General features: G+C 59.4%; 110 protein-coding genes, 1 tRNA gene and 5 pseudogenes (2 of these 116 cut by a window edge). 50 read left to right on the forward strand and 66 right to left on the reverse strand.

The genetic code is table 11. The features are described from left to right. The 3 genes from ACP7D9_RS11830 to ACP7D9_RS11840 form a co-directional block, all read right to left on the reverse strand. Positions 1-576, reverse strand: the start of a protein-coding gene (locus tag ACP7D9_RS11830) for a hypothetical protein (RefSeq protein ID WP_426157578.1). 615 nt of this gene lie to the left of the window's left edge; 576 of the gene's 1191 nt are visible here — the first part of the coding sequence; the start codon lies at positions 574-576; the stop codon falls past the left edge of the window. 125 nt (positions 577-701) lie between these two features. Then, a complete protein-coding gene (locus tag ACP7D9_RS11835) occupies positions 702-1952 on the reverse strand; it encodes a hypothetical protein (protein ID WP_426157580.1) in 1251 nt (416 codons plus the stop codon). After that, a complete protein-coding gene (locus ACP7D9_RS11840) occupies positions 1940-2755 on the reverse strand; it encodes a sulfite exporter TauE/SafE family protein (RefSeq protein WP_426157581.1) in 816 nt (271 codons plus the stop codon). Before ACP7D9_RS11840 ends, ACP7D9_RS11835 begins: the two co-directional genes overlap by 13 nt. Before the next feature lie 111 nt (positions 2756-2866). Between ACP7D9_RS11840 and ACP7D9_RS11845 the strand changes: the two genes are divergently transcribed. The 3 genes from ACP7D9_RS11845 (at position 2867) to ACP7D9_RS11855 (ending at position 4315) form a co-directional block, all read left to right on the forward strand. Continuing rightward, positions 2867-3634, forward strand: coding sequence for an AraC family transcriptional regulator (locus ACP7D9_RS11845; RefSeq protein WP_426157584.1), 768 nt, complete (start codon positions 2867-2869; stop codon positions 3632-3634). A gap of 93 nt (positions 3635-3727) precedes the next feature. Further along, positions 3728-4045, forward strand: a complete 318-nt coding sequence (locus ACP7D9_RS11850; protein WP_039758012.1) for a hypothetical protein — start codon at positions 3728-3730, stop codon at positions 4043-4045. Between the two features lie 12 nt (positions 4046-4057). Next, complete coding sequence (locus ACP7D9_RS11855; protein WP_024014028.1) at positions 4058-4315, forward strand: helix-turn-helix domain-containing protein; 258 nt, start codon at positions 4058-4060, stop codon at positions 4313-4315. A 38-nt stretch (positions 4316-4353) separates the two neighbouring features. Here ACP7D9_RS11855 and ACP7D9_RS11860 read toward each other — a convergent pair whose 3' ends face one another. After that, complete coding sequence (locus ACP7D9_RS11860) at positions 4354-5409, reverse strand: MBL fold metallo-hydrolase (protein ID WP_426157586.1); 1056 nt, start codon at positions 5407-5409, stop codon at positions 4354-4356. Positions 5410-5619: 210 nt separating this feature from the next. Between ACP7D9_RS11860 and ACP7D9_RS11865 the strand changes: the two genes are divergently transcribed. Further along, the gene (locus ACP7D9_RS11865) at positions 5620-6228 is read left to right on the forward strand and encodes a TetR/AcrR family transcriptional regulator (RefSeq protein ID WP_426157588.1); all 609 of its coding nucleotides are present in this window, start codon (positions 5620-5622) and stop codon (positions 6226-6228) included. A 243-nt stretch (positions 6229-6471) separates the two neighbouring features. After that, the gene (locus tag ACP7D9_RS11870) at positions 6472-7791 is read left to right on the forward strand and encodes a methyl-accepting chemotaxis protein (RefSeq protein ID WP_101155887.1); all 1320 of its coding nucleotides are present in this window, start codon (positions 6472-6474) and stop codon (positions 7789-7791) included. A gap of 54 nt (positions 7792-7845) precedes the next feature. On the opposite strand, the gene ACP7D9_RS11875 is transcribed toward ACP7D9_RS11870, so the two are convergent. Beyond that, positions 7846-8793 carry a LysR family transcriptional regulator gene (locus tag ACP7D9_RS11875; protein ID WP_426157861.1) on the reverse strand — a complete coding sequence of 316 codons (948 nt, stop codon included), beginning with the start codon at positions 8791-8793 and terminating at the stop codon, positions 7846-7848. A gap of 15 nt (positions 8794-8808) precedes the next feature. On the opposite strand from ACP7D9_RS11875, the gene ACP7D9_RS11880 reads away from it, so the two are divergent. Both ACP7D9_RS11880 and ACP7D9_RS11885 read left to right on the forward strand, forming a co-directional pair. Continuing rightward, the gene (locus ACP7D9_RS11880; protein WP_426157591.1) at positions 8809-9513 is read left to right on the forward strand and encodes a CTP synthase C-terminal region-related (seleno)protein; all 705 of its coding nucleotides are present in this window, start codon (positions 8809-8811) and stop codon (positions 9511-9513) included. Continuing rightward, complete coding sequence (locus tag ACP7D9_RS11885; RefSeq protein ID WP_426157593.1) at positions 9513-9818, forward strand: antibiotic biosynthesis monooxygenase family protein; 306 nt, start codon at positions 9513-9515, stop codon at positions 9816-9818. Before ACP7D9_RS11880 ends, ACP7D9_RS11885 begins: the two co-directional genes overlap by 1 nt. Before the next feature lie 130 nt (positions 9819-9948). Here ACP7D9_RS11885 and ACP7D9_RS11890 read toward each other — a convergent pair whose 3' ends face one another. Then, positions 9949-10275: a DUF2025 family protein gene (locus tag ACP7D9_RS11890; protein ID WP_426157595.1), complete on the reverse strand. Its 327-nt coding sequence runs from the start codon at positions 10273-10275 to the stop codon at positions 9949-9951. A 220-nt stretch (positions 10276-10495) separates the two neighbouring features. Between ACP7D9_RS11890 and ACP7D9_RS11895 the strand changes: the two genes are divergently transcribed. Beyond that, positions 10496-11623, forward strand: a complete 1128-nt coding sequence (locus ACP7D9_RS11895) for a glycerophosphodiester phosphodiesterase (protein WP_101155877.1) — start codon at positions 10496-10498, stop codon at positions 11621-11623. 155 nt (positions 11624-11778) lie between these two features. Further along, positions 11779-12084: a PepSY domain-containing protein gene (locus ACP7D9_RS11900; protein WP_039758030.1), complete on the forward strand. Its 306-nt coding sequence runs from the start codon at positions 11779-11781 to the stop codon at positions 12082-12084. A gap of 106 nt (positions 12085-12190) precedes the next feature. Here the strand turns inward: ACP7D9_RS11900 and ACP7D9_RS11905 are convergent, their stop codons facing one another. Both ACP7D9_RS11905 and ACP7D9_RS11910 read right to left on the reverse strand, forming a co-directional pair. Next, positions 12191-12958 (reverse strand): methyl-accepting chemotaxis protein, encoded by a 768-nt coding sequence (locus ACP7D9_RS11905; protein WP_371918364.1) that lies wholly within the window; start codon positions 12956-12958, stop codon positions 12191-12193. Between the two features lie 117 nt (positions 12959-13075). Beyond that, positions 13076-13996: pseudogene (locus ACP7D9_RS11910) on the reverse strand (hypothetical protein); the annotation flags it as partial. Between the two features lie 95 nt (positions 13997-14091). Between ACP7D9_RS11910 and ACP7D9_RS11915 the strand changes: the two are divergent. Continuing rightward, positions 14092-15114: a transporter gene (locus tag ACP7D9_RS11915; RefSeq protein ID WP_397479141.1), complete on the forward strand. Its 1023-nt coding sequence runs from the start codon at positions 14092-14094 to the stop codon at positions 15112-15114. 166 nt (positions 15115-15280) lie between these two features. Continuing rightward, positions 15281-15424, forward strand: a pseudogene (locus ACP7D9_RS11920) (hypothetical protein); the annotation flags it as partial. Positions 15425-15551: 127 nt separating this feature from the next. Here the strand turns inward: ACP7D9_RS11920 and ACP7D9_RS11925 are convergent. Continuing rightward, positions 15552-16448: a LysR family transcriptional regulator gene (locus ACP7D9_RS11925; RefSeq protein WP_426157598.1), complete on the reverse strand. Its 897-nt coding sequence runs from the start codon at positions 16446-16448 to the stop codon at positions 15552-15554. A 121-nt stretch (positions 16449-16569) separates the two neighbouring features. Here ACP7D9_RS11925 and ACP7D9_RS11930 point away from each other — a divergent pair, with 121 nt between their 5' ends. Next, positions 16570-17328, forward strand: coding sequence for an SDR family NAD(P)-dependent oxidoreductase (locus ACP7D9_RS11930; RefSeq protein ID WP_426157600.1), 759 nt, complete (start codon positions 16570-16572; stop codon positions 17326-17328). Positions 17329-17440: 112 nt separating this feature from the next. Here ACP7D9_RS11930 and ACP7D9_RS11935 read toward each other — a convergent pair whose 3' ends face one another. Continuing rightward, on the reverse strand, positions 17441-17878 hold the full coding sequence (locus tag ACP7D9_RS11935; protein ID WP_426157602.1) for a multidrug/biocide efflux PACE transporter: 438 nt from the start codon (positions 17876-17878) through the stop codon (positions 17441-17443). Between the two features lie 88 nt (positions 17879-17966). On the opposite strand from ACP7D9_RS11935, the gene ACP7D9_RS11940 reads away from it, so the two are divergent. After that, positions 17967-18821 (forward strand): LysR family transcriptional regulator, encoded by an 855-nt coding sequence (locus tag ACP7D9_RS11940; protein WP_426157604.1) that lies wholly within the window; start codon positions 17967-17969, stop codon positions 18819-18821. A 107-nt stretch (positions 18822-18928) separates the two neighbouring features. Here the strand turns inward: ACP7D9_RS11940 and ACP7D9_RS11945 are convergent, their stop codons facing one another. Genes ACP7D9_RS11945 through ACP7D9_RS11955 form a run of 3 tightly spaced genes read right to left on the reverse strand, consistent with a single transcriptional unit; the run spans position 18929 to position 20961 of the window. Further along, the gene (locus ACP7D9_RS11945) at positions 18929-20158 is read right to left on the reverse strand and encodes an RNA polymerase sigma factor (RefSeq protein WP_426157606.1); all 1230 of its coding nucleotides are present in this window, start codon (positions 20156-20158) and stop codon (positions 18929-18931) included. After that, entirely contained in the window at positions 20151-20495 is a 345-nt protein-coding gene (locus tag ACP7D9_RS11950) for a YciI family protein (RefSeq protein WP_101155861.1), read from the reverse strand. Before ACP7D9_RS11950 ends, ACP7D9_RS11945 begins: the two co-directional genes overlap by 8 nt. Positions 20496-20535: 40 nt before the next feature. Beyond that, the gene (locus ACP7D9_RS11955; RefSeq protein ID WP_426157608.1) at positions 20536-20961 is read right to left on the reverse strand and encodes a YybH family protein; all 426 of its coding nucleotides are present in this window, start codon (positions 20959-20961) and stop codon (positions 20536-20538) included. Positions 20962-21102: 141 nt separating this feature from the next. On the opposite strand from ACP7D9_RS11955, the gene ACP7D9_RS11960 reads away from it, so the two are divergent. Further along, entirely contained in the window at positions 21103-21588 is a 486-nt protein-coding gene (locus tag ACP7D9_RS11960) for a GNAT family N-acetyltransferase (RefSeq protein WP_397479144.1), read from the forward strand. A gap of 143 nt (positions 21589-21731) precedes the next feature. On the opposite strand, the gene ACP7D9_RS11965 is transcribed toward ACP7D9_RS11960, so the two are convergent. From ACP7D9_RS11965 to ACP7D9_RS11975, 3 genes are all read right to left on the reverse strand, one after another. Continuing rightward, positions 21732-22220 (reverse strand): GNAT family N-acetyltransferase, encoded by a 489-nt coding sequence (locus ACP7D9_RS11965; RefSeq protein ID WP_426157610.1) that lies wholly within the window; start codon positions 22218-22220, stop codon positions 21732-21734. Positions 22221-22308: 88 nt separating this feature from the next. Then, complete coding sequence (locus ACP7D9_RS11970) at positions 22309-22794, reverse strand: GyrI-like domain-containing protein (protein ID WP_101155853.1); 486 nt, start codon at positions 22792-22794, stop codon at positions 22309-22311. 69 nt (positions 22795-22863) lie between these two features. Beyond that, positions 22864-23526 (reverse strand): LysE family translocator, encoded by a 663-nt coding sequence (locus tag ACP7D9_RS11975; protein ID WP_397479147.1) that lies wholly within the window; start codon positions 23524-23526, stop codon positions 22864-22866. 138 nt (positions 23527-23664) lie between these two features. On the opposite strand from ACP7D9_RS11975, the gene alaC reads away from it, so the two are divergent. Further along, positions 23665-24873, forward strand: a complete 1209-nt coding sequence (alaC, locus tag ACP7D9_RS11980) for an alanine transaminase (RefSeq protein WP_397479148.1) — start codon at positions 23665-23667, stop codon at positions 24871-24873. Positions 24874-25051: 178 nt separating this feature from the next. Here alaC and ACP7D9_RS11985 read toward each other — a convergent pair whose 3' ends face one another. Together ACP7D9_RS11985 and ACP7D9_RS11990 are read right to left on the reverse strand one after the other, a co-directional pair. Next, positions 25052-26404 carry a GntP family permease gene (locus ACP7D9_RS11985; RefSeq protein WP_397479149.1) on the reverse strand — a complete coding sequence of 451 codons (1353 nt, stop codon included), beginning with the start codon at positions 26402-26404 and terminating at the stop codon, positions 25052-25054. A gap of 82 nt (positions 26405-26486) precedes the next feature. Continuing rightward, complete coding sequence (locus ACP7D9_RS11990) at positions 26487-27020, reverse strand: gluconokinase (RefSeq protein WP_101155849.1); 534 nt, start codon at positions 27018-27020, stop codon at positions 26487-26489. Between the two features lie 216 nt (positions 27021-27236). Here ACP7D9_RS11990 and ACP7D9_RS11995 point away from each other — a divergent pair, with 216 nt between their 5' ends. Further along, positions 27237-28268, forward strand: a complete 1032-nt coding sequence (locus ACP7D9_RS11995) for a LacI family DNA-binding transcriptional regulator (RefSeq protein ID WP_426157614.1) — start codon at positions 27237-27239, stop codon at positions 28266-28268. 157 nt (positions 28269-28425) lie between these two features. Beyond that, positions 28426-29136 (forward strand): hypothetical protein, encoded by a 711-nt coding sequence (locus ACP7D9_RS12000; RefSeq protein WP_426157616.1) that lies wholly within the window; start codon positions 28426-28428, stop codon positions 29134-29136. Between the two features lie 4 nt (positions 29137-29140). Here the strand turns inward: ACP7D9_RS12000 and ACP7D9_RS12005 are convergent, their stop codons facing one another. Continuing rightward, positions 29141-30019 carry a LysR family transcriptional regulator gene (locus tag ACP7D9_RS12005; protein ID WP_426157618.1) on the reverse strand — a complete coding sequence of 293 codons (879 nt, stop codon included), beginning with the start codon at positions 30017-30019 and terminating at the stop codon, positions 29141-29143. A gap of 121 nt (positions 30020-30140) precedes the next feature. On the opposite strand from ACP7D9_RS12005, the gene ACP7D9_RS12010 reads away from it, so the two are divergent. Then, a complete protein-coding gene (locus ACP7D9_RS12010; protein ID WP_076563910.1) occupies positions 30141-30581 on the forward strand; it encodes a PACE efflux transporter in 441 nt (146 codons plus the stop codon). A 124-nt stretch (positions 30582-30705) separates the two neighbouring features. Further along, complete coding sequence (locus ACP7D9_RS12015) at positions 30706-32130, forward strand: MFS transporter (RefSeq protein WP_426157621.1); 1425 nt, start codon at positions 30706-30708, stop codon at positions 32128-32130. 200 nt (positions 32131-32330) lie between these two features. On the opposite strand, the gene ACP7D9_RS12020 is transcribed toward ACP7D9_RS12015, so the two are convergent. Together ACP7D9_RS12020 and ACP7D9_RS12025 are read right to left on the reverse strand one after the other, a co-directional pair. Beyond that, positions 32331-32870 (reverse strand): methyl-accepting chemotaxis protein, encoded by a 540-nt coding sequence (locus tag ACP7D9_RS12020; protein ID WP_223259141.1) that lies wholly within the window; start codon positions 32868-32870, stop codon positions 32331-32333. A 3-nt stretch (positions 32871-32873) separates the two neighbouring features. Further along, a pseudogene (locus ACP7D9_RS12025) lies at positions 32874-33650 on the reverse strand (PAS domain-containing protein); the annotation flags it as partial. Positions 33651-34374: 724 nt separating this feature from the next. Between ACP7D9_RS12025 and ACP7D9_RS12030 the strand changes: the two are divergent. Next, complete coding sequence (locus tag ACP7D9_RS12030) at positions 34375-34782, forward strand: GNAT family N-acetyltransferase (RefSeq protein ID WP_426157623.1); 408 nt, start codon at positions 34375-34377, stop codon at positions 34780-34782. 81 nt (positions 34783-34863) lie between these two features. Here ACP7D9_RS12030 and def read toward each other — a convergent pair whose 3' ends face one another. The 3 genes from def to ACP7D9_RS12045 all read right to left on the reverse strand — a co-directional run bounded on the left by def (position 34864) and on the right by ACP7D9_RS12045 (position 36711). Then, positions 34864-35403 carry a peptide deformylase gene (gene def / locus ACP7D9_RS12035; RefSeq protein WP_039758091.1) on the reverse strand — a complete coding sequence of 180 codons (540 nt, stop codon included), beginning with the start codon at positions 35401-35403 and terminating at the stop codon, positions 34864-34866. Beyond that, positions 35400-36356: a YihY/virulence factor BrkB family protein gene (locus ACP7D9_RS12040; protein ID WP_101155837.1), complete on the reverse strand. Its 957-nt coding sequence runs from the start codon at positions 36354-36356 to the stop codon at positions 35400-35402. The genes def and ACP7D9_RS12040 overlap by 4 nt, the downstream gene beginning before the upstream one ends. A gap of 163 nt (positions 36357-36519) precedes the next feature. After that, entirely contained in the window at positions 36520-36711 is a 192-nt protein-coding gene (locus ACP7D9_RS12045) for a CsbD family protein (protein ID WP_042607250.1), read from the reverse strand. Between the two features lie 194 nt (positions 36712-36905). Between ACP7D9_RS12045 and ACP7D9_RS12050 the strand changes: the two genes are divergently transcribed. Further along, complete coding sequence (locus ACP7D9_RS12050; RefSeq protein WP_042607251.1) at positions 36906-37283, forward strand: hypothetical protein; 378 nt, start codon at positions 36906-36908, stop codon at positions 37281-37283. Positions 37284-37447: 164 nt separating this feature from the next. Here the strand turns inward: ACP7D9_RS12050 and fadD1 are convergent, their stop codons facing one another. Both fadD1 and fadD2 read right to left on the reverse strand, forming a co-directional pair. After that, entirely contained in the window at positions 37448-39145 is a 1698-nt protein-coding gene (gene fadD1 / locus ACP7D9_RS12055) for a long-chain-fatty-acid--CoA ligase FadD1 (protein ID WP_426157626.1), read from the reverse strand. A 347-nt stretch (positions 39146-39492) separates the two neighbouring features. Then, positions 39493-41181, reverse strand: coding sequence for a long-chain-fatty-acid--CoA ligase FadD2 (fadD2, locus tag ACP7D9_RS12060; RefSeq protein WP_426157628.1), 1689 nt, complete (start codon positions 41179-41181; stop codon positions 39493-39495). 225 nt (positions 41182-41406) lie between these two features. Here fadD2 and ACP7D9_RS12065 point away from each other — a divergent pair, with 225 nt between their 5' ends. Together ACP7D9_RS12065 and ACP7D9_RS12070 are read left to right on the forward strand one after the other, a co-directional pair. Beyond that, positions 41407-42351, forward strand: coding sequence for a lysophospholipase (locus ACP7D9_RS12065; protein WP_426157630.1), 945 nt, complete (start codon positions 41407-41409; stop codon positions 42349-42351). A 43-nt stretch (positions 42352-42394) separates the two neighbouring features. Beyond that, the gene (locus ACP7D9_RS12070; protein WP_003227420.1) at positions 42395-42865 is read left to right on the forward strand and encodes a MaoC family dehydratase; all 471 of its coding nucleotides are present in this window, start codon (positions 42395-42397) and stop codon (positions 42863-42865) included. 125 nt (positions 42866-42990) lie between these two features. Here ACP7D9_RS12070 and ACP7D9_RS12075 read toward each other — a convergent pair whose 3' ends face one another. After that, positions 42991-43458 carry a ferritin-like domain-containing protein gene (locus ACP7D9_RS12075; RefSeq protein ID WP_397479157.1) on the reverse strand — a complete coding sequence of 156 codons (468 nt, stop codon included), beginning with the start codon at positions 43456-43458 and terminating at the stop codon, positions 42991-42993. A 207-nt stretch (positions 43459-43665) separates the two neighbouring features. On the opposite strand from ACP7D9_RS12075, the gene ACP7D9_RS12080 reads away from it, so the two are divergent. Further along, on the forward strand, positions 43666-43902 hold the full coding sequence (locus ACP7D9_RS12080; RefSeq protein WP_101155827.1) for a DUF3820 family protein: 237 nt from the start codon (positions 43666-43668) through the stop codon (positions 43900-43902). Positions 43903-43932: 30 nt separating this feature from the next. Further along, positions 43933-45114: an aminotransferase class V-fold PLP-dependent enzyme gene (locus tag ACP7D9_RS12085; RefSeq protein WP_397479158.1), complete on the forward strand. Its 1182-nt coding sequence runs from the start codon at positions 43933-43935 to the stop codon at positions 45112-45114. Here the strand turns inward: ACP7D9_RS12085 and ACP7D9_RS12090 are convergent. The 4 genes from ACP7D9_RS12090 to zwf form a co-directional block, all read right to left on the reverse strand. Beyond that, positions 45111-45593, reverse strand: coding sequence for a hypothetical protein (locus tag ACP7D9_RS12090; RefSeq protein WP_101155825.1), 483 nt, complete (start codon positions 45591-45593; stop codon positions 45111-45113). The genes ACP7D9_RS12085 and ACP7D9_RS12090 overlap by 4 nt on opposite strands. A 268-nt stretch (positions 45594-45861) precedes the next feature. Further along, a complete protein-coding gene (locus ACP7D9_RS12095) occupies positions 45862-46527 on the reverse strand; it encodes a bifunctional 4-hydroxy-2-oxoglutarate aldolase/2-dehydro-3-deoxy-phosphogluconate aldolase (RefSeq protein ID WP_016773539.1) in 666 nt (221 codons plus the stop codon). A gap of 17 nt (positions 46528-46544) precedes the next feature. After that, entirely contained in the window at positions 46545-47258 is a 714-nt protein-coding gene (gene pgl / locus ACP7D9_RS12100; RefSeq protein WP_426157634.1) for a 6-phosphogluconolactonase, read from the reverse strand. After that, positions 47245-48711: a glucose-6-phosphate dehydrogenase gene (gene zwf, locus ACP7D9_RS12105; RefSeq protein WP_101155821.1), complete on the reverse strand. Its 1467-nt coding sequence runs from the start codon at positions 48709-48711 to the stop codon at positions 47245-47247. Before zwf ends, pgl begins: the two co-directional genes overlap by 14 nt. A gap of 226 nt (positions 48712-48937) precedes the next feature. On the opposite strand from zwf, the gene ACP7D9_RS12110 reads away from it, so the two are divergent. Beyond that, positions 48938-49798, forward strand: coding sequence for a MurR/RpiR family transcriptional regulator (locus ACP7D9_RS12110; RefSeq protein WP_172604568.1), 861 nt, complete (start codon positions 48938-48940; stop codon positions 49796-49798). 147 nt (positions 49799-49945) lie between these two features. On the opposite strand, the gene ACP7D9_RS12115 is transcribed toward ACP7D9_RS12110, so the two are convergent. From ACP7D9_RS12115 to edd, 11 genes are all read right to left on the reverse strand, one after another. Then, complete coding sequence (locus tag ACP7D9_RS12115; protein WP_101155817.1) at positions 49946-50800, reverse strand: D-hexose-6-phosphate mutarotase; 855 nt, start codon at positions 50798-50800, stop codon at positions 49946-49948. 107 nt (positions 50801-50907) lie between these two features. Then, a complete protein-coding gene (locus ACP7D9_RS12120) occupies positions 50908-52257 on the reverse strand; it encodes a carbohydrate porin (RefSeq protein ID WP_101155815.1) in 1350 nt (449 codons plus the stop codon). Positions 52258-52450: 193 nt separating this feature from the next. Next, the gene (locus ACP7D9_RS12125) at positions 52451-53611 is read right to left on the reverse strand and encodes an ABC transporter ATP-binding protein (protein ID WP_426157637.1); all 1161 of its coding nucleotides are present in this window, start codon (positions 53609-53611) and stop codon (positions 52451-52453) included. A 2-nt stretch (positions 53612-53613) separates the two neighbouring features. Next, positions 53614-54459 (reverse strand): carbohydrate ABC transporter permease, encoded by an 846-nt coding sequence (locus tag ACP7D9_RS12130; RefSeq protein ID WP_090285550.1) that lies wholly within the window; start codon positions 54457-54459, stop codon positions 53614-53616. Further along, positions 54452-55360, reverse strand: coding sequence for a carbohydrate ABC transporter permease (locus ACP7D9_RS12135; RefSeq protein ID WP_042607263.1), 909 nt, complete (start codon positions 55358-55360; stop codon positions 54452-54454). The genes ACP7D9_RS12130 and ACP7D9_RS12135 overlap by 8 nt, the downstream gene beginning before the upstream one ends. A gap of 91 nt (positions 55361-55451) precedes the next feature. Then, entirely contained in the window at positions 55452-56753 is a 1302-nt protein-coding gene (locus ACP7D9_RS12140) for an ABC transporter substrate-binding protein (protein ID WP_090285552.1), read from the reverse strand. Between the two features lie 118 nt (positions 56754-56871). Further along, the gene (locus ACP7D9_RS12145; protein WP_426157640.1) at positions 56872-58131 is read right to left on the reverse strand and encodes an AGE family epimerase/isomerase; all 1260 of its coding nucleotides are present in this window, start codon (positions 58129-58131) and stop codon (positions 56872-56874) included. Between the two features lie 225 nt (positions 58132-58356). Further along, the gene (locus tag ACP7D9_RS12150; RefSeq protein WP_101155805.1) at positions 58357-59826 is read right to left on the reverse strand and encodes an ATP-binding protein; all 1470 of its coding nucleotides are present in this window, start codon (positions 59824-59826) and stop codon (positions 58357-58359) included. Next, entirely contained in the window at positions 59816-60547 is a 732-nt protein-coding gene (locus ACP7D9_RS12155) for a response regulator (protein WP_016773529.1), read from the reverse strand. Before ACP7D9_RS12155 ends, ACP7D9_RS12150 begins: the two co-directional genes overlap by 11 nt. Positions 60548-60726: 179 nt before the next feature. Next, the gene (locus ACP7D9_RS12160; RefSeq protein ID WP_426157643.1) at positions 60727-61686 is read right to left on the reverse strand and encodes a glucokinase; all 960 of its coding nucleotides are present in this window, start codon (positions 61684-61686) and stop codon (positions 60727-60729) included. Continuing rightward, on the reverse strand, positions 61683-63509 hold the full coding sequence (edd, locus tag ACP7D9_RS12165; RefSeq protein WP_426157645.1) for a phosphogluconate dehydratase: 1827 nt from the start codon (positions 63507-63509) through the stop codon (positions 61683-61685). The genes ACP7D9_RS12160 and edd overlap by 4 nt, the downstream gene beginning before the upstream one ends. 220 nt (positions 63510-63729) lie before the next feature. On the opposite strand from edd, the gene gap reads away from it, so the two are divergent. The 9 genes and pseudogenes from gap to ACP7D9_RS12210 all read left to right on the forward strand — a co-directional run bounded on the left by gap (position 63730) and on the right by ACP7D9_RS12210 (position 74353). Further along, positions 63730-64731 carry a type I glyceraldehyde-3-phosphate dehydrogenase gene (gap, locus tag ACP7D9_RS12170; RefSeq protein WP_016773526.1) on the forward strand — a complete coding sequence of 334 codons (1002 nt, stop codon included), beginning with the start codon at positions 63730-63732 and terminating at the stop codon, positions 64729-64731. A gap of 221 nt (positions 64732-64952) precedes the next feature. Then, positions 64953-65480, forward strand: a complete 528-nt coding sequence (locus tag ACP7D9_RS12175) for an RNA polymerase sigma factor (protein ID WP_101155799.1) — start codon at positions 64953-64955, stop codon at positions 65478-65480. A 98-nt stretch (positions 65481-65578) separates the two neighbouring features. Then, positions 65579-66544: a FecR family protein gene (locus ACP7D9_RS12180; RefSeq protein ID WP_426157647.1), complete on the forward strand. Its 966-nt coding sequence runs from the start codon at positions 65579-65581 to the stop codon at positions 66542-66544. A gap of 122 nt (positions 66545-66666) precedes the next feature. Beyond that, positions 66667-69252: a TonB-dependent receptor gene (locus ACP7D9_RS12185; protein ID WP_426157649.1), complete on the forward strand. Its 2586-nt coding sequence runs from the start codon at positions 66667-66669 to the stop codon at positions 69250-69252. 107 nt (positions 69253-69359) lie between these two features. Then, the gene (locus tag ACP7D9_RS12190; protein WP_426157651.1) at positions 69360-69956 is read left to right on the forward strand and encodes a biliverdin-producing heme oxygenase; all 597 of its coding nucleotides are present in this window, start codon (positions 69360-69362) and stop codon (positions 69954-69956) included. Positions 69957-70107: 151 nt separating this feature from the next. Beyond that, entirely contained in the window at positions 70108-70503 is a 396-nt protein-coding gene (locus tag ACP7D9_RS12195) for a YbaN family protein (RefSeq protein ID WP_101155789.1), read from the forward strand. Positions 70504-70967: 464 nt separating this feature from the next. Further along, positions 70968-71927, forward strand: a pseudogene (locus tag ACP7D9_RS12200) (chemotaxis protein); the annotation flags it as partial. A gap of 378 nt (positions 71928-72305) precedes the next feature. After that, positions 72306-72833: pseudogene (locus tag ACP7D9_RS12205) on the forward strand (methyl-accepting chemotaxis protein); the annotation flags it as partial. A gap of 173 nt (positions 72834-73006) precedes the next feature. After that, positions 73007-74353, forward strand: coding sequence for a CoA transferase (locus ACP7D9_RS12210; protein ID WP_426157653.1), 1347 nt, complete (start codon positions 73007-73009; stop codon positions 74351-74353). Positions 74354-74460: 107 nt separating this feature from the next. Here ACP7D9_RS12210 and arcD (ACP7D9_RS12215) read toward each other — a convergent pair whose 3' ends face one another. Beyond that, positions 74461-75888, reverse strand: coding sequence for an arginine-ornithine antiporter (arcD, locus tag ACP7D9_RS12215; RefSeq protein WP_426157655.1), 1428 nt, complete (start codon positions 75886-75888; stop codon positions 74461-74463). A gap of 437 nt (positions 75889-76325) precedes the next feature. On the opposite strand from arcD (ACP7D9_RS12215), the gene arcD (ACP7D9_RS12220) reads away from it, so the two are divergent. The 12 genes from arcD (ACP7D9_RS12220) to ACP7D9_RS12275 all read left to right on the forward strand — a co-directional run bounded on the left by arcD (ACP7D9_RS12220) (position 76326) and on the right by ACP7D9_RS12275 (position 90968). Beyond that, positions 76326-77753, forward strand: coding sequence for an arginine-ornithine antiporter (gene arcD / locus ACP7D9_RS12220; RefSeq protein WP_397479170.1), 1428 nt, complete (start codon positions 76326-76328; stop codon positions 77751-77753). Positions 77754-77787: 34 nt separating this feature from the next. Then, positions 77788-79044 carry an arginine deiminase gene (gene arcA, locus ACP7D9_RS12225; RefSeq protein ID WP_101155779.1) on the forward strand — a complete coding sequence of 419 codons (1257 nt, stop codon included), beginning with the start codon at positions 77788-77790 and terminating at the stop codon, positions 79042-79044. A gap of 69 nt (positions 79045-79113) precedes the next feature. After that, positions 79114-80124 (forward strand): ornithine carbamoyltransferase, encoded by a 1011-nt coding sequence (locus ACP7D9_RS12230; RefSeq protein WP_101155777.1) that lies wholly within the window; start codon positions 79114-79116, stop codon positions 80122-80124. A 137-nt stretch (positions 80125-80261) separates the two neighbouring features. Further along, positions 80262-81191 (forward strand): carbamate kinase, encoded by a 930-nt coding sequence (gene arcC / locus ACP7D9_RS12235; protein ID WP_426157658.1) that lies wholly within the window; start codon positions 80262-80264, stop codon positions 81189-81191. Positions 81192-81253: 62 nt separating this feature from the next. Beyond that, a complete protein-coding gene (locus ACP7D9_RS12240; RefSeq protein WP_101155773.1) occupies positions 81254-81616 on the forward strand; it encodes a DUF5064 family protein in 363 nt (120 codons plus the stop codon). A gap of 208 nt (positions 81617-81824) precedes the next feature. Continuing rightward, entirely contained in the window at positions 81825-83333 is a 1509-nt protein-coding gene (locus ACP7D9_RS12245) for a sigma-54-dependent transcriptional regulator (protein WP_101155769.1), read from the forward strand. 425 nt (positions 83334-83758) lie between these two features. Further along, complete coding sequence (gene gcvH / locus ACP7D9_RS12250; protein WP_039758162.1) at positions 83759-84142, forward strand: glycine cleavage system protein GcvH; 384 nt, start codon at positions 83759-83761, stop codon at positions 84140-84142. Positions 84143-84153: 11 nt separating this feature from the next. Continuing rightward, entirely contained in the window at positions 84154-87006 is a 2853-nt protein-coding gene (gene gcvP / locus ACP7D9_RS12255) for an aminomethyl-transferring glycine dehydrogenase (protein WP_426157661.1), read from the forward strand. 208 nt (positions 87007-87214) lie between these two features. Continuing rightward, complete coding sequence (locus ACP7D9_RS12260; protein WP_426157663.1) at positions 87215-88591, forward strand: L-serine ammonia-lyase; 1377 nt, start codon at positions 87215-87217, stop codon at positions 88589-88591. 51 nt (positions 88592-88642) lie between these two features. Next, a complete protein-coding gene (gene gcvT / locus ACP7D9_RS12265) occupies positions 88643-89767 on the forward strand; it encodes a glycine cleavage system aminomethyltransferase GcvT (RefSeq protein ID WP_426157665.1) in 1125 nt (374 codons plus the stop codon). Positions 89768-90170: 403 nt separating this feature from the next. Then, positions 90171-90383 (forward strand): cold-shock protein, encoded by a 213-nt coding sequence (locus tag ACP7D9_RS12270; protein ID WP_003227496.1) that lies wholly within the window; start codon positions 90171-90173, stop codon positions 90381-90383. A gap of 96 nt (positions 90384-90479) precedes the next feature. Beyond that, complete coding sequence (locus ACP7D9_RS12275) at positions 90480-90968, forward strand: RDD family protein (RefSeq protein ID WP_426157667.1); 489 nt, start codon at positions 90480-90482, stop codon at positions 90966-90968. A gap of 132 nt (positions 90969-91100) precedes the next feature. Here ACP7D9_RS12275 and nadA read toward each other — a convergent pair whose 3' ends face one another. The 19 genes from nadA to ACP7D9_RS12370 all read right to left on the reverse strand — a co-directional run bounded on the left by nadA (position 91101) and on the right by ACP7D9_RS12370 (position 106145). Continuing rightward, positions 91101-92159: a quinolinate synthase NadA gene (nadA, locus tag ACP7D9_RS12280; protein WP_426157669.1), complete on the reverse strand. Its 1059-nt coding sequence runs from the start codon at positions 92157-92159 to the stop codon at positions 91101-91103. Between the two features lie 270 nt (positions 92160-92429). Beyond that, positions 92430-92505, reverse strand: a tRNA-Lys gene (locus ACP7D9_RS12285). 63 nt (positions 92506-92568) lie between these two features. Further along, positions 92569-93261 (reverse strand): 7-cyano-7-deazaguanine synthase QueC, encoded by a 693-nt coding sequence (gene queC / locus ACP7D9_RS12290; protein ID WP_101155758.1) that lies wholly within the window; start codon positions 93259-93261, stop codon positions 92569-92571. A 1-nt stretch (position 93262) separates the two neighbouring features. Then, positions 93263-93910: a 7-carboxy-7-deazaguanine synthase QueE gene (queE, locus tag ACP7D9_RS12295; RefSeq protein WP_016770671.1), complete on the reverse strand. Its 648-nt coding sequence runs from the start codon at positions 93908-93910 to the stop codon at positions 93263-93265. Between the two features lie 167 nt (positions 93911-94077). Beyond that, entirely contained in the window at positions 94078-94911 is an 834-nt protein-coding gene (ybgF, locus tag ACP7D9_RS12300; protein WP_426157672.1) for a tol-pal system protein YbgF, read from the reverse strand. A gap of 6 nt (positions 94912-94917) precedes the next feature. Further along, positions 94918-95415, reverse strand: coding sequence for a peptidoglycan-associated lipoprotein Pal (gene pal / locus ACP7D9_RS12305; RefSeq protein ID WP_003178634.1), 498 nt, complete (start codon positions 95413-95415; stop codon positions 94918-94920). A 52-nt stretch (positions 95416-95467) separates the two neighbouring features. After that, positions 95468-96748, reverse strand: coding sequence for a Tol-Pal system beta propeller repeat protein TolB (gene tolB, locus ACP7D9_RS12310; RefSeq protein WP_178081141.1), 1281 nt, complete (start codon positions 96746-96748; stop codon positions 95468-95470). Between the two features lie 17 nt (positions 96749-96765). Continuing rightward, entirely contained in the window at positions 96766-97842 is a 1077-nt protein-coding gene (gene tolA, locus ACP7D9_RS12315; RefSeq protein ID WP_101155750.1) for a cell envelope integrity protein TolA, read from the reverse strand. After that, positions 97842-98294: a protein TolR gene (gene tolR / locus ACP7D9_RS12320; protein WP_160767866.1), complete on the reverse strand. Its 453-nt coding sequence runs from the start codon at positions 98292-98294 to the stop codon at positions 97842-97844. The genes tolA and tolR overlap by 1 nt, the downstream gene beginning before the upstream one ends. A 23-nt stretch (positions 98295-98317) precedes the next feature. Next, the gene (gene tolQ, locus ACP7D9_RS12325) at positions 98318-99013 is read right to left on the reverse strand and encodes a protein TolQ (RefSeq protein WP_008080223.1); all 696 of its coding nucleotides are present in this window, start codon (positions 99011-99013) and stop codon (positions 98318-98320) included. Further along, positions 99003-99470: a tol-pal system-associated acyl-CoA thioesterase gene (gene ybgC, locus ACP7D9_RS12330; protein WP_426157675.1), complete on the reverse strand. Its 468-nt coding sequence runs from the start codon at positions 99468-99470 to the stop codon at positions 99003-99005. The genes tolQ and ybgC overlap by 11 nt, the downstream gene beginning before the upstream one ends. A 127-nt stretch (positions 99471-99597) precedes the next feature. Then, on the reverse strand, positions 99598-100659 hold the full coding sequence (gene ruvB / locus ACP7D9_RS12335; protein ID WP_101155746.1) for a Holliday junction branch migration DNA helicase RuvB: 1062 nt from the start codon (positions 100657-100659) through the stop codon (positions 99598-99600). After that, entirely contained in the window at positions 100660-101268 is a 609-nt protein-coding gene (gene ruvA, locus ACP7D9_RS12340; RefSeq protein ID WP_426157678.1) for a Holliday junction branch migration protein RuvA, read from the reverse strand. A 114-nt stretch (positions 101269-101382) separates the two neighbouring features. Next, on the reverse strand, positions 101383-101910 hold the full coding sequence (gene ruvC, locus ACP7D9_RS12345) for a crossover junction endodeoxyribonuclease RuvC (protein WP_016773501.1): 528 nt from the start codon (positions 101908-101910) through the stop codon (positions 101383-101385). 152 nt (positions 101911-102062) lie between these two features. Then, positions 102063-102809 carry a YebC/PmpR family DNA-binding transcriptional regulator gene (locus tag ACP7D9_RS12350; protein ID WP_034153419.1) on the reverse strand — a complete coding sequence of 249 codons (747 nt, stop codon included), beginning with the start codon at positions 102807-102809 and terminating at the stop codon, positions 102063-102065. Positions 102810-102928: 119 nt separating this feature from the next. Continuing rightward, positions 102929-104704 (reverse strand): aspartate--tRNA ligase, encoded by a 1776-nt coding sequence (gene aspS, locus ACP7D9_RS12355; protein ID WP_064365013.1) that lies wholly within the window; start codon positions 104702-104704, stop codon positions 102929-102931. Between the two features lie 98 nt (positions 104705-104802). After that, positions 104803-105024: an FmdB family zinc ribbon protein gene (locus ACP7D9_RS12360; protein ID WP_016773499.1), complete on the reverse strand. Its 222-nt coding sequence runs from the start codon at positions 105022-105024 to the stop codon at positions 104803-104805. A gap of 130 nt (positions 105025-105154) precedes the next feature. Further along, positions 105155-105493 (reverse strand): ribbon-helix-helix domain-containing protein, encoded by a 339-nt coding sequence (locus tag ACP7D9_RS12365; protein ID WP_101155742.1) that lies wholly within the window; start codon positions 105491-105493, stop codon positions 105155-105157. Positions 105494-105674: 181 nt separating this feature from the next. Next, positions 105675-106145, reverse strand: coding sequence for a Dps family protein (locus ACP7D9_RS12370; protein ID WP_101155740.1), 471 nt, complete (start codon positions 106143-106145; stop codon positions 105675-105677). Positions 106146-106456: 311 nt separating this feature from the next. On the opposite strand from ACP7D9_RS12370, the gene ACP7D9_RS12375 reads away from it, so the two are divergent. Then, on the forward strand, positions 106457-107059 hold the full coding sequence (locus ACP7D9_RS12375) for a cold-shock protein (protein WP_101155738.1): 603 nt from the start codon (positions 106457-106459) through the stop codon (positions 107057-107059). A 64-nt stretch (positions 107060-107123) separates the two neighbouring features. Here the strand turns inward: ACP7D9_RS12375 and ACP7D9_RS12380 are convergent, their stop codons facing one another. Together ACP7D9_RS12380 and ACP7D9_RS12385 are read right to left on the reverse strand one after the other, a co-directional pair. Then, a complete protein-coding gene (locus tag ACP7D9_RS12380; RefSeq protein WP_039758193.1) occupies positions 107124-107330 on the reverse strand; it encodes a SlyX family protein in 207 nt (68 codons plus the stop codon). A 3-nt stretch (positions 107331-107333) separates the two neighbouring features. Then, complete coding sequence (locus ACP7D9_RS12385; protein WP_426157682.1) at positions 107334-107759, reverse strand: HIT family protein; 426 nt, start codon at positions 107757-107759, stop codon at positions 107334-107336. Positions 107760-108648: 889 nt separating this feature from the next. On the opposite strand from ACP7D9_RS12385, the gene ACP7D9_RS12390 reads away from it, so the two are divergent. Next, positions 108649-110001: an OprD family porin gene (locus ACP7D9_RS12390; RefSeq protein WP_056787902.1), complete on the forward strand. Its 1353-nt coding sequence runs from the start codon at positions 108649-108651 to the stop codon at positions 109999-110001. A 224-nt stretch (positions 110002-110225) separates the two neighbouring features. Here the strand turns inward: ACP7D9_RS12390 and ACP7D9_RS12395 are convergent, their stop codons facing one another. Both ACP7D9_RS12395 and ACP7D9_RS12400 read right to left on the reverse strand, forming a co-directional pair. Continuing rightward, entirely contained in the window at positions 110226-111068 is an 843-nt protein-coding gene (locus tag ACP7D9_RS12395) for a mechanosensitive ion channel family protein (protein WP_016773492.1), read from the reverse strand. A 153-nt stretch (positions 111069-111221) separates the two neighbouring features. Beyond that, positions 111222-111707, reverse strand: a complete 486-nt coding sequence (locus ACP7D9_RS12400) for a YajQ family cyclic di-GMP-binding protein (RefSeq protein WP_426157685.1) — start codon at positions 111705-111707, stop codon at positions 111222-111224. Between the two features lie 139 nt (positions 111708-111846). Between ACP7D9_RS12400 and ACP7D9_RS12405 the strand changes: the two genes are divergently transcribed. Continuing rightward, positions 111847-112576, forward strand: partial view of a putative 2-dehydropantoate 2-reductase gene (locus tag ACP7D9_RS12405; RefSeq protein WP_426157687.1) — the 5' portion only. Its footprint extends 188 nt past the window's final position; 730 of the gene's 918 nt are visible here — the first part of the coding sequence; the start codon lies at positions 111847-111849; the stop codon falls past the right edge of the window.

A 112576-nucleotide genomic window follows, 5' to 3' on the forward strand; every position in this document is an offset into this window, starting at 1 on the left:
TTGCTGATCATCTTTCGACAATCCGGACTCCACGCTGAACAGGGAAATCTTTGTCTCAGGCTCTGTCCACCATTGCAGGTCGTAGCCCATGAAGTTTTCTTTCTTCGCCGGTTTCAGTTTGAGTCCCTGCAGGCGCAAATACTCGTAAGGCTCGCTGTAGGGCAAAGCGGCAATGAACGGCAAAGTTGATGAGGTGGGGGCGGTAAGTCTGGCCTCGGTGAGTTTCACCGGCAGCTTCTTGCCCTGCGGACTTCTCCATTCGCCCTGCCAGCCGCTGCCGGTTTCTTCCAGTTCCAACGTTGACAGCGGCTTGTCGTCACCATAGCGATTATTGCCCTCGGTCAAGGTCAGCGTGCCGTTCTGCAACGCGCCATTGAGCGGCAAATCACGATGGTATTTTTCGTAGAAGTACCGACCGGTTACTTCGTCCTGCTGCGTGATATTGAGCTCTACGACGATCGGCATTTTGCCCAACGTGCCGGTGAACACGCGTCGGCCATCATCGGCGTGGACACTTGGAATCAGCGAGAACAGCACAGCAGCGCATGGCGCCAGGCGCATCAGTCCCTTGAGCATTGATCGTTCCTTGAAAGAGTCGGAGGTCGCGCCGGCACTTGAGGGCCGGCGCGGATAAATTCGCGGCGATTATGGCGGGGTTGTGGTCAGGAATCGAGAGGCTGCGCATGAAAGAAAACGCCACCTCAAGGCAGTTGCAATGCAACCCCGCCCGGATGTTGTTTGACGATTGTGTACGGCAGAACGCTCCAGTCGACGAATCCGCAGACCGCCGCGACGTGGGGAAATGATGGCTCCAGCTTGATGCCCAGTTGCGTGAAGTGCCAACCGGGAAATTGCCAGGGATAACTCTCGTCGTAGTTGCAGTCGTTTTCGCCTTCGGGGGTGACGGTCATTTCACTGGGGTAGAGTTTCAGCAACTGCGCGACCAGCCAGGGTGCCAGTTCCTCACTGCGGTAGTTAGACCAGGAATCAGACGAGCCGGACGCCTCCCCGCCGAAGTCGCCCTCTCGTTGGAAATGCAATGGCTTGCCCTGCCCCACCCACAAAACATCATCAAGGGTCAGGAGTCTGCCCGTTTTAGTGTCGAAGTTGAGCGCATCCTGGCTTTGATCCGGATAGGCACCGCCGCAGAAGTAATCTGATGAAATCAGAACACTCATCACTGTTGACGACATCCACAGTGGTTGGCTCGACTGCGCGTAACTGCCTGAACATCCATAAGACGACAATACCTCGCTCCACAAACGCGCCATCAATTGTTGGTTGATGCGTCGACGCTCTTCAAGGGAATAACCCGAGACCACTTCAAACAGAGAAGTGCCTGTCTTCGGCTCGCTCCACCACTGCAGCGTGTAGCCCATGAAGGTGTCGATGTTGCCTTTTTTGAGTGTGACGCCCTGCAGCCGCAGGTACTCGTAAGGGTACTTGTCGTGAAGTGTGGTGAAAAAGGGCAAGGCATCATCCGGTACATCGGGGACAACGGCTGGCTGTAACTTGATCTTCAGGCTTTTCCCTGCGGTGCTCGTCCACTCGCCATACCAACCATCAGTTGTCGGCTGCAGACGCAAGGTCGGGCGTGAGTCGTCCATCCGCGAGCCTTCTTCCAGCACAAGCGTTTCACCGTCCAGAGCACCGTCGAGTGGTAGATCCTTGCGGTACTTCTTGTAAAAGTAACGTCCCTCTCCGGTACGAGGGTTTATTTCGAGGACGATAGACGATTTACCCAACGTGCCGGTGAACAACTGCGCGCCGGTCTCGGCCCAAGCTGCCGTCGAGACAAAAGAACCCGTTAGACAAAAAACGGTAAAAAGACGTAACAGTCCTCGACACATCACTTCATCCCTGAATAAGCGAGCAACTGCCCGCGAGAGTAGCTGCGGATTATGGCGAGCTTGCGCGCTGGAATCGAGCGCCGTCACGCTCAGCTCAAGCACATGCTGATCATCACCACCATAAGTAAACCGATGTACACGCGCGCATGCACCCGATCCGGTATCCGCCCAATCCATGGCGCGGCCAATCGAATCCCGATGAGCGACCCCACCGTCAGCACCGCAAACGCCAGCAGATCCAAATACCCGACAAACCACGCCCCCAAGTCAGCCTGACTAAACCCGGCAAGCGCCATGTACGTCAGCGTCCCGGCCAACGCCACCGGCACGCTGAGCGGATTGGCCATGGAGGTCGCTTGCGACATGCTCAGCCCGCAACGGCGCAGCAGCGGCACGGTCATGACGCTTCCTCCTACGCCGAGGAACGTCGCGATGGCGCCGATTCCTACACCGCCAGCGGATGTTTCTGTCGAGGTCAGTCGTCGTGGGATTGTGGTTCGGGACTGTGTAAGAAATCCGCGGCGCAGCAGGCAATCAACGATGGTCACGCCCAGGTAGACGATGAAGGCGTAGCGGATCACTTCGCCGCTGACCCACATCGCGCCGATGGCGCCGACGACCGCGCCCGCACCGATAAACCCGCCCAATGGCCAAAGGTATTCTCGGAGCAGATTGCCGGCGCGTTCGTGTTTGCGTGTGGCGATCAGGGCGTTGACGATCATCACGCAGGTCGAGGTGGCCACGGCGATGTGCATGGCCGATTGCGCGATGGGGTCGTCGGCGGCGTGGCCGGCGGTGAGCACGCGATAGAGCAGCGGCACGATGACGAAGCCGCCGCCGAAACCGAAGAGCACGGCGCTGATGCCGGTGAGGCAGCCGAACAGTGTAAGCAGAAGGTAGAACATGGCGGGCGTCCGGATGGGGAAAGCCCCCGACATTAGAGCGGCATGCACTGGCCGGCTTCAGCAGTTCAGCCAATAATGTTTGCGTTTACGCCAATCGCTGGAACACACCTGATGCGCAATATTTCGATCAATCAGCTCGATGACACGCCTCGCCCGGTCGTGGCCATCGGTACCGATTATTCCCACGGCCACCTACTCCCGTTTCATGCGCATCGACGTGGGCAATTGCTCTACGGCGCCACGGGCGTGATGCAAGTCAGCACTCAGAATGGTAATTGGGTGGTGCCGCCGCAGCGTGCGGTGTGGATTGCGCCGGGTGTGGCCCACGAGGTATTGATGCTCGGGGTGAGCACACGCAGCCTCTACATCGAACCGGGCAACGTGGAATTGGGGCCGGAATGCCAAGTGCTGAACGTGTCGCCGCTGCTGCGGCATTTGCTGATGGAAGCGGTGGACGTGCCACTGATGTACGACCAAGCCGGACGCGACGGTATGCTGATCAACTTGCTGTTGCATGAACTGGCACGCAGCGCGCCCCTTGCCCTACACATTCCCATGCCCGCCGAAGGAAAGCTCCTCAGTCTGTGTCAGACCTTTCTGAACATGCCCAATACCCACCAATCGCCGCAGGATTGGGCCGATCTGTTACACATAAGCTTGCGCACCTTTAACAGATTGTTTCGGCAGCAGACCGGCCTCAGCTTTCGCCAGTGGCGACAGCAAGCCTGCGTGGTGCAGGCACTGGCACGGCTGGCGGCGGGGGAAGCGGTGACGCGGATTGCCTTGGACTTCGGCTACGAGAGCCCGGCGGCGTTTTCGACGATGTTTCGGCGAGTGCTGGGACAGGCACCGTCCGTCTGGTTGGAGCCGACGAACTAGGCAAACTCGAAAAATGCATTTGATCCCGGCCGAAAACAACTGTACAAAAACACAGTACATTTTCAATCAGCACTTTTGAGCCCGGAGCACACCATGGCCTCTCTTGCGATGAACCACGTCCTCGAACGCATTGCCCTTTTCCAGTTCACCCCGACCCACTGCGTCCAGGCCCGCGCCATGCTGGGCTGGAGCGTTGAACAACTGTCGCGCGAGGCCGAGGTGGCGGTGGCAGATATCCAGCGGTTCGAAGCGCAGCAGGACGTGGCGGACGCCGCGAGACTGGCACTGGCTTATCGGTTTGAAGCGCAGGGATTGGTGTTCTTCCCGGGGTTTGCACCGGGGCGGAGTGTCAGGGCGCAGGGTATGGCGGGGGAATCGGTGGGGCGTGGGGATTTTGCGATGGCCGAATAAGGAGCGCTAAGGATGGACATCGAAAGAAGCACGGGCAACGTCTACGCAGATTTGGGACTGCAGGGTGCAGATGAAATGCTGATCAAATCGGGATATGCGACGAAAATGGCCGCGTTGATCAAGACTGCCAACCTGAACGAATCTGAAGCGGCGCAAATTACTGGCATCACCTTGGAAACACTAAGTCAGATACTTCGTGGAAAATTCAGGGATTTGTCAGTCGCTACGATGGAGGATTACCACCGGCGAATGAAGGAAATAGGAATCTGATTCATCCGGTTCGCACCGAGGCGAACCGGATGAAATCGTCAGGCGTTCTGCACTAGCGCCTCCCCCTCCTCTTCAACCGCCATCCACCACGCACTCCCCCGTTGTGGATGCGCAAGGTTGAACGCCTCCCCCATCCGCGGTGTGGTAATCGCAATACTGCGTTCCCATGCAAGCGCAAGGATGCGGTCAAAAGGTTCGTGCCAGGCGTGCATGGCCAGGTCGAAGGTGCCGTTGTGGATCGGGAAGAGCCAGCGGCCCTTGAGGTCGATGTGGGCTTGCAGGGTTTCTTCCGGCTGCATGTGCACGTGCAGCCATTCGACGTTGTAGGCGCCGGTTTCCATCAGGGTCAGGTCGAACGGGCCGTACTGTTCGCCGATGCGTTTGAAGCCGTCGAAGTAACCGCTGTCGCCGCTGAAGAAAATTCGTGTGCCGGCGTCGATCATTACCCATGACGCCCACAAGGTGCTGTTGCCGTCGAAGAGGCCACGACCGGAAAAGTGCTGCGAAGGTGTGGCAACGAAGCGGATACCGGCGATTTCGGTGCCCTGCCACCAGTCATACTGGCGCACTTTGCTGGCGTCGATGCCCCACTTGATCAGGGTGTCGCCCACGCCCAGCGGGGTCAGGAAGTACGTGGTTTTGGCGGCGAGTTTGAGTACCGCTTCGTAGTCGAGATGATCGTAATGGTTGTGCGAGAGGATCACCGCTTCGATCGGCGGCAGTTCGTCGATGCTGATCGGTGGCTGATGGAAACGTTTCGGACCCGCCCACTGTACTGGCGAGGCGCGCTCGGCGAAGACCGGGTCGGTAATCCAGAATTTGTCGCGCATCTTCAGCAACAGCGTCGAGTGCCCCAAGCGGTAAACGCTGTGATTCGGCGCTGCGAGCAGATCTTCGCGAGTAAGCGGCTGCACAGGGATGGCAGCGGTTGGACGGGTGTCGCGCGGTTTGTGGAAAATCATGTTCCACATGATCCGCAGCATTTTGCGCAGGCCTTCGCGCTGTACCGGCGCATGATTGCGAAACAGCCCTTGATCCTGTCGAGAGGCTTCAGGCTTGGGAGTTTTATCCGGGAGAGAGACTGGATTGGCCATGACTGAACGACTCCGAAAAACCGTGTGCTGCACGGTATTCCACGGGAAATGAAAATGGCCAAGCTGCACGCAAGGGCCAAACGCTCTGGTTTGTAAGGTGCGAGGATTAACGCAACATTACACTGAGCGGTGTAGTTTCTAGGTTGCATCAAAGCCGACGCCAAGTAAACTGCCAAGTGTAATTCCTCTCTTCTCTGCCGAAGCCTGCCCATGACCGCTCCCCAACGCCTGACCGACCGCAAACGCGAAGCCATCATCCAGGCAGCGATCGCCGAATTCCGTGCCCATGGGTTTGAAATCACCAGCATGGACAAGATCGCTGCCACCGCCGGCGTGTCGAAGCGTACGGTGTACAACCACTTCCCCAGCAAAGAAGAACTGTTCGCCGATATCCTCAACCAGTTATGGGCGCGGATCATTGCCGAGCCATCGGTTAGCTATAACCGCGAGCAACCGCTGAGCGAGCAGTTGCGGCAAATGTTGCGAGAGAAGGTGCAGATGATGGCCGATGAGAATTTTCTTACCCTCGCCCGGGTAGCGATTGCCGCCACCATTCATTCCCCCGAACGTGCGCAGAACATGATCGAGCGCATGGGCGAGCGCGAGGAAGGATTGACCGTCTGGATACGCGCGGCGCAAGCCGATGGACGGCTCAAACCGGTGGATCCAGAGTTTGCCGCGCATCAAGTGCAAGGCTTGCTCAAGGCGTTCGCGTTCTGGCCGCAGATCTCGCTCGGCCGCGCGGCCCTTGATCCAGACGCGCAGAACGCGGTTGCCGAGTCGGCACTGGAGATGTTTTTGGCGTGCTATCAAGGCTGATTCTCTGTTCAGCCGAGCAGGCGCTCAAACGTGTACAACTAATTTCGCAAAAAGTTATACAAACTCGCGAAAAATTCCTTTCTTGTACAACTTTATGAAGTTTTGTATAAGTAGCCATCTGCCAGTAACGGAACGCTGGCTTTGAGCAGTCACCGCCGAATGCCGCCAGTGCATTTCGGTCTGCCGGCGCAGGAATTAGGGACTGAATCCTTTTGATTTTTCCCACTCCCGAGTATCGCAAGCATGTTTTTCAAACGCCACAAAGCCGCCCTCGAAGGACTGCAACACACCGTTTTTGACCAAGCTGCAATGCTCGAAGCGATCAACCGTTCGATGGCGGTGATCGAGTTTGATCTTGATGGCGTGGTGTTGCGAGCCAATGACAATTTTCTCCAGACCATGGGTTACACGGCTGCCCAGGCGATTGGCCAGCCGCACCGGCATTTCTGCACACCTGAATTCGGTCGCAGTGCCCAATACACTGAGTTGTGGTCGCGCTTGAAAAACGGTCAGTTCCAGTCCGGCACCTTTGAACGGGTCAACAGCAAAGGCCAGCCGATATGGCTGGAAGCCAGCTACAACCCGATCAAGGATGCGTCGGGGCGGGTGATCAAAGTGGTCAAGTACGCGATGGATGTCACCACCAAAGTTCAGCAGGAGAACGAAGCCAACGCCAAGCTGCAGGCGATCGATCGGGCGATGGCGGTGATCGAATTCGATCTCGACGGCAACATTCTTACCGCCAACCAGAATTTTCTCACGCGCATGGGCTATAACCTCGCGGAACTCAAGGGCCAACATCACCGTTTGTTCTGCACCCCGACGCTGGTCAACAGCGGTGCCTATCAGGATTTCTGGCGGCGCTTGAATCAGGGCGAGTTCTTCCACGGTCAGTTCGAACGCGTGGATAAACGCGGTCAGACCGTGTGGCTGGAGGCCAACTACAACCCGGTCTACGATGCCTCGGGGCGTTTATATAAAGTGGTCAAGTTCGCGTCGGACGTCACTGCTCGCGTCGAACAACACGATCAGGATGCGCGCAGTGCCAGCACCGCTTATCACATCTCGGTGGCGACACGAAAAGTCGCCGAGCAAGGTACGCAAGTGATTCAACAGGCTGCCAGCGAAATGCGCGAAATTGCCGAGGACATCAGCCAGTCCTCCACGCTGATCGCGCAACTGGGCGACCGCTCGGAGCAGATTACGGCCATCGTCAACACCATCCGCGCGATCGCCGATCAGACCAATCTGCTCGCGCTCAACGCCGCCATCGAAGCCGCACGCGCCGGTGAACAGGGTCGCGGTTTTGCCGTAGTGGCCGATGAAGTGCGGCAACTGGCCGCGCGCACCAGCGGCTCCACCGCCGAGATTTCCAACATGATCAGTTTGATCCAGAGCGAGACACGGCAGGCGATCAAGAGCATGCAAGGCACCCGCGACCGCGCAGCCGAAGGCGTGGAACTGGCCAATCAGGCCGGTACGGTGATTTTGCAGATTCGCGATGGCGCCAGTGAGGCCGTGGATGCGGTGAGCATGTTTGCCAATGAGCGGGTGCCGGGGTGAAGGGATTGGTTGGCTTTACCCGGTGGGATTACCACTGCGGCTGGCGGCGCAGATTCAGTGCGGGGGCAAACGCAATGCGCGGCCCAGTTCATCGAACAGCGTCACTACCGAGCGCAAGGCCCGGCAATCGGGCCGGGTCAGCAGCCACAGCGCCGTGTCGCACCCCGGCAATGCTTCGCCCAAGGTCTGCAAACCGTCGTTGATCAGAAAGTCGGGCAACGCTGCCACACCCAGGCCGGCCCGCACCAGTTCTTTCACAGAAAGCATGCTGTTGCAGCGATAAGCCGGGATTACACCGGGCAACTGTTGGCGGCGCCAGGCCACGGTGGGGTGATCCGGCAGGAATTCGTCCGGAGCAATCCAGGTCAGCGCACTCAGATCTGACGCATCGACATTCTGCAGATAACGCGCATGGACGCAAACACGGTAGAAAACCTTCGCCAGCTGCCGTCCCACCAAGTGCTCTGGCGGTGCACGTGTCAGGCGCAAGGCAATGTCGGCGTCGCGACGACTGAGGCTGGCGAAATCGTTGGAGGTACTCAGCTCGATCGTCAGCGCCGGATAGTTGGGCATGAACTGCGCCAGCGCAGGCAACAGCAGGCCCTGCAATACCGAATCGGTGCAGGTCACACGCACCGTGCCGGTCACGACTTCCCCCTCCCGCTCTACGCCGATCCGCGCGGCTTCCAGCGCCTGTTCGGCGCGTTCGGCTTGCTCGGTCAAGGTCTGCGCCAGTGTGGTTGGCAGGTAACCGGTGCGGCTTTTTTCGAACAATTGCTGACCGAGCGCCGACTCCAGTCGGCGAACCGCGCGGAAAACCGTCGACACATCGACCTGAAGCAACTGCGCGGCCCGTGCCAGCGAGCCGCCGCGCACCAAAGCGAGGATCAGCGCCAGATCGGGATAGTCGAGTCGATAGTGCGCTGCTGCATTGATCACTTGGGGAAACGCCAATATTGAATGCGTGAGCGCCAATCTATAGTGAGTGCCATCCATCAGCAAGCGCAGGGAAATCCCATGGAAAATCGCGCCATCCGCATCGCCCTGATTGGCGACCACGATCCCCAGGTCACCGCCCACCGAGCCATCCCGGTTGCTCTGCAACGGGTCGCCGAACATCTGACACGCACCGTGCAACTCAATTGGCTGGCCACCGATCAGATTCACGCCGACACAGCGCTCAATCTCTACGACGGATTCTGGTGCGTACCCGCCAGCCCCTACAAGAGTGAAGACGGTGCGCTACGCGCCATCCGCTTTGCCCGCGAACAAAGGCGTCCTTTCCTCGGCACTTGTGGTGGTTTTCAGTACGTGGTTCTGGAACATTCGCGCAATGTGCTGGGGTGGGCCGATGCCGAGCACGGGGAAACCTCCCCAGAATCCGAACGCGCTGTGCTCGCGCCGCTGACCTGCTCGCTGGTTGAAGCCATCGACGTCATTCACCTCATGCCCGGTTCGTTGATCGCCAAGGCGTACGAAGCGTCTGAAATTGAAGAAGGCTATCGCTGCCGCTACGGGGTGAATCCGCTTTTTGAACAGCAATTATTGAGCGACCAGCTACAAGCGGTCGGCCATGATTCGGCGGGGGATCTGCGCGCTGTCGAACTGAAAAACCATCCGTTCTTCGTCGCCACGCTGTTCCAGCCGGAACGCGCCGCGCTCGCGGGAAAATTACCCCCGCTGATTCGCGCATTTGTCGAGGCCTGCGGGGGGCCACGCTGATGACGACTTGCTACGCAGTGATCTTCACCTCGACCCGCACCGAGGGCGACAACGGTTATGCCGCTGCGGCGCAGCGCATGGCCGAGTTGGTACTTGAGCAGCCAGGCTTTCTTGGCGTGGAATCGGTTCGGGCCGCAGACGGTGTCGGGATCACCGTGTCGTATTGGCAGAGTGAGGCGGCAATTCTGGCGTGGCGAGACCATCCCGAACACCGGTTGATTCAGGCGCGTGGGCGCTCTGCATGGTATTCGGCGTTTCATACCCGGGTGTGCCGGGTTGAGCGCGAATATGCATTCGGACTTTAAGCATTGCGGTGCCTCAATCGGCCTCTTTGCGGGCAAGCCCGCTCCCACAGGTACAGCGTGTTCCTCAAGACCATGCATAACCTGCAGGAGCTGGCCCGCCAGCGATAGGGCCGATCAAGTCACCTCGACTTCAGCCCCGCACCAGACTCCGCACCGCAACAATCTCCGGTACCTCGGCTTTGCTCATATACACCTGCAATGGCTCGGTGATGTTGATCCGCTCGTCGATGTGTTGATCCAGCAACACCTGAATAAACTCGCGCTTGAGCGTCATGGTCGTGTCCGACAGCGTTGCCCAGACGAATTCACTGGCCGCAATGATGCCGTCATCGGCCACATCCATACCGAACGAATCCTCGCTGAAGCGCACGATATATTGGCCGGTCTTGCGATTCAGGCCGACGAAACCTTTCAGATTGTCGGCGGCCTGGCAGATGAGTTGGGAGGTGATGCGCATGGTAAACCTCACGAAAGATGATCGATGGTCTACACGCAGGGCAACGCAGCGGCGCGCCCTCTGCCGGGACGTCTGCCGAGGGCAAGCGTACTGCAAACAGCGCCACAAAAGCGCAGGAAATTTCCTTTTTGCTCGGTTTATGTCGGTCTGGCGATAGCCCTGCGGCGCTTCAGTTGTTAAAAGGTACGTCTCGAAAAAGACCTGCGAAAGGAACTCGACCATGCCTGCTACTTTTACCCGAAGCGCCCTGCTGCTGAGTCTGCTGTTCGGCCTCGGTCAAGCGCACGCCGACAGCCACCCGGTGCCCAAGGCAATTGCCGCCGCCCATGGCATTCCGCATCCGGCGGTAATTGCTCACCGTGGCGCATCGTTCGATGCCCCGGAATCCACCGCAGCGGCCTACAAACTGGCCCGTGACCTGGGCGCCGATTACCTGGAAATGGATTTGCAGCGCAGCAAGGACGGCGTGCTCTTCGTCCTGCACGACGACAACCTGCAACGCACCACCGATGTCGCCAGCAAATTCCCCGAGCGCAAGGACAGCCCGGCCACCGCGTTCACCATGGCCGAACTGAAAACCCTCGATGCCGGCAGCTGGTTCAACACCCAATACCCGGATCGCGCACGTCCCTCCTACGCCGGGCTGAAAATTCTCACCCTTGATGAAATCATCGACATCGCCCGCGCCAACCCGCAGCACAAGCCGGGCCTGTACATCGAGACCAAAGAGCCGCAGCTGTTTCCCGGCATCGAACATGACCTCAAGGAAAAACTGCAGGATCGCGGCTGGCTGAGCCCGGCCGGTTCGAAACTGGCGAAAAGTGCGCTGGGCGTCGGTCAAGGCAAAGGCAAGGTGATCCTGCAAACCTTCGATAAAAACAGCCTGCAATTGCTGGAGAAGGAAATGCCGCAAGTGCCGAAGATCCTGCTGTTGTGGGTCGGCGAAGGCAGCATCGAGCCTAAATCCACCGTGACGTTTGCAGCGTCCGGCGAGAAAGACAAAAACGTGTTTTACGGCAAGCAGGAGCCGAAGTCGGAAGCGGAATTCAAGCAATGGGTCGATTACGCCAAGGCCCAAGGCGCGATCGGCACTGGTCCATCGGCGAAGCTGACTCACGGGGGTGACCAGAGTTATTCCGACCTCGTGCAACCGTGGATGAACCAGTACACCCACGACCAGGGCTTGCTGGTGCACGTGTATACGGTCGACGAGGCCGTGGATTACGAGAAGGTCATGGCGGCGGGGGTTGATGGCATCTTTACCAACCGTGCCAGTGAACTGCTGAAATTCTACAAGCGTCCGGCTGTTGGCAGTGTTGATGAGATTTTGAAGAAGAACGGTTTCTGAACAGCTAATAAGTTGCTCACTTCGCGAGCAGGCTCGCTCCCACGAAGACGGACTTTCTCGCGATGTGGCGATTTAAGGGTGAATTAAGTTGCGCTGGTTAATCTGAACCCACTTACACAGACAACCACTTCAACGCACTGCCAAGGAATGAACCGATGAAAACTTTGACTGCCCTGTTTACCGCTGCTGCCCTGACCCTCACCGCTGGCCTGGCTCAGGCTGATGTTCGCATCGACCAAGTGCCGCAATTGGTCAAGGACGGCAAGATCAAGTCGCTGGAATCGATGAACGCCGAAGCACTGAAACTGCACCCGGGCGCAACGATCACCGACACCGACCTGGATAATCACTTCAACGGTTACGAGTACGAAGTTGAACTTAAAACCGCTGACGGCAAAGAGTTCGACGTGGACTTTGATGCCACCACCGGCAAAGTGCTGAGCAACAAGCAAGACACTTGATAGACCGCTGTTAAAGTGCCGCACGATTGAACGATCGTGCGGCTTTTTTATGCCTGATAAAAATCATTGCAGGTGTGACGCTTTGACTCGGTTACGCCCTCCCCTATCAAGCACTCAACCGCGCCGTCACTTCATTCAACTGCCCCGACAAACCATGCAGGTTCTGACTGGCACTTTCGGTGCGCTGCACGTTGTCCAGGTTGGTGCTGGCAATCGCGGTGATTTCAGTCAGGTTGCGTGAGATATCCTCGGCCACTGAAGTCTGCTCTTCTGCCGCCGTGGCGATCTGACGGTTCATGTCGCGAATCGCCTCCACGGCCAAAGTGATGCGCTCAAGCATCGCACCAGCCTGGGTCACCTGCTCGACACTTTCATCACTGCGCGCCTGGCCGCTCTCGATCGCGTGCGCGGCGTCGACGGCGCCGGTCTGCACGTTCTGAATGATCTGGTTGATCTCGATGATCGACTCGGCCGTGCGCTGAGCGAGGTTGCGCACCTCATCGGCGACGACGGCAAAACCACGTCCTGCCTCACCCGCCCGCGCCGCTTCAATGGCTGCGTTGAGCGCCAGCAGGTTGGTCTGTTCAGCGATGCCGCGAATGACTTCCAGCACCTTGCCGATACGACCGCTGTCGGTTTCCAGTCGACGGATCACCGTGGCGGTGTTGGCGATTTCACCGCGCATCTGCGTGATCGAATGAATGGTGGTTTGCATGACCTTTTCGCCCTGCTGCGCCGACTGGTCGGCATCGTCAGCAGCACGCGCGGCATCAGCGGCGTGCCGGGCGACTTCCTGGGCCGTGGCGGACATTTCGTTCATCGCCGTAGCCACCTGATCGGTGCGATTGAATTGCTCGCTGGTGCCGCCGGCCATGGTCGTGGCGATCGCATTGAGCTCGCCACTGGCGCTGTCCAGATTGCTGGCGCTGCGCTGCAACCGCGCGAAGGTGTCCGCCAGAAAATCGCGCAGGGTGTTTGCTGCGGCAGCGAGGTTGCCCAGCTCATCGCGACGCTCGCTGACTACACGCTCGGCCAACTGGCCACGGCTCAAGCGGGTGACGTAATCAATGAGGTTGCGGATCGGCTCGATCAGGTTGCGGCTGACCAGCCACAGGCTCAGCAGACCGATCAGCAAGCCTGACGCAAGCATCACCAGCAGCCCCAGCCACACGGTGCGATCAGCGCTGGCACTGATGAGCTTCGACTGCTGATCGCCTTGCTTGCGCAACTCGGCGACCAGTTCGCTCATCTGCTCGCTGGTGGCGCGGTCGAGGCCTTTGACAGCGGCGTCACCGGCGCCCGGATCGCCTCCGGTAGCGACGTAGGCGTCACGGCCCTTCTGGTAGGCCACGCCCAACTGGCGATGCTCTTCGCGCAAGCGTTCGATACGTGATTTGAGATTGGCCTCGATACCTTTCTGGCCGGCCAGTTCGCCGAGAATGGTCTGCACGTCGCGCTGGCGCTCTTCGAACTGGCTCCAGTATTTCGCCAGATCCGCCGGTTGCTTGCCACGCAGCAGGACGTTTTTCCATTCCTGCACCTGCACTTTGAACTGCAGGTTGGCTTCATCGATCAGTTGCGAAGTGTGCAACGGGCCGGCGATCAGTTGACTGTAGCTTTGCACACCGTTGGAGAGGAAATGAAAGCAGGCCAGCGCGATCAACAGCATCGCCAGCAGACTGCCGCTCAGCAGGGCGAGAATTTGCGCTCTCAGGGATTTTTGCAGCATTGCAAGGTACTCGAAGCAGGGATGAGGCACGCCCAAAAGCGGACGTGAAAAATGGCCGGACTTCCCTGTCGACGCACCATGGCCAGAGGCCAGTGGCGCGCAACCTAACTCACCTGAGATCGGCGCGCCAGAGCCGTTCTTGAGAATCTTCCGACAGCCGGTAACACGTTGATTTGACGTCATTTTGTTGTCATAAAACGGTCATGTGAGCTTGCGATGATGCCGCTCGGGTGAACCTGAAAATCCCGCAACAGACACCCTCCTCCCAGCGAGCCGCCATGAACCACAGCCTCGATATCAGCCATCGCGATCCGGACCTGTTTGGCTTGCTCTACGGATTTCGCTTTCTGCCCGGTGAGCGCGGTCGGGAAATCGATTCGGCGACGGCTTTGCGTTGTCTGCAGGACGACAGCGACAGCGGCGAATTCCTCTGGCTGCATCTCAACCTTGCCCATGCCGCGTGCGAGCGCTGGATGAAAAGTCATCTGCAATTGCCCGACGAATTTTTCGAGGCGTTGCATGAGGGCTCGCGTTCGACACGTATCGAGCATGTCGACTCGGCGCTGCTGGCGGTAGTCAACGATGTGGTGTTCAACCTCAGCAGCATGGTTTCTTCCGATGTGTCGACATTGTGGGTTTGCGTGCGCAGCAAATTGATCGTCAGCGCACGCCTGCAACCGCTGCATTCGGTGGACAAGTTGCGCTCGTCGGTGAAGGCCGGCGAGTGCTTTCGTTCGCCCTCGGAACTGCTTGTGCATCTGCTGCGCGACCAGGGTGAAGTGCTGACGCAGATCGTGCGCAAGACCAGCCTGAGCGTCGATCAGGTCGAGGACCAATTGCTCTCCTCGCGACTGTCGACCAACCGCGCCGAGCTTGGCGGCAACCGTCGCGTGCTGGTGCGTTTGCAACGATTGCTGGCGCTGGAACCGGGTTCGTTGCTGCGCCTGCTCAATCGCCCGCCGCCGTGGTTGCAGAAGGAGGACGTCAAAGAGCTGCGCAAATCCACGGAGGAATTCGCGCTGATCATCAACGACCTCACCGCCCTCGGCGAACGGATCAAACTGCTGCAGGAAGAGATCGCCGCCAACCTCAACGAACAGAGCAACCGCACGCTGTTCACCCTCACGGTGGTGACGGTGCTGGCCTTGCCGATCAACATCATCGCCGGTTTTTTCGGGATGAATGTCGGCGGTGTGCCGCTGTCGCAGGATCCGCACGGTTTTTGGGTACTGGTCGCGCTGGTGGCGACGTTCACGGTGATCGCCGGGCGCTGGGCGTTTCGCAAACGTGGGGATTATTGACTTCACCTGCACCGGGATCCCTGCGGGAGCGGGCTTGCTCGCGAAGGCGTTGTGTCAGGTGAGACACCGTTGACTGACGCACCGCTTTCGCGAGCAAGCCCGCTCCCACAGTCAGCTTGTTCTGCAGATCAACGGTCGGACTAATAGGCCAAACACTGACCTGCCGGGCGTGGCCGGGACCATGGTGGCCAACGGCGCCGGGTTGCAGATGCGCACCATCCGTAATCTGCTGATGGCCTGGGTGTTGACGCTGCCGGCGGCCATCCTGCTGTCGGGCAGCCTCTATTGGTTGTTCACCCAAATCTTCTGAGAACATACGCGCAACCAATGTGGGAGCGGGCTTGCTCGCGAAGGCGGTTTGTCAGACTCATCTGTATCACCTGACACATCGCCTTCGCGAGCAAGCCCGCTCTCACATCTGGATTTGTGTGGGTCAGTCAGAGCGTTGAGCGAACCACATCGCCGAGCCAATCCATAAACACTCGCACCCGCAGCGGCAAATGCCGTTGTCGCGCATACAACAACGAAATCGCCATCGGCGGTGCGGTGTATTGCGCCAGTACAGTCAGCAGTTCGCCATTTTCCAGATGCGGTTGCATGCCGGTACGCGGCACCTGCGTCAGGCCGAAACCGCCCAGGCACGCCGCTTCATAGGCATCGGTGCTGTTGACCGTGACACTGCCGGCCATCGCCACGCGCCGCACCTCGCCGCCCGCCTCGTAGACAAACCCCTCCGAACGCGAGCCCAGCACACCGACGTAATGCACCAGCCGATGCTGCGCCAGATCCTCGAGCGACTGCGGCACGCCGTAACGCTCCAGGTAAGCCGGGCTGGCGCAGTTGACCATCGGAAAGTCGCCGAGATGGCGGGCAACCACCGACTGATCCGGCTGCGCGCCGATGCGTAAAACACAGTCGAAACCCTCGCTTAGCAGATCGACACGACGGTCGGTGCTGCTGATTTCCATCTGCAGATGCGGGTGGCGATCCATGAATTCCGGCAGTCGCGGCATGATCAGCCGCCGCGCCAGAATATTCGGCATGTCGACCCGGATGCGCCCGGTCAGCGACGCCTCGTCCTGACGAAACAACCCCTCGATTTCATCCATGTGCGAGAGCAAATCCTTGCTGCGCTCATACAGCACCAGGCCGTCCTGAGTGGCCTGCACCTTGCGCGTGGTGCGCTGCAACAGGCGCGTGCCAAGCAAGGCTTCGAGCGCTTGCACCTGCTCGGACACGGTGGAGCGCGGCAGGCCGAGGCTTTCCCCGGCGAGGGTGAAACTCGACAGTTCGCTGACCCGGACGAACGTTCGCAGCAGTTCCAGTTTGTTCATGACAAGCCCCGATGATTGTTCGGCTGAGCCGATCAGTGATTCCGCTTTTGCTGTGTTTATCACCTCCGGGCGGACAAATAAACTTCTTCCATCCCCACTCAATGCAATCGAGGAAGTCAGCATGAACCGCAAAATCGCACTGATCACTGGCGCCAGTCGTGGCCTGGGCCGTAGCGCCGCCCTCCACCTCGCCGCGCAAGGCATCGACATCATCGGCACCTACAACAGCCGCGCCGACGAGGCGCAAAATGTGGTCAACGAATTACAGGCACTCGGCGCGAAAGCGGCGATGCTGCAACTGGACGTCGGCCACAGCGAAAGCTTCGCCGCGTTTGCCGCGCAGGTTGCACAGACTCTGCAACACACCTTCGAGCGGCAGCGTTTTGATTTCCTCATCAACAATGCCGGGATCGGCGTGCACGCGCTGTTCAGCGAAACCACCCCGGAGCAGTTCGATCTGCTGATGAACGTGCAATTGAAGGGGCCGTTCTTCCTGACTCAGCAACTGCTGCCGCTGATCAATGACGGTGGGCGCATCGTCAATATCTCCAGCGGCCTGACCCGCTTCAGCCTGCCGGGCTACGGCGCCTATGCGGCAATGAAAGGCGCAATGGAAGTGCTGACCCGCTATCAAGCGAAGGAGCTTGGCGCGCGGCAGATTGGCGTGAACATTCTGGCGCCGGGTGCGATTGAAACCGATTTTGGCGGTGGCACGGTGCGCGACAACGGTGCTGTCAATGCGATGGTCGCCAGCAACACCGCGCTGGGTCGGGTCGGGCAACCGGATGATATTGGCGGTGCACTGGCGCTGCTGCTGTCAGAGGGCGGGCAGTGGATCAATGGCCAGCGGGTCGAGGCGTCCGGCGGCATGTTTCTCTGATTGCAAATACCGGACCTGTAGGAGCTGCCGAAGGCTGCGATCTTTTGACTTTGATTTTTTAAAACAAGATCAAAAGATCGCAGCCTTCGGCAGCTCCTACGGCGGATCGGCGTTAGCTTCCACATGTGCGGCGGGCCATGAAGCGCTCGCGCAGTACGTCATAACCCCAGTGATAGATGTAGGTGTACGGCAGGAAAAACAGCAGCACGCCGATGTCGAGCAACAACGCCTGCCACAGGCTGACTGACAGCCACCAGGCAATCAGCGGTACGCCCATCACGATCAGTCCACCTTCGAACAGCAACGCATGCACCACTCGCACCCAAGCGTTGTGCGCCAGATTCATCCGCGCCAATGCACGGTCGAAGAAACGGTTGAACACCACGTTCCACCCCAGCGCCAGCATCGCGATCAATACGGTCACCGCGCCCATATCGAGCAGCGGCTTTTGCATGATCCACGCGAGCAACGGCGTGCAGATCAGGATCGCGAGAAATTCGAAACCAACAGCCTGGAAAACGCGTTCGGTGATGGACTTGTGGGCAGTCATGGCCTGACTCCTTATTAACGTTGGTTGCCATTTTCCAAGTGAATCCCGATACTTCATAACCAATAACCATCGATCAAGGCGATAGTTCATGGCTTCGCAAGAAGTGCTGTTGGCGTTTGTTCAAGCGGCAACGCAAGGCTCGTTCTCAGCGGCGGCGCGCAAATTGGGACGCAGTCAGTCGACCATTAGCGCAGCGGTGGCGAGCCTGGAGATCGATCTGGATTTGCAACTGTTCGATCGCAGCAGCCGCAAACCCACGCTCACCCCCGCCGGCCACGTCATGCTGCAAAAAGCCGAGGCGATTCTGGCTGCCACCAGTCGCCTGGAGATGAGCGCACGGCAACTGGCGCAAGGCGTGGAACCAAAGCTGACCGTGGCGATTTCCGATACCTATCAGTCCTATCGATTCGAGGCAGCGCTGGTGGGGTTCGAGCAGCGTTATCCGGAGCTAGAGCTGGAGTGTCTGATTGCCGAATGCGACGACCTGGTCGAATTGGTCCAGCGCGGCCGGGCGCATCTGGCCTTCGCGGAGATGCAGGACAACTACCCGCCCGATCTGGTGACCTCGACCGTCGCCGAGCGCACGGAGATCGCCCTGTTCGTCAGCCGCGAACATCCGTTGGCCAAACTTGAACATGTCGATCAGCAGATACTCGAGCAGCATCGCGAGCTGCGTCTGGCGACCATCGTCAATCCGTATGACAGCCGTGGCAAAGGCCGGGTGTGGTCGGCGCCGAGTTACCTGATGTTGCTGGAAATGGCCGAAAAGGGTTTCGGCTGGGCACCACTGCCCAGGTGGCTGGTTCAGCGTTATGCCAATGATTTGCTGATCGAGCTGGACGTGCGCGGCTGGCCGAAACCGGTATTTGTCGATGCCTTGTGGTCGCGGTTGTACCCGCCGGGGCCGGCGGGGAGCTGGTTGCTCAGCAAGATGCTCGAATAAGCGGTGCTGCCATTCGCGAGCAGGCTCGCTCCCACAATTGGAATGCGCTCACCTGTGGGAGCAGGCTTGCTCGCGAAGAGGCCGGCCCTGCAGTTAAAGAATTCAGATCAATCCAGTTCCTTCAGTCGCCCCTCGATAAACCGCCGCTCCGGCGCCTGCCGCGTCAGCTCCAGCGCGCGAAGATAAGCGCTACGTGCTTCCTCGACACGCCCCAACTGCCGGCAGAACTCCGCCCGCGCCGAATGTGCCAGGTGGTAATCCGGCAACTCGCCTCGCGTCAGAATCCCTTCGATCAACAACAACCCGGCCAGCGCTCCATCACGCTTGGCCACCGCCACCGCCCGGTTCAACTCGATCACCGGCGACGGCACCGCGCGCAGCAATACGTCATACAGACCGACAATCTGTTGCCAGTCGGTTTCCGGCGCCGACGGCGCTTCGGCATGCACCGCTGCAATCGCCGCTTGCAGGCAATACGGCCCGAAGCGCCGCGTACTCAGCGCGCGCTCTACCAGCGCACATCCTTCAGCCATTAAACCGGCATCCCACAACGAGCGATCCTGATCGTCGAGCAACACCAGTTCACCGCTCGGCGAAGTGCGCGCCGGGCGGCGGGATTCATGCAACAGCATCAGCGCCAGCAACCCCATGACTTCCGGCTCCGGCAACAACTCCATCAATAAGCGCCCCAGGCGGATCGCTTCGCGAGTCAGATCCTCGCGGGTCAGTTCAGCGCCGACCGAGGCCGAATAGCCTTCGTTGAACACCAGATAAATCACCCGCAACACACTGTCGAGGCGCTCGGGTAATTCATTCAACACTGGTACTTGATAAGGGATTTTCGCGTCGCGGATCTTTGCTTTGGCACGCACGATGCGCTGGGCAATTGCCGCCGGTGCAGACAGAAAAGCGCGGGCGATTTCCTCGGTGGTGAGGTCGCAGACTTCGCGCAAGGTCAGCGGCACTTGCGCATCTGCCGCCAGGGCCGGGTGGCAGCAGGTGAAAATCAGCCGCAAACGATCGTCTTCCACGTCCTCGCCGCTCCAGTCGGCCTGTTCCAGTTCGTCGAGTTGCGCCAGCAGCAGCGGTTGCGAAGCCTTGAACCGTGCGCGCCGGCGCAACACATCGATGGCTTTGAATCTTCCGGTTGAGACCAGCCAGGTGCGCGGGTTGTCCGGCACACCGTCGCGTTGCCAGCGTTCAACCGCGACGAAGAACGCCTCGTGCAAGGCTTCTTCGGCGAGGTCGAAATCACCGAGCAAGCGAATCAGCGTTGCCAGAATCCGCCGCGAATCCTCGCGGTAAACCTGCTCGACCCGCGCCCTGACCTCAGACATTCAACTGCCGCACCGGACGCACTTCAACGCTGCCGACCCGCGCTGCCGGTATGTGGCCGGCAACCTGAATCGCTTCATTGAGATCCTTCGCATCGATCAGGTAGAAACCGGCCAGTTGCTCCTTGGTTTCAGCGAAAGGCCCGTCGGTGATCGACAACTTGCCGTTGCGCATCCGTACGGTGGTTGCGGTCTGCACCGACTCCAGCGCTTGGGCGGCGATCATCCGCCCGCTGCCCTGAATCGACTCGGCGTACGCCCAGCATTCGGCATCCTCCGGGCTGTCCGGCGAGGTGTGCAGCAGGCGCTCATCGCTGTAGACCAAGCATAGATATTTCATGGCGATCTCCTGATTCGAACGGATCAACTATGGCTGAAGATCAGGGGGTCACATCGAACAGCGTCGCGCCGCTCATCGGATCGAACGGTGCCGACCAGTGCTCGTGAGCAATCTTCCACGCCCCGCCGATCTGCCGATAACAGGCGGTGACGCGCATCCAGCAGCTCTGGGTTTCGCCTTTCTCGTTGGTGCCGCCGCAATTGGCCACCCAGTGCGCGAAGGCAATGGTGTCAGCGCTTTCAATGGCGACTTCATGGAACTCGAAAACGTGTGGCCCGGGGCACATTTCCATGCACTCGATCCAGTGCGCGCGATACGCCGCTTTACCTTTGAATTGCAGGGCCTTGATCGCATCGAACGAGACGATGTCGTCGGCGTACAGGGCCATGACTTTTTCGACGTCTTTGGTCATCACCGCTTCGCGGTAGATGTTGATCAGGGTCTGGATTTCGCTTTGTGCGCTCATGGTGTTCTCCGTGGTTTTTGTGGGAAGACACCCTTAGTCGTTTGCCCACTGCGCAGATCGACAGGCCAAACAAAAAAAATTTGCCGACGACAATGTCGCTAGAATCGGAGCTTCGATCCTTGTAGGAAAAAGGAACTTCCAGTGTCAGCCCAACTCGTGCCTTACGACAGCCTCAGCCCTTTGCAGCGAGAGCAAGTCGCGGCGATTGAAATCCACCCGGAGCAAGTCAAATTTTCCGGCGACATCCACGGTGCTTTGCACACGCTGCTGTCGAAGCCCGGCCCAGGCGTCAAGGGTTTCGCCCTGCTGACGGACGACGTGCCCGTGGCGTTTTTGCTGCTTAAACGCCCGCCGGTATTGCCCGCCTGGGCCGACGAGCACAGCGCCACATTGCATGCTTTGCAGGTCGATCGCCGCGCGCAGGGCAAGGGTTACGGCAAGGCTTGCCTGCAAGCGCTGCCCGCCGTCGCGCGGGAAGCGTGGCCGGAAATCAAGGGACTGGAATTGTCAGTGGATGCCGACAATGCAGCGGCAATTGCGCTGTATGCCAGGCATGGCTACGTCGACAGCGGCGAAGCGTACAAGGGCCGGATCGGTTACGAGCGGCGCATGGGGCTGTTTTTCTGAGTCGTGTGAAATGCCGAATCCGTTACACACCACGATCCCTGTAGGAGCTGCCGCAGGCTGCGATCTTTTGATCTGGCTTTTGAGGATCAAGATCAAAAGATCGCAGCCAGCGGCAGCTCCTACAGTTGTGATAGGTGTTGGCTTCAGAGGGTCAGGATCATCTCGTGCCACGCCATGCCGCCGTGGTCGGACTCGGACGGTTTGATGTAGGCAAAACCGAAGCCTGCATACAGCGCGATGTGCTGTTCCTTGCACATCAGATGAATCGTCGCTTTATCTAGGGCGCGCATGCGTTCGATGAACTCGGCCATCAAGCGCTTGGCCAGACCCTGGCCCTGGTAATCCGGGTGCACCACTACCGACATGATCACCACGTTCGGGCCTTTCGGGTCGTGGCCGATCAGTTCCTTGAAGGCTTCGTCGGACATCTGCACGTCGAACGCCGCGCCGGAATTGATGAAACCGGCGACTACGCCGTCTACCTCGGCAACGATGAAGCCGTCCGGCCAGGTGGCAATGCGCGTGGCGATCTTTTCGCGGGTGGCGGCTTCGTCGCCTTCGTAGGCGACGGTTTCGATGGCGTAGCAGCGGTCTAGGTCGGCGGCGCTGACGTTGCGGATCACGGTGTTCATGGCAGCTCTGAAATCTGTGGAAACGAGGCCCGCAAGCATAAAGCAGAACCCCCGGGGCGGACATGCTGCGCCTCGATTCGAACGCTGTTCAGGCCTTGAGCGGCAGCCAGATTTCCAGCGTGCCGGTGTTGAGCCTGGGGTTGAAGTCCGCGCTGTAGCGCTCGAATTCCGGGGCATCTGCCGCTTCATAGCCCGACTGCGGCAGCCAGGTATTCCAGATGTACTGGAAGGTGTCGGGCAGTTGCGTCAGTGGCCCCTCGTGCTCGAACACGGCATATTTTTGCGGCTGGATTTCAACCCAACGGTACTTCTCCGGCAGGTCGTCGAGCTTGTCGATCTGCACGCCGGCGATGTATTCGAAACCGCCCTCGCCGTCCGCGTTGCAGCAAACGCCATAGGTCACTTCGTTGACTTGCGCCGGGATCTTCCCCAAGTGCGGGATCAGTTTTTCCCACAACGCGGGAATGTCTTCGGTGGTTGCCTGGGTGAATCGTCCACCGAAGCCGGCAATCAGCAGGAACTGCCCATGTTCGAAGCGAGGTTCAGCTATTTCGACGCGTGTTTGTTCATCCATGACGCGACTCCTCAGAACGGGAAAGTGGGTTCGGCTGGGAGTATAGAAAGCCCGAACCGTTTCGCACGTTTACAGCGAATGCAACTGCTCGACGGCGCCCGGGCCGACGAACTCGTTGTAGCCGGAAACGATCACGTATACCGCGAAATAGCAGAAGATCGCCGCCGATGCCAGGTAGGAATAGCGCAACAGTTTGTCGCCCAGCAGCTTGCCACCGTGGCTGGCGGCGAAGCACAAACCGGCCGACCACAGCAGCCCGGCACAAAGGAAACCGCCGAGAAACAGCGCCGAACTCAACGGCCCGCCGCCACCGGACCGGGCGATCAACGTGCCGCCGACGGCAGCGAACCAGAGAATCGCACTGGGCGATGACATGGCGAGAAAAATACCGCGAAAAAATTCCTTGCGATGGGAGTTCTGCCCTACTTGCGCCGTCTCCGCCAGCAGCGCTTCGTGATGAATCGCCGAGTAAATCATCTTCGCTGCGAAGTAGATCAACAGCGCCGAACCGCCAATCCACAGGACCCAGCGCACGGTTTCGTATTGCAGCAGGACGGTCATCCCGGCCAGCGCCAGCACCGCATAAACCAGGTCGCCGACGCAGGTGCCGAGGCCCAGTGCAAAGCCCTGAAAGTAGCCGCGCTGCATGGCCAGGGTGATCATCGCGATGTTGGCCACGCCGATGTCCAGGCACAGCGAAAGGCTCAGCAAGAAGCCGCTGGTGAATTCCATTGGGCGATTTTCCTTGAAAAAAATGTTTACAACCGTGCTGGACAGTATGCCATCACTGCCCTTATCTTCCGCCACAGGTCACCGCAGTGACCAGCGTCGCTCGGACGGTTCCGGGCGCTTACGTTATCCGAGGCAACAATGGCCGAACAAGGTTCGCCGCGCCGCTTTGCGCGCATAGATCGACTCCCCCCTTACGTTTTCAACATCACCGCCGAGCTGAAAATGGCCGCTCGCCGCCGTGGTGAAGACATCATCGACCTGAGCATGGGCAACCCCGACGGCGCCACGCCGCCGCACATTGTCGAAAAACTCGTGCAAGTCGCCCAGCGTGAAGACACTCACGGTTACTCGACTTCCAAAGGCATTCCACGCCTGCGTCGGGCGATTTCCAACTGGTACAGGCAGCGTTACGAAGTCGATATCGACCCGGAAAGCGAAGCCATTGTCACCATCGGTTCCAAGGAAGGCCTGGCGCATCTGATGCTGGCGACCCTGGATCAGGGCGACACCGTGCTGGTGCCGAACCCGAGCTACCCGATTCACATTTACGGCGCGGTGATTGCCGGCGCGCAGGTGCGTTCGGTGCCGCTGGTGCCGGGCGTGGATTTCTTCGACGAACTGGAACGGGCGATTCGCGGCTCGATCCCCAAGCCGAAAATGATGATCCTCGGCTTCCCGTCGAACCCGACCGCGCAATGCGTGGAGCTGGATTTCTTCGAACGGGTGATTGCGCTCGCCAAGCAGTACGACGTGTTGGTCATCCACGACCTGGCTTACGCCGACATCGTCTACGACGGCTGGAAAGCGCCGTCGATCATGCAGGTGCCGGGGGCCAAGGACATTGCGGTGGAGTTCTTCACCCTGTCCAAGAGCTACAACATGGCCGGCTGGCGTATCGGTTTCATGGTCGGCAACCCGGAACTGGTCAACGCCCTGGCGCGGATCAAGAGCTACCACGACTACGGCACGTTCACTCCGCTGCAAGTGGCGGCAATTGCTGCGCTGGAAGGTGATCAACAGTGCGTGCGCGACATCGCCGAGCAATACCGCCAACGCCGCAACGTGCTGGTCAAAGGCCTGCATGAATTAGGCTGGATGGTCGAGAATCCGAAGGCTTCGATGTACGTCTGGGCGAAGATTCCAGAGGCGTATGCGCATCTGGGCTCGCTGGAGTTTGCCAAGAAACTGCTGGCCGAGGCCAAAGTCTGCGTCTCGCCGGGCGTGGGTTTTGGCGAATATGGCGACGACCATGTGCGCTTTGCCCTGATCGAGAACCAGGACCGTATTCGTCAGGCTGTGCGTGGGATTCGCGGGATGTTCCGCGCGGACGGCTTAGTTACCAAATGACTGACACACATCCCCTGTAGGAGCTGCCGAAGGCTGCGATCTTTTGATCTTGTTTTTTGCAATCAGAAGATCGCAGCCTCGTTTCACTCGACAGCTCCTACAGGTGCCGTGTTTACACAGATCATCACGCACAAAAAAACCGCATCACTGCGGTTTTTTTGTGCCTGCAAACTGCTGTTTAAACAAACAGCGACAACAGCAGAATGAAGCCCAACGCGACGATGGACAGAATGGTTTCCATCGCGGTCCAGGTCTTGAAGGTTTCGGCCACAGTCATGTTGAAGTACTGCTTGACCAGCCAGAAACCGGCGTCGTTGACGTGCGACAGGATCAGCGAACCGGCGCCGGTCGCGAGTACCAGCAGTTCACGGTTGACGCCCGGAATCATCCCGACCACGGGCACGACAATGCCGGCGCCGGTGATGGTCGCCACGGTGGCCGAACCGGTTGCGATACGGATCACCGCAGCCACCAGCCACGCCAGCAGGATCGGCGAGATCTGTGCGCTGACCGCCATGTGACCGATCACATCGCCCACGCCGCTGGTCACCAGCATCTGCTTGAAGCCACCGCCGGCGCCGATGATCAGAATGATCGCAGCGGTCGGCGCCAGACTGGCGTCGAGCCATTTGAGCATCTGGTTGGAACCGATGCCCTGCTTGTAGCCGAAGGTGTACAGCGACAGCAGCAATGCCAGCAGCAGCGCGGAGATCGGGTGGCCGATCATGTCCATCCAGATACGGAAGAAATTGCCGTCCGGCAGCGCCACGTCAGCGAAGGTTTTCAGCAACATCAGAAACACCGGTAGCAGCACGGTGACCAGGGTGATGCTGAAGCTCGGCAGGTTGGCCGAGTCGTTTTCGCGGGCCAGTTGATCGACCAGTTCCTGATTCGGGTGGCCGGGAATATGTTTGGCAATGAAAGTACCGAAGATCGGACCGGCAATGATGGCGGTCGGCAGCGCAACGATCAGACCGTAGAGAATCGTCTTGCCGATGTCAGCGCCGAATACCCCGATGGCCAGCAGCGGGCCCGGGTGCGGTGGCACCAGACCATGCACCGCAGACAGACCGGCCAACAGTGGAATACCGATCTTGATGATCGACACACCGGTGCGGCGCGCGACGATGAACACCAGCGGAATCAGCAGCACGAAGCCGATTTCGAAGAACAGCGGAATGCCCACCAGGAACGCGGCGAACATCATTGCCCACTGGACTTTGTCCTTGCCGAAGGCGCGGATCAGGGTCTGGGCGATCTGATCGGCACCGCCGGATTCGGCCATCATCTTGCCGAGCATGGTGCCCAGGGCGAGGATGATGCCGACGAAACCGAGCACGCCACCGAAGCCGTCCTGGAACGCCTTGATGATGGTGTTGATCGGCATGCCGGAAGTCAGGCCGAGGAACGCGGCGGCGATGGTCAGTGCAATGAACGGGTGAAGCTTGAATTTGGTGATCAGGATAATCAGGCCGATTACCGTGACCACTGCATCGAGCAGCAGGAACGTCTCGTGGGACATGCCAAACATGGGGGGTGTCTCCTGGATTGTTGTTGTTATTAAAGCGGGTTGAACAGAAGTCGGGAGGACAGCGCTGTCTTTTTCAACATACTCATACCGCCTGTTTCAGACCGTTGGCCTGCCACCAGACGTGAGCCTGCAGTGCCAGCTCTTCAACGCTGTGTACCGAGGCGTTGAGCGCCAGGGTCAGCGGCTCGCCCTTGGGCGATTCGAGGGTGGCGAACTGGCTTTCGATCAACGTCGCCGGCATGAAGTGACCGGGGCGGTGCGATACACGCTCGGCGGCGACTTCCGGGGTCAATTCAAGAAACACGAAGCCCAGGCCCGGCAAGGCACTGCGCAGACGTTCGCGATAACTGTGTTTAAGCGCGGAGCAGGTCAACACCGGGCGCTGGCCGTCGGCATCGACGCGACGCAGTTCATCGCACAGGCTGTCGAGCCAGCCGGCGCGGTCGTCGTCGTTCAGGGGGATCCCCGCGCTCATCTTTTCGATGTTCGCGGCCGGATGGAAAGTATCGCCTTCAATGGCAGTGGCGCCGCTCAAATGGCACAGGGCCTGGCTGACGCACGTCTTGCCGCAACCGGCAACGCCCATGATGACCAGGGCGGTGATGGGATGACTCATATAACACCTCAGCGCGCAGACAGCGCTACCTTTGCTAGCTATGACTCTAGTGCACAGGCAGAAGTTGCCGACGCCTTCTTGTCGTTTTTTTGGGTTGCAGCAGGTTTGTTCCTAACGCCAAAGCGCGCAGATCAGGCAGGATCGCGCTCACGCATTTGCAGCTGCATCAGGACAGCGCTACCTTAGTGCCTTGATTTTTGTTTGGCAAGCCGCCCGATGACCTCCCCCAAGAACGATAAAAATACCCGCACCACCGGCCGTCCGACCCTCAACGAAGTAGCCCGCCTGGCCGGCGTCAGCCCGATCACCGCCTCGCGCGCCTTGCGCGGGGTGAGCACAGTCGCCACCGAACTGGTGGAAAAAGTGCAGAAAGCCGCGCTCGAGCTCAACTATGTGGTCAATCCCGCTGCCCGCGCGCTGGCGTCGGCGCAGAGCCATTCGGTGGTGGTGCTGGTGCCGTCACTGTCCAACCTGCTGTTCATTGATACGCTGGAAGCCATTCATCGGGTGCTGACGCCCAAGGGCTTCGAAGTGCTGATCGGCAACTTCCACTACTCGCGCGATGAAGAAGAAAACCTGCTGCGCAATTACATGGCCTATCAGCCGCGCGGGCTTCTGCTGACCGGTTTTGATCGCACGGAAAGTTCGCGGCGGATGATTGAGGTCAGCAACATTCCCTGCGTGTACATGATGGAGCTGGACAGCGCCGCCGGGGTCAATTGCGTGGGCTTCTCGCAGCTCAGCGCCGGTGAAACAGCGGCGCAGCATTTGCTCTCGCGTGGGCGCAAGCGCCTGGCCTACATCGGCGCGCAGCTGGATCAACGCACGTTGCTGCGTGGCGAGGGTTTTCGCAAGGCATTGCAGAAGGCTGGCCGCTACGACCCGGATCTGGAAGTGCTGACGCCGCGTGCCTCTTCGGTGGGCTTGGGGGGTGAGTTGTTTATGCAACTGCTGGCAGCGCATCCGGATGTCGATGCGATTTTCTTTGGCAACGATGACCTGGCCCAGGGTGCCCTCCTGGAAGCGTTGCGTAACGGCATCAGGATTCCCGAGCAAGTGGCGATTCTGGGTTTCAACGACTTGCCGATGTCCGAGCACATGGTTCCCCGCCTGAGCAGCATCAATACTCCGCGTGAAGCAATCGGCCGGCGCGCAGCGGAGCAGATGCTGACATTGATGGCGGGCAACAAAGTAGCGCGACCGGTGGAAGATATGGGCTTTGAACTGAAAGTGCGCGAAAGTACCTGACGGAAACGGACTTTCAGCGGCGCTGCAACGGTAAGCGGTCTTTTATATAAAACATTAAAAGACCGCTATTTACTCACCCCCCGCCTACAAACTTCGAGCACCTTACACACTGAAATCAATTGCGTCTTTCGCTCTTGTTGTCAGCGCTATAGATTCCTTGCACGCATTTCGAAGTTCGAAGGCGTATTTAAACTTTTTTCAAGGAAGAACCATGTACACCTCAATAAAAAATCTGATCACACTGATCGGCAGCAGCCTGCTGTTCGCCGGCTTTTCCGCCACCGCACTTGCCGAACCCGCAGAGCTGTGGCGTGCACCGGCACCCATCGTCAAGCCCGGCAGCAACTTCAGCGTGATTGTTGATCGCGGCGAACTGAAGAAAGCCGTTGCCGACAGCAACAACAACTACTTGTTTTCGGAGACCGGTGCTGGCGTCCAGTCTTTGGTATTGGTCGGCACCTCGACACAACTCATCGAGTTCCTGATCAAACATAAAGACCGGCAGATCCAAAACCGCATTCGCCAACTTCCCGATATTTATATCGGTATCGCGCCTTTCGTTCCTCAAACTCGCTTTTCCGGATTGTTTCCCTTGGGCGATGCCGTGACGGATATCGTTGCACAACTGACCAACTTCATTCCGGGTGGCGGTGCATGGCGCGACATCGCTGGCATTCCGGGAACCCTGACCGGTCTCAAGGCGGGCATCGACAAACTCAGCGAGGCTCAGAAAGCATCCGGCAAGTTGCTCTACGTGAAGTTCAGCTACTTGCCTGAAGATCGCATGGTGAAACTGGGGCGTAACGCTGTCAGCTTCAATCAAGTGCTCAACACGCTTCAGGATAATTACCTGCTGAAAAGGCCTTGATGTCTCATCCCGGTTGACTCAGTCGCTGTACCAGTGCCGCCGCGCCTTTTTGCAGCGGTTGGCTTTTAAGCCAGACGGCATGCACAGGTAATACCAGGCCGTTCTCGATATTGCGGAAGCTCAAACGCTTGAGTCTCCCGGTGTCGAGCAACGGCTGCACCACCGATAGCGAAAAATTACCCCACCCCAGTCCTGCTTCGACCATTTCCATTGCCGTCTCAAGATTGTCCGTGCGCCAGTAAGATTCAGCCACCAACGGCCGCGTTTCGCTGATCGGCAAGTCGCGGCTGGCGACGATGATCTGCCGCACTTGCACCAGGTCTTCAAGAAACACATCCCGCCCCTGCAACAACGGACTGTCTGCCGCCAGCGTGGCGATCATCCGTTCGCTGCCGACGAACTGAAACCGCTCCAGCGCATTCACGCTTAACCCCGCAAACGCCAGACACACGCTGACCCGGCCACCGTGCAACATCGCCAGCACATCATCCTGAGGCGCGGTCAGCACTTCGATGTCGAGCAACGGATGGCACTCGGCAATTACCTTGATCGCTGCCAGCAAACGCCGCCGATCAATGTCCGCGACCACACCAATCGACAACCTGCTTTCCAGGCCCAGCGATAACTCCACCGCGTGCACTCGCAGCTGCTTGAGCTGTTCGGCGATCAAGCGCGCGTGGGGCACCAGCGACTGTGCCATCGCCGTGGGTTGCGGCTCACGATGACTGCGGTCGAACAACGGGTAACCGAGTTCGGCCTCAAGGTTGGCAATGCCCATGCTCACCGCCGACGGCACCTTGCCCAATTGCCGAGCGGCGGCGGAAAACGAACCGCGTTCGATCACCGCCAGAAACAACTCGATGCTGTCGCTGTTGAAATTCAAGTTTCCCACCTATCAATAAAACTGAAAGCTACCGACTTTTTCTGTCAGGTCTATTGAAGCTATCTTTCGCCGCCTTCGCCAGCCCTGCTGGTCACAATTGGCAAGAAAGAGGCAAATCTGCATGCAAGGCGTGAAACGCAAACTGGTCTACGTGTCGCTCTACGAAGTGATCGGCATGACCTTCTCGGCGCTCGGTCTGGCGTTGCTGTCGGGCACATCACCAGGCAGCACCGGGCCATTGGCGGTAATCATCACCAGCATCGCCGTGACCTGGAATTTTATTTACACCTCATTGTTCGAGCGCTGGGAAAGTCGCCAGGTCTCGCGTACCCGTACGGTGAAACGGCGCATCGCCCATGCGGTCGGCTTTCAACTGACGCTGATCGTGTTTCTGATTCCGCTGATTGCGTGGTGGATGAACATCAGTCTGGTGCAGGCGTTTCTGCTGGATCTGGCGCTGATCATTTTTATCCCGTGCTACACCTTCGTCTTCAACTGGCTGTTCGACCGGATCTTCGGCCTGCCGAACTCGGCGCTGCCAGATTCTGCCGCTGCGGCATAAATCGCTAATTCGTAAGTAGATATTGCAAAAAATCAGCGGTTCACCCGAGTAAACAGCCGACATTCACAATCCGCGAACTCCGATAGCAGGCTAAGCTTTTCCATCAATAAAAATGGATCAGCTTATGACTGCTCACGCATCCGCCGCCGCGCACAGTGACGGCATCGACCCGGTACGCGCCGCCGGGATTTCCGCCCGCATCGATCGACTGCCCGCCGTCGCCACGATCTGGCGTCTGGTGGCGCTGCTGTCGATCGGTGGTTTTTTCGAGCTCTACGACCTGTTTCAGACCGCTTACATCAGCCCGGAGCTGATTCGCGACGGTCTCTTCGCCACTGGCAAGCAAGGTGTGTTCGGCTTTTCCGATCAGGCAGCGTTTGCTTCGGCGACCTTCCTCGGCCTGTTTCTCGGCGCCAGCCTGCTCAGTCCGTTGGCCGATCGTTTCGGTCGCCGGGCGATCTTCACCTTCGCGCTGATCTGGTACACGCTGGCCACGGTGCTGATGGGAATTCAGACCTCGGCGCTGGGCATCATCGGCATGCGTTTTCTGGTCGGCATCGGTCTGGGTATCGAATTGGTGACGATCGATGCCTACCTCTCGGAGCTGGTGCCCAAGCGCATGCGCAGCTCGGCGTTTGCCTTTGCGTTTTTCGTGCAGTTCCTGTCAGTGCCGGCGGTGGCCTTGATGTCGTGGTGGCTGGTGCCGCAAGCGCCGTTTGGTGTTTCCGGCTGGCGTTGGGTGGTGTTGGCCAGCGCGGTGTTCGCGCTGTTCATCTGGTGGCTGCGCAAGCGCTTGCCGGAATCCCCGCGCTGGCTGGCACAGCATGGCCGCTTCGACGAGGCCAACCGCATTCTCGACAACCTCGAAGCGCGCTGCGCCAAGGATCACGGCCAAGCGCTGGATGCGCCGGAACCGGTGGCAGTCGATGTCGAAGGCAAAGGCCGCTTCGCCGATATCTGGCAACCGCCCTACCGCCGCCGCGCGTTGATGCTGATCGTCTTTCATATCTTTCAGGCGATCGGTTTCTTCGGTTTCGGCAACTGGTTGCCGGCGCTGCTTTCGGGCCAAGGCGTGAGCGTCACGCACAGTCTGATGTACGCGTTCATCATCACCCTCGCTTACCCGCTCGGGCCGTTGCTGTTTGTGAAGTTCGCCAACCGCTTCGAAAACAAATGGCAGATCGTCGGCTCGGCCCTCGGCGCGATGACTTTCGGCACCCTGTTCGCCCTGCAGACCAGCGCGTTCGGGCTGATCTTCTGCGGCGTGATGATCACCTTCTGCAACGCCTGGCTGAGCTTCAGTTATCACTCCTACCAGAGCGAACTGTTCCCGACCAACATCCGCGCTCGCGCGGTCGGGTTCTGTTATTCGTTCAGCCGCTTGTCGACGGTGTTCAGCAGTTTGTTGATCGGCATGTTCCTCGACAACTTCGGCACGCCGGGAGTGTTGGCGTTCATCGTCAGCAGCATGCTGATCGTGATGCTGACCATCGGCTGGTTCAGCCCGCGTACGCGTAATCTGGCCTTGGAGAATATTGCGCATCGCTGATGGCCAGCACAGGACTCAACTGGGCGGGCTGGCTCACTCCCACAGGTTTCCTCGTTTGCCCAGAAATTCCCGAGCACCCACCATCCAGTGTGGGAGCGGGCTTGCTCGCGAAGGCGTCGTGTCAGCTGGCATTTTGCTGGTCTGGCACACCGCTTTCGCGAGCAAGCCCGCTCCCACGGGTTTTGTATGGTCTGAAGTTTTCAGTTCAATTGCAGGGTCTCATTGAACTGACTGATCGCATCCACCACATGCCGCGAGCCCTGCTGAATCTCGAGGATCACCTCGCCCGCCTCGTTCGCCAGTTCCACGCCCAACCCGGTACGGCTCAGACTCGACTGCATGCTCGACACTGCGCTGAGCGACAGGTCGTGGTTTTTGCGCACTACGTCGACGATTTCCAGCGTTGCCTGGCTGGTGCGCGCAGCGAGGCTGCGCACTTCATCGGCGACAACCGCAAAACCGCGTCCATGCTCACCGGCCCGCGCGGCTTCAATCGCCGCGTTGAGCGCCAGCAAATTGGTCTGATCGGCAATCCCGCGAATCGTCTGGACGATGGTGCCGATGATGTCCGACTGTTTGCTTACCGCATCGATACTTACCGCCGCTTCATTCAGGTCGCGCGAAATATCCTGAATGATCTGCACGGTCTGCTGCACCACCTGTGAGCCTTTCTGCGCGCAAGCGTCGTTTTGCACCGAGGTACTGTGGGCCGATTCCGCAGCGTTCTGCAGGGTGGTCATCTGCTTGGTGATATCACTGGCGAACTTGACCACTTTGTACAAGCGGCCCTTGGCATCGAACAGCGGGTTGTACGAGGCTTCCAGGTAAACCATCTGCCCGGCCTTGTTCTTGCGCTCGAAACGGTGCGAGTGATATTCGCCGCGATTGAGCGAAGCCCAGAACGCCTTGTATTGCGCGGATTCGGCTTCGGCGCGGTGACAGAACAGGCTGTGGTGCTGGCCGACAATTTCATTGTGCGAGTACTGCATGGTCTGCAGAAAGTTGTCGTTGGCGCGGATGACATGACCTTCGGGGGTGAACTCGATCACCGCCATGGAACGGCCGATCGCCGCCAGCATGGCTTGTTCTTCATGCTCCTTGTTGATGCGCGCGGTGATGTCCGCCGCAACCTTGATCACACTTCTGACCTGTTTGTCTGGCCCGAACACCGGCATGTAACTGGCTTCAAGCCAGATTTCGCGGCCGCTCTTGTTCAGGCGCAGGAAAGTGCCGCTGAGCGGTTCACCACGGGCCAGATCGCGCCACAACTTCGCGTAGTCCTCGCTGCGATAAAAGCTCTCTTCGCAGAAGATCCGATGGTGCTTGCCGCGAACCTCATCGGCGCTGTAGCCCAGGGTCTTGCAGAAGTGCTCGTTGGCGTCGAGGACGATCCCTTCCGGGGTGAACTCGATCATCGCCATCGAGCGGCTGATCGCTTCTATCTTCGCGTTGGCTTCGGTCAGCGCGCAGCTGAAGCGCTCGATTTCCCGCAGGTCAGCCTTGTGATGTAGGTTGAACATGGTTGTATCACCTTCCGCGCGTTCTTTTGATTGGATGAAAGTTCAGGTCTTTCACGATCCACCACTACGTTCTACAGAACAGGCACACGCCTTCCTCCAAAGGAGGAAGTTGTCAGGTGATAAATGATGATCAATCGGAGGGTTCGTGCAGCGACGCTCTGATCAAGACATCCTTTTCTTGATAGCCCGCATGCGGGCCAGCCCTAACGCGTAGAAGAACTTCCATTTAGGTGACGCTCCTTGTTGGTTCAGTGTCGGTGCCTTGGACGGCGCACTCTGGCAGCATGAATCACGGACCAACCCTGTTCCGCCGCCCTGTTGGCATGACGGTCGACATGGTTAGTTACCTGCAAAGCATAGCCATCCCGACGCCGGGCGCAAGGCCACTAGTCGGCCAGTATCTGGCGTTTTTTGCACAAGAAACGGTTCAGCGCGGCAGGGCGATGTGGTGAAAACGGACGTTTTCGCCACAGAGGCGGGAAGCCCGAGAGACGGGCTTCCGACGGGTTTGATCAATGGCCGAAGATGTCGACTTTCCTGGCTTTCTTTTCCGCGCGTTTTTCCATGGCGGTCTTGGCCGGCTTTTTCTTCGCAGCTTTCTTTGAATCCATACCTTTTGACATGACCGGTACTCCACTCACAGGGGTGTGAGTTCAGGTATACACCTATCCCGAGGCGCGCGTTCTTTTATAATCGGCGCTTTTCGCAGCGACAGCCCGACCCCATGCCTGACATCCTCTACAGCCAGCTCGACGAATCGTTGTGGCCGCTGATGAACAAGTTCTACCGCAGCCATCAGTCTTCGATGAAAGCCGTGCGCGAGGCGCAGTTGTGGGTCGCCAGGCGCGGCGAGATCGTGGCGGCGCTGTGCCTGCGACCGGTATCGGGCGGGCATTGGCTGACCGGGTTGTTGGTTGATCCGGGACTTCGTGAACAGGGCATTGCGGGGCAGTTGATGGCGGCGGCGCTCAAGGATGTCGACGAGCCGGTATGGCTGTTCTGCCACCCGGAGCTGCGCGGGTTTTATGAGCGGCGCGGCTTCAGCTTCGACCCGGCGCTGCCGCAGGCAATGGCGGAGCGGCTGAGCCGGTACGCGCGCAGCAAGCCGATGATTGCGATGGGGCTAGTTTGAAGATCAACAGATCGCAGCGTTCGGCAGCTCCTGCATCGATCCCTGTAGAAGCTGTCGAAGGCTGCGATTTTCTGATTCTGGTTAATCGTCAGCGTTGGGATCGAGATCCGGGAACAGCACTTCGGTAAAGCCGAACTTGCTGAAATCGGTAATCCGCGACGGATACAGCCGACCGATCAGGTGATCGCATTCATGCTGCACCACCCGCGCATGAAACCCGGAGGCCACGCGCACAATCGGCTCGCCCTTCGGATCAAAGCCTTCGTAGCGAATCTGCTGATACCGATCAACCGCGCCGCGCAAGCCCGGCACTGACAAACAGCCTTCGAAGCCCTCTTCCATCAACGGATTCAACGGCGTGATCAGCGGATTGATCAGAATCGTCTGCGGTACCGCTTCAGCGTCCGGGTAACGCTCGCTGTGCTCGAAACCGAAGATCACCAGTTGCAGATCGACGCCGATCTGCGGCGCCGCCAGGCCAACGCCGCCGACGCTTTCCATGGTCTGGAACATGTCGTCGATCAATTGCCAGAGCTCGGCGCTGTTGAACATTTCCGGCGGTACCGGCGGTGCGATGCGCAGCAGGCGCTCGTCGCCCATTTTCAGAATTTCACGAATCATGGTCGTGCTTCATCAGTGTCCGGCTTGAGCGAATGATCACGCCCCAGACCCGAAACGTGTTGTTTGGTCGATTCATCGGGCTCGCCAGGGGCTTTTTCGCCCTTGTCCTTGCCTTCGGCAGACATGTGCTCGATCACCGCATTCATTTCCGCGCCGAGCAACAGCACCGCGGCGGAGATATAGAAATACAGCAAGAGCACGATGATCGCCCCGATGCTGCCGTACATCGCGTTGTAGTTGGCGAAAGTTTTTACGTAGAAGGCAAAACCCAGCGACGCGAGGATCCACACCACCACGGCCAGCACCGAACCTGGGGTGATGAAGCGGAAATCCTGTTTGACGTCGGGCATCACGTAGTAGATCAGCGCCACCGCGACCATCATCAGAATGACGATCACCGGCCAGCGCGCAATCGTCCACACCGTGACGATGAAGTCTTCCAGGCCCACTTGTGCGGCAATCCAGCCCATCACCTGCGGCCCGAGCACCATCAGCGCAGCGGCGATCAGCAGCATGCCGGCAATGCCGACGGTGTACACGATCGACAAAGGGAAACGCTTCCAGATCGGCCGGCCTTCGACTACGTCATAAGCCGCGTTCATCGCGCTCATCATCAGGCGCACGCCGGCGGAAGCGGTGTACAGGGCGATAACGATACCGATGGAAAGCAGGCCACCCTTCGATTGCTGCAGCTGATCGATCACCGGATTGACCTGCTCCAGCGCTTGCGGCGGCAGAACCAGTTCGGTTTGCAGACGCAGCCAGGAAAAGAAGTCCGGCAGGTGCAGGAAACCGATCAGGGCGATCAGGAAGAGGATGAAGGGAAACAGCGAGAACAGCATCTGGTAGGCCAGTGCCGAGGCGTAGGTCGACATTTCGTCATCGACGAACTCAGTGACCGTGCGCACCATCACCCGGTGCAGGGGCAGACCTTTCATGTCCGGAAATATCATTCGCGTCTCCTTGCGCCGCAAAAGGTTGAAGTCGTGGCGACTCAGGGGCCGTTTTTTACCTCAAGGTAGCCTACTTGGCGATCCTTCGGCGGATGACCGCAGGGTTCTGATACAAAAACGGCCATCCTTGGATGGCCGCTCGTGTGATTCGTTCAAGGCTCGCTTACGCCTTGTCGACGCCTTTTTTCACGGCGTCCTTGGCGTTGCCAACCGCTTGCTGGGCTTCGCCTTTTTTCTCTTGAACTTTGCCTTCCGCGCGCAGCTTGTCGTTATCAGTAGCTTTGCCGACGCCTTGCTTGACGTTACCAACGGCTTCGTTGGCCATGCCTTTTACTTTATCGCCTGTGCTACTCATGGTGTTTCTCCGTGAAGCATAAAGGGAAGAAAAGTCATTACGTAACGATTGACCGGTGCGCTTTGCGCCGAGTTTCATTTATTTTGCGGGCATTTCGTCGCGACGCGCAGGTTGCGCTTTATGTTTGCCAGCGTTGCCCCGAGAATGCTCAGCCTATGGGCGTTGCGCCCCGCACACCGATTCGCAGGAATGTCATGAAGCTCAATAAAACCCAGGCCATCGCCCGTCGCAACCAGCAACTGGGCGGCGCCGTGCTCGGCACCAACAACTGCCACTTCGCCGAACTGAACCGCAACCGCAACATTTGGTGGTTCGACCTGCCGGTATCGCGTCTGGCCATCGGTCAGTACGAGTGGATTCACTTGCTGCTGCACACCCCGGCCACTGATGAGCTGCTGCATTTGAAAGTGCCAACCGTGTTTCTGCGCGAGAAGCTCGAAGGGCTGGTGATTCGCAACGAAGGCAAGCGCAAGGCGGCGTTGAGCCTGGAACTGAGTGCGGACAAGGATTCGTATCTGCAGGACATGCGTCCGGCAGGCACCAATGTGAATTTTGCGCCGTTCCGTCAGTAGCCAAAAAGCTTCGCGAGCAAGCCCGCTCCCACATTCAACTGCATTCCGTCAGTTGGAATACAGTCAAATGTAGGAGCGGGCTTGCTCGCAAAGACGGCATCACAGGCAACGCACGTCTACAGTCTGCATCAACAAAAAGCCCCGCATCTGCGGGGCTTTTTGTTTTAGGCGGCGCTCTTGGCCTTGAGCTTCTTCAGCTCTTCATCACGCAACTCGCGGCGCAGGATCTTGCCGACATTGGTGGTCGGCAGGGCGTCGCGGAATTCCACCGAGCGCGGCACCTTGTAGCCGGTGACGTTGGCGCGCATATGGTCCATGACCTGCTCTTTGGTCAGGTTCACACCCGGTTTGGCGACGATGAAAATCTTGATCGCCTCACCCGATTTCTCGTCCGGCACGCCGATCGCCGCGCACTGCAACACGCCCGGCAAAGTCGCGAGCACGTCTTCCAGTTCGTTCGGATAGACGTTGAAGCCAGACACCAGAATCATGTCCTTCTTGCGATCAACGATGCGCATGTAGCCGTCCGGCTGGATCAGCGCGATGTCACCGGTTTTCAGCCAGCCGTCGCTGTCGAGCATTTCATCGGTGGCTTCCTGACGCTGCCAGTAGCCCTTCATCACCTGCGGGCCCTTGACGCACAGCTCGCCGATTTCGCCCAGGGGCTGCTCGACACCGGCGTCATTGATGACTTTGCACAGGGTCGACGGCACTGGAATGCCGATGGTGCCGATCTGGATATGCTGAATCGGATTCACCGTGGCCACCGGGCTGGTTTCGGTCATGCCGTAACCTTCGCAGATGGCACAGCCAGTGACGGCTTTCCAGCGCTCGGCCGCAGCCAGTTGCAGGGCCATGCCACCGGAAAGGGTGACCTTCAACGCGGAGAAATCCAGCTTGCGGAAACCTTCGTTGTTGCACAGCGCCACAAACAGCGTGTTGAGGCCGACGAAGCCGCTGAACTTCCACTTCGACAGTTCCTTGACCATCGCCGGCAGATCGCGCGGGTTGCTGATCAGAATGTTGTGGTTGCCGATCAGCATCATCGCCATGCAGTGAAAGGTGAACGCATAGATGTGATACAGCGGCAACGGCGTGATCAGGATCTCGCAGCCTTCGTTGAGGTTGGAACCCATCAGCGCCTTGCACTGCAACATGTTGGCCACCAGATTGCGGTGCGTGAGCATCGCGCCCTTGGCCACGCCGGTGGTGCCGCCAGTGTATTGCAGCACGGCGACATCGCCGCTGTCCGGGTTTGCTTCGGCCACTGGCTGGCCGTGGCCCTTGCTCAGGACGTCGTTGAACTTGATGGCCTTGGGCAAGTGATAGGCCGGAACCATTTTCTTCACGTACTTGATGACGCTGTTGATCAGCAGGCGCTTGATCGGCGGCAGCAGATCGGCGACTTCGGTAACGATGACGTGTTTGACCCCGGTCTTCGGCACCACGGCTTCGGCCAGGTGCGCCATGTTCGCCAGGCAAACGAGGGCTTTGGCGCCGGAGTCGTTGAATTGGTGTTCCATTTCCCGCGCGGTGTACAGCGGGTTGGTGTTGACCACGATCAACCCGGCGCGAATGGCACCGAAGACCGCGACCGGGTATTGCAGGACGTTGGGCAGTTGCACGGCGATTCGATCACCGGGCTGCAAGTCGGTATGCTGTTGCAGATACGCGGCAAAGGCACCGGACAGCTCGTACAGCTCACCGTAGGTGATTGTCTTGCCCAGGTTGCTGAAAGCCGGTTTGTTGGCGAAGCGTTGGCAGGATTGCTTCAACACTGCCTGAATGTTCGGATACTCGTCTGGATTGATCTCGGCTGCGATTCCAGCCGGATACTTATCCTTCCAAAAGTCTTCGATCATGGAAGCCCACTCCTCAGCAACGCGAATTCTTCACCGCATTTGATGCGATTATTATTGGTGTGTGTTTTGTATTGGTGAATCCGGCGTTTTACAGGCCGAGAAGTCACAAAGCGCGCCGAGAGTAGCAGCTTTGCAAAGGGCCGACCAGAGCCAAAAGCGGCCCCTACAGTCACATTGATGACTCAAGACTTGCCAGCAGTCATTTTAGAGCAAAAATCCTATTAACCCTTGAAAGCCCGTGATCATGGGGGTTTAAAAAACAAAAGATCGCAGCCTGCGGCAGCTCCTACACTGGATGCGTTTCCTGTAGGAGCTGCCGCAGGCTGCGATCTTTTCGCTTTTAAGCTTTATGCGATGTCGCGCAACTCGCGCCGCAGAATTTTCCCTACAGGCGTCATCGGCAACGACTCACGCAGCACGATGTGTTTCGGCACCTTGTAGGCGGTGAAATTCTCTTTGCAGTAAGCCTTCAGCTCTTCCAGGCTGACGCCGGTTTCCCGCGCCACGACAAACAACTTCACCGCCTCCCCCGAACGCTCGTCCGGCACGCCGATCACCGCACAGTTGGCGACTTTCGGGTGAGCCATGACCACGTCTTCGATTTCGTTGGGATACACGTTGAAGCCGGAGACGATGATCATGTCCTTCTTGCGATCGACGATGCGCACGAAACCGTCCGGGTCGATCACCGCGATATCGCCGGACTTGAACCAGCCCTCGGCGTCGAGCACTTCGGCGGTGGCCTCGGGTTTGTTCCAATAGCCTTTCATGATCTGCGGGCCTTTGATGCACAGCTCGCCGCGCTCGCCCAGCGGCTGCTCGGCCCCGTCATCATTGATGATTTTCACCAGCGTGCCTGGTACCGGCAGGCCGACGGTGCCCAGGCGCGACTGGTCGCCGTAAGGATTGGTGCAGGCCACTGGCGAGGTTTCGGTCAGGCCGTAGCCTTCGGTGATGCGGCACCCGGTCATCTGTTCCCAGCGCTCGGCGGTGGCCTTGACCAGCGCGGTGCCCCCTGAGTTGGTCAGCTTCAGGCTGGAAAAATCCAGACTCTTGAAATCAGGATGGTCCATCAACGCGACGAACAAAGTGTTCAAACCCAGCAGCGCCGAGAACCGCCAGTTCTTCAACTCCTTGATGAAGCCGGCAATGTCGCGCGGATTGGAGATCAACACGTTGTGGTTGCCCGACACCATCATGCACATGCAATTCGCGGTGAAGGCATAGATGTGGTACAGCGGCAGCGGCGCAATCATCACCTCCTGGCCTTCGCGCAACAGCGGCTGACCGTCCGGGCCGAGTTGAGCCAGGCAGGCGCGCACCTGCTGCATATTCGCCACCAGATTGCCGTGGGTGAGCATCGCGCCCTTCGCCAGGCCTGTGGTGCCGCCGGTGTATTGCAGCACGGCGATGTCATCGAGGCCGACGTTCAGCGGCTTGATACCCAGGCCGCGGCCCATGCGCAGCGCGCTTTTGAACGAGGTCGCTTGCGGCAACGAATACTCGGGGACCAGTTTCTTCACGTTGCTGACCACGGTGTTGACCAGCCAGCCCTTGGCGGCGGGCATCAGGTCGCCCATCTTCGCTTCGATCAGGTATTGAATGTCGGTGTCGGGCAGCACTTGCTGGACTTTCTGCCCGAACAGGTTCAGGTAGACCAGCGCCCGCGCTCCGGAATCCTTGAACTGGTGGCGCATCTCCCGTGGCGTGTACAACGGGTTGGTATTGACCACGATCAGCCCGGCGCGCAGAGCGCCGAACACCGCAATCGGATAATGCAGAACGTTGGGCATCTGCACCGCAATGCGATCGCCCGGCACCAGGTCGGTGTGGGCCTGCAGGTAACCGGCGAATGCCGCACTCTGACGTTCGAGTTCGGCGTAGGTCAGGGTGATGCCCATGCTGCTGAACGCCGGGCGATCAGCGAACTTCTTGCAGGAACGCTCAAACACTTCGATCACCGACTTGAACTCGCTCATGTCGATGTCCAGCGGTACGCCGGCCGGGCGTTTGTCATTCCAGAAATCAGGTTGCATTGTTCTTGTCCTCTTTACCTGAGCCGATCCGGGAGCCGCTTTCTGTCGTTTCTGCTTCATCCATGGAAGGCGAAAAGCACAAAGCGGAGCTCCACGGACACTAGCAGCTATGGCCAATCAGGCAAATATGGCCAAAGCCGTCATTGATCGCGTGAATCTTCCTGCCGTGGCGTGGGCTGATCAGACGCGCTATACACTCTGGCGATGCTGAGCAAAGGAATCGCCATGACCCACGACACCTTCTGGCTGGACGCGAGTGACCGCAGCCGCCTGTCCGTCAACCGCTGGCGGCCGGCCACGCCATTGAAAGCGGTGATACTGCTGGCTCACGGAATGGCCGAACACAGCGCTCGCTACGCGCGGCTCGCCGACACGTTTTGCGACAAAGACTATGGCGTCTACGCTCCGGATCTGCGCGGCCATGGTCGCACTGCGGACAACGCCACCCTCGGCCATTTCGCCGACGACGATGGCTGGTGCAAGGTCGTCGGCGATCTGGCCAGCCTCAACCAGCACATCGGCCAGCAACACCCCGGCGTGCCGATCATCCTGCTCGGCCACAGCATGGGCAGCTACATCGCCCAAGCCTATCTGCTGCACCACAGCGCCAGTCTGCACGGGGCGATTCTCAGCGGTTCGAATTACCAGCCAGTGGCGCTGTATCGCGCAGCGCGGCAGATTGCCCGGCTGGAAAAACTGCGCCAGGGCGGCAAAGGCCGCAGCGCATTGATCGAATGGCTGTCGTTCGGCTCCTTCAACAACCGATTCAAACCGGTACGCACCCGCTTCGACTGGCTGAGCCGCGATCCGGCCGAGGTCGACAGGTACGCCGCCGACCCGTTGTGCGGCTTTCGTTGCACCAATCAACTGTGGATCGACCTGCTCGGCGGCTTGCAGCAAATCAGCAAAGCGTCCAATCTCGCGCAGATCGATCCGGGCCTGCCGCTGCTGGTGATTGGCGGCGAATGTGATCCGGTGAGCGAGGGCAAGCGTCTGACAGATCTGGCCAATGCCTTGCGCAGGGCCGGCAGCCAGCATCTGCAACTGAAGATCTACCCGCAGGCCCGGCACGAATTGTTCAACGAAACCAATCGCGACGAAGTGACCGCCGATGTGCTCGCCTGGATCAACCAGGCCCTGAGCCATCCGCGCCCGCAGCGCAGCGAATAATCTTTTGTGGATTCACTGAAATCCGTCACAGGAATCGAAACCGATGACTCAGGTTACCAACATCCCTTACGAAGCCCTTGAAGTCGGCCAGACCGCCAGCTACAGCAAGACTGTCGAAGAGCGCGACATTCAGCTGTTCGCCGCAATGTCGGGCGACCATAACCCGGTGCACCTGGACGCCGAGTTTGCCGCCGCAAGCATGTTCAAGGAACGCATCGCCCATGGCATGTTCAGCGGTGCGCTGATCAGCGCTGCCGTGGCCTGCGAACTGCCTGGGCCGGGCACTATTTATATCGGTCAGCAGATGAGCTTTCAGAAGCCGGTCAAGATTGGCGACACGCTGACGGTACGCCTGGAGATTCTGGAGAAACTGCCGAAATTTCGCGTGCGCATCGCGACCCGCGTGTTCAACCAGCGCGATGAGCTCGTGGTAGATGGCGAAGCGGAGATTCTCGCGCCACGTAAACAGCAGACGGTGACATTGCCGACATTGCCGGCGATCAGCATTGGTTAATTACGAGGACACATAACGAATGTGGGAGCGGGCTTGCTCGCGAATGCGGTGTGTCCCGCAACGAAGATGTTGCTGACACTGCCTCTTCGCGAGCAAGCCCGCTCCCACAGTTGTTTCAGTGCAGCTTAAGAGTTGGCACGAGCCTGGTTACGCAGGGCTTTCACCTGATCGTGGTTGCGTTGTACGCCGTGGTACTGACGCTCCACCAGATCCTTGATGCCTACCAGATTGTGCTTGTTGATTTTCTCGAGGGCTTCGCGATATGCCTTCAGCGCATGGTCTTCACCGCGCTCGGCCTCGTTCAGTACGGCCTCTTCATCTTTACCGGTGAACATCGATTTCACATCGACCCAGCGACGGTGCAGGTCACCGCTCATGCTGGTGGAAGTTTCCGGATCGCCACCCAGTGAACGAACCTGAGCCTGCAGCTCAGCGGCCGCGGTAGCGCAGTCGGCGGAGCGAGTAACAAACAGGGTTTTGAGTTCTGGATGCTTGATGTCTTCGGCGCAAGTCTTGAACCCTTCCTGACCGTCCTTGCAGGTTTCAATCAGGTCGTTGAGTACAGAGATGGCTTCTTTATTCATGTCGGTCATTTTTCAATTCCTTGCGATGGGTTGAAGATGCAAGGGATATTGCAGCGTGCGTGCCAGCTTCGCTTATAGAAATAAAATCTTTATTTTCAATAACTTATAAAAGATTGAACCATCTGTATGCTGGTTTTTTGCATGATCTGTCATTTGGCCTGCATGCAGAATGCCTGTATTTTTCAGGCTGATCTGGAAACCAATTGAAGCGTGCCGATGAATCCGGAAAAACTCGAACTGTTGATCACTCGCCAGATGCCTTTCGGCAAGTACAAGGGCCGAATCATTGCCGACTTGCCTGGCCCTTATCTGAACTGGTTTGCCCGAGAAGGCTTTCCCCATGGCGAACTCGGTGGCCTGCTGGCGCTGATGCAGGAGATTGACCACAACGGCCTCTCCGATTTGCTCCAACCGCTACGTGCCAAACACGGCAGACCCGCCCCGCGCCACTGATGCGCCCTCCTCTCTTGAGCCATGTCGACCATGCCTGACAACACCCGCCGCGCCCGTGACGAAGCCTTCTGGCAAACCTTCGCCGACCGATACGATGTCCAGCCCGGCCCGGTCAATCTGGAGAACGGTTATTTCGGGCGCATGTCGCGCACGGTGATCGAGGAATACCAGCGCAACATCGAGCTGATCAACACCAGCAACTCGGTTTACGTGCGCCAGCGCTTTGAACAGCACGACAACCTGGAGATTCGCGCGCAACTGGCCGAACTGATCGGCGTGCGCGCGCAAAGCGTAGCCCTGACGCGCAACGCCACCGAAGGCTTGCAATCGCTGATCCGCAATTACAACCGCCTGCAGCCGGGTGATCAGGTGCTGATCTGCGACCTCGAGTACGACACGGTCAAAGGCGCCATGCGCTGGCTGGCGAAACACCGTGGCGTGGAGGTCATTGAAATTGTCCACCGCCATCCGGCCAGTTTCGACAGCCTGCTCGAAACCTACCGCGAGGCTTTTGTCCGCCATCCGAAACTCAAACTGATGGCCCTGACTCACGTCACCCACCGCACCGGGCTGGTCATGCCGGTGCAGGCCATCGCCGCGCTGGCCAAAGAGCACGGCGTCGATATCATCCTTGACGGCGCCCACGCCCTCGGCCAGATCGAGTTCGATCCGCAGGCCTTGGGCATCGCTTTCGCCGGTTACAACCTGCACAAATGGATCGGCGCGCCGCTGACCCTTGGCTTCATTTATATCGACCCGCTGCGTCTGGCCGACATCGATCCGGACATGGGCGAGATGCATTATCCGGTCGCCGACATTCGCTCGCGCACCTCGTACAGCACGCCGAACATCCCGGCGCTGATGACTTTGCCACTGGTGTTCGAAGAGCACGATGCGCTCGGCGGCGCCGCTGCCAAGGGCGCACGCCTCAATTACTTGCGCAACCTGTGGGTCGGCGCCGTTCGCCACTTGCCGGACATCGAGGTGCTGACGCCGGATGATCCGCAACTGTATTGCGCGATCACCTCACTGCGTTTCACCCGGCATGACAATCAACAAGTCATGGCCGAGCGACTGCTGAGTGAGTTCAACCTGTTCACCGTGGTGCGCACCGGCGCCGCATGCGGGCCGTGCATTCGCATCACGCCGGGGCTGACGACCACGGCTGCCGAGATGGAGCTGCTCGTGAGGGCCCTGAACCAGCTGCGCTAGAGCGCCACACCGGCGCTCTTTGCGTAGCCTTCAAGCCCGAGTTGCGACGACACGGCAAAGGTGTCGATGCCAAGGGTCTGGCAGGCGAAGGCTCCGTCTTCGAGATTCTCGCCGGCGATCGGCAGCAATATCAGTTGCGCAGCGTCATCGGCGATGCCTCCACAGCTGCAGCGGCCGGGCAGGTGCAAGGTGCCGGCCCAGGCCTCGTGGTGAGACTGCGCACCCGCCTCGTCGCCGGGAATGAATACGTTCAGGGTCAGGCAAGAAGTGCCGGGCGCCGATCGATCCGGATAGACACTGGTGAAACGGACGATGCCATGGCTATCGGTCGATTGGCTGCCGCCCAGGCGCGTGTCGCCATCGACACGCTGCTGAATGCGCACCAGCGCGCCGATGACCGGCTCGCTGGTCATCGCATCGACCAGCGACAGACGCAGGATCAGCGGCAGACCTTCGACACCTTGACTGATATTGCGCACCTCGGGCTGGGCAACAGGCCGATCGGTGCGACCAGGGAATGGCGGCTTCGGTTGACAGGGAGATTGTGGCGTAGGGGTCAGAGACTGAAGGTCGTCCATGAGGCGTTCTCTCTTCCATAAGGTGAACGCAGGTTAACCCCGTGAAAAAGCCAGCGTGCGGTAACTATGTATCGCAAGATGTACCGGCACTTTTTCAGCGCAAAAAAAAGGTGCGCCGACCAAGCGCACCATAAAGCCGTACAGCACACAACGAAGTGTCAGGTAACAATCAGTCCAGCAGCGCCAGCGCTTCGGCGGTGCATTCCTGAATGCGGGCCCAGTCGCCGTTCTTGATCCACTCCGGATCAAGCATCCAGCTACCGCCCACGCACATGACGTTTTTCAGCGCCATGTAGCTCTTGATATTGGCCGGGCCGACGCCGCCAGTCGGGCAGAATTTCACTTCGCCGAACGGGCCGCCGAGGGCCTTGATTGCCGCCACGCCACCACTGACTTCCGCCGGGAACAGCTTGAAGCGGCGATAGCCCAGGCCGTAGCCCTCCATGATGCCGGAGGCGTTGCTGATGCCCGGCAACAGCGGGATCGGGCTGTCGACGCTGGCTTCGAGCAGGTCGCGGGTGATGCCGGGCGTGACGATGAATTGCGAGCCAGCCGCTTCCGCCGCCGCGAGCATGTTGCGGTCAAGTACGGTGCCGGCACCAGTCATCAGTTCCGGGCGCTGTTCGCGCAGGATCTGAATGGCCTTGAGGCCGAACTGCGAACGCAGGGTCACTTCCAGCGCGGTCAGGCCACCGGCGGCCAGGGCGTCGGCCAATGGCAGCACGTCCTGTTCGCGAGCGATGGTGATCACTGGCAGGATCCGCGCCTTGGCGCAGAGACTGTCGATCAGGGCAACTTTGTCCGCCATGGAAACGGTCGGGGATGGGGTTGTCATAGCGGCTGTTCCTTGGCTCATGGGCACCAGTAGATCTCTAACGTAGGTTGCAGAAACGCGCGCACCGGCATGGCCGCGACGTCATCGGATGCCAACGCGGCATTCAGGGTGGTCAGTTTCGATTGACCGGAAATCGACAGGATCTTGTGCCTGGCCGAGGCCAGCAGCGCGCGGCTCATGGTCAGGCGCTGACGTGGCACGCTGGGCGCCAGCATCGGCCAGCAACGGCGTGTGCCATCGGCTTGCAGGGCTTCGGCGAGGTTCGGGCTGTCGGGGAACAGCGACGCGGTGTGGCCGTCGTCGCCCATGCCCAGCACCAGCACGTCAATCGGCGGCAGCTCGGCGAGCAAACGGTCAGCTTGCTCGGCCGCCTGCTCAACACTGGCTGCCGCGCTGTAGAGGCTGAGGAACTGCGCCTTGGCCGCCGGGCCTTTGAGCAGATATTGCTTGAGCAGGCCGGCATTGCTGTCGGCGTGTTCCACCGGCACCCAGCGTTCGTCAGCCAGCGTGATCACGACTTTTGACCAGTCCAGTTCCTGCTTGGCCAGGTGCTGGAAAAACGCTACCGGGCTGCGTCCACCGGACACCACCAGCACCGCGTTACCGCGTGCCGCGATGGCTTCGCTCAGTTGCTTGGCAACGTTTAGCGCCAAGCCTTCGGCGAGCAAAACCGGGCTGTTGAATTCGCGAGCAGTCACGCCCGCCGGCAGTTGCACATCAGATATCGCCATACCACGACCTCCCGTCCCGCGTGATCAGTGCGATGGAGCTCATCGGCCCCCACGACCCGGCCGCATACGGCTTGGGCGCGTCACCGGATTTTTTCCACCCGGCGATCAGTTGGTCACACCACTTCCACGCGGCTTCGATTTCATCTTTACGGACAAACAGGTTCTGATTGCCGTTCATCACTTCCAGCAACAACCGCTCGTAGGCATCGGGGATCCGCGCGCTACGCCAGGTGTCGGAGAAATTCAGTTGCAGCGGCCCGCTGCGCAGTTGCATGCCTTTATCCAGGCCCTGCTCTTTGGTCATCACCCGCAAGGAGATGCCTTCGTCCGGTTGCAGGCGGATGATCAGTTTGTTGCTGATCTGCAGGCGCTGCTCCGGGGCGAAGATGTAGTGCGACGGTTCCTTGAAGTGAATAACGATCTGCGACAGCTTCTGCGGCATGCGCTTGCCGGTACGCAGATAAAACGGCACGCCGGCCCAGCGCCAGTTGCGAATATCGGCACGCAGGGCGACGAAGGTTTCGGTGTCGCTCTGGGTATTGGAATTCGGCTCTTCGAGGTAACCCGGGACGGATTTGCCTTCGCTGTGGCCGGCGATGTACTGGCCGCGCACCACTTGTGTGGTCAGGCCTTCCGGGCTGATCGGCGCCAGCGCCTTGAGCACTTTCACTTTCTCGTCACGGATGCTGTCGGCGGACAGGTCGGCCGGCGGGTCCATGGCAATCAGGCAGAGCAGCTGCAACAGGTGATTCTGGATCATGTCGCGCAGTTGGCCGGCCTTGTCGAAATAGCCCCAACGCCCTTCGATGCCGACCTTCTCGGCCACGGTGATTTCCACGTGGGAGATGTAATTCTGGTTCCACTGGGTTTCGAACAGGCTGTTGGCGAACCGCAAGGCGATCAGATTCTGAACGGTTTCCTTGCCCAGGTAGTGGTCGATGCGGTAAGTGCGGTCTTCCGGAAAGAACTGCGCCACGGCGTCGTTGACCTTGCGCGACGATTCCAGGTCAGAGCCGATCGGTTTTTCCAGCACCACGCGGGTATTCTCGGCCAGACCGACTTTTTCCAGATTCTCGCAGATCGCGCCGTACACCGCCGCCGGGGTGGCGAAGTAGGCAATCATGCGCTGGCTGCTGCCGGCCAGCTCCGCCAGCGAAACGTAGTCTTCGGCCTTGAGAAAGTCGACGTGCAGATAGGTCAGGCGCGCAAGAAAGCGCTCGGCCACGGTTTCGTTCAGCTCTTTGCCGACGTAGCGGCGCAGTTCGGCGGCGATGAACGCCATGTGTTGCTGCTCGCTGCCGGGCTCACGGGCCAGCGCGATGATCCGCGTGTCCTCGTGCAACAGGTCGGCGCCATCGAGGTGATAAAGGGCAGGAAACAGCTTGCGCAGGGCCAGATCGCCAAGCGCGCCGAACAAGGCAAAGGTGCACGGTTCAACCGTTATGGAAGGCATGATGTTTGTTCTTTTATCAAGTTAAGCTACAAATACCTTTTTTCAAGGCATCACTCAAGGGAAAATGTAGTAATAACCACAACATTTTCGCAGAATACTTAATCCGAGTGGTGGTCGCCCGGACGCATCAGTAGGATAGGCCACCGTCACGGGCCATATCAAAGGCCCAATTTGCATAGCCCGACGCAACTCTGCGTCGGTGAATCAGGAATTCCATATGGACCGCGTGCGAAATTTACTGGAACAGATCCAGAGTCGCCTTGCAGAGCTGAACAAGGCCGAACGTAAGGTCGCCGAGGTGATCCTGCTCAACCCGCAGCAGGCCACCCGCTTCAGCATCGCCGCCCTCGCCCAGGCCGCCTCGGTGAGCGAGCCGACGGTCAACCGTTTCTGCCGTTCGTTCGGTGTCAGCGGTTACCCCGAACTCAAGCTGCAATTGGCCCAGAGCCTGGCCAGCGGCGCGGCGTATGTCAGCCGCGCGGTCGAAGCCGATGACAATCCCGAGGCGTACACGCAGAAGATTTTCGGCAGCGCCATCGCCTCGCTGGACAGCGCTTGCCAGGCGCTGGACCCGAACCTGATCAGCCGCGCCGTCGACCTGTTGATCCAGGCCCGACAGATCCACTTCTTCGGCCTCGGCGCTTCAGCCCCGGTGGCACTGGATGCGCAGCACAAGTTCTTCCGCTTCAACCTCGCGGTGACTGCGCATGCCGATGTGCTGATGCAGCGGATGATTGCCTCGGTGGCGCACACCGGTGAGCTGTTCGTGATCATTTCCTACACCGGGCGTACCCGTGAGCTGGTGGAAGTGGCGCGGATCGCCCGGGAGAACGGTGCTTCGGTGCTGGGCCTGACCGCGGAGAATTCGCCGCTGGCCAAGGCCAGCACCCTGAGCCTGAACATTCCGCTGCCAGAAGACACCGACATCTATATGCCGATGACCTCGCGGATCATTCAGTTGACGGTGCTGGATGTGCTGGCAACGGGGATGACTTTACGCCGTGGCGTGGATTTCCAGCCGCACCTGCGCAAGATCAAAGAAAGCTTGAATGCCAGCCGGTACCCGGTGGGTGACGAGTTCAATTGATCAAGAATCTCGGTTGACTGGTCCGCCCTCTTCGCGAGCAAGCCCGCTCCCACAGAAGATCGGTTTCGAACATAAATTCAGTGTTCACTGAAGATCCAGTGTGGGAGCGAGCTTGCTCGCGAAGGCATCAGCCGACTCACCACCCAACTAGGCCGCCGCCCACGCCTGCAAACTCAAATGCGCCTTCTCCCCCGGCGCCAAGTGCAAGCTGTCGGTGCCACCCGCCGCTGCTTCTACGCAGACGAACTCGGAAATCTCGTCCCAGCTCACCCCGAGCAACGGCCGCGCGCCGGGATGCCACACGACGGTGTCGCCACTGTCGCCGGTATCGATGCACAACTCGCGCTGCCAGGCGTGATCCTTGAGCTGCAATTCGCCGTCATGCTGGAACACCCGCTGACAACCGCCCTCCACGCGCAATTCACCTTCCTGCTGGCAAGCCTGGCGATTCAACTGATCATAACCCTGCGCGCCTTCGAGCCCAGACAGCGCTATCTCACCGACGTCGCCAATACGCCAATAAGCATGCAAAGCCTGGCTCAACTGGCATGGCATGTCGTCCTGATGCTCGGTGCTCAGGCGTAATTCCATGCGCTCGCCCAAGTGCGCGTGCAGATCTACCTGCCAGTCGCACAGCTGCAATCGCCAATGCAGACGCACGCCATCCTCGGCGCTGCTGCTGTCGAGCAGTTTCCAGTCAAGCAACCGTGCCCAACCGTGCGACGGCCAGGCGTTTTCGCTCGGGTGACGGCCGTACCACGGCCAGCACACCGGCACACCACCACGGATCGCTCCGACATGCGGCCACTTTGCCGCGCACCACAACCACGGCTTCTGCCCACGGGGCTGGAAATGCAGCAACTGCGCGCCCTGCCGACTGAACACCGCCTGACACAGCGGATGATCGATCACCAACACGTCGCGCATCTGATAGCGCTCCCAGGCGAACACCGGTCGCTCACGCAGGGATTTGAAGAAGCGTTGCAGCGGATGCTCAGGCATTGGCCACGGTCCAAAAATTACGGGCTGCGCCAGCCCTGCAAAAAAAAGCGGACAGCCTGGGCTGCCCGCAAATATGCGCACATAGAGAGGAGCTTATCGCAGACGCGTCAGAACGTAGACTGAATTTTCAGACCAGCGACCAAAGCGTTATCGACTTCATCCACACCGCCCGGATGGGTGATGTATTGCAGGTTGGGACGTACGGTCAGCCAGTTGGTGACGTGGAAGCCGTAGTTGAGTTCGTAGTTGTATTCGGTCTCACGAATCGGCGAAAACGCAGCGTTGTCGTAGTCGGATACACCGTTGGAGGCGTTCAGCAATTCGGCATTGCGCTTGACGTCCTTGTTGACGTGGATACGCGCTGCGCCAATACCGATGTCATCTTTCGGACGTGCATCGAACGGACCTTTGTAGACAAACATCACCGACTGGTAGTTGTCGATGAAGTTGGTGTCCTTGTCGTGGAAGGTCGCGTTGGCCGCAATATTCAGGCCGCGAGTCGCATCACCGTTGTGGCTGGTGAGTTGCTGTTGGGCGACGAACCAGTAACCGTGTTTGCTGTTATGCGACTTGTAGTCGTCACCGGTGGTTGCGGCATCGAAACCATTGACGTCTTCGCGAACGTCGTCGGCATCGGCCGTGCTCTTGTAGTAACCGACGCGGTACTCGCCGGGCAGGCTGTTGACCTTCGGCGACCAGACCAATTCAACCGGCAAAACGGTACCTTTGGTGCCGCTGCCGCTGAGTTTGAAGCCGTTGCCGTGTTCCAGCTGCGACGGGTTCTGGTTGTACGCACCGATCTGCGCGTAGAGCTCGTCATTGATGTTGTACTTCACACGGATCGCGGCCTGGCTGACGGGCCAGTTGTACCAGATGTTGGTTGCCCAGTTACCGACTTGCGAACCGCAGAACGCCAGGTTCTGGAAGTCGCACGGGAAGGTGTTGAAGTCTTCGCCTTCGCCGAAATAACCGGCCTTGACGTCGAGCTTGTTGTCGAAGAACTGGTGCTGAATCCACAGTTGGGTCAGACGCACCATGTGGCCACGGCCGTAGACTTCCTGCGAGGAGCTGAGGGTGCCGGCACGCGGATCGCCAACGCGGTCGTTGGAGATGTTGTAGCCGTTACGATTGGTCAGCTGGATCTTCGCCTGGGTGTTGTCCCAGCCCCACAGTTTCTGCAGATCGAGGGCCACGCCGAGGCCGAACTGGTCAGCGTAACGCGCAGTCTTGTCGTCGTTGTAGCCACCGTTCAAGTTGGCGCCCATCTCGCCAACGTAGTCGGCCTTGATGTCGATACCCTGCTCGATCAGCCTGGTGCGCTCGCCGCCCCAGTCGCCGGTCATCCATTTGGAGTCGGAGCTGAAGGCATCCGCCGCCATCGCATTACCAGCCAGCACCAGTGCAGCCGCCGCTGAAACCTGGCAGATCAACCGGGCATTGACGTGTTTCTTTTTCATCCCTACATCCTCGTCTTTATTGTTATTAACTGTTTTTATCTAACGCGGTTTACATAAAGTGCGACGAATGACAGGCCATTCACCGCGTTTGCCCTTGTGGGAGCGGGCTTGCTCGCGAAGGCGTCGTGTCAGTCAATACATGTGTTGCCTGACACTCCGCATTCGCGAGCAAGCCCGCTCCCACATTTGTTCTTCAGCGGCCTTTGAACTGCGCCACATTCGCCGACCGAATTTCAGCCTGCGCCTGGCCCGCAACGCCCAGACGCTCGCCGGTATTGGCATCGAACAACAACACTTTCGACGGATCGAACTGCAGCGTCAGGCTCTCGCCGACCTGCGGTGCCACGTCTGGCGCCAGTCGGCAGCAGACCTTGGTGTCATTCAGATTGACGAACACCAACGTGTCCGGACCGGTCGGTTCGGTGACCTGCACTTCAGCACGAATGCTCGGCAGGCCATTGCCCTCGCCGTTCGCCAGACAGATCTGCTCCGGGCGCAGGCCGAGGATCACTTCGCGGTCTTCAAGACCGGCGTCCTGCATGCTCATCGGCAACTCGCAACGCGCCTGGCCGCTGTCGAGCAGCGCCAGCAAACGACCGTCCTTGCGCTGCAAGCGCAGCGGAATGAAGTTCATCGGCGGCGAGCCGATGAAGCTGGCGACGAACAGGTTGGCCGGATCGTTGTAGATATCCTTAGGGGTGCCGAACTGCTGAATGATTCCGTCTTTCATCACCGCGACTTTATCGCCCAGGGTCATCGCTTCGATCTGGTCGTGGGTCACGTAAACGGTGGTGGTCTTCAAGCGCTGATGCATCAGCTTCATTTCGGTACGCATCTCGACGCGCAGCTTGGCGTCAAGGTTGGACAGCGGTTCGTCGAACAGGTAGATCTTCGGCCGCCGCGCCAGCGCACGGCCCATCGCCACGCGCTGTTGCTGCCCGCCGGAGAGCTGGCCCGGCTTGCGATTGAGCAAGTGTTCGATCTGCAGCAGCTTGGCCACGCGCGCGACTTCTTCGTCGATCGCTGCCTGCGGCATCTTGCGGATCTTCAGACCGAACTCGATGTTCTCGCGCACGCTCATGGTCGGGTACAGCGCGTAAGACTGGAACACCATGGCGATGTCACGATCCTTGGGGCTCATGCCGCTGACGTCCTGATCGCCGATCATGATCGCGCCGCCGGTAATGGTTTCCAGGCCGGCGATACAGTTCATCAAAGTCGATTTGCCGCAACCCGACGGGCCGACGAGGATCAGGAATTCGCCGTCCTTGATCGACAGTTCGATGTTCTTCAGGGTGTCCGGCAGGCCGGCCCCGTAGGTCTTGTTTACGTTGCGAAGTTCAAGCGTAGCCATGATTACCCCTTGACCGCGCCGGCCGTCAGCCCGCGCACGAAATACTTGCCTGCGACCACATAGACCAGCAGGGTCGGCAAGCCGGCGATCATCGCCGCTGCCATGTCCACGTTGTATTCCTTGGCGCCGGTACTGGTGTTGACCAGGTTGTTCAGCGCCACGGTGATCGGTTGCGAATCACCGCTGGAGAACACCACACCGAAGAGGAAGTCGTTCCAGATCTGGGTGAACTGCCAGATCAGGCAGACCATGATGATCGGCGTCGACATTGGCAGGATGATGCGGCGGAAGATCGTGAAGAAACCGGCACCGTCCAGACGCGCAGCCTTGACCAGCGCATCGGGAATGCTCACGTAGTAGTTGCGGAAGAACAGCGTGGTGAACGCCAGGCCGTAAACCACGTGCACGAACACCAGGCCGGTGGTGGTGCTCGCCAGGCCCATCTTGCCGAGGGTGAACGAGGCCGGCAGCAGCACGGTCTGGAACGGCAGGAAGCAGCCGAACAGCAGCAGACCGAAGAACAACTGCGAACCACGAAAGCGCCACATCGACAGCACATAACCGTTCAACGCACCGATGGCGGTGGAGATGATCACGGCCGGAACGGTGATCTTGATCGAGTTCCAGAAGTAGCCGTCAACCGTGGCCCAGGCCTTGACCCAGCCGATGCCGCTGACCACGGTCGGCCAGCTCAGCAGGTTGCCGGTGCTGATGTCCTCGGGGGTCTTGAAGCTGGTGAGCAACATGACCACCAGCGGTACCAGATACAGAATCACCGCGAAAATCAGCACCGCGTAGATCGCGATGCGGCTGAAGCTGATCGCAGGTTTGGCAGCGAGACTAGTCATTGCGCTTGGTCCTCAGCTCGGAATACAGGTAAGGCACGATGATCGCGAGGATCGCACCGAGCATCAGAATCGCACTGGCCGAGCCCATGCCCATCTGGCCGCGACTGAAGGTGAACGAATACATGAACATCGCTGGCAGGTCGGAGGAATAACCCGGGCCACCGGCGGTCATCGCAGCAACCAGGTCGAAGCTCTTGATCGCAATGTGCGCCAGAATCATTACCGCACTGAAGAACACCGGACGCAGGCTTGGCAGCACCACTTTCCAGTAGATGCGCGGCATGCTCGCGCCGTCGATCTGCGCGGCACGAATGATCGACTGATCAACGCCACGCAGGCCGGCGAGGAACATCGCCATGATGAAGCCCGAGGCTTGCCACACAGCGGCGATCACCAGGCAGTAGACCACGCGATCGGGGTCGATCAGCCAGTCGAGACGGAAGCCTTCCCAGCCCCAGTCACGCAACAATTTGTCCAGGCCCATGCCCGGGTTGAGCAGCCATTTCCATGCGGTACCGGTAACGATCATCGAGAGCGCCATCGGGTACAGGTAAATGGTGCGGATAAAGCCTTCGCGACGGATGCGCTGGTCGAGAAACACTGCCAGCAACACACCGATTACCAACGTGATGCCGATGAACATGCCGCCGAACACGGCGAGGTTCTTGCTCGCCACCCACCAGCGATCGTTGTCGAACAACCGCGCGTATTGCGCCAGACCGGCCCATTTGTAGTTGGGCAGGAAGGTCGAGGTGGTGAACGACAGAATGAACGTCCAAAGGATGTAGCCATAGAAGCCCACCAGCACGATGAACATGCTCGGCGCCAGCACCAGTTTCGGTAGCCAGCGCTGCAATGCATCGAACGGCGAGGCCTTGCTGAACACAGCAACAGAACTCATGGGGAAATCCAGTACGAAGATAGAAAATTCACACGCACTCCCCTTGTGGGAGTGAGCTTGCTCGCTCCCACAAGGGCCGCGGTGTTGATGCTTATTTAGCTGACTGCACCGCCGCGCCGAGTTTCTTCGCTGCATCGGCCGGGTCGGCTTTCGGGTCGTTGATGTAGTTGGTCACCACATCAAAGAACGCGCCCTGCACCGCCAGCGTGGTCGCCATGTTGTGCGCCATGCTTGGTTGCAGGCCGCCGGACTTGGCGTCCGCGAGGAAGTCCTTGGCAGCGGTCTGTGCGCAGGAATCGAAGCCGAGCTTGTCCATGTTGTTCAACATGTCGTTGCGCACCGGGATCGAGCCTTTGTTGATGCTGAAGACCTTCTGGAAGTTCTCACCCAGCACGACTTTGGCGATGTCTTGCTGGCCGGCCGCAGTGCCCGCGTCCTTTTGCTTGAACACGGCCAGCGAGTCGATGTTGTAGGTGAACGCCTTGTCGGTGCCCGGGAACGCTACGCACTCGTAGTCCTTGCCGGCGACTTTCTTGGCGGCGGTCCATTCGGACTTGGCCCAGTCACCCATGATCTGCATGCCGGCCTTGCCGTTGATGACCTTGGCCGCTTCGAGGTTCCAGTCCTGGCCTTTGCCGTCAGCGTCCATGTAGGTCGCGACTTTCTTGAGCTCAGTGAGTGCCTTGACCATTTCCGGGCCGGTCAGCGCTTTGTTGTCGAGGTCGACCAAGGCTTTCTTGTAGCCGTCGACACCCATGACCGAAAGCACCACGGCTTCGAACACGGTGCTGTCCTGCCAAGGCTGACCGCCGTGAGCCAGCGGAATGAAGCCCGCAGCTTTCAGCTTGTCGCCGGCTGCGTAGAACTCTTCGAGGGTGGTTGGATTCTTGGTGATCCCGGCTTTCTTGAAGACTTCCGGGTTGATCCACAGCCAGTTCACACGGTGAATGTTCACCGGAACCGCCACGTAATCACCGTCGTACTTCACGGTGTCTGAGACTTTCTTGTCGAGCAGGCTGTCCCATTTTTCCGACTTGGCGACGTCTTTCAACACGTCGGTGTCGAGCAGGCCGGTCGACGCCCATTCCTGGATATCCGGGCCTTTGATTTGCGCAACGCCCGGCGGGTTACCGGCAACGGCACGGCTTTTCAGCACGGTCATGGCAGTCGCACCGCCACCACCGGCGACAGCGCCATCCTTCCAGGTGAAACCGTCTTTTTCGACTTGGGCCTTGAGCACATCGACGGCGGCTTTTTCGCCACCGGAGGTCCACCAGTGCACGACTTCGACCGAACCTTTGGATTCGGCAGCGGAAACACTGAGCGGCAGGATTGCGAGCGGGAACAGGGAGGCGACAGAAATGACAGTAGCGAGGCGAGAAATCGCATTCATTCGAGATGTACCTTTCTTGTTGTTATGCATTGCAAGTCTGGTGCTTGCGCTGCACGGAGTTTAAACAGAGCGTTTCCGTTCGCAGGTAACGAAGGGACGCGTAAATGTCACGACATGGTTACACAGGACTGCCGCAGGATAATTGCGCCAAAGCCGTGGCCATGCTCGGTGCCAGTGGCAATCGTGGAATCAGTACCGCTTGCCAGGCGTGATACAGGTCAGGCTTGCCCGGCCAGATATCGGCACTTGGCTGGTTTTGCGGATCGAGTTCGTGATGCCAGCTGCCGTTGCAGCGGTCGATGAAATTCGTCTCACAGAATTCCCAGAACAGTCGGTACCAGGTTTCGTACTGCGCATCGCCGGTGCGTTTGAGCAAAGCGCTGGCGGCGGCGCTGGCTTCGGCATGCGTCCAGTGCAGGCGATGGCGGACGACGGCCTGGTTATCCCAGTCGAGGGTGTAGACGATGCCTGGCGCGCCATCGACGTTCCAGCCGTGGCGGCAATTGTTGTCGAACAGTTTCTGCGCATCAATGGCCAACCAGCCCGGTGTGAGCATGCCGGCCTGCACCCGTGCTGCTTCAAGATGCAGCAGCAATCGGGCCCATTCGAAACCATGGCCCGGCGTGGTGCCGTACGGACGGAAACCGTCGGCAGGATTATCCTGGTTGTACTCGCGCAGCGGCTGCCAGTCACGATCGAAGTGTTCGATGACCCTGTAATCATTGGCCGCAGCGTGGCCGTGAATCACTCGCTCGACGATGCGCTGGGCGCGCACCAGCCAGCGTGGGTCTTCGGTGACATCTGCCAGCGCAAGGAAAGCTTCAGTGGCGTGCATGTTGCTGTTGGCGCCGCGGTAGGCTTCTTCTTCGCTCCAGTCCTGGTTGAAGAATTCGCGCATGGCGCCCTCTTCTTCGCTCCAGAAATACGTGTCGATAATGTCGATCGCGTCATCGAGCAAGGCTTGGGCATCGGGCCGTTGTGCGACCACGGCGGAACTGGCGGCGAGTGCGACAAAGGCATGCAGATAGGCGTTCTTGCCAGTGTTGCCATCGCGATGCCCGGCAACTGCGAACCAGCCGCCGTGCAGCGCATCACGCAGCGGCCCGCGCAGGGCGGCGATGCCGTGATCGACCAGTTCGGCAAACCCTGGCAGGCCCTGGATATGGGCCATGGCGAAGCTGTGGGTCATTCGCGCGGTGTTCATGGTTTCGGCTTGCGCGTGCGCCGGCAGATGGCCGCGTTCGTCGAGATTGCCGAAGCCTTCGGGCAGTTTCGCAGCCTTGGCAAAGTCCAGCAGACGCAGGCCTTCGGCGGCGAGCCATTGCTGGTGGGCAGGGGCATTCAGCCAACTGCTGAAGTCTGGGTGAAAGGTGTCCATGCAATGACCCTTTTTTGTTGTTAGGACTGCGGGCAGTCTAAACAACAGGCCGGGGTGGGCTTGTAACGAAGGGGACGGGGTTTGTCACTGACCCGTGACATTTGTATTGATGCATCTGACGCCTTCGCGAGCAAGCCCGCTCCCACACTCGATTGCATTCCATCAGGCGGAGTGCGGGCGAATGTGGGAGCGGGCTTGCTCGCGAAGAACGATACCGCGATCTAACTAATCAGCGCTGCGCGGCAACTGCAGGGTCACCCGCAACCCACCCTCACGCAGGTTCTGCAACGTCACTTCGCCGCCATGGCTATGGGCAATATTGCGCGCAATGCCAAGGCCCAACCCATAGCCCTGCTGCTGCCCCGCCAGGCGGAAGTGCGGTTCGAACACTTGCTCCAACCGTTGCTGCGGCACGCCCGGCCCCTCATCGTCGACATGCAAAACAAACGCGCTGTCATCGTCATCGATGTGCAGATGCGCGTTCTGTCCGTATTTCAAGGCATTGTCGATCAAGTTTCCGATGCAGCGCTTGAGCGCCAGCGGTTTGCCCGGATAGGCCGACAGCGCGCGGCCATGCTGAGTGACGCGGCCATTGCCATTCGGCGCCAGGTACGGCTCGACCAGACAATCGAGCACATGGTTGAGATCCACCGGCTCGATGTTCTCGTGGATGTCGGTGTCTTTCACGCATTGCAGCGCGCCTTTGACCAGCAGCTCCAGCTCATCCAGATCACGGCCGAACTTGGCTTGCAGCGTTTCGTCTTCGAGCAGTTCGACGCGCAAGCGCAAGCGCGTGATCGGCGTGCGCAGGTCATGGGAAATCGCGCTGAACAACTGGCTGCGCTCGGTCAGGTAACGGCTGATGCGTTCGCGCATGGTGTTGAACGCACGGCCCACTTCGACCACTTCACTACCGCCACCCTCGGCGACGGGTTCAACGTCGGCGCCCAGCGACAGATCCCGCGCTGCTCGCGCCAGACGCTTGAGCGGCCGGCTCTGCCAGTGCACCAGCAAACCGATGAACAACAACAGAAAGCCGCTGGTCAGGACGATAAACCACACCTGCTGCGCTGGCAGGCCTTGCTCTTCCAGACTGGTGTAGGGCTCCGGCAGCAGCGAGGCGATGTACAGCCATTCCCCCGGGGCCATTTGAATCTGCGTCACCAGTACCGGCGGATTGACCGGCTCGAGCGTCAGCGCGTAATGCGCCCACGAGCGCGGCAATTCATCAAGTTTCAGCCCGGCGTTGAAAATCCGCAGGTCTTCGGGGCTGACGAAGGTCACCGAAATATCCGTGTCATGGCCGAGGGTCTGGCGCAGCACTTCATCCACCGCTTGCATCACCGCTGCTTTACGCGGCGTCACCGGCAGCACGTCCATGCCCAGCGGTTTGTCATTCAGTGTCACGACAAATCGGGTGCCGCCCATGCTGCGCAATTGATCGAGTACCAGCGGCCGGTAGGCCACCGGCAGGGAGCGAAAATAGCTGACGCTGGCGGTCATCGAATGCGCCAGGCTGCGGGCGCTGGTGACCAGACCTTCCAGCTGCGTCGCGCGCAGTTGCGAGACCCAGATCACGCTCGACAGCGTCTGCGCGAACAGCACCGCCAACAGGGTCAGCAGTAACATCCGCCCGAGCAGGGAACGCGGGACCGGAATGCGCCTGACGAACTTGCGCAGCGACTCAGTGAGCATTGCCGGCAACCACATTGGCTGCCAACTGATAACCGCTGCCACGCACGGTACGGATCAGCCGTGGCGGTTTTTCGGTGTCGCGCAGGCGCTGGCGCAAACGGCTGACGGCCATGTCGACGATGCGATCAAGCGGCATCAGATCGCGGCCACGGGTGGCGTTGCCGATGGTGTCCCGGTCGAGGATTTGCTGCGGGTGGTCGAGAAACAATTTCAGCAGGGCGAAATCGGCACCGGAGAGGATCACTTCCTCGCCGTCGGTGTGGAACAGCCGATGACTGACCGTGTCCAGGCGCCAGTCGTCGAAGACCAGCACTTCGCTGCCGCTGCGTTCGTGTGCGAACTGTGCGCGGCGCAGCAGGGCCTTGATCCGCGCTTGCAGTTCACGCGGGCTGAACGGTTTGCCAAGGTAATCGTCAGCACCGAGCTCCAGACCGATCACCCGGTCGGCCTCGTCGGAGCTGGCGGTCAGCATGATGATCGGCACCTGCGCCTGACGCGGATGTTGGCGCACCCAGCGGCACAGGCTGAAGCCGTCTTCGTCGGGCAGCATGACGTCGAGAATCACCAGATCGCTCGGCGCCTCGTTGAGCGCCTGACGAAAACCGGCGCCATCGGCGGTGGCCCGCACCTGAAACCCGGCGCGGGTCAGGTAGGTTTCCAGCAACTCGCGTATTTCCTGGTCGTCATCGACCAACAATATCGACTTGTTGACTGAGCTCACTTCGAAGGCATCCTTGTTGTTGGAGTTGGGGCGGATTATGCCTTAAGCGCTGATTTTACAAACACCACAAAACCACTGTGGGAGCGGGCTTGCTCGCGAACGCGGTGTGTCAGGCACCTTGAATGTCTCTGACGCACCGCTTTCGCGAGCAAGCCCGCTCCCACAATTCAGACCGTATTTCAGGCCCGGATTGCCTGATCCAGAGCCACACCCGCGCCCATTAGGCCGGAGTACGGCGCCGTCACCAGCCACACCGGGATGCCTTTGAAGTAATCGCTCATGCAGCCCTTGTCGGCGAAACAGCGGGCAAAGCCGCTTTCGAGGAAAAAATCGGCGAAGCGTGGAATCACCCCGCCGACAATAAACACCCCGCCGCGCGCGCCGGTGGTGAGCACGTTGTTGCCGGCAACGCGACCGAGCCAGCAGCAGAACTGCTCGAGCACTTCGAGGGCAATCGGATCGCCCGCCAGACCGGCCGCGGTAATCGCTTCCGGCGTGTCGAGGGTCGGCTCATGGCCATCCACCGCACAGATCGCCCGGTACAGCCGAGGCAGGCCGCCGCCGCTCAACGCAGTTTCCGCGCTGACATGGCCGATCTCGTTGTAGATGTGTTGCCACAGCTGCGTTTCGCGCGGGCTGCTCAGCGGCAGGTCGACGTGGCCGCCCTCGCCCGGCAATGCCGCGAAGCGACCTTCGCCGAGGTCGAGCAGGGTGCCAACCCCCAGGCCGGTGCCCGGGCCGATCACCACCGCCGGGCGCAACGCCTCCGGCGTGCCTTCGCAGACAACGCGGAATTCGCCGGGCTGCAAGCGGGTCATGCCCAGCGCCATCGCCGAGAAGTCGTTGGTCAGCAACAACTGCTCGACCTGCAAGGTCTTGCAGAACGCGCTGCGACTGAGCCGCCAGTGATTGTTGGTGAATTTGAATTCATCGCCGCTCACCGGACCTGCCACCGACAGGCACACCGAGCCGATCGAGCCCGGCGCCAGACCGAGCCCGCTCAGGTACAGAGCGATTGCCTCTTCCGGGCTGGCAAAGTCGGCTGTGGCCAGCACCTGAACCGATTGCAGTTGCTGGTTTTGCCACAACGCGAACCGCGCGTTGGTGCCTCCGATGTCACCGACCAAAGCCAGTTTCAATTAAGCGTCTCCAGGGCAGAAGTGAAGGCGCTGGCGCCCTGCTCCGCCGAGCTGAAGGCCATGCGCATGAAGCCAAACAGCTCGCGGCCGCTGCCAATGTTGTTGCCCAACAGGCCCTTGGCGGGTTCGCGCGCTGCAAATTCGGCGGCGTCGACCTTCAGTTCCAAGGTGCCTTTGACGCCATCGACGCGGATGATATCGCCCTCTTGCACGCGCGCCAAAGCGCCACCGACATAAGCTTCCGGGCTGACGTGAATCGCTGCGGGGATTTTCCCCGACGCGCCGGACATGCGCCCGTCAGTCACCAGCGCCACTTTGAAGCCGCGATCCTGCAACACGCCAAGGAACGGCGTCATCTTGTGCAGCTCGGGCATGCCGTTGGAGCGCGGGCCCTGGAAGCGCATCACCGCGACGAAATCCTTTTCCAGCAGACCGGCCTTGAACGCATCGGCCAGATCCTGCTGATCCTGGAACACCATCGCCGGTGCTTCGACGATCTGGTTTTCCAGTGCCACCGCCGAAACTTTCATCACGCCGCGACCGAGGTTGCCTTCCATCACCCGCAAGCCGCCCTCTTGCGAAAACGCACGGGACACCGGACGCAGAATGTTTTCGTCGAGGCTGTCGGTCGGGCCTTCGCGCCAGACCAGCTCACCGTTATCAAGGAACGGTTCTTTGGTGTATTTGCTCAAACCGTGGCCGAGCACGGTGTTGACGTCTTCATGCAGCAGGCCGGCGCCGAGCAGTTCGCGGATCAGGAACGACATGCCGCCCGCGGCCTGGAAGTGGTTGATGTCAGCTTTGCCGTTCGGGTAGACGTGGCTCAGGGTCGGGACGACTTCGGAGAGGTCGGCCATGTCCTGCCAGGTCAGTTGGATGCCTGCGGCCATGGCGATCGCGGGCATATGCAGGGTGTGGTTGGTCGAGCCGCCGGTGGCGTGCAGGGCAACGATGGAGTTGACCAGCGCCTTCTCGTCGACGATTTCGCCGATCGGCATGAAGTTGCCATTCTGCTTGGTCAGGCGCGTGACCTGATGCGCGGCTTCGCGGGTCAGGGCGTCGCGCAGCGGCGTGTTCGGGTTGACGAAAGAGGCGCCCGGCAAGTGCAGGCCCATGACTTCCATCAGCAACTGGTTGGTGTTGGCGGTGCCGTAGAAGGTGCAGGTGCCCGGGCTGTGGTAGGACTTCATCTCCGATTCCAGCAGCTCTTCGCGGGTTGCCTTGCCTTCGGCGTATTTCTGGCGGACGTCGGCTTTTTCCTTGTTGGAAATCCCCGAAACCATCGGCCCGCCCGGGACGAAAATGGTCGGCAGATGACCGAAGCGCAACGAGCCCATCATCAGCCCCGGCACGATCTTGTCGCAGATGCCGAGCATCAGCGCACCGTCGAACATATTGTGCGACAGCGCCACCGCAGTCGACATGGCAATCACTTCGCGGCTCGGCAGGCTCAGTTCCATGCCCGGCTCGCCCTGGGTCACGCCGTCGCACATCGCCGGGGTGCCACCAGCGAACTGGCCGACCGAGCCGATCTCGCGCAGGGCGTTCTTGATCTGTTGGGGGAACACTTCGTACGGCTGGTGCGCCGAAAGCATGTCGTTATACGAAGACACAATGGCGATGTTCGCCGAGTTCATCATCCGCAGGCTGTGCTTGTCTTCAGTGCCGCAACCGGCCACGCCGTGGGCGAAGTTGGCGCACTGCAGCTTGCCGCGCATCGGCCCGTCGGTGGCGGCGCCGCGAATCAATGCAAGGTAAGCCTGACGCGTGGCGCGGCTGCGGGCGATAAGCCGTTCGGTGACCTCAAGAACGCGGGGATGCATGTGTAGAACTCCAGGCTAACGGATGTGGCGACCTGATTGTCTATGCTGATCAAACGCCGTTGTGGTTGGAATGACAGACGGTTTTTTTGACCATTCGGACCAGTTGATTCAGGTCACTCGTTGTAGATAAAACAAAATATTGCCATTAAAAAGGCTTGTTTTCTATTTTTATGCGAATAATCTTGTAATTCCAACAACAAAACGACGGCGGCGCTGTTCCATGACTCTTCGAATCGCAATCAATGGTTTTGGCCGCATCGGCCGTAATGTCCTGCGCGCACTGTATACCCAAGGCTATCGTCAAGACCTGCAGATCGTCGCGATCAACGATCTGGGTGACAGTTCGATCAATGCCCACCTGCTCAAATACGACACCGTCCATGGCACTTTCGACGCCGAAGTAGCGCACGATAATGAAAGCCTGACGGTCAATGGCGACCGCATCGCGGTCAGCGCCATTCGCAACCCGGCCGACCTGCCTTGGGCGGCGGAAAAGATTGATGTGGTGTTCGAATGTACCGGTCTGTTCACCGACCGTGCCAAGGCTGCCGCGCATATCAGCGCCGGCGCGCGCAAAGTGATTATCTCGGCCCCGGCCAAAGGCGCCGACGCCACCGTGGTCTACGGCGTCAACCACGACATCCTGCGCCAGTCGCACCAGATCATTTCCAACGCGTCGTGCACCACCAACTGCCTCGCGCCAGTGGCGCAAGTGCTGCATCGCGAGCTGGGGATCGAAAGCGGTCTGATGACCACCATCCACGCCTACACCAACGACCAGAATCTCACCGACGTCTATCACAGCGACCCGTACCGCGCCCGTTCCGCCACGCAGAACATGATCCCGAGCAAGACCGGCGCGGCCGAGGCGGTAGGCCTGGTACTGCCGGAACTGGCCGGTAAACTGACCGGCATGGCTGTGCGCGTCCCGGTGATCAACGTGTCGCTGGTCGACCTCACCGTGCAACTGAAGAAAGAAGCCAGCGCCGACGAAGTCAACGCGTTGCTGAAAGCGGCGAGCCAGCATTCGAAAATTTTGGGTTACAACACGTTGCCGCTGGTTTCCAGCGACTTCAACCACAACCCGCTGTCGTCGATCTTCGACGCCAACCACACCAAAGTCAGCGGCAAGTTGCTCAAAGTGCTGGCCTGGTATGACAACGAATGGGGCTTCTCCAACCGCATGCTGGATAACTGCCTGGCGTTGTGTAACGCGGAATAAGCGGGCGCTCCTTAATTTGAGGCACATCCCTGTAGGAGCTGCCGCAGGCTGCGATCTTTGCTTTTGACTTTCTAAAAACAAGAGCAAAAGATCGCAGCCTGCGGCAGCTCCTACAGGGCGCCGGTTCGATCCTGAGCTTACCGTTCTCTGACAAATCAGCACTTGACCATTCAGCTGGATGATAAGCATTATCATTCGCTCGAAATGGATCAGGTCCTCCCGTGAGTCAACTGCGCTTCAACCACGTCTTCCTCGCCCAGCGCACTTCCCTGCTGCGCACGCTGGAACGGATGGTCAACAATCACAGCACCGCTGAAGACCTGTTGCAGGAGACCTACCTGCGCGTGACCCGGGCGTTGAGCGAGCGGACCATTGATCACCTTGAACCCTTTGTTTTCCAGACCGCGCGCAATCTGGCGCTGGACCATTTGCGTGCGCGCAGGATTCACGCGCGGACCATGGTCGATGACGTGCCGCAAGAGGTGGTGCAAAGCATCGCCGCGCCGGCCAGCAGCGCCGAAGACGCCGCCCACGCGGAACAACTGCTGGAGCGCCTGAACGTGAGCCTCAGTCAACTCAGCCCGCGCCAACAGCAGATCTTCATCCTCAGCCGCCTGCACGGGCACAGCTATCAGGAAATCGCTGATGAACTGCATGTTTCACTGAGCACTGTGCAGAAAGAATTGAAACTGATCATGTCGATCTGCATCGGCGTTGCCGAACGACATAACAGCAGCGGCAAGCTTTGAGCTGCAAGCAAGTAAAAACAAAAAGCAGCAAAGCATCCGGCTTGCAGCTGGCAGCCTGAAGCTGGAAACTGCTTCGCCAGAAGCCCTGAGGAAACACCGTGACGGACACCCATCGCTCGCCTTCGCCTGATCCGGCGCGGGACGCTGCAGCTGCAATGGACCAGGCGCTGGACTGGCTCATCGTGCTCGGCAGCCCGGACGAGGAACAGACTCGGCAATTTCATGCCTGGCTGGCGGCTGATCCGTTGAATGCCGAAGCGTTCGCCAAGGCTCAGGCCATCTGGGACGGCCCGCAGGTTGCGCTGTGCGCCGAAGCCCTGGCGGCAAAACCGGCGAGAGTCAGCTTTCTCCAACGCCTGCGCCCGCACTGGAAACCGCTGGCCACGGCGGCGGTGCTGGTGCTCGGCCTGTTCAGCTTCAGCAACCTGCCGATGCGCCTGCAGGCCGATCATCTGACCGTGGTCGGCGAACGCCAGCGCCTGCAACTGGAAGACGGCTCGAAGGTTCTGCTCAACACCAATTCGGCTTTTTCCAGCACCATCAACGATCAGCAACGCGTGGCCCGGTTGTTTCAGGGCGAAGCGTTTTTCGAAATAGCCGGCGGGCGCAATCAACCTTTGGAGATCGACGCCGGCCCGGTAACCGCCAGCGTTCATGACACCGCATTCGCCGTGCGTTATCTGGACGGCGTCGCGCAGGTCAACGTGCAGCGCGGCGATGTCGATCTGCGCGCTACCCACGACGATGCCCGCGTGCGCCTGCGCGCCGGGGAAAGTATCCGCATCGGCCCCAACGGCTTTGATCGCCCGGCCAAGCTCGACGTCAACGCCAATCTGGCCTGGGTTGAGGGCCGCCTGGTCTTCGAGAACTGTCCGCTGAATCAGGTGCTGGCCGAGCTGCGCCGCTACTACCCGGGCTGGATCATCAACAACAACGAGCAACTGGCCGACGTTGCCGTCACTGGCAATTACCGTCTCGACCAGCCGCTCGATGTGATCCGTTCCCTCGCCCATATCACCTCGGCGCGCCTGCAGGAATTCCCCGCGCTGGTGATACTGAACTAAATGAGAATTATTTTTACTCGATAGCCAACCGCAGTTCGTCTCGTTATAGCCAATGCAATTGATTCGCATCTAATCATGCCGATCAGCACCTATAAAGATTCGTGCGACACGGAGCGCTATCGATGTCCTCACGCCTTACCCGCCAGACCGCTTCCCCTTCCCGCGTCCTCTCGCTGCTGACGGCGGCCATCCTCATGGCCGGCACCGCACCGCTGCTGGCGGCTACCGAGCAACCGGCGCGCCACATGGGCGATTACGCGTTCGCCATCAATCAGCAACCGCTGGTTTCCGCGCTGAATGCCTTCACCGCTGTGACCGGTTGGCAGGTCGGCTTGCCGGCAGAATTGGGCCGGAACGTTTCGTCGCCGGGCGTGCGTGGTTCGCTGCCGCCGGAAAAAGCCCTCGAGCGCCTGTTGGTGGGGACCAACCTGAGCTTTCGCAAGCTGAGCAACAACAATGTCGTGCTGGAAAAACGCAACGGCAGCGGCACGTTGAATCTGGATCAGGTGACCATCAGCGCCACCCGCCAGGAGCAGTCGGTCAACAGCGTGCCTTCGACGGTCAGCGTGCATGATCGCCAAGAACTCGACCGCAACAACGTCAACACCATCAAGGATCTGGTGCGCTATGAACCGGGTGTTTCCGTTGGCGGCGCCGGTCAGCGCGGCGGCATCAGCGGCTACAACATTCGCGGTATCGACGGCGACCGCATCCTGACCCAGGTTGATGGCGTGGAAATCCCCCACGGTTTCTTCAGCGGCCCGTACGCCAAGAGCCAGCGCAATTACGTCGACCCGGAAATCGTCAAACGCGTGGAAATCCTCCGTGGCCCGGCTTCGGTGCTGTACGGCAGCAACGCCATCGGCGGCGCAGTCAGCTATTACACGCTGGACGCCGACGACATCATCAAGCCGGGCAAGGACGTCGGCGCACGTCTGAAAAGTGGTTACAGCTCTGCCGATGACAGCTGGCTGAAATCCGCCACCGTCGCCGGGCGCAGCGGTGAGTTCGACGGTTTGCTGCATTACAGCCAGCGCGACGGTCACGAAACCGAATCCTTCGGCGGCAACAACGGTACCGGTCTGGAACGTACCGCCGCCAACCCGGAAGATGTGCGCGCGACCAACGTCCTGGCCAAGCTCGGCTGGAACTACAACGACGATTCGCGCCTTGGCCTGACCTACGAAAAGTACAAGGAGGATCGCGACACCGATCAGAAAAGCGCGTACGGCGGACCGTACGCCGACGGCGGCCCGACTATTCCGACCAGCATGCTGCCAGGCGGCATGTATCAGTGGCGCACCGGTAACGACACCGTCACCCGCGAACGCTTCGGCATCGAACACGCCTTCGCTCTCGACAGTCTGCTCGTCGACAACGTGAAGTGGAGCCTCAACCACCAGATCGCCAAAACCGACCAGAGCACCGAAGAGTATTACTACCCGGTGATCCGTCAGGTATTGCGTACTCGCGACACACTCTACGAAGAAAAACAGTGGGTGTTCGACGCGCAACTCGACAAGGCTTTCGCCATCGGTGACACCGATCACCTGCTGACCTACGGCACCACCATCAAGCAGCAGAAAGTCACCGGTTCACGCAGCGGCGATGGTAAATGCCTGGCGGTCGGTGCTGGCTGCAGGGCGATTGGCGCGACCAGTGCGGCCGATGTATTGGCCAAGGCCAGCGATTTCCCCGATCCGACCATCAACACTTACAGCCTGTTCGCTCAGGACCAGATCAGTTGGAACGACTGGACCTTCCTGCCGGGCCTGCGCTACGACTACACCCAGCTCAAGCCGCACATCACCCAGCAATTCCTCAACACCGTGAACGCCGACGGCAAAGGTACGGTCAGCGACAAGAACAAGACCTGGCACAAAGTCTCGCCGAAATTCGGCCTGACCTATGCCCTGACGGAGAATTACACCTGGTACGGCCAGTACGCCGAGGGTTTCCGTACGCCCACGGCCAAAGCGCTTTACGGGCGTTTCGAAAACAGCGTCACCGGCTACACCGTTGCGCCAAATTCCGGCCTTGAGCCGGAGAAAAGCAAAGGCTTCGAAACCGGCCTGCGTGGCAACTTCGAGCAGGGTTCCTTCGACGTCGCAGTGTTCTATAACAAGTACCGCGACTTCATCAATGAGGACGCGGTCAAGCCGGGCGACGATCAGTTGAAGTTCCAGAGCAACAACATCAAGCGCGCCACCATCAAGGGCGCGGAAGTCAAAGGACGCTTGAACCTGGATGCGTTCGGCGCGCCGCAAGGCCTGTACACCCAGGGTTCGATCGCCTACGCCTACGGGCGCAACAATGACACCGGCGAGCCGATCAACAGCGTCAACCCGCTGACCGGCGTGTTCGGCCTCGGTTACGACCAGGACAACTACGGCGGCCTGCTGAGCTGGACAGTGGTGAAGAAAAAGGACCGCGTCGACGACAGCAACTTCAAGTCCCCGGACGGCGTCAGCAGCCAGTTCAAGAGCCCGGGCTTCGGCGTTCTCGACCTGGCCGGCTATTACAAAGTCAGCGACGACGTCACCGTCAGCGGCGGCATCTACAACCTGAGCGACAAGAAATACTGGCTGTGGGATGACGTGCGCGGTTACGACAGCGTCGGCGAAGCTTCGGTGACGCAACCGGCCAACCTTGATCGACTGACCCAACCGGGACGCAACTTCGCGATCAACCTGATCTGGGACATCTGATCCGTACGACCTCACTGCGCTTATCGCCGCGCAGTGAGGTTTTTTTACTGTCTGGCACTCGCCCGAACGTCTTGTTATCAAGCGCCTCATTTATCAAGGACACCCCCATGACTGCCTCGGAAAAAGCCCTGCGTTCGCAACGCCTGAACCAGATCACTCATGAGCCGCACAGCAAACTCGATGCGCTGGTCAAAGCCCGCGCGCCCTTCGAAACCCGCGCCAGTTTTGCCCGTTTTGTCGTTGCGCAGTACCTGTTCCAGGCGGAACTGGTCGAGCTGTACAACGATGCAGAACTGACCGCGATCATTCCTGACCTGCCGGATCGTTGCCGCGCCGAAGCGGCCAAGGCTGACCTTGCCGACCTGGAAACCGAAGTCCCCGCTCCAATGGCCGGCGCGCTGAAAAAACCGAGCACGGCGCGAGCGCTGGGCTGGATCTTTGTGTCGGAGGGTTCGAAGCTCGGTGCGGCGTTCCTGATCAAGCGCGCGGTGGCGCTGGAGCTGAGCGAAACCTTTGGCGCTCGGCATTTGGCTGAACCACAAGGTGGCCGCGCCGAAGGCTGGAAAAGCTTTGTGCGCACCCTCGATGCGTTGCCGTTCAGCGCTGAGGAAGAGGCAGAAGTGGAGCAAGGCGCACTGGACGCGTTCAACCGCTTCACCGTGCTGCTGGAACGGGCTTATGCCGTCGAAGCCGAACCTGCCTGAGAGCTACGCATAACCGTGTAGGAGCTGCCGAAGGCTGCGATCTTTTGATCTTCACAAGCAACATCAAAAGATTGCAGCCTTCGGCAGCTCCTACAGGAGTCTGCGTAAGTCTGTAAGATCCCCGTTCCGCTTCGGAAGCCGCCGCTGAGCCATGCCCGCACCCGCCCCCTCAAAACTTGCCCGCCTGCTGTTCGGCCTGCTCGCCTACGTCAGCCTCGGCATTGGCCTGATCGCCATCGTCGTGCCCGGTCTGCCGACCACCGAGTTCATCCTTCTTGCCGCGTGGGCGGCGACTCGCAGTTCGCCGCGCCTGAGTGCCTGGCTGGAAAACCATCGCCTGTTCGGGCCGATCTTGGGCAACTGGCGCAACGGCAGAATCATCGCGCGCAAGGCCAAGGTCAGCGCCACCGTCAGCATGCTGCTGTGCGCAACATTGATGCTGGTGCTGCTCGACCACGGCTGGCCGATCTATCTGGCGATTGCCGGCATGGCGCTGGGCAATCTGTGGATCTGGTCACGCCCGGAGAACCTTCCCGCGGCACACTGAAACATCCCTGTAATTAATCGCCTTTTCAGCACAATCCCCTGCGCAAACGTTTAGCACTGACCGTTCGTCGGCAGCGGCCTCATGCCGTCTCGTTGCGCGCCGATGAGCAGACATGGCGCTGAATGGATTTGGCGAACCGGGTAGTTCATTTGCCCGACAGTCACTTTTCTTATCCATTTACGAGACGCCCGATGTTCGACTCTCTCTCCATTCGCCTGAAAATCGTCCTGCTCTCCGGCCTGTGCCTGCTCGGAGTGGTGGCGCTTATTGTCAGCATGAACATTTACCAGACCAACCAGAACGACGTACTGGTCAGTCAATCCAGCAACCAGCTGCTCACCGCCAGCGTGCAAAACCTGCTGCAGGCCAAAGCCGCCGAACAAGCGGTGCGGGTGCAGAAAACCTTTGGCGAAAGCCTGTTGGTGGTCACCGCCCTCGCCGACCAGATCAAGGACCTGCGGACGATGGCGGCCAAGCGTTCGCTCGAAGCCGGCGCAGTCCGCGAAGAGTTGAACCAGCACCTGAAAACCGCCTTCGAACGCAACGATAAAGTGCTGGGCATCTGGCTGGCCTTCGAACCCGACGGCCTTGACGGCAAGGACAGCGAATTCGTCGATGACACCGCGCGCCAGTCCAACGAAGCAGGGCGCTTCGCCACCTACTGGAGCCGCGCCGGCGGCGCCGCGCTGAATACGATCATGGTCGAAGACGACCTGACCAAGACCACCCTCAGCGTCAGCGGCACCCCCTACAACAGTTGGTACACCTGCCCTCGCGACAACAAGCGCACCTGCCTGCTCGATCCGTATGCCGATACCGTCGGTGACAAGGAAATGCTCATGACGACCATTTCCGTGCCCGTGATGGTCGACGGCAAGGCGATAGGCGTGGTCGGTGTCGACATCGCCCTCGACGCCCTGCAAGCCGCCGCGGTCGACTCGCAACGCAGCCTGTTCAACAACGCCGGGCACATGCTGATCGTTTCCGGCAGCGGGGTGCTGGCGGCCGACAGTGCTGACGCAACGCGGGTCGGCAAAAAAATCAGCGACACCCTCGGCGCCGACGGCAAGGATGTGTTGCAACTGGTGGGCAGCGGCACAGCGAAAATTCTTGAACAGGGCGATTTGATTCGTGCGGTTTACCCGGTCGATCCGATCGGCAATTCGCGCGCCTGGGGCGTGGTCATCGACCTGCCCGAGCACGTGCTGCTGGCCGATTCGGTGAAGTTGCAAGCGGTGCTCGACGATGCCCAACAGACCGGCGTGATCACCGCCCTGCTGGTGGCTGGCGTGGCTGGCCTGGTCGGCCTGCTGCTGATCTGGCTCACCGCCTCCGGCGTCACGCGTCCGATCAACAGCGTCGCTGACATGCTGAAAAACATCGCCAGCGGCGAAGGCGATCTGACCCAGCGCCTGAACTACAGCAAGAAAGACGAACTGGGCGAACTGGTGAACTGGTTCAACCGCTTCCTCGACAAGCTGCAGCCGACCATCGCACAGATCAAACAGAGCATCACCGAGGCGCGCGGCACGGCCGATCAGTCGTCGGAAATTGCCCGCCAGACCAGCGAAGGCATGCAGGTGCAGTTCCGCGAAATCGATCAGGTCGCCACGGCCTCCAACGAAATGAGCGCCACCGCCCACGACGTCGCCAACAGTGCTTCGAACGCGGCCAACGCCGCCAAGGGTGCTGATCAGTCAGCGAAGGACGGCATGGCGATCATCGAGCGCAGCACTCGCGACATCAATCAGCTGGCCGATGAAGTCAGCAAAGCGGTGACCGAGGTCGAAGCGCTGGCGGTCAACAGCGAGCAGATCGGTTCGGTGCTGGAAGTGATTCGCAGCATCGCCGAACAGACCAACCTGCTGGCCCTCAACGCCGCCATCGAAGCCGCCCGCGCCGGCGAGAGCGGTCGCGGCTTTGCCGTGGTCGCCGACGAAGTGCGCAACCTCGCCAAGCGCACGCAGGATTCAGTGGAAGAAATCCGCATCGTCATCGAACGCATCCAGACCGGCACGCGCGGCGTGGTCGCGACCATGCACTCGAGCCAGACCCAGGCGCACAACAACGCCGGGCAGATTCGTCACGCCGTCGATGCGCTGGGCAGGATCAGCGACGCGGTGACGGTGATCAGCGACATGAACCTGCAGATCGCCAGCGCCGCCGAAGAGCAGAGCGCGGTGGCCGAAGAGGTCAACCGCAACGTCTCGGCGATTCGCACCGTGACCGAGACCCTGACCGAGCAGGCCACTGAATCGGCCGCGATCAGCAGCCAGCTCAACAGCCTGGCGAGCCAGCAGATGAAATTGATGGATCAGTTTCGCGTGTAGTTCCCCTCTGATCGTTCCCACGCTCTGCGTGGGAATGTAGCCCGGGACGCTCTGCGTCCCAAGCGAAAGCCGGAACGCGGAGCGTCCCTTGAGGCATTCCCACGCAGAGCGTGGGAACGATCTTGCGGGTGTCTTTTGCACTATCATCGCCCTCTCGCTCCGGAGGGTTTTCGATGACTGATTTGCACACGTCCATCCAAACCGCACTCGACCTGCCCCGCACGCCGGCCCCGTTCATCGGTGACGGCGCCCTGCCCTCGGCGTTCGCCGTCACCGATCTGGCCTGCGCCAGCATTGCGGCTGCCGGTCAAGCAGTCGGCGAATTGCTTCATCAGCAAACCGGGCAATTGTCGGCCGTTGCGGTCGACCGCCGTCTGGCCTCGTTCTGGTTCTCCACCTCGCTTCGCCCGATCGGCTGGCAGGTTCCGCCGCTGTGGGATGCGATCGCCGGCGACTATGCGAGCCGAGATGGCTGGATCCGTCTGCACACCAACGCCCCGCATCACCGCGCCGCCGCTGAACGCGTGCTCGGTGCCTGCGCCGACCGCGCCGCGATGGCGGCGAAAGTCGCCCAGTGGGCGAGCGCGGATCTCGAGCAGGCGGTGGTCGACGCCAAGGGCTGCGCCGCCGAGATGCGCAGTTGGCCGCAGTGGCAGCAGCATCCGCAGGGTCTGGCGGTGAATGCCGAACCGTTGGTGGATTTCATTGAGCAGACGGACGAAAAACGCGTCGTATGGCAAGGCTCGATCGCTCGGCCCCTGGCCGGGATCAAGGTGCTCGACCTGACCCGCGTCCTCGCCGGCCCCACCGCCAGTCGTTTTCTCGCTGGCCTCGGCGCCAACGTGCTGCGCCTCGATCCACCGAGCTGGAACGAACCCGGTGTGGTCCCGGAAATGACCGTCGGCAAACGCTGCGCGCGGCTGGATCTGCAAGTGCCAGCGGATCGCGCAGTGTTTGAGGGCTTATTAAAAGATGCTGACATTCTCCTGCACGGCTATCGCGCCGATGCGCTGGAACATCTCGGGTTTGGAGTTGAACGCCGTCGGCAACTGGCACCGGGGCTGATCGACGTCTGCCTCAATGCCTACGGCTGGAGCGGCCCCTGGCGGAATCGCCGAGGCTTCGACAGTCTGGTGCAAATGAGCAGCGGCATCGCCGAGGCCGGACAGCGTTGCACGCACAGCGATAAACCGACGCCACTGCCGGTGCAGGCGCTGGACCATGCGACCGGTTATCTGATGGCGGCGAGTGCGCTCAGATTGCTGACGGCGCGATTGGCCAACGGTCGCGGGGGTTCGGCGCGGTTGTCGCTGGCGCGTACGGCGAAACTGTTGATCGAGCATGGGCCGGGGATACTTGATCCGTTGCGGGCCGAAGACGCGCTGGATCAGGATCCGGCGATTGAACAGACCGCGTGGGGCCCGGCGAGGAGGTTGCGCGTGCCGGTGCAGATCAGCGGGACGGCGGTGCAATGGAATTGGCCGGCCGCCGAATTGGGGTCACATCAAGCGCAGTGGTGATTTTGAGGCCGCCTTCGCGAGCAAGCCCGCTCCCACATGGATTAGCGTAGTCCTGTGGGAGCGGGCTTGCTCGCGAAGGGGCCGGAGCAGCCAAAGCAACACTCCGATCACAGACTCAAAACCCCGCTATACAACCCATAAGCCGCCAGCCCTGCGCCAATTATCACGCAGGCAAAAATCCCTTTTTCCACCGTGGTAAAAACCGGCTGGCCCTGTTCATGTTTGGCCTTGGCAAACAGAATCACCCCCGGCGCATACAGCAGCGCCGACAGCAGCAGATATTTCACTCCCCCGGCATACAACAACCACACCGCGTAAACCAATGCGATACCGCCTATCAGCAAATCCTTGGTGCGCTCGGCCGAGGCGTGTTCGTAAGTTTCGCCGCGCCCGCTGAGCAGCACTGCGTAGGCCGCCGACCACAGGTACGGCACCAGAATCATCGACGAAGCCAGATAGATCAGACTGGTGTAAGTGCCCGCCGAGAACAGCGTGATCAGCAGGAAAATCTGGATCATCGCGTTGGTCAGCCACAGCGCGTTGACCGGCACATGGTTCTTGTTTTCCTTCTTGAGAAACGCCGGCATGGTCTTGTCCTTGGCCGTGGCGAAAAGAATTTCCGCGCACAGCAAGGCCCAGGACAACAACGCGCCCAACAAGGAAATTGCCAACCCGATGCTGATCAGCAACGCGCCCCACGGCCCGACGATGTGCTCAAGCACCGCTGCCAGTGAAGGGTTCTGCAGGTTGGCCAGTTCCGGCTGGCTCATGATCCCCAGCGACAGCACATTGACCAGCACCAGCAGCGCCAGCACGCCGATAAAACCGATGACCGTGGCGCGGCCGACGTCGCTGCGTTTCTCCGCGCGGGCCGAGTAGACGCTGGCGCCTTCGATGCCGATGAACACGAACACGGTGACCAACATCATATTGCGCACCTGGTCCATCACCCCGCCGAAGTTCGGGTTGCTGCGGCCCCAGATGTCGCGGGTGAAGACGTCAGCCTTGAACGCCACGGCCGCGATGACGATGAACATGATCAGCGGCACGACCTTGGCCACGGTCGTCACCTGGTTGATCAGCGCCGCCTCCTTGATCCCGCGCATCACCAGAAAATGCACTGCCCACAACAGCACCGAGGCGCAGCCGATGGCGATCGGCGTGTTGCCCTGGCCGAACACCGGAAAGAAATCGCCGAGGGTGCTGAACAGCAAGACGAAATAGCCGACGTTGCCCAGCCAGGCGCTGATCCAGTAACCCCACGCCGACGAGAAACCCATGTAATCGCCGAATCCGGCCTTGGCGTAGGCATAGACGCCCGAGTCCAGTTCCGGTTTGCGATTGGCCAGGGTCTGAAAGACGAACGCCAGCGTCAGCATGCCGATTGCGGTGATGCCCCAACCGATCAGTATCGCCCCGGCGTCGGCGCGCGCGGCCATGTTCTGCGGCAGGGAAAAAATTCCCCCGCCAATCATCGACCCCACCACCAGCGCGATCAACGCACCAAGGCGCAGCTTTTGCGTCGGTTGCGACATGCAGATCTCCTTGAACAGCCGCTGTTGTTTATCTGTAACAACAGCTGACTAAAAAAGCTAAGAGTAGATGACGTTTATCAGGTAACGCCGAGATACGCACACTTATATATAGCTGATGACGATAACGCGTAGCACGTTAAGTCTGTTTTGTGCGCTGATCCTGATAATTCAATTCTGTACTGAAAAATGATGACGGACATTTGCCAAACGCGGAAAAGCAACTAGCGTCATAGTTCGAAAGCATTAATAGCTATTCCCAATCACGTTACCAAAACGGCTCTGTCTCGGGCCTTTCAGACGACAGCGTTATGCCCGCAACGGGTCGATAAGTCATTCATTAACAATGGAATGTGACCATGCACTGATCCAAGTCAGCTATTCGAACAGACAACAGTACTAGGCTGTGAGCTCTCCTTTCCTGCAATGGAGTCATGCAAATGTCTGAAGCGCCCGGAAAACTAAGACTCGGTGCACTGGTTGCACTGGTAGTCGGTTCAATGATTGGCGGCGGGATATTTTCGTTGCCACAAAACATGGCTGCCAGCGCCGACGTCGGTGCAGTGCTGATCGGCTGGGCCATCACCGCCGTCGGCATGCTCACCCTCGCTTTCGTCTTTCAGACCCTCGCCAATCGCAAGCCTGATCTGGACGGCGGTGTCTACGCCTACGCCAAGGCCGGATTCGGCGACTACATGGGTTTCTCGTCGGCCTGGGGTTACTGGATCAGCGCCTGGCTGGGCAACGTCGGCTACTTCGTTCTGCTGTTCAGCACCCTCGGCTACTTCTTTCCGATCTTCGGCGAAGGCAACACGCCGGCGGCAGTGATCGGCGCGTCGCTGCTGCTGTGGGGCGTGCATTTCCTGGTGCTGCGCGGGATCAAGGAAGCGGCGTTCATCAACCTGGTGACCACCGTCGCCAAGGTCGTGCCACTGGTGCTGTTCGTGCTGATCGCCATCTTCGCATTCAGACTGGACATCTTCACTGCTGACATCTGGGGTGTGAAAAACCCCGATCTGGGCAGCGTCATGAACCAGGTGCGCAACATGATGCTGGTCACCGTCTGGGTGTTCATCGGCATCGAGGGCGCGAGCATCTTCTCCGCCCGCGCCGAGAAACGCTCGGACGTCGGCAAGGCCACCGTGATCGGCTTTATCACCGTGCTGCTGTTTCTGGTGCTGGTCAACGTGCTGTCGCTGGGCATCATGACCCAGCCGGAACTGGCGAAACTGCAGAACCCGTCGATGGCCGCCGTGCTTGAACACGTGGTCGGTCACTGGGGCGCGGTGTTGATCAGCGTCGGCCTGATCATCTCGCTGCTGGGGGCGTTGCTGTCATGGGTGCTGCTGTGTGCGGAGATCATGTTCGCCGCCGCCAAAGACCACACCATGCCGGAGTTTCTGCGCAAGGAAAACGCCAACCACGTGCCGGTCAACGCCCTGTGGCTGACCAACGCAATGGTGCAGGTGTTCCTGATCATCACGCTGTTTTCGGCCAGCACTTACCTGTCGCTGATCTACCTCGCCACGTCGATGATTCTGGTGCCGTACCTGTGGTCGGCGGCCTATGCGCTGCTGCTGGCGGTACGCGGCGAGAGCTACCAAGGGTTTGCCGCCGAGCGACGCAAGGATCTGATCATCGGCGGTATCGCACTGATCTATGCGGTGTGGTTGTTGTACGCCGGCGGGGTCAAGTACCTGCTGCTGTCGGCCCTGCTCTATGCGCCCGGCGCGATCCTGTTCGCCAAGGCCAAGCTGGAACTCAAACAACCGGTTTTCACCAACGTCGAGAAGCTGATTTTCGCCGCAGTGGTCATAGGCGCCGTGGTGGCGGCCTACGGTCTCTACGATGGCTTCCTGACGCTGTAACCCCTGATTGATTGTCATCTGGAGGAACACAGAAATGACCACGGAAAAAGTGAAGTACGGCGTCCATTCCGAAGCCGGGAAACTGCGTAAAGTCATGGTTTGCTCCCCAGGTCTGGCCCATCAGCGGCTGACCCCGAACAACTGCGATGAACTGCTGTTCGACGACGTGCTGTGGGTGGCGCAGGCCAAGCGCGACCACTTCGATTTCGTCACCAAGATGCGCGAGCGCGGCATCGACGTGGTGGAAATGCACAACCTGCTGACCGACATCGTCGCCATTCCCGAAGCGCTGGACTGGATCCTTGAACGCAAGGTGACGGCCGATTCAGTGGGCCTGGGCCTGATCAGTGAAGTGAAATCCTGGCTGAAAAGCCTCGAGCCACGACACATCGCCGAATTCCTGATTGGCGGCGTCTCGGCCGATGATTTGCCGGACAGCTTCGGTGGCAAGACCATCCAGATGTTCCGCGACTTCCTCGGCCACTCCAGCTTCATCCTGCCGCCGCTGCCCAACACCCAGTTCACCCGCGACACCACTTGCTGGATCTACGGTGGCGTGACGTTGAACCCGATGTACTGGCCGGCGCGCCGTCAGGAAACCCTGCTGACCACCGCCATCTATAAATTCCATCCGCAATTCACCAACGCCGAATTCGAGATCTGGTACGGCGACCCGGACAAGGATCACGGCAACTCCACGCTCGAGGGCGGCGACGTCATGCCGATTGGCAACGGCGTGGTGCTGATCGGCATGGGCGAACGCTCATCGCGTCAGGCCATCGGCCAACTGGCGCTGAACCTGTTCAAGAACAAGGCAGTGGAAAAAGTCATCGTCGCCGGCCTGCCGAAATCCCGCGCAGCGATGCACCTGGACACGGTGTTCAGCTTCTGCGATCGCGACCTGGTGACGATCTTCCCGGAAGTGGTCAACCAGATCGTCGCCTTCACCCTGCGCCCTGACGAAAGCAAACAGGGCGGCATCGACATCCGCCGCGAAGAAGGCAGTTTCCTCGACACCGTCGCAGCGGCGCTCAACCTGCCGAAACTGCGCGTGGTGGAAACCGGCGGCAACAGCTTCGCCGCCGAACGCGAGCAATGGGACGACGGCAACAACGTGGTGGCGATGGAGCCCGGCGTGGTTATCGGTTACGACCGCAACACTTACACCAACACCCTGCTGCGCAAGGCTGGCGTGGAGGTCATCACCATCAGCGCCGGCGAACTCGGTCGCGGCCGTGGCGGCGGCCACTGCATGACCTGCCCGATCATCCGCGACCCGATCGATTACTAAACGACCGTCTCCCCGGCCGCACTTATCCCGTAGCGGCCGGGCCGATTACCGAATCCAAGGAGAATCATCATGGCGTTTAACATTCACAACCGTAATCTGCTCAGCCTGGAACACCACACCCCCCGTGAGCTGCGTTACCTGCTCGACCTGTCCCGCGATCTGAAACGCGCGAAATACACCGGCACCGAGCAACAACATCTGAAGGGCAACAACATCGCCCTGATCTTCGAAAAAACCTCGACCCGCACCCGTTGCGCGTTCGAAGTCGCGGCCTATGACCAAGGCGCCAACGTCACCTACATCGACCCGAACTCTTCGCAGATCGGCCACAAGGAAAGCATGAAGGACACCGCCCGCGTGCTCGGGCGCATGTACGACGCGATCGAGTACCGTGGTTTCAAACAGGAAATCGTCGAGGAACTGGCCAAGTTTGCCGGCGTGCCGGTGTTCAACGGCCTGACCGATGAATATCACCCGACCCAAATGATCGCCGACGTGCTGACCATGCGTGAACACGCTGACAAGCCGATCCATGAAATCAGCTACGCCTACCTGGGCGACGCGCGCAACAACATGGGTAACTCGCTGCTGCTGATCGGCGCCAAACTGGGCATGGACGTGCGCATTTGCGCGCCGAAAGCGCTGTGGCCGCTCGACGATCTGGTGGCGCGCTGCAAACAGTACGGCGAGGAAAGCGGTGCGCGCATCACCCTCACCGAAGATCCGAAAGAAGCGGTCAAAGGCGTTGACTTCATTCACACCGACGTCTGGGTATCGATGGGCGAACCGGTCGAGGCCTGGGCCGAGCGCATTCAGCAACTGCTGCCGTATCAGGTCAACGCCGAGCTGATGAAAGCCACCGGCAACCCGCGCACCAAGTTCATGCATTGTCTGCCGGCCTTCCACAACAGCGATACCAAAGTCGGCAAGCAGATTGCCGAGCAGTATCCGCACCTGAAAAACGGCATCGAAGTGACCGACGACGTGTTCGAGTCGCCGGCCTGCATCGCCTTCGAGCAAGCGGAAAACCGCATGCACACGATCAAGGCGATTCTGGTCTCGACCCTGGCTGATCTCTAACTGGCTGAAGATGATCGTTCCCACGCTCCGCGTGGGAATGCATCCCGTGACGCTCTGCGTCACAGCGCACGCAGAGCGTCCGTGGCGGCATTCCCACGCAGAAGGTGGGAACGATCAATACGAAAAGGACATGCACCATGCGTATCGTCGTAGCCCTGGGCGGTAACGCCCTGCTCCGCCGTGGTGAGCCGATGACCGCTGACAACCAGCGCGCCAACATCCGCATCGCCACCGAGCAAATCGCCAAGATCCATCCCGGCAACCAACTGGTCATCGCCCACGGCAATGGCCCGCAAGTCGGCCTGCTGTCATTGCAAGCGGCGGCCTACACGTCCGTCACCCCGTACCCGCTGGACGTGCTCGGCGCCGAAACCGAAGGCATGATCGGCTACATCATCGAACAGGAACTGGGCAATCTGCTCGACTTCGAAGTGCCATTCGCCACCTTGCTGACCCAGGTCGAAGTCGACGCCAACGACCCAGCCTTCAAGAACCCGACCAAGCCGATCGGCCCGGTGTACGAGAAAGCCGAAGCGGAAAAACTCGCCGCCGAGAAAGGCTGGGCGATTGCTGCCGATGGCGACAAATTCCGCCGCGTCGTCGCCAGTCCACGGCCGAAACGCATCTTCGAAATCCGCCCGATCAAATGGCTGCTGGACAAGGGCAGCATCGTCATTTGCGCAGGTGGCGGCGGCATTCCGACCATGTACGACGAGAACCGCAATCTCAAAGGGATTGAGGCGGTGATCGACAAGGATCTGTGCTCCTCGCTGCTCGCCGAGCAACTGGAAGCCGACCTGCTGGTGATCGCCACAGACGTCAACGCGGCTTTTATCGACTATGGCAAACCAACCCAGAAAGCCATCGCCCAAGCGCACCCGGACGAACTCGAACGCCTCGGTTTCGCCGCCGGCTCCATGGGGCCGAAGGTGCAGGCAGCCTGCGAATTCGCGCGCCATACTGGCAAGGTTGCGGTGATCGGTTCGCTGGCCGATATCGAAGCCATCGTTCAGGGCACCGCCGGTACGCGGGTCAGCACGGCGAAGCCGGGGATCAGCTACCGATAACAATAAACACCGGAGCAGGCTCAAGGCCTGCTTCGCTCCCATGCCTTGAAAGGAGTAGCTCAATGGCCCAGTTCGAACCCGGTCATCTGCACATCGAGCGGCACGCGTTGACCGATGATGACGTCAATTACAACGTCAGCCTCGACTATGAAGTGTTCACCGACCCGCAGAAAGGCAAGGGGATTCAGTTCATCCTGCACGGCAGCATGCAGGGCAAGGACATGAAGGAGACGTTTTTCCTGCCCAAGGAAGAGGCCTACAACTTCGCCCGCGATGTCACGCGCATTGCCGAGAAATACGGGATTCCCAAGACCCACAGCCAGATCGGCTCGGTGCACAAGCACTACGACCTGATGTTTGAAGACATTCGGCAGAAGTTGAATATGCACTCCGGGGATCCGGTCAATCCCGAGCATTTCGAATAACCCGAGTCCACCACAACCTCCTGTGGGAGCGGGCTTGCTCGCGAAAGCGGTGTATCAGTAACGAAAATATCGACTGACACACCGCCTTCGCGAGCAAGCCCGCTCCCACAGGGCATTATGTTGTGACGAAAGTCGCCGCAGATTTCATCATTAGCCCGCCCCAAGGCATACTTGCCCCCCTCCGCACTGCAGATCACTGAACCGCCCCATGCGTATCCACGTCAGCTTCATCGACCGCGTCGGCATCACCCAGGAAGTCCTGGCTATCCTCGGTGGGCGCAATCTCAATCTGGATGCGGTGGAGATGATCCCGCCGAACGTCTACATCGACGCGCCGACCCTCAGCCCGCAAGTGCTCGAAGAACTCAAAGATGCGCTGTTTCGCGTACTTGGCGTGGAAGCGGTGACCGTGGTCGATATCCTGCCTGGCCAGCGTCGGCACTTGCAGCTCGATGCGTTGCTCGCGGCGATGACCGACCCGGTGCTGGCCCTCGACAGCGCCGGCAAGGTGCTGCTGGCCAACCCGGCGCTGATTGCCTTGTACGGTCGCGAACCGGCCGGGGAAAGTGTGGCGCAATTGTTCAACGATCCGGCACTGCTCGACACCTTGCTGGAACAGGGCTTTCGCCTGCCGCTGCGCGAGATCACCGTCAACGGCCAGACCCTGTTACTCGACGCCACGCCGATCACCGACGCCGGCGCCCTGCTGACTCTCTATCAACCGAACCGCATCGGCGAACAGCTATCGGCACTGCATCATGATCACGCCGAAGGCTTCGACGCCCTGCTCGGCGAGTCCCCGGCGATTCGCACACTCAAGGCCCGTGCGCAACGGGTCGCGGCCCTTGATGCGCCGTTGTTGATCCAAGGCGAGACCGGCACCGGCAAAGAACTGGTGGCTCGCGCCTGCCACGCCATCAGTGCGCGGCACAGCGCTCCGTTTCTCGCACTCAACTGCGCGGCACTGCCGGAAAACCTTGCCGAAAGCGAACTGTTTGGCTACGCCCCTGGTGCCTTCACTGGCGCGGCGCGCGGCGGTAAACCGGGGCTGATGGAGCTGGCCAACCAGGGCACGGTATTTCTCGATGAGATCGGCGAGATGTCACCGTACTTGCAGGCTAAATTGCTGCGTTTTCTGAACGACGGCAGCTTCCGCCGTGTGGGCGGTGATCGCGAAGTGAAGGTCAACGTGCGCATCCTCAGCGCGACCCATCGCGATCTGGAAAAAATGGTCAGCGAAGGCCTGTTCCGCGAAGACCTGTTCTACCGCCTCAACGTGCTAAACGTAGAAGTGCCACCGCTGCGTGAACGTGGTCAGGACATTCTGCTGTTGGCGCGGTATTTCATGCAGCAGGCCTGTGCACAGATCCAGCGCCCGGTCTGTCGCCTGGCTCCGGGGACGTATCCGGCGCTGCTCGGCAATCGCTGGCCGGGCAATGTGCGGCAATTGCAGAACGTGATTTTCCGTGCCGCGGCGATTTGCGAGAGCAGCCTGGTCGATATCGGTGACCTCGACATCGCCGGCACCTCGGTGGCTCGGCAGGCCGACTCCGACGTTGAAAGCCTCGAACAGGCGGTTGAATCGTTCGAAAGAGAACTGCTGGAAAAGCTCTACGTCAGCTACCCCTCGACCCGGCAACTGGCGAGCCGCTTGCAGACCTCACACACCGCCATCGCACATCGATTGCGCAAATACGGCATTCCCAACAAACCGTAAGCCGAACGCGGACAAACATGTGGGAGCGGGCTTGAACGCGAATGCGGTCGGTCGTTCGACACTAATGCCGACTGATCTGACGCCTTCGCGAGCAAGCCCGCTCCCACAGGGGTTTGAAATTTGTTCAAAAGCGACGTCCACCTGTACCGAAAGCGCTACAGCGGAACGATATCGCTACACCCGCCTATGACCAGCGCTGTGCAACGCTTTGATCCCGCTCAGCTTTTTTCCCCGCCCCAAGCTGTAGCGATTTCGCTACAGCTGATACAGACCAGTAAATTACGAAACCTCTCAAGCTATTGATTTATATAGATAAATCAACCTTGGCCGCATTCTTGCTTCCTCTCTCCTCATCTATAAAGGGCTTCCCGCCCCCAAGCTTTCCACCGCGTCCACCAGACGAGTCTGGCCCCTGAGGAGTTTCCATGAGCGAGTTGCGTTTTACTGAAGATCACGAATGGCTGCGCACCGAAGCCGACGGCAGTGTCACTGTTGGCATCACCGCTTTCGCGCAGAACGCCCTGGGCGACGTGGTGTTCGTGCAACTGCCTGAGCTGCAGGCTTACGAAAAAGGCGCCGAAGCCGCCACCGTGGAATCGGTGAAAGCCGCCAGTGGCGTATACATGCCGCTTGATGGCGACGTGCTGGAAGTCAACCCGGCGCTGCAAGATGCCCCGGAATTGGTCAACGAAGATCCGCTGGGCGAAGGCTGGTTCTTCCGCTTCCAGCCAAGCGACGCCGCCGCTGTCGGCAAACTGCTCGATCAGGATGCCTACGACCGTCTGATCAAAGCCCAAGCCGAAGCCTGAGGAAATACGCCATGACCGCCATCAATCTCGGCACCGCCAACGAATTCATCGCCCGTCACATCGGCCCGCGCGCCGGTGACGAGCAAGCCATGCTCAACAGCCTCGGCTTCGATTCACTTGAAGCCCTGAGCGCCAGCGTCATTCCGGAAAGCATCAAGGGCACCAGCGTGCTCGGCATGGACGACGGCCTCAGCGAAGCCGACGCTCTGGCGACGATCAAGTCCATCGCCGGCAAGAATCAGCTGTTCAAAACCTACATCGGCCAGGGCTATTACAACTGCCACACGCCGTCGCCGATTCTGCGCAACCTGCTGGAAAACCCTGCCTGGTACACCGCTTACACGCCGTACCAACCAGAAATTTCCCAGGGCCGTCTCGAAGCGCTGCTGAATTTCCAGACAATGATCAGCGACCTCACCGGCCTGCCGATCGCCAACGCATCCCTGCTCGACGAAGCCACCGCTGCTGCCGAAGCCATGACTTTCTGCAAACGCCTGAGCAAGAACAAGGGCAGCCACCAGTTCTTCGCCTCCATCCACAGCCACCCGCAAACCCTCGACGTGCTGCGCACCCGTGCCGAGCCCCTGGGCATCGACGTGGTCGTGGGCGATGAACGCGAACTGACTGACGTGACGCCGTTCTTCGGCGCGCTGCTGCAATACCCGGCGAGCAACGGTGATGTGTTCGACTACCGCGAACTGACCGAGCGTTTCCACGCCGCCAACGCTCTGGTGGCTGTGGCCGCAGACCTGCTGGCCCTGACGCTGCTGACCGCGCCGGGCGAGTTCGGCGCTGACGTCGCCATCGGTTCGGCGCAACGCTTCGGCGTGCCGCTGGGCTTCGGTGGCCCGCACGCTGCTTATTTCTCCACCAAAGATGCGTTCAAACGCGACATGCCGGGCCGGCTGGTCGGTGTCTCGGTTGACCGTTTCGGCAAGCCAGCCCTGCGTCTGGCAATGCAGACTCGCGAGCAACATATCCGTCGCGAGAAAGCCACCTCGAACATCTGCACCGCGCAGGTGCTGCTGGCCAACATCGCCAGCATGTACGCCGTGTATCACGGCCCGAAAGGCCTGACCCAGATCGCCAACCGCGTGCATCACTTGACCGCGATTCTGGCCAAGGGCCTGACCGCGCTGGGCCTGAGCGTTGAACAGCAAAGCTTCTTCGACACCCTGACCGTAGCCACCGGCGCGAACACCGCCGCGCTGCACGAGAAGGCTCACGCTGCGCAGATCAACCTGCGCGTCATTGATGCCGAACGTCTGGGCCTGTCGGTCGACGAAACCACTACGCAAGCCGATATCGAAACCCTGTGGGGCCTGTTCGCTGACGGCAAGACCCTGCCGGACTTCGCTGCGCTGGCCGCTTCGGTGCAGAGCACCATTCCTGCCTCGCTGGTTCGCCAGTCGCCAATCCTCAGCCACCCGGTGTTCAACCGTTATCACTCGGAAACCGAGCTGATGCGCTACCTGCGCAAACTGGCGGACAAAGACCTGGCGCTGGATCGCACCATGATCCCGTTGGGCTCGTGCACCATGAAACTCAACGCCGCCAGCGAAATGATCCCGGTGACCTGGGCCGAGTTCGGCGCGCTGCACCCGTTCGCCCCGGCCGCGCAAAGCGCTGGCTATCAGCAACTGACCGATGAGCTGGAAGCAATGCTCTGCGCCGCCACCGGTTACGACTCGATCTCGCTGCAACCGAACGCCGGTTCGCAAGGTGAATACGCAGGTCTCCTGGCGATCCGAGCCTACCACCAGAGCCGTGGTGATGAACGCCGCGACATCTGCCTGATCCCGTCGTCGGCCCACGGCACCAACCCTGCCACCGCGCAAATGGCTGGTATGCGCGTCGTGGTCACCGCTTGCGATGCCCGTGGCAATGTCGACATTGAGGACCTGCGCGCCAAAGCCCTCGAGCACCGCGAACACCTCGCCGCACTGATGATCACCTACCCGTCGACCCACGGCGTGTTCGAAGAAGGCATCCGCGAAATCTGCGCGATCATTCACGACAACGGCGGCCAGGTGTACATCGACGGCGCCAACATGAACGCCATGGTCGGTCTCTGCGCACCGGGCAAGTTCGGCGGCGACGTCTCGCACCTGAACCTGCACAAAACCTTCTGCATTCCTCACGGCGGTGGCGGCCCGGGCGTCGGCCCGATTGGCGTCAAGTCGCACCTGACCCCTTTCCTGCCGGGCCACGGCCAGATGGAACGCAAGGAAGGCGCAGTTTGCGCGGCACCGTTCGGCAGCGCGAGCATTCTGCCGATCACCTGGATGTACATCCGCATGATGGGCGGCGCCGGTCTGAAGCGCGCTTCGCAACTGGCGATTCTCAATGCCAACTACATTTCCCGTCGCCTCGAAGAGCACTATCCGGTGCTGTACACCGGCAGCAACGGCCTGGTGGCGCACGAGTGCATCCTCGATCTGCGTCCACTCAAAGACAGCAGCGGCATCAGCGTTGATGACGTCGCCAAGCGCCTGATCGACTTCGGTTTCCACGCCCCGACCATGTCGTTCCCGGTCGCTGGCACGCTGATGATCGAGCCGACCGAAAGCGAATCCAAAGAAGAACTGGACCGCTTCTGCGACGCGATGATCCGCATTCGCGAAGAAATCCGCGCAGTGGAAAACGGCACGCTGGACAAGGACGACAATCCACTGAAAAACGCCCCGCACACCGCAGCGGAACTGGTGGGCGAATGGACTCATCCATACAGCCGTGAGCAAGCGGTGTACCCGGTGGCGTCGCTGGTTGAAGGCAAATACTGGCCACCGGTCGGTCGTGTCGACAACGTCTTCGGTGATCGCAACCTGGTCTGCGCCTGCCCGTCGATCGAAAGCTACGCTTAAGGGAATGAGGGGCGGGTTTGCCTGCCCCGATTTTCAGCAACACCGCAGATCCAAATGTGGGAGCGGGCTTGCTCGCGAATACGGTGTGTCATGCAATATCGATGGCGACTGATACACCGCATTCGCGAGCAAGCCCGCTCCCACCGCAGATCTGTACCCAGCCTAATGCTTGCGCCAATTCCCATAACAAGAAACCGGAGAAACACTCATGTCGTTAAGCGTGTTCGACCTGTTCAAGATTGGTATCGGCCCCTCCAGCTCCCACACCGTCGGCCCGATGCGGGCGGCGGCGCGGTTCGTCGAAGGTTTGCGCCGTGAGAACCTGCTGACCGCCACTGCCAGCATTCGCGTCGAGCTGTACGGCTCGCTCGGTGCTACCGGCAAGGGCCACGGCAGCGACAAGGCCGTGTTGCTCGGCCTCGAAGGTGAGCACCCGGACACCGTCGACACCGAAACTGTCGCGGCGCGCCTGCAGGAGATTCGCGGCAACGGCCGACTGAATTTGCTGGGCGAGCACAGCATCGCCTTCAACGAGAAAGAGCATCTGGCCATGATTCGCAAACCGTTGGCCTACCACCCCAACGGCATGATCTTTCGCGCCTTCGATGCGGCGGGGCTGCAGGTTCGCACCCGTGAGTACTACTCGGTGGGCGGTGGTTTTGTCGTCGATGAGGATGCGGCCGGTGCCGACCGCATCGTCGAAGATGCCACGCCACTGACCTTCCCGTTCAAAAGTGCCAAGGACTTGCTTGGCCATTGCAGCACCTACGGTTTGTCGATCAGCCAGGTGATGCTGACCAACGAAAGCGCCTGGCGCCCGGAAGCAGAGACTCGCGCCGGGCTGCTGAAGATCTGGCAGGTCATGCAGGATTGCGTCGCCGCAGGATGCCGCAACGAAGGTATTTTGCCCGGTGGCCTGAAAGTGAAACGTCGGGCCGCAGCGCTGCATCGGCAGCTGTGTAAAAACCCGGAATCAGCATTGCGTGACCCGCTGTCCGTGCTCGACTGGGTCAACCTTTATGCATTGGCGGTCAACGAGGAAAACGCCAACGGCGGCCGCGTGGTGACTGCGCCCACCAATGGCGCGGCGGGGATCATTCCGGCGGTGCTGCATTACTACATGCGTTTTATCCCCGGGGCGAATGACGACGGCGTCGTACGTTTTCTCCTGACTGCTGCGGCCATCGGCATTCTTTACAAGGAAAACGCGTCGATCTCCGGCGCCGAAGTCGGTTGTCAGGGTGAAGTCGGTGTGGCCTGCTCCATGGCGGCCGGCGCCCTGTGCGAAGTGCTTGGCGGCAGCGTTCAGCAAGTCGAGAACGCTGCGGAAATCGGCATGGAACACAACCTCGGCCTGACCTGCGACCCGATCGGTGGCCTGGTGCAAGTCCCGTGCATCGAGCGCAACGCGATGGGTTCGGTGAAAGCCATTAATGCGGTGCGCATGGCCATGCGTGGCGACGGCCAGCATTTCGTTTCCCTCGACAAAGTCATCCGCACCATGCGCCAGACCGGCGCCGACATGAAAAGCAAATACAAGGAAACCGCCCGTGGCGGTTTGGCAGTCAACATTATCGAATGCTAATTAGCCCCCTCTCCCTGCAGGAGAGGATTGGGATGAATCAAGGAGTCCCGCATGACCACCGAACACCTGTCGAAAACCCCGCTGCACGCGCTGCACCTCGAACTCGGCGCACGCATGGTGCCGTTCGCCGGCTACGACATGCCCGTGCAATACCCGCTCGGCGTGATGAAAGAACACCAGCACACCCGCGAACAGGCCGGGTTGTTCGACGTCTCGCACATGGGCCAGATCCGCCTGACCGGCGCCGATGCTGCCAAAGCCCTGGAAACTCTGGTGCCTGTGGACATCATCGACCTGCCGGTAGGCATGCAGCGTTATGCGATGTTCACCAACGAAACCGGCGGCATTCTCGACGACCTGATGGTCGCCAACCTTGGCAACGACGAACTGTTCCTGGTGGTCAATGCCGCCTGCAAGGATCAGGATCTCGCGCATCTGCAACAACACATCGGCGATCAGTGCACCATTACGGCGCTGTTCGAAGAGCGCGCCCTGCTCGCCTTGCAAGGTCCGGCAGCCGTTACGGTGCTGGCGCGTCTTGCGCCGGACGTGGCGAAGATGACTTTTATGCAGTTCCAACGCGTGACGCTGCTCGGCGTTGATTGCTTTGTCAGTCGTTCGGGCTATACCGGTGAAGACGGCTTCGAAATCTCGGTACCGGCCGCTGAAGCGGAAAAACTCGCCCGAGCCTTGCTCGCCGAGTCAGAAGTTCAGGCCATCGGCCTCGGCGCCCGCGACTCGCTGCGTCTGGAAGCCGGTCTGTGCCTGTATGGCCATGACATGAACACCGAGACCACGCCGATCGAAGCCAGCCTGCTCTGGGCGATCTCCAGGCCACGCCGCGCCGACGGCGCCCGGCCCGGCGGCTTTCCGGGCGCAGAGCACATTTTCGCGCAGCAACAAAATGGCGTCGCACGCAAACGCGTCGGCTTGCTGCCACAGGAACGTACTCCAGTGCGCGAAGGTGCAGAGATCGTCAACGAAGATGGCGAAATCATCGGTAATGTCTGCAGTGGCGGCTTCGGTCCGACCTTGGGCGGGCCATTGGCGATGGGTTATCTCGACAGCGCTTACGTTGCGCTCGAAACACCAGTATGGGCCATCGTACGTGGGAAAAAGGTGCAAATGCTTGTAAGCAAAATGCCATTTGTTCCACAACGCTACTATCGCGGCTGATCGACTGTTTCTATAAGTAACGCGATTGCGTCATGCGTGCACTAATGTGTAACGCAATCGCCATAAAACAGTGCGCTTTTTAACATCTGTTTCGTATATGAACGTTGCTTATAACTTTTGAAAAAAATAGAACCCTACATTCATCTAAGAACGCACTAGTGAACTGACAAACTGCCATGAAGGGCAGTGAAACCGGGCCCTTCGCAGGGCTTGTTTTTTCTCCCGTAGTTGGCGTAGAGTTTGTCCACTGTGTTTGCATGGGTCAGCTTGGAATCGTGACCTGGGCAGTAGCCTACAAGTTAGCTACATCCCGCTCGACGTCTTCTTACTCCTTGCAACCAGCTCCAGTACTCTTTCATGTGAAAGGGGCTGTCATCAATTTATGCGTCAAAGGAAATAAGAAATGTCCACACGTCAGAGCGGTACCGTCAAGTGGTTTAACGACGAGAAAGGTTTTGGTTTTATCACTCCAGAAAGCGGTCCGGATCTGTTCGTACATTTCCGCGCCATTCAGGGCAACGGCTTCAAAAGCCTGAAAGAAGGCCAGAAAGTGACTTTCGTTGCTGTGCAAGGTCAGAAAGGCATGCAGGCTGACGAAGTACAAGCCGAAGCCTGATTTCTGCTACGAAAAAGCCCCTGATATTGATATCAGGGGCTTTTTTGTGCGCGCGAGTCCGTAAAATGCCATTTCCTTTCGCGCTCAGAGGCTGCCATGTCGAAAAACCTGCTCACCCCACAGGGCGACTTTCCTGCTGTTGGCCTCGGCCGCCGTCTGGCCGCGATGTTCTATGACTTTCTATTGTGTACCGCACTGCTGATCGTCACTGGCTTCGTTTACAAACTGATCCAGGCCGCGATCATTGGCGAAGAACGTCTGCGGGCGATGACCGATGCCGGCCAACTCGATGGCGACCCGCTCTACTCCACGGTGCTGCTGTTGGTGCTGTTCGGTTTCTTCGCCAAGTTCTGGACCCATGGCGGGCAGACACTCGGCATGCAGGTGTGGGGCATTCGCGTGCAGAACGCCAATGGCACGGCGATCAGCCTGTGGCAGGCGCTATTGCGCTTTATGGTGTCGATCGCGTCGTGGCTGTGCGCGGGGCTGGGGTTCTTCTGGTCGCTGTATGACAAGCAGAAGCGCACCTGGCATGACATCTATTCAGATACCCGCGTCGTGCGGATCCCGAAGAAGATTAAATAATTTCCAGACAGCGAATACCAATGTGGGAGCGGGCTTGCTCGCGAAGGCGCCGTATCAGTCATTTCAATGGTGACTGATACACCGCTTTCGCCAGCAGGCCCGCTCCCACATCTGATTTGCGTTGCCTGAAAATCAGGCGTTACCGGCCAGTTTCATCCGTGCTGCCTGGGTGAAATCCAGCATTCGCTTCAACGGTCGAATCGCCTGCGGAATCAACGCCGGGTCAACGAAGATCTCGTTCGTGCCTTCCTTCAAGCTCTTCAGCGTGCGCTCAAGGGTGTTCATGGCCATCCACGGGCAATGTGCGCAACTGCGGCATGCCGCGCCGTTACCGGCGGTCGGCGCCTCGATGAAGATCTTGTCCGGGCACAACTGCTGCATCTTGTAGAAGATGCCACGGTCGGTTGCGACGATCAGGGTCTTGTTCGGCAGGCTTTGCGCGGCGGCAATCAACTGACTGGTCGAGCCGACGGCATCGGCCAGTTCGATCACCGAAGTCGGCGACTCCGGGTGCACCAGAATCGCCGCGTCCGGGTACAGCGCTTTCATGTCTTCAAGCTGCTTGGACTTGAACTCTTCGTGAACGATGCAGGCACCGTCCCACAGCAGCATGTCGGCGCCGGTCTTGCGCTGAATGTAGGTGCCGAGGTGCTTGTCCGGCCCCCATATAATCGTCTCGCCGTTGTCCATCAGGCTTTCGACGATTTCCAGCGCGCAACTCGAAGTCACCACCCAGTCGGCACGCGCCTTTACCGCTGCAGAGGTGTTGGCGTAGACCACCACGGTACGCTCCGGATGCTGATCGCAGAACGCCGAGAACTCGTCGACCGGGCAACCAAGGTCCAGCGAGCAGGTTGCCTCCAGCGTTGGCATCAGCACGCGTTTTTCCGGGTTGAGAATTTTTGCCGTCTCGCCCATGAACTTCACGCCGGCGACCACTACGGTCTTGGCCGGATGGGCATTGCCGAAGCGAGCCATTTCAAGGGAATCGGAAACACAGCCGCCGGTTTCTTCGGCCAAGGCCTGAATCACCGGATCGCAATAGAAGTGGGCCACAAGCACCGCGTCCTGAGCCTTGAGCTCGGCGGCGATGGCGGAACGGTAGTAGGCCTCCTCCTCTGCCGTCAGCGGTTTGGGCTGTTTGGCATCGAGGTGGGCTTGAACCAGAAGGCGTTCGGAAATCTGCGTCATGTTCGCAAGACCTGCAGGCGCATTCGCGCGAAAGTCGAGTATACACCCGGCTCCGGACCGCTAGAGGGTACCGCCGGGAGAGTGAGTATCATCAGGCACGGACAGCGTTGAAGTTGCGCAAGGCTACAGAATATCCCGTTGATACAAAAGATGATTCTGACCTGTGTCAGGTTGGGCGACGGAGAAAAACGGAGGTCAGAATTGCAGGCAAAAAAAAACCCGGAAATCCTCACTTTCGTGGGCCTTCCGGATTTTCTAAACCGCCAAATATGGTGGGTCGTGTGGGATTCGAACCTACGACCAATTGGTTAAAAGCCAACTGCTCTACCAACTGAGCTAACGACCCGCTGTGTGGTGGCGCGTATAATACTGATTTTTAAGGACTATTCAACACCTTTTTTGAAAAATATCAAAAATAAGGAGTTGGATCGCTCACACCCGCCGCCGCAAAGCCTTCAGCACGCAGGCGGCAGCTGTCGCATTTGCCGCAAGCGCGGCCGTCATCGTCTGCCTGATAGCAGGAAACAGTCAGGCCATAATCAACGCCGAGCTTCACGCCGGCCTGGACGATCTGCGCCTTGCTCAGGTTCTGCAGTGGCGCCTGAATGCGGAAGCCGTTGCCTTCAACGCCCGCCTTGGTTGCCAGATTGGCCATGCGCTCGAACGACTCGATGAACTCCGGGCGGCAATCCGGGTAACCGGAATAATCCACCGCATTCACGCCAATAAAGATATCCCGTGCGCCGAGCACTTCCGCCCAACCCAATGCCAACGACAGGAACACAGTGTTGCGCGCCGGCACGTAAGTCACCGGAATGCCTTCGCCCAGCTCTTCCGGAATATCGATGCTGGTGTCGGTCAGCGCCGAGCCGCCCATGCCATTGAGATTCAGCCCGATAACCTTGTGCTCGACCACACCCAGATCGCGCGCAACGCGGGCGGCGGCGTGCAATTCGGCATGCGAGCGCTGGCCGTAATCGAAGCTCATGGTGTAGCAGGCGTAGCCTTCAGCGCGAGCCATCGCCACGACAGTCGCCGAGTCGAGGCCGCCGGACAGCAGGATGACTGCGCGTTTTTCGGTAGTGTTCAGTAGTTGATTCATTTCAGCGTCCTGGCTCGTCGTTCCAAAGATATTTATGCAGCTGCAATTGCAGGCGTACCGGCAGATTGTCCGCCACCACCCAGTCAGCCAGCTCCCGAGCATTCAGGTCGTGGTGACTTGGCGAAAACAGCACTTCGCCGGCGCGCTGATCGAGACCGTACTGGATCAGCTTGGAAACCGCCCAGTCATAGTCCTCGCGCGAGCAGATGACAAACTTCACCTGATCGTTGCGGGTCAGCAGTTCGATGTTCTCGTAACGGTTGCGATGAGCTTCTTTCGAGCCCGGCGTTTTCAGATCGACTACGCGACTGACTCGCGGATCGACGGCCGAAACGTCGAGGGCGCCGCTGGTTTCCAGCGAGACCTCGTATCCGGCATCACATAACCGTTCAAGCAAAGGGATGGCGTTCGGCTGGGCCAGCGGCTCACCGCCGGTGACACAGACGTAGCGCGGACGATATCCGGCCACTTGCTCAAGAATATCGTCGAGGGTGCGCACGGTGCCGCCGCTGAACGCATAAGCGCTGTCGCAGTATTGGCAACGCAACGGGCAACCGGTCAGGCGCACGAAAACTGTGGGCAGCCCGGCAGTCCGAGTTTCCCCCTGCAACGAGTAGAAAACTTCGGTGATTCTCAATGTGTCTTGCATAGTCGCCACGGGCGTAACAGCTAAACAGGCTGTCCGCCTCCGTCAGGCACTTCAGGCAATCCCGCCAACGCGTAGACCGCAAGAAGCGTGTTTCAGAAAAAGGGCGTGAATTCTAACGAAAAAACCCGCGACTAGCGCGGGTTTCTTCAAAACACGGATAAACAGGCTTACATACGCTGCAGATCACGCTGAGCCAGCTGTGCGGCGGACGTACCCGGATATTGGGACACCACCTGCTGCAGAATGCCTTTGACCTTGTCGGTGTGACCGAGGCGGCGTTCTACGTCAGCCAGTTTGTACAGCGAGTCCGGCACTTTGTTGTGCTTGGGATACAGCTGCGAAACCTTGGCAAAGGCCTGACCCGCACCTTGCAGATCACCTTTGGCCAGATTCACTTCGCCGAGCCAGTACTGGGCGTTGCCCGCATATTGGCTATTCGGGTATTTGCGCAGGAAAGCCGCGAAGGCCTGGCTGGCCTTGTCGAAATCCTTGGCTTTGATCAGGTCGAAAGCGGCATCGTAATACAGCTTTTCCTTGGCCGGATCAGCCGGTTCGCTACCCGCAGCAGGGGCTTGGGACGCCGAAGCGGCACCTGCGGCAGCACCGGCAGCAGCACTTGCATCGCCACCGGCAGAAGAATTCTCGGGAGTCGCGGCTGGTGCAACGCCGGATCCTATGCGCCGATCAAGATCCTGGTATCGCTCCAGGGATTCCTGCTTCATGCGCGCAACCTGATTCTGCAGTTCTTCGATCACGCCCTGTTGGCGCGAGATCTGATCCTGCATCTGTTGCAATTGGTTGAACAGCATGCCTTGTGCCGAGGCAGGGGCCGAAGCCGCTCCCCCGGCATAGGCGCCGTTCGTACCGTAACCCGCAGGCGGATAACTGCTCCCGCTATTGTTATAACCGGAGTTGTCATCGACCACAGGAACCGCAGCCCACGCCGCAAGCGGCGCGAGGCTGAGAGCCAGAACAGTTACAGCACGACGGCACGTTCGCATATCGAATTACTTACGCAGTTCGACGCGACGGTTCTGGGCCCAGGACTGCTCGTCGTTGCCGGTAGCAACTGGACGCTCTTCGCCGTAGGAAACCAGTTCCAGCTGAGCTGGGGAAACACCTTGCAGTACCAGGTAGCGCTGAACGGCTTTCGCACGACGCTCGCCCAGTGCCATGTTGTACTCACGAGTACCACGTTCGTCGGTGTTGCCTTCCAGAACAACGCGAGCGCCGTTTGCTTTCAGGTCTTTGGCGTGAACGTCCAGAGCGCGCATGGCTTCTGGCTTCAGGTCCGAGCTGTCGTATTCGAAGTAGAAGGTGGTGATTGCGCGCAGAGCAGCTTCTTCGCTCAGGGAACCGTCAACGGCACCAGTGTTTGCGCCGTAACCAGCGTTTGGATCAACAGCGCCTTCACCGGCGTTGTCGCCGCCTTTGGACGAGCAACCTACAGCTACAGCCATGGCCAGAGCCAGCGCAGCAAATTTACCAAACTTCAGCATTTCCATCGTGAAACTCCTAATGAACCCCAGTGTGTTAAGTAAAACGTGTAGCGCCCGCTCACTTCAGGTAAGGGGACCAGGACGGTTCTCTGACTTCGCCTTGAGCGGTAGGAAGCGGGAGCCTCACGCGTCCATTAATGGACACGAGCATCAAGACTCCCCGGCCCTGTTGGCGGGTGGCGTAGATTACCATGGTGCCGTTGGGCGCAACAGTAGGCGACTCGTCCAGAGTGCTATCAGTGAGGATCTTTACACTACCCCGCTGCAGATCCTGAGCTGCCACCTTGAAATTGGTGAAGCCATCCTGACGATGAATCATCACCAAAGTCTTTTCATCAGCCGACAGTTTCGGGTTGGCGTTGTAGTTGCCAACGAACGTCACACGTTCGGCACCACCGCCACTGGCGCTGGTTTTATAGATCTGCGGCTTGCCGCCACGGTCCGAGGTGAAGTAAATGGTCGAACCATCCTTGCCCCAGAACGGCTCGGTGTTGATGCCAGGGCCAGAGGTCACACGGGTAATCTGACGCGAACCGAGGTTCATTACGTAGATGTCCGGGTTACCGTCTTTCGACAGCACGAACGCCAGGCGGTTACCATCCGGCGACCAGGCTGGCGCGCCATTGAGGCCTTCGAAGTTGGTGATCTGCTCGCGGCGACCGGTGTCGATGTTCTGCATGAAGATGCGCGGACGCTTCTGTTCGAACGACACGTAGGCAATTCGCTTGCCATCCGGTGCGAAACGCGGCGACAGGATCGGCTCGCGCGATTGCAGCAGAGTTACTGCACGCGCGCCGTCATAGTCGGAGCGTTGCAGGGTGTATCGGGTGTTTTTCTCGGAGAAACGCTCAGCCGTTACGTACAGCAGGCGAGTCGAGAAAGCTCCTTCAATACCGGTCAGCTTCTGAAACGACTGATCGGAAATGAAGTGCGCCATATCGCGAATCTGGTCGGTAGTACCGGAAACACTGCCGTCGGCCACTTTCTGTTCGGTGGCAACGTTGAACAGTGCCCACTGCACCTGCAGGCGACCGCCTGCCGGAGCGATGCTGCCGACCATCATGTACTGGGCCCCGACCGCCTTCCAGTCACGGAAGATGATTTCGCTCGGCTGGCTTGGCTGGCTGATCATGTTGGCTTTTGGAATCGGCGAGTAATAGCCAGAGTTGCGCAAATCGTTACCGATGATTTCCGCCATATCGTCAGGCAGCACCGCGCCGCCCTGCATGCCGAACGGTACGACCGCGATCGGAGTAGCCCGATCGCTACCGCTGGTGACCAGAATGTTCTTTTCATCTGCCGCCGCGATCCCTGCCATGCAGCAGATCACGACCAGCATTCCTCGAAGAAGGTTTCTCACAAGGCTAGATCCTCAGGTGTGAATGTCATCTTGAATGAACGATACGGAGCGAAATCGCTCGGCTTCATTCCCTGCATTTCTGTCAAACGTCCAATATTCTTCACTGCCGCAACTGCCGAGGCATCGAACGGACCGTCACCACTGGACTTGGCCACGGTGACCGAAGTCACCGTACCGTCCGGCAACATGCCGATTTGCAGCACGACCGTCATGCCTTTGCGCGCCGAAGGAGGACGAGCCCAGCCTTCTGCTGCGCGAGCGCGAATCAGGTCATCGAAACTGCCGGCGACTTCGTCACCCTGCTCATCGGCCAAGGCCTGCTGGCGCTGCGGCGTGTCGGAAAGCAGATCTGCCAGGGCCTGAGCCTTTTTGTCTTCAGCGGATTTACGTGCCGCTTCCTGCGCTTTCTTCTTCGCAGCATCGGCGGCAGCTTTCTTCTTCGCGTCTTCGGCGACTTTCTTCTTCGCCTCTTCAGCTTCAGCTTTCTTCTTGGCGTCTTCGGCGGCTTTCTTTTTCGCGTCTTCGACGATCTTTTTCTTGGCTTCTTCGGCAGCGGCTTTCTTCGCCTCTTCCTCAGCAGCCTTTTTCGCTTCGTCTTCAGCCTTCTTCTTGGCTATATCAGCCAATTGTTTCTCTTCGGCCTTTTTCGCTTCGGCTTTCTTCGCGTCGTCGGCTTTTTTCGCTTCATCAGCCTTTTTCGCTTCGTCCGCTTTTTTCGCCTCGTCGGCCTTCTTGGCCTCCTCGGCCTTTTGAGCCGCGTCCTCTTTCTTTTGTTCCGCCGCCTTCACCGCTTCCTGCTCGATCTTTTTCTGTTCCATCTGTTCGACTTCGGTCTGGCGCGCGGCGGATTTCTTCGCCTCACCCGCAATCTTCTGATTGGTCTGGGTGGTTGCCTGACTTTTAGATTTCAGCTGATACAGAGTCGCCTGGACAATCGGCTTGGCCGGCGGCAGTTCGGGCGTAAAGGCAAAACTGACGAACAGCATGCCGAACACGAGCACGTGCAGGACAATCGCCAGAACACTGGGCCAGAAGTAGCTTTCCGAGGCGGACGGCTCTCGCTGTTGCTGCATCAGGGGGCCTCGGTTATCAGACCAACGTTACCGACCCCGGCTTTCTGCAACCCGCCCATGGCACCCATGACGGCGCCGTAGTCGACAGTCTTGTCGCCACGAATGAACACCTGGGTGCGTTTGCCGCCCTCGGTGCCGGCGCGAATGATCTTGGTCACCGCGTCGGTCATTTGCGGCAGGGTCATGGCCCTGTCCTGTTGCTTCTCGGTGTCGACTTCGCTGCCAAGGTTCCAGTAGTAGGTCTTGTCAGCCTTGATCGAAATGGTCAGGACCTGGGTGTTGTTGTCCTGCGGCAAGGCTTCGCTGGAAACCTTGGGCAGATCAACTTTCACGCCCTGATTGAGCATCGGCGCGGTCACCATGAAGATGACCAGCAGCACCAACATCACGTCGATGTAGGGCACTACGTTCATCTCGGCGACCGGCTTGCGCTTTTTGCGAGCTCGAGCGATTAAAGCCATCGGGAAATACCTGCTTATTCTTCGCTGGTGTGCACTTTGCGGTGCAGGATCGCCTGGAATTCATCGGCGAAGGTGTAGTAGCGGCCCAGCAAGGTTTCGCTGCGGGCAGCAAAACGGTTGTAAGCGATGACCGCCGGGATCGCGGCGAACAGGCCGATCGCGGTGGCGATCAGGGCTTCGGCGATACCTGGAGCAACGGTGGCGAGGGTCGCTTGCTGAGCGCTGGCCAGACCGCGGAAGGAGTTCATGATCCCCCAGACGGTACCGAACAGACCAATGTACGGGCTGACCGAACCAACAGTGGCGAGGAACGGCAGGCTCTGCTCGAGCTTTTCTTCTTCACGCGAAATGGCCACGCGCATGGCACGGGCCACACCTTCCATTACCGCTTCAGGATCGACGCCTGGCTGCTGGCGCAGGCGGGAGAATTCCTTGAAACCGGCGCGGAAGATCTGCTCCACGCCCGAATCCGGATCAGGATTGCTGCCAGCCTGACGGTACAGTTTGGAAAGATCGATACCCGACCAGAAGCGCTCTTCGAAGCTCTCCAGGGCGCGTCGACCGGCACGCAGCAAGTTGCTGCGCTGAAAAATCATGATCCATGAGGTCACCGATGCGGCCACCAGGGTCAACATTACCAACTGCACCACGATGCTGGCATTGCTGACCAGGCTCCACATGGAGGAATGGTCGACGACGTTAGCTTCCACGCTTTATCTCCTGCTTTGAGTGTGTACCCGGGCCGACCGCGTCGGCGAAGGCCGCACGCAGGTCTTCGGGAAGGGCCCGGGGTTTCAAACTGTCGGTGCGCACGCAGGCCACCAAAAACTGCCCTTCGCAGAGCAGCACATTATCCGTGGCCCGCCTGACCTGCTGTCTGAAGCGCAGGCTGGCACGGTTCAATTCGGTTACATCAGCGCTTACCAGCAGTTCGTCGTCCAGTCGCGCCGGCGCGTGGTAGCGCGCTTCGCTGGAATGCACGACGAACAACAGGTCCTCTCCGGCAAGCGCAGATTGGGCAAAGCCCAGTTCCCGTAGCCGTTCGGTTCGAGCCCGTTCCATAAACTTGAGGTAATTAACGTAATACACGATGCCGCCCGCGTCGGTGTCCTCGTAATAAACGCGACAACGATGTGCGAACGGCTCAAGCCCGTTTTGCGCGCGCATACTCTAGTGCTTACTCCTCAGGTTGCCAATCCGGCCAGGCAACTGTTTTTCGTGGTTTCAGAGCTTTACCGCAAAAGTACCGTCGTCTGACAATACAAACCCTGAATAAATCACCAACAAATGTGTATCAATCGTCTGCGGCATCAAGAAAATCGTCTGCCAAGGGCATTTCGCCCATTCGTGACGGAATGTTTAAACCGAAATGCAGATACGCATGTCGGGTCACTACCCTGCCCCGTGGCGTGCGCATGATGTAGCCCTGCTGGATCAGATATGGCTCGAGCACGTCTTCAATGGTGTGGCGTTCTTCGCTGATCGCCGCTGCAAGACTGTCGATACCTACCGGACCGCCGTCGAACTTCTCAATCATGGTCAGCAGCAGACGTCGGTCCTGGTGATCGAAACCGTGTTCGTCGACATCCAGCAGGTTCAGCGCCAGATCCGCTACCGACTTGGTGATATGTCCCTTGGCGCGGACTTCGGCGAAGTCGCGGACTCGACGCAGCAAACGGTTGGCTATTCGCGGAGTGCCACGGGCGCGCCGGGCAATTTCGAACGAACCCTCCGGATCCAGAGGCAGACCGAGAATGGCCGCCGAACGACTGACAATCGTTGCCAGATCCGCAGTGCTGTAAAACTCCAGGCGCTGGACGATACCGAAGCGATCACGCAGCGGATTGGTCAGCATGCCGGCGCGGGTGGTCGCACCGACCAGAGTGAACGGTGGCAGATCCAGTTTGATGGAACGCGCCGCCGGCCCTTCGCCGATCATGATGTCGAGCTGGAAATCTTCCATTGCCGGGTACAACACTTCTTCAACGATTGGCGACAGACGATGAATTTCGTCGATGAACAGCACGTCGTGCGGCTCAAGATTGGTCAGCAACGCGGCCAGATCACCCGGGCGTTCCAGCACAGGCCCCGAGGTGCTCTTGATCGACACGCCCATTTCCTGGGCAATGATGTTCGCCAACGTAGTCTTGCCCAGCCCCGGAGGGCCGAAAATCAAGGTGTGATCGAGGGATTCACTACGGCCACGGGCAGCCTGAATAAACAGTTCCATCTGCTCGCGCACGGTCGGCTGGCCAATGTAGTCGGCCAGACTGACCGGACGAATCGCCCGGTCCTGGACTTCTTCGCGCTCACGCGGGCTGTGCGCGGCGGCGATCAGACGATCAGCTTCAATCACTTAAATCATTCCCTTCAGAGCGCGGCGGATCAGGTCTTCACTGCTCAGGTTCTTGTCTTTGATCGCGGAAATCGCCTTGCTCGCTTCCTGCGGCTTGTAGCCCAGGGAGATCAATGCGCTGACCGCATCGGTCTCGGCGCTGCTGACCGGCGCCGGGCCGTCGGGCTGATTCGGCACCAGCGCGAACATTGCCGGGGAAGTTTCCCAGGCCTTGAAGCGATCTTTCAATTCGACCAGCAAACGCTCGGCGGTCTTCTTGCCAACCCCCGGCACTTTGGTCAAGGCCGAAGTATCCTGCGACTGCACGCAACGCACCAATTCGTCAACTTCCAGGCTCGACATCAGCGCCAGCGCCAGTTTCGGCCCGACACCGTTGAGACGGATCAGCTCGCGAAAAAAGTCTCGCTCACGCTTGCCGGCAAAACCATAGAGCAATTGCGCGTCTTCGCGTACGACCAAATGGGTGTGCAGGGTCAGCGGTTCACCGACCGACGGCAGACGATAAAGGGTGGTCATCGGCACTTCCACCTCATAGCCGAGGCCGTTTACATCGAGAATCAGGTGCGGCGGCTGTTTCTCAGCCAGGGTGCCGCGCAAGCGTCCAATCACGTTTTGAATCCTTGAGCGCTGGCCAGCCGTGGGCTGGCGACGAGTGAAGGTGGCTTGCGCGCCGGCAACACAGGCACCGCAACGTCACTTTCAGGAAAATTGATGCTGATGCTATCAGAGACGCAGGCGCCCGCCACGACTGCGTGCGGTTCCCAGACCGTGCGGCAGCAGACTTGAACGTGTGTGCGCATGGCAAATGGCGATAGCCAGGGCGTCGGAGGCGTCGATCTGCGGTTTGCTGGTCAGCTTCAGCATGTGCATGACCATCATCTGCACCTGCTCCTTATTGGCCGCACCGGTGCCGACCACCGCTTGTTTGACTTGCGTGGCGGTGTACTCGGCGATTTCCAGACACTCTTCAGCGCCGGCAACAATCGCAGCGCCGCGCGCCTGACCGAGTTTGAGCGCCGAGTCGGCGTTTTTTGCCATGAACACCTTTTCGATGCCCATGGTCACCGGGCCGTAGGTCTTGATGATCTCGCGCACGCCGCGATAGACGATTTGCAGGCGCTCATGCAGCTCGCCGGAGCCGGTGCGAATGCAGCCCGAGGCCACGTAGATGCAGCCGCCACGCCCGGTATCGCGGACGATCCCGTAACCGGTAATGCGCGAACCGGGGTCGATACCAAGAATTAGAGTCATAACGCCTGCAGTAAGAGCAAAAAAATTCAGAACAGCGAATTACCAATGTGGGAGCGGGCTTGCTCGCGAAAGCGGAGTGTCATCCAGCAACGCTGTTGCTGATACTCCGCCTTCGCGAGCAAGCCCGCTCCCACATTCAATCGTAGTCGCTCCTAGCCCAGCTGAGCAGCGACGTCTTCCGGAATGTCCGCGTTGGAATACACGTTCTGCACGTCATCCAGGTCTTCAAGCATGTCGATCAGCTTGAGCACCTTCTCCGCACCTTCCAGATCCAGTTCGGCGCTGGTGGTCGGCTGCATGACGATTTCCGCGTCGTCGCCCTTGAACCCGGCCGCTTCCAGCGCGTTGCGCACTGCATAGAAACTGGTGAACGAGGTGAACACGTCGATCGAACCGTCTTCATGGGTGACCACGTCATCGGCATCGGCTTCCAGCGCCGCTTCGGTCAGCGCGTCTTCATCGACGCCCGGCGCGAAGCTGATCTGGCCCTTGCGTTCGAACAGGTAGGCCACCGAACCGTCGGTGCCGAGGTTGCCGCCGCACTTGCTGAACGCGTGACGCACAGCCGCAGCGGTGCGGTTGCGATTGTCGGTCATGCACTCAACCATCACCGCCACGCCGCCCGGGCCGTAGCCTTCGTAGGTCAGTTCTTCAACGTTGTCCGCTTCGGTTGCACCGGCGCCGCGCGCAACGGCGCGATCAATGATGTCGCGACTCATGTTGGCGCTCAACGCCTTGTCCAGGGCCAGACGCAGACGCGGGTTGGAACCCGGATCACCGCCACCCTGACGCGCCGCAACGGTCAGTTCACGGATCCACTTGGTGAAGATCTTGCCCCTCTTGGCATCCTGACGTTCTTTGCGGTGCTTGATGTTTGCCCACTTGGAATGACCTGCCATAACTTGCTCCGAATGCTCTTTGAAACCTTGCCCGCCCTGCGGGTGCAGCGACCGGCAATTGAAAAATTCGACCTGAGAAAGAAAAAAGGCGCATCCGAAGATGCGCCTTCAGGCCCGTCTTACTCAGCCTTTGGCGTTTCGCGCAGGCGAATGTGCAGCTCGCGCAATGCCTTGGCATCCACTACGCCCGGAGCCTGCGTCATCACGTCGGCAGCACTCTGGGTTTTCGGGAAGGCGATCACTTCACGGATCGACTGGGCGCCAGTCATCAGCATCACCAGACGGTCCAGACCGAAAGCCAGACCACCGTGCGGCGGTGCGCCGTACTTCAGCGCGTCGAGCAGGAAGCCGAACTTCTCTTCCTGTTCCGCTTCGTTGATGCCCAGCAGGCGGAATACCGCTTGCTGCATTTCCTTGCGGTGAATACGGATCGAACCGCCGCCCAACTCGGTGCCGTTCAACACCATGTCGTACGCACGAGACAGTGCGCCGGCCGGGTTGGCTTCAAGCTCTTGCGGGGTGCACTTCGGTGCGGTGAACGGGTGGTGCAGCGCGGAGAAGCTGCCGTCGTCGTTTTCTTCGAACATCGGGAAGTCGACGACCCACATTGGCGCCCACTCGCAGGTCAGCAGCTTGAGGTCGTGACCGAGCTTGATGCGCAGCGCGCCCAGGGCTTCGCTGACGATCTTGGCTTTGTCGGCACCGAAGAACACGATGTCGCCATCGACCGCGCCAACGCGATCGAGGATCACGTTGAGCTTGTCTTCCGGGATGTTCTTCACGATCGGCGATTGCAGGCCTTCAACACCGGCAGCGCGCTCGTTGACCTTGATGTACGCCAGGCCCTTGGCACCGTAGATGCCGACAAACTTGGTGTAATCGTCGATCTGCTTGCGCGGCATGCTCGCCCCGCCAGGTACGCGCAGTGCGGCGATACGGCATTTCGGATCGTTGGCCGGGCCGCTGAACACTTTGAAATCGACTTCTTTCAACTGGTCGGCAACGTCGACCAGCTCCAGCGGAATGCGCAGGTCCGGCTTGTCCGAACCGTAGCGGCGCATAGCCTCTTCGAAGGTCATGTGCGGGAATTCGCCGAATTCCAGATCCAGCACTTCCTTGAACAGGTTACGGATCATCTGCTCGGTCAGGCCCATGATCTCTTTTTCATCGAGGAAACTGGTCTCGATGTCGATCTGGGTGAATTCCGGCTGACGGTCGGCACGCAGGTCTTCGTCACGGAAGCACTTGGCGATCTGGTAGTAACGGTCGAAGCCGGCAACCATCAGCAGTTGCTTGAACAGCTGCGGCGATTGCGGCAGCGCGAAGAACGAACCGGCGTGGGTACGGCTCGGCACCAGATAGTCACGCGCACCCTCAGGGGTGGCACGGGTCAGGATCGGCGTTTCGACGTCGAGGAAACCGTTCTCGTCGAGGAAGCGACGGATGCTGGTGGTCATGCGCGAACGTAGACGCAGCTTCTCGGCCATTTCCGGACGACGCAGGTCGAGGAAGCGATAACGCAGGCGGGTTTCTTCGCCGACGTCGGAGAACTCGTTGAGCGGGAACGGCGGGGTTTCCGACTCGTTCAGCACTTCGAGCTCGTAACCCAGCACTTCAATCATGCCCGACGCCATGTTGGCATTGGTCGCACCGGCCGGACGCAGACGCACCTTGCCGGTGATCTTCACCACGTATTCGCTGCGCACGCGATCGGCGGCGGCGAAGCTCTCGGCGCGATCCGGATCGAATACCACCTGGGCCAGACCATCACGATCACGGATATCGAGGAAAATCACCCCGCCGTGGTCGCGACGACGGTGAACCCATCCGCAAAGGGTAATTTCCTGGCCTTCCAGGCTTTCGTTCAGTTGGCCGCAATAGTGGCTGCGCATCATGGTGTCGTTCGCTTCTCGTAATTCGAAATTCGGTGGAGTAACCGTCGCCTTAAAGCAAGGCGGCCACTCACGCGTGTCGTTCGGTCAGGGTTTGAACCCTAGTCAGCTTTGTCGCCACCGGCCAGATTCTTCTTGGCTCCGGTCTTGAAATCGGTTTCGTACCAACCGTTGCCGCTGAGGCGAAAACCCGGCATGGACAGCTGTTTCTTCAGTTCGGGCGCCTGGCAGGCAGGGCAGTCGACCAACGGTGCGTCGCTGATCTTCTGAATGGCTTCCAACTGATGACCACAGGAAGCACATTGGTAATCGTACATTGGCATGGGGGTGTCTCGGCGATCAGATTGCTGCCGCGCGCAGGGCTTTGCGGCGAAAGCGCGGGATTATATCGATTAAATGCGCCCTGTGCAGCCGTAACACTGCACAGGCCGCAACCTCGTTGCAACAGCCGTTTCAGCGCGAAACTGCGGTTGCGAGGTCTTTATTTCCGTTCATGACGCATACCACCCGCACCAGCGCACTGAAGTTCTTCACCCCACCGTGACGCAGATGCACCTCACGGTCGACGTGCGACAGCAGTGTGCTGATAGAACAGTGATTGTCCTCGGCCATGCCGCCGAGGATGTTCCAGTAGACCTGCTCGAGTCGCAGGCAGGTCGCAAAACCGTTGAGCCGAATGGAACGCGACAACGGCCGGATCAGATTCATGTCGAACCCGCTGACAAACGGGTCGACTTTTATTACGTGCCGCGAAGCCGACATCCTGTCGCTTCGCCTGTCTGCTTCTACCATAGCGTTGACACTCCTTTGCCATGACTGCTGATTTATAAGGCAACATCCTGCGCCCTCATAAAAACCCAGTGACAAAGTTATCGCCATACGACTTGTTGACCAGCCTCGTAGGATAAGCCAACGACAACAGTAAGAGTCTGGACAGCGTGCGGACGGCCTCAAGCCGTCCGCAGCGGCCGGATCATTGCTCCAGTAGCGCGCGCAACATCCACGCGGTTTTCTCGTGCACCTGCATGCGCTGGGTCAGCAGATCAGCCGTCGGCTCATCGCTGACCTTGTCCAGCAGCGGGAAGATGCCGCGTGCGGTGCGGGTCACCGCTTCCTGGCCCTCGACCAGTTGTTTGATCATGTCTTCAGCGCTCGGCACGCCTTCCTCTTCCTTGATAGAAGACAGGCGTGCGTAGGTTGCGTAGGCACCCGGTGCCGGGAAGCCGAGTGCGCGGATGCGCTCGGCGATCGAATCGACGGCCAGCGCCAATTCGTTGTACTGCTCTTCGAACATCAGATGCAGCGTGCGGAACATCGGACCGGTGACGTTCCAGTGAAAGTTATGGGTTTTCAGATACAGCACGTAGGTGTCCGACAGCAGTCGCGACAGCCCTTCGACGATGGATTTGCGGTCTTCTTCACTGATACCGATATCAATAGCCATGCTTACCCCCTAACAGTGGTTGAGTTCATCCAGCAGGTTGGACATCACTTTAGCAAGGCGAGCTCACGCCCGCAGCTATGAATCCGTGATCGGGCTGCGACAAATCGCCCGTTTCTCTGCCGCTGGCCGGGCTGATTTGAGTAGCCGCAGGCTTTGCTGTTAAATAGGCAGCGTGTCGCCATCCCCCATTTTTCGGGGTGTTGCGCATAGGCTGATGCCGTGTACGTGTCCACCGCCTCTTATTTTGTCCTGAAGCGAACCGTGCGCCTTCAGCTCTTCCTTGTGAGCCGTCATAACGTGAGCCAATCAAAATGTTGAAAATCGTCCACCTGCTAATGGGCGCAGCAGCCTTGCTGCTGTCGTTCATACCCAGCCTGAAAGCCGAAGCCGTTCCTTACCTGCAACAGCCCGATGCACTCTACCTGGCCTTTTTCGGCCTGCTGAACCTGGTCATCGCTCCAGTGATTCCCTACTGGAACAAAGGCCCGCGCCAGCATTTGCAAAATCTGGTCAGCGCCCTGCTGGTACTGACCGTCGTCCTGCAAACCCTGACCCTGATCGCGCCGATGCCGGTCATCGCTGGCCAGCCGGCCGTGTTGTTCAGCCTGGTGATCGCCCTGGTTGCCGTGGTGCTGCACCTGGCCATCAGCTTCTACAAGTCGTCACCGGCCGCTGCGCCGACCAGCTATGACATGAGCAATCGCGATACCGGCACCGTGAAGTGGTTCAACACTTCCAAGGGTTTCGGCTTTATCTCGCGGGATTCCGGCGATGATATTTTCGTGCACTTTCGCGCCATTCGTGGCGAAGGCCACCGCGTTCTGGTCGAAGGCCAGCGCGTTGAGTTCTCGGTGATGAACCGAGACAAAGGCCTGCAAGCCGAGGATGTGATCGCCGCTCTGCCGCGTCGCTGATCCAAAGCAAAAAAAACCGCGAACAGCCTGGCTGTTCGCGGTTTTTTTGTGCCTGCCGAATGGCTCAATAATGCGGCGGCGGTGCGTCTTCCTCAAAAGCGCCGAACTGCCCGACCATTTCTTCGTGACGTTTGATCAGTGCTTCCATCTGCAATTGCAGGCGCTCGATGACTTTCTGCTGCGCCACCAGCACATCGTTCAATGCCTGAATGGTGTCATCCTGAAAGGCCAGACGGCTTTCCAGATCGGTTACGCGCTCTTCAAGGCTCATGACTCAGCCCTCCACAAAGGTGAATTCTTCGGTCAGCACCAGACGCAAGCGCTCGCGAATGACTGCTACCTGTTCCGCGCTGTACGGCTTGGCCGGGTGCCTGCCCCAGACCGGCGCCGGCCAGGCAGCATCATCACGTTTGCGCACAATGACATGCATGTGCAATTGGCTGACAACGTTGCCCAGGGTTGCCACGTTCAGCTTGTCGGCGTCGAACGAATCCTTGAGCAACTCGGCCAGCGTGGTGGTTTCCCGCCAGAGCTGCTGCTGGTCGGCGACATCCAACTGAAACAACTCGCTTATATCCTCGCGACGAGGCACCAGGATGAACCACGGGTAATGGCTGTCGTTGGACAGCAACAGCCGGCACAACGCAAAGTCGCCGATAACCAGGGTGTCCTGTTGAAGTCGTGAATCCAAAGCAAACACTGTACGTACTCCCGGCTGATCCTATATCTCAGCTTTGCGGCGGCTCCCGAGAGCAGCGCGCCAAGCGACAGAAACGCAGCATACCTGCGAATGCAGTGGCCTTCACGCCAGCCCCGACAGTTAATTGCTCAACGCTCCGACTTGGGACATTTGTTTCATTTGCGCACCAACACAGCCCCGGACATGAGCCTTTACGCGAAGAGGCGCATGAAAACCCCTGATATGGCGAGCCTGGACTCAGTCGCCGGCAGATTTCCGCAGACCCGATCATGAATTTTTTGCACCAAAAATGCACACACCGTCTACGCTCATTGGGTCAGGCATCCGCCAAATACTCACTACGGGGTGAACCGGTAACGTTTTTGGTTGTCATGCGCGCCTTTGGTGCGTTGCAACACCATAGAGAGACTCTCGTCAAGCCCGGGACAAAGCGGGCCCGAGAGCCCGTTTTCACAAGGTTCTCACATACGCAGGCGCTACAACCAAAAATAACCGCACCGATTTTGCGGTTTGTGCACGCTTGTTGCATTCGTAATCGCATGGACTATAAGCGCACCATTGGGATCGGTCGCCGGCATCCAATAAAAACAGTGGCAGGGTTGCCCGATGGAGATTCAAGTGTTTTGCCAGGGACTCTTTTTTACCGATGCAAAAAGGCCCCTAAACAGCGAGAAAGTTGTCAGTCCGGCTGTATCGGTACTGTGAATTTGCGACATCCAGCGCTCCTTTTGCGACAACGCCGTAAAGAAGCTGAAAGGTTGATTTCGCAAGTATCGCCAACAATGTCGGCGTGATATAAGTTTGCGCCGACACAAAAAGAAAGAGCCGCCCAGATAATAAAACAGGTGGGACGGCAGTACTCTTCTAAAAACCAAAGGAGCAAATCACGATGCGCGTGATGAAGTGGAGCATGATCGCCCTGGCTGTTGCAGCAGGCACCTCGCAGTTCGCAATGGCGTCTTCCCAGGATGAAGCCAAAGGTTTCCTGGAAGATCAGAGCCTGAAGCTGAAGACTCGTTTCGAGTATATGAACCGTGACTACAAAAATGGCGCGGGCAACGTTTCCAACGGTGACGGCACTTTCAAAAGTGGCTATCGCCAGGATAGCGGTCTCAGCCAACTGCTGACTTACGAGTCGGGCTTCACTCAAGGCACCGTAGGCTTCGGTCTCGACGCCATGGCCATGGGCTCGGTAAAACTGGACGGCGGTTCGGGTCGTCGTGGTAACGGCTTGTTCGCCAACGACAGCGATGGCAACCCTGAGAAATCCCAGGGCAAGGTCGGCGGCGCAGTCAAATTCCGTGTATCCGACACCGTTCTGAAATACGGTCAGCAATTCGTTGCCAGCCCGGTTTTCGCCACTGACGACAGCCGTCTGCTGCCAGAAGTCGCCACCGGTACCCTGATCACTTCCAAAGAGATCAAAGGTCTGGAACTGAGCGCAGGTCGCTTCACAGCGCTGAGCAAGCAGACCGGCATGGGCCGCGACAGCATCGCCGGTCTGCCGGATGAAGATGGCAATGGCGGCAAAGGCCTGACCAGCATCAACATCTTCGGTGCCAGCTACGCCTTCACAGACAATTTCACCGGTGCATTGGCTGCTTCCGACGCTGAAGACTACTTCAAGAAGTACTACGTCAACCTCAACTACACCTTGCCGATCAACGACGAGCAGTCGCTGAACTTCGACTTCAACGGTTACCACACCAAAGGCGACAAACGCGGCGACTTGGTCAGTGCAATTGGCGACGAGACCGACGACAACGATACCCGTGGCGTAGACAACAACCTGTGGTCCTTGGCAGCAGCTTACAGCTTGGGCGCCCACAAGTTCACCGTTGCTTACCAGCAGTCGAGCGGCGACAACGCTTACTACTATGGTGTTGACGGCAACAGTACAATTTTCGTGGCCAACTCCATCCAGATTTCCGACTTCGTGGGCCGCGAAGAAAAATCGTGGCAGGCTCGCTATGACCTGAACATGAAGACTTACGGCGTACCTGGCCTGAGCTTCATGACCCGTTATGTGATGGGTGACAACATCAAGACCAACGGTCTGGGTGAAGGTAAAGAGAACGAGTGGAACGCCGAATCCAAGTACGTGGTTCAGGAAGGTCCGGCCAAAGACCTGTCGTTCCGTCTGCGTTACGCCATGTACCGCTCCAACGGTGCCTACAGCGGTTACTCGTCTGATAACAACGACACCCGTCTGATCATCGAGTACCCACTGAACATCCTCTAATAAGGATGCGATGCTGACGTACTGTAGAGCTCTGCTCTAACAAAACCGCCCTCCTGAATCAGGAGGGCGGTTTTTTTATGGATGAATAACTCATCAAACAGACAAACATTAGCCAGCTACTTATTAGCCAGCATAGTTTTATCGCGCCGATAAAAAACCCGAGAGTGTGCACACTGCTCGGGTTCTATATTAGTTGCTGACTGCCAAGCCAACTTCAAAGACGATTACTGCGTGGCAGATTCCTGCACTACGCGTATAACTCGCTGCGGAAATGGAATATCAATCCCGGCAGCCTTCAAACGATCCCGCGCCTGTTCGTTGAACATGAACATCACATCCCAATAATCCGCAGTCTTGACCCAGACACGCAGGGAAACCGTAATCGAGCTATCACCCAAGGTCGAAATCACTGCTTGTGGCTCCGGGTCCTGCATGACGCGGGGATCCTTGGCCAGATCCAGTAGAACCTGACGGGCCTTCTGCAGATCCGCTTCGTAATCCACGCCCACATCAAACACGACTTTGCGCGTTGGCTGACGGTTGGTGTTGGTGATGATGCCGTTCGACAGGTTGCCGTTGGGCAGGATGATGGTCTTGTTGTCGCCGGTGCGCAGCACGGTGTGGAAAATCTGGATGCTGTCGACGGTACCCGCCACACCTTGGGCTTCGATCCAGTCACCGATGCGGAACGGACGGAACAGCAGAATCAGCACGCCGCCGGCAAAGTTCGCCAGGCTGCCCTGCAAGGCCAGGCCGATCGCTAGACCGGCAGCACCGATGGCCGCGACGAACGAAGTCGTTTCGACGCCGATCATCGACGCGACGCTGACAATCAGCAGCACCTTGAGAATGATGTTGGCCAGGCTGCTGATAAAGCCTTGCAGTGCCAGGTCGGCATTGCGCAGGGCCAGCAGACCGCCGAGTTTTTGCGTGACCTTGTTGATCAGCCACCAGCCGATCGCCAGGGTAATCACCGCCAGCAGCACGCGGCTGCCGTATTCCATGATCATCGGAATCCACGCCTGGGACGCTTTGACCAGGTGGTCCACTTCAGCATTCAAATCCATGTTCTATCTCCTGATTTCCGGCTTCCCGGGGTGTATTCAAAAACAACTGTGGGAGCGAGCTTGCTAGCGAAAGCGATAGGTCATTGAGCTAATGAATCGCCTGACACACCGCTTTCGCGAGCAATCTCGCTCCCACAAGTCATCCGATCGAAGTCAGTCGCGGAAGTTGTTGAACTGCAGCGGCATGCCAAATTCCTTGGCACGCAGGGCCGCGATGGCTTCCTGCAAATCGTCGCGCTTCTTGCCGGTCACACGTACCTGCTCGCCCTGAATAGCGGCCTGCACTTTCAATTTGGCTTCCTTGATGTGGCCGACGATCTTCTTCGCCAGCTCTTTGTCGATGCCTTCCTTGAGGATGGCGTCCTGCTTCATCAGCTTGCCGGAAGCGTAGGCGTCCTTGACCTCGAGGCACTGCACGTCGATCTTGCGCTTGACCAGCGCCAGCTTGAGGATTTCGATCATCGCTTCGAGCTGGAAAGCCGCTTCGGCGGTGAGGCTGACGGTCAGGTCTTTTTCCTTGAACTCGAAGCTGCCTTTGCCTTTCAGGTCATAACGACGATCGAGTTCCTTCACGGCGTTCTCGACCGCGTTGGTGAGTTCGTGTTTGTCCAGTTCGGATACCACGTCGAACGACGGCATGTAATCTCTCCAATAAAAAGGCGCGCTCGATGTGGATGGAGCGCGCTTGGCTTGCGGTTAAAATCGGGCTCATTATAACGGGTCTTTCCTACCGATACGGCGAGCCGCACATGCCTGCAAGCAATCGAGCAAAAAACTGATGTCGACCACCTGGCACGTACTTGGCGCCGGCAGCCTCGGCACACTCTGGGCGACACGTCTGGCCCGCGCCGGCCTGCCCGTGCGGTTGATCCTGCGCGATGCGGCGCGCTTGCAAAGCTATACGGCGGGCGGCGGATTAACCCTGGTAGAAAACGGACAAGCTCATACCTATGCAGTTCCCGGCGAAACCCCGGACAGCCCCGAGCCGATTCGGCGTTTGCTGGTCGCGTGCAAGGCCTACGATGCCGAAGAAGGCGTGGCCCGCCTCGCTTCACGCCTCGCGCCGGACGCCGAACTGATTCTCTTGCAGAACGGCCTCGGCAGTCAGGACGCCGTCGCCGCGCGCGTGCCGCACACGCGTTGCATCAGCGCCTCCAGCACCGAGGGCGCGTTTCGCGATGGCGATTGGCGCGTGGTGTTTGCCGGCCACGGCTTCAACTGGCTGGGCGATGCGGCAAATCCGCTGGCGCCGGTCTGGCTGGACGATCTGCAAGCGGCGAACATTCCCCATGAGTGGAACGCTGACATCCTCACCCGGCTGTGGCGCAAACTGGCGCTGAACTGCGCGATCAATCCGCTGACCGTGCTCCACGACTGCCGCAACGGCGGGCTGGCAGAGCATCACTGCGAAGTCGCCACGCTCTGCGCCGAACTGGCCGAACTGCTCGAACGCTGCGGCCAGCCGGCTGCGGCGCAAAACCTGCAAGCGGAAGTCGAACGGGTGATCC

It is taken from the genome of Pseudomonas sp. TSRC2-2, assembly GCF_049897785.1.
In the GTDB taxonomy this organism is placed as follows: domain Bacteria; phylum Pseudomonadota; class Gammaproteobacteria; order Pseudomonadales; family Pseudomonadaceae; genus Aquipseudomonas.

What these genes read in the sequence shown, in the direction of transcription:
- ACP7D9_RS11840 (WP_426157581.1), bottom strand. Translation starts at nt 2,755, where the DNA reads ATGTTCTACCTTCTGCTTACACTGTTCGGCTGCCTCACCGGCATCAGC.
- ACP7D9_RS11845 (WP_426157584.1), top strand. Translation starts at nt 2,867, where the DNA reads ATGCGCAATATTTCGATCAATCAGCTCGATGACACGCCTCGCCCGGTC.
- ACP7D9_RS11850 (WP_039758012.1), top strand. Translation starts at nt 3,728, where the DNA reads ATGGCCTCTCTTGCGATGAACCACGTCCTCGAACGCATTGCCCTTTTC.
- ACP7D9_RS11855 (WP_024014028.1), top strand. Translation starts at nt 4,058, where the DNA reads ATGGACATCGAAAGAAGCACGGGCAACGTCTACGCAGATTTGGGACTG.
- ACP7D9_RS11860 (WP_426157586.1), bottom strand. Translation starts at nt 5,409, where the DNA reads ATGGCCAATCCAGTCTCTCTCCCGGATAAAACTCCCAAGCCTGAAGCC.
- ACP7D9_RS11865 (WP_426157588.1), top strand. Translation starts at nt 5,620, where the DNA reads ATGACCGCTCCCCAACGCCTGACCGACCGCAAACGCGAAGCCATCATC.
- ACP7D9_RS11870 (WP_101155887.1), top strand. Translation starts at nt 6,472, where the DNA reads ATGTTTTTCAAACGCCACAAAGCCGCCCTCGAAGGACTGCAACACACC.
- ACP7D9_RS11880 (WP_426157591.1), top strand. Translation starts at nt 8,809, where the DNA reads ATGGAAAATCGCGCCATCCGCATCGCCCTGATTGGCGACCACGATCCC.
- ACP7D9_RS11885 (WP_426157593.1), top strand. Translation starts at nt 9,513, where the DNA reads ATGACGACTTGCTACGCAGTGATCTTCACCTCGACCCGCACCGAGGGC.
- ACP7D9_RS11890 (WP_426157595.1), bottom strand. Translation starts at nt 10,275, where the DNA reads ATGCGCATCACCTCCCAACTCATCTGCCAGGCCGCCGACAATCTGAAA.
- ACP7D9_RS11895 (WP_101155877.1), top strand. Translation starts at nt 10,496, where the DNA reads ATGCCTGCTACTTTTACCCGAAGCGCCCTGCTGCTGAGTCTGCTGTTC.
- ACP7D9_RS11900 (WP_039758030.1), top strand. Translation starts at nt 11,779, where the DNA reads ATGAAAACTTTGACTGCCCTGTTTACCGCTGCTGCCCTGACCCTCACC.
- ACP7D9_RS11905 (WP_371918364.1), bottom strand. Translation starts at nt 12,958, where the DNA reads ATGGCCGGCGGCACCAGCGAGCAATTCAATCGCACCGATCAGGTGGCT.
- ACP7D9_RS11915 (WP_397479141.1), top strand. Translation starts at nt 14,092, where the DNA reads ATGAACCACAGCCTCGATATCAGCCATCGCGATCCGGACCTGTTTGGC.
- ACP7D9_RS11925 (WP_426157598.1), bottom strand. Translation starts at nt 16,448, where the DNA reads ATGAACAAACTGGAACTGCTGCGAACGTTCGTCCGGGTCAGCGAACTG.
- ACP7D9_RS11930 (WP_426157600.1), top strand. Translation starts at nt 16,570, where the DNA reads ATGAACCGCAAAATCGCACTGATCACTGGCGCCAGTCGTGGCCTGGGC.
- ACP7D9_RS11935 (WP_426157602.1), bottom strand. Translation starts at nt 17,878, where the DNA reads ATGACTGCCCACAAGTCCATCACCGAACGCGTTTTCCAGGCTGTTGGT.
- ACP7D9_RS11940 (WP_426157604.1), top strand. Translation starts at nt 17,967, where the DNA reads ATGGCTTCGCAAGAAGTGCTGTTGGCGTTTGTTCAAGCGGCAACGCAA.
- ACP7D9_RS11945 (WP_426157606.1), bottom strand. Translation starts at nt 20,158, where the DNA reads ATGTCTGAGGTCAGGGCGCGGGTCGAGCAGGTTTACCGCGAGGATTCG.
- ACP7D9_RS11950 (WP_101155861.1), bottom strand. Translation starts at nt 20,495, where the DNA reads ATGAAATATCTATGCTTGGTCTACAGCGATGAGCGCCTGCTGCACACC.
- ACP7D9_RS11955 (WP_426157608.1), bottom strand. Translation starts at nt 20,961, where the DNA reads ATGAGCGCACAAAGCGAAATCCAGACCCTGATCAACATCTACCGCGAA.
- ACP7D9_RS11965 (WP_426157610.1), bottom strand. Translation starts at nt 22,220, where the DNA reads ATGAACACCGTGATCCGCAACGTCAGCGCCGCCGACCTAGACCGCTGC.
- ACP7D9_RS11970 (WP_101155853.1), bottom strand. Translation starts at nt 22,794, where the DNA reads ATGGATGAACAAACACGCGTCGAAATAGCTGAACCTCGCTTCGAACAT.
- ACP7D9_RS11975 (WP_397479147.1), bottom strand. Translation starts at nt 23,526, where the DNA reads ATGGAATTCACCAGCGGCTTCTTGCTGAGCCTTTCGCTGTGCCTGGAC.
- alaC (WP_397479148.1), top strand. Translation starts at nt 23,665, where the DNA reads ATGGCCGAACAAGGTTCGCCGCGCCGCTTTGCGCGCATAGATCGACTC.
- ACP7D9_RS11985 (WP_397479149.1), bottom strand. Translation starts at nt 26,404, where the DNA reads ATGTTTGGCATGTCCCACGAGACGTTCCTGCTGCTCGATGCAGTGGTC.
- ACP7D9_RS11990 (WP_101155849.1), bottom strand. Translation starts at nt 27,020, where the DNA reads ATGAGTCATCCCATCACCGCCCTGGTCATCATGGGCGTTGCCGGTTGC.
- ACP7D9_RS11995 (WP_426157614.1), top strand. Translation starts at nt 27,237, where the DNA reads ATGACCTCCCCCAAGAACGATAAAAATACCCGCACCACCGGCCGTCCG.
- ACP7D9_RS12010 (WP_076563910.1), top strand. Translation starts at nt 30,141, where the DNA reads ATGCAAGGCGTGAAACGCAAACTGGTCTACGTGTCGCTCTACGAAGTG.
- ACP7D9_RS12015 (WP_426157621.1), top strand. Translation starts at nt 30,706, where the DNA reads ATGACTGCTCACGCATCCGCCGCCGCGCACAGTGACGGCATCGACCCG.
- ACP7D9_RS12020 (WP_223259141.1), bottom strand. Translation starts at nt 32,870, where the DNA reads ATGACCACCCTGCAGAACGCTGCGGAATCGGCCCACAGTACCTCGGTG.
- ACP7D9_RS12030 (WP_426157623.1), top strand. Translation starts at nt 34,375, where the DNA reads ATGCCTGACATCCTCTACAGCCAGCTCGACGAATCGTTGTGGCCGCTG.
- def (WP_039758091.1), bottom strand. Translation starts at nt 35,403, where the DNA reads ATGATTCGTGAAATTCTGAAAATGGGCGACGAGCGCCTGCTGCGCATC.
- ACP7D9_RS12040 (WP_101155837.1), bottom strand. Translation starts at nt 36,356, where the DNA reads ATGATATTTCCGGACATGAAAGGTCTGCCCCTGCACCGGGTGATGGTG.
- ACP7D9_RS12045 (WP_042607250.1), bottom strand. Translation starts at nt 36,711, where the DNA reads ATGAGTAGCACAGGCGATAAAGTAAAAGGCATGGCCAACGAAGCCGTT.
- ACP7D9_RS12050 (WP_042607251.1), top strand. Translation starts at nt 36,906, where the DNA reads ATGAAGCTCAATAAAACCCAGGCCATCGCCCGTCGCAACCAGCAACTG.
- fadD1 (WP_426157626.1), bottom strand. Translation starts at nt 39,145, where the DNA reads ATGATCGAAGACTTTTGGAAGGATAAGTATCCGGCTGGAATCGCAGCC.
- fadD2 (WP_426157628.1), bottom strand. Translation starts at nt 41,181, where the DNA reads ATGCAACCTGATTTCTGGAATGACAAACGCCCGGCCGGCGTACCGCTG.
- ACP7D9_RS12065 (WP_426157630.1), top strand. Translation starts at nt 41,407, where the DNA reads ATGACCCACGACACCTTCTGGCTGGACGCGAGTGACCGCAGCCGCCTG.
- ACP7D9_RS12070 (WP_003227420.1), top strand. Translation starts at nt 42,395, where the DNA reads ATGACTCAGGTTACCAACATCCCTTACGAAGCCCTTGAAGTCGGCCAG.
- ACP7D9_RS12075 (WP_397479157.1), bottom strand. Translation starts at nt 43,458, where the DNA reads ATGACCGACATGAATAAAGAAGCCATCTCTGTACTCAACGACCTGATT.
- ACP7D9_RS12080 (WP_101155827.1), top strand. Translation starts at nt 43,666, where the DNA reads ATGAATCCGGAAAAACTCGAACTGTTGATCACTCGCCAGATGCCTTTC.
- ACP7D9_RS12085 (WP_397479158.1), top strand. Translation starts at nt 43,933, where the DNA reads ATGCCTGACAACACCCGCCGCGCCCGTGACGAAGCCTTCTGGCAAACC.
- ACP7D9_RS12095 (WP_016773539.1), bottom strand. Translation starts at nt 46,527, where the DNA reads ATGACAACCCCATCCCCGACCGTTTCCATGGCGGACAAAGTTGCCCTG.
- pgl (WP_426157634.1), bottom strand. Translation starts at nt 47,258, where the DNA reads ATGGCGATATCTGATGTGCAACTGCCGGCGGGCGTGACTGCTCGCGAA.
- zwf (WP_101155821.1), bottom strand. Translation starts at nt 48,711, where the DNA reads ATGCCTTCCATAACGGTTGAACCGTGCACCTTTGCCTTGTTCGGCGCG.
- ACP7D9_RS12115 (WP_101155817.1), bottom strand. Translation starts at nt 50,800, where the DNA reads ATGCCTGAGCATCCGCTGCAACGCTTCTTCAAATCCCTGCGTGAGCGA.
- ACP7D9_RS12120 (WP_101155815.1), bottom strand. Translation starts at nt 52,257, where the DNA reads ATGAAAAAGAAACACGTCAATGCCCGGTTGATCTGCCAGGTTTCAGCG.
- ACP7D9_RS12125 (WP_426157637.1), bottom strand. Translation starts at nt 53,611, where the DNA reads ATGGCTACGCTTGAACTTCGCAACGTAAACAAGACCTACGGGGCCGGC.
- ACP7D9_RS12130 (WP_090285550.1), bottom strand. Translation starts at nt 54,459, where the DNA reads ATGACTAGTCTCGCTGCCAAACCTGCGATCAGCTTCAGCCGCATCGCG.
- ACP7D9_RS12135 (WP_042607263.1), bottom strand. Translation starts at nt 55,360, where the DNA reads ATGAGTTCTGTTGCTGTGTTCAGCAAGGCCTCGCCGTTCGATGCATTG.
- ACP7D9_RS12140 (WP_090285552.1), bottom strand. Translation starts at nt 56,753, where the DNA reads ATGAATGCGATTTCTCGCCTCGCTACTGTCATTTCTGTCGCCTCCCTG.
- ACP7D9_RS12145 (WP_426157640.1), bottom strand. Translation starts at nt 58,131, where the DNA reads ATGGACACCTTTCACCCAGACTTCAGCAGTTGGCTGAATGCCCCTGCC.
- ACP7D9_RS12150 (WP_101155805.1), bottom strand. Translation starts at nt 59,826, where the DNA reads ATGCTCACTGAGTCGCTGCGCAAGTTCGTCAGGCGCATTCCGGTCCCG.
- edd (WP_426157645.1), bottom strand. Translation starts at nt 63,509, where the DNA reads ATGCATCCCCGCGTTCTTGAGGTCACCGAACGGCTTATCGCCCGCAGC.
- gap (WP_016773526.1), top strand. Translation starts at nt 63,730, where the DNA reads ATGACTCTTCGAATCGCAATCAATGGTTTTGGCCGCATCGGCCGTAAT.
- ACP7D9_RS12185 (WP_426157649.1), top strand. Translation starts at nt 66,667, where the DNA reads ATGTCCTCACGCCTTACCCGCCAGACCGCTTCCCCTTCCCGCGTCCTC.
- ACP7D9_RS12190 (WP_426157651.1), top strand. Translation starts at nt 69,360, where the DNA reads ATGACTGCCTCGGAAAAAGCCCTGCGTTCGCAACGCCTGAACCAGATC.
- ACP7D9_RS12195 (WP_101155789.1), top strand. Translation starts at nt 70,108, where the DNA reads ATGCCCGCACCCGCCCCCTCAAAACTTGCCCGCCTGCTGTTCGGCCTG.
- ACP7D9_RS12210 (WP_426157653.1), top strand. Translation starts at nt 73,007, where the DNA reads ATGACTGATTTGCACACGTCCATCCAAACCGCACTCGACCTGCCCCGC.
- arcD (WP_426157655.1), bottom strand. Translation starts at nt 75,888, where the DNA reads ATGTCGCAACCGACGCAAAAGCTGCGCCTTGGTGCGTTGATCGCGCTG.
- arcD (WP_397479170.1), top strand. Translation starts at nt 76,326, where the DNA reads ATGTCTGAAGCGCCCGGAAAACTAAGACTCGGTGCACTGGTTGCACTG.
- arcA (WP_101155779.1), top strand. Translation starts at nt 77,788, where the DNA reads ATGACCACGGAAAAAGTGAAGTACGGCGTCCATTCCGAAGCCGGGAAA.
- ACP7D9_RS12230 (WP_101155777.1), top strand. Translation starts at nt 79,114, where the DNA reads ATGGCGTTTAACATTCACAACCGTAATCTGCTCAGCCTGGAACACCAC.
- arcC (WP_426157658.1), top strand. Translation starts at nt 80,262, where the DNA reads ATGCGTATCGTCGTAGCCCTGGGCGGTAACGCCCTGCTCCGCCGTGGT.
- ACP7D9_RS12240 (WP_101155773.1), top strand. Translation starts at nt 81,254, where the DNA reads ATGGCCCAGTTCGAACCCGGTCATCTGCACATCGAGCGGCACGCGTTG.
- ACP7D9_RS12245 (WP_101155769.1), top strand. Translation starts at nt 81,825, where the DNA reads ATGCGTATCCACGTCAGCTTCATCGACCGCGTCGGCATCACCCAGGAA.
- gcvH (WP_039758162.1), top strand. Translation starts at nt 83,759, where the DNA reads ATGAGCGAGTTGCGTTTTACTGAAGATCACGAATGGCTGCGCACCGAA.
- gcvP (WP_426157661.1), top strand. Translation starts at nt 84,154, where the DNA reads ATGACCGCCATCAATCTCGGCACCGCCAACGAATTCATCGCCCGTCAC.
- ACP7D9_RS12260 (WP_426157663.1), top strand. Translation starts at nt 87,215, where the DNA reads ATGTCGTTAAGCGTGTTCGACCTGTTCAAGATTGGTATCGGCCCCTCC.
- gcvT (WP_426157665.1), top strand. Translation starts at nt 88,643, where the DNA reads ATGACCACCGAACACCTGTCGAAAACCCCGCTGCACGCGCTGCACCTC.
- ACP7D9_RS12270 (WP_003227496.1), top strand. Translation starts at nt 90,171, where the DNA reads ATGTCCACACGTCAGAGCGGTACCGTCAAGTGGTTTAACGACGAGAAA.
- ACP7D9_RS12275 (WP_426157667.1), top strand. Translation starts at nt 90,480, where the DNA reads ATGTCGAAAAACCTGCTCACCCCACAGGGCGACTTTCCTGCTGTTGGC.
- nadA (WP_426157669.1), bottom strand. Translation starts at nt 92,159, where the DNA reads ATGACGCAGATTTCCGAACGCCTTCTGGTTCAAGCCCACCTCGATGCC.
- queC (WP_101155758.1), bottom strand. Translation starts at nt 93,261, where the DNA reads ATGAATCAACTACTGAACACTACCGAAAAACGCGCAGTCATCCTGCTG.
- queE (WP_016770671.1), bottom strand. Translation starts at nt 93,910, where the DNA reads ATGCAAGACACATTGAGAATCACCGAAGTTTTCTACTCGTTGCAGGGG.
- ybgF (WP_426157672.1), bottom strand. Translation starts at nt 94,911, where the DNA reads ATGCGAACGTGCCGTCGTGCTGTAACTGTTCTGGCTCTCAGCCTCGCG.
- pal (WP_003178634.1), bottom strand. Translation starts at nt 95,415, where the DNA reads ATGGAAATGCTGAAGTTTGGTAAATTTGCTGCGCTGGCTCTGGCCATG.
- tolB (WP_178081141.1), bottom strand. Translation starts at nt 96,748, where the DNA reads ATGCTGGTCGTGATCTGCTGCATGGCAGGGATCGCGGCGGCAGATGAA.
- tolA (WP_101155750.1), bottom strand. Translation starts at nt 97,842, where the DNA reads ATGCAGCAACAGCGAGAGCCGTCCGCCTCGGAAAGCTACTTCTGGCCC.
- ybgC (WP_426157675.1), bottom strand. Translation starts at nt 99,470, where the DNA reads ATGCGCGCGCAAAACGGGCTTGAGCCGTTCGCACATCGTTGTCGCGTT.
- ruvC (WP_016773501.1), bottom strand. Translation starts at nt 101,910, where the DNA reads ATGACTCTAATTCTTGGTATCGACCCCGGTTCGCGCATTACCGGTTAC.
- ACP7D9_RS12350 (WP_034153419.1), bottom strand. Translation starts at nt 102,809, where the DNA reads ATGGCAGGTCATTCCAAGTGGGCAAACATCAAGCACCGCAAAGAACGT.
- aspS (WP_064365013.1), bottom strand. Translation starts at nt 104,704, where the DNA reads ATGATGCGCAGCCACTATTGCGGCCAACTGAACGAAAGCCTGGAAGGC.
- ACP7D9_RS12360 (WP_016773499.1), bottom strand. Translation starts at nt 105,024, where the DNA reads ATGCCAATGTACGATTACCAATGTGCTTCCTGTGGTCATCAGTTGGAA.
- ACP7D9_RS12365 (WP_101155742.1), bottom strand. Translation starts at nt 105,493, where the DNA reads ATGGTAGAAGCAGACAGGCGAAGCGACAGGATGTCGGCTTCGCGGCAC.
- ACP7D9_RS12370 (WP_101155740.1), bottom strand. Translation starts at nt 106,145, where the DNA reads ATGGCTATTGATATCGGTATCAGTGAAGAAGACCGCAAATCCATCGTC.
- ACP7D9_RS12375 (WP_101155738.1), top strand. Translation starts at nt 106,457, where the DNA reads ATGTTGAAAATCGTCCACCTGCTAATGGGCGCAGCAGCCTTGCTGCTG.
- ACP7D9_RS12380 (WP_039758193.1), bottom strand. Translation starts at nt 107,330, where the DNA reads ATGAGCCTTGAAGAGCGCGTAACCGATCTGGAAAGCCGTCTGGCCTTT.
- ACP7D9_RS12390 (WP_056787902.1), top strand. Translation starts at nt 108,649, where the DNA reads ATGCGCGTGATGAAGTGGAGCATGATCGCCCTGGCTGTTGCAGCAGGC.
- ACP7D9_RS12395 (WP_016773492.1), bottom strand. Translation starts at nt 111,068, where the DNA reads ATGGATTTGAATGCTGAAGTGGACCACCTGGTCAAAGCGTCCCAGGCG.
- ACP7D9_RS12400 (WP_426157685.1), bottom strand. Translation starts at nt 111,707, where the DNA reads ATGCCGTCGTTCGACGTGGTATCCGAACTGGACAAACACGAACTCACC.